Annotated in this window: 104 protein-coding genes, 8 tRNA genes, 2 pseudogenes and 1 other annotated feature (2 of these 115 cut by a window edge); of the genes and pseudogenes, 26 read left to right on the top strand and 88 right to left on the bottom strand. The window is 30.3% G+C overall.

Going from position 1 to position 115343, the window contains the following annotated elements; all coding sequences use genetic code 11:
* Positions 1 to 98: the final stretch of a YaiI/YqxD family protein gene (locus ACZ41D_RS04420; RefSeq protein WP_464152717.1), read on the top strand. Its footprint begins 346 nt before the window's first position; only the last 98 of its 444 coding nucleotides appear in the window; its start codon lies off the left edge, out of view; it ends in the stop codon at positions 96 to 98.
* A 75-nt stretch (positions 99 to 173) separates the two neighbouring features.
* Here the strand turns inward: ACZ41D_RS04420 and ACZ41D_RS04415 are convergent, their stop codons facing one another.
* From ACZ41D_RS04415 to ACZ41D_RS04405, 3 genes are all read right to left on the bottom strand, one after another.
* The gene (locus tag ACZ41D_RS04415; RefSeq protein WP_464152716.1) at positions 174 to 962 is read right to left on the bottom strand and encodes a TPM domain-containing protein; all 789 of its coding nucleotides are present in this window, start codon (positions 960 to 962) and stop codon (positions 174 to 176) included.
* Between the two features lie 13 nt (positions 963 to 975).
* Positions 976 to 1539 (bottom strand): LemA family protein, encoded by a 564-nt coding sequence (locus ACZ41D_RS04410; RefSeq protein WP_464152715.1) that lies wholly within the window; start codon positions 1537 to 1539, stop codon positions 976 to 978.
* Positions 1540 to 1671: 132 nt separating this feature from the next.
* A complete protein-coding gene (locus tag ACZ41D_RS04405) occupies positions 1672 to 2553 on the bottom strand; it encodes a DMT family transporter (RefSeq protein ID WP_464152714.1) in 882 nt (293 codons plus the stop codon).
* 676 nt (positions 2554 to 3229) lie between these two features.
* On the opposite strand from ACZ41D_RS04405, the gene ACZ41D_RS04400 reads away from it, so the two are divergent.
* Together ACZ41D_RS04400 and ACZ41D_RS04395 are read left to right on the top strand one after the other, a co-directional pair.
* A complete protein-coding gene (locus ACZ41D_RS04400; RefSeq protein ID WP_464152713.1) occupies positions 3230 to 4594 on the top strand; it encodes an MATE family efflux transporter in 1365 nt (454 codons plus the stop codon).
* A gap of 31 nt (positions 4595 to 4625) precedes the next feature.
* Entirely contained in the window at positions 4626 to 5285 is a 660-nt protein-coding gene (locus ACZ41D_RS04395) for a TetR/AcrR family transcriptional regulator (protein WP_464152712.1), read from the top strand.
* A gap of 86 nt (positions 5286 to 5371) precedes the next feature.
* On the opposite strand, the gene ACZ41D_RS04390 is transcribed toward ACZ41D_RS04395, so the two are convergent.
* The 11 genes and pseudogenes from ACZ41D_RS04390 to ACZ41D_RS04340 all read right to left on the bottom strand — a co-directional run bounded on the left by ACZ41D_RS04390 (position 5372) and on the right by ACZ41D_RS04340 (position 14974).
* A complete protein-coding gene (locus ACZ41D_RS04390; RefSeq protein WP_464152711.1) occupies positions 5372 to 6820 on the bottom strand; it encodes an aminoacyl-histidine dipeptidase in 1449 nt (482 codons plus the stop codon).
* A 7-nt stretch (positions 6821 to 6827) separates the two neighbouring features.
* Positions 6828 to 7166: a hypothetical protein gene (locus tag ACZ41D_RS04385; RefSeq protein WP_464152710.1), complete on the bottom strand. Its 339-nt coding sequence runs from the start codon at positions 7164 to 7166 to the stop codon at positions 6828 to 6830.
* Positions 7167 to 7176: 10 nt separating this feature from the next.
* Positions 7177 to 7512, bottom strand: coding sequence for a PqqD family protein (locus ACZ41D_RS04380; protein ID WP_464152709.1), 336 nt, complete (start codon positions 7510 to 7512; stop codon positions 7177 to 7179).
* A gap of 66 nt (positions 7513 to 7578) precedes the next feature.
* The gene (locus ACZ41D_RS04375) at positions 7579 to 9483 is read right to left on the bottom strand and encodes an OPT family oligopeptide transporter (protein WP_464152708.1); all 1905 of its coding nucleotides are present in this window, start codon (positions 9481 to 9483) and stop codon (positions 7579 to 7581) included.
* Positions 9484 to 9940: 457 nt separating this feature from the next.
* Positions 9941 to 11830: an OPT family oligopeptide transporter gene (locus tag ACZ41D_RS04370; RefSeq protein WP_464152707.1), complete on the bottom strand. Its 1890-nt coding sequence runs from the start codon at positions 11828 to 11830 to the stop codon at positions 9941 to 9943.
* 160 nt (positions 11831 to 11990) lie between these two features.
* The gene (locus tag ACZ41D_RS04365) at positions 11991 to 12377 is read right to left on the bottom strand and encodes an ABC transporter permease (protein ID WP_464153113.1); all 387 of its coding nucleotides are present in this window, start codon (positions 12375 to 12377) and stop codon (positions 11991 to 11993) included.
* Between the two features lie 60 nt (positions 12378 to 12437).
* Positions 12438 to 12889, bottom strand: a pseudogene (locus ACZ41D_RS04360) (ABC transporter permease); the annotation flags it as partial.
* A gap of 72 nt (positions 12890 to 12961) precedes the next feature.
* Positions 12962 to 13636 (bottom strand): ABC transporter ATP-binding protein, encoded by a 675-nt coding sequence (locus ACZ41D_RS04355; RefSeq protein ID WP_464152706.1) that lies wholly within the window; start codon positions 13634 to 13636, stop codon positions 12962 to 12964.
* Between the two features lie 2 nt (positions 13637 to 13638).
* The gene (locus tag ACZ41D_RS04350) at positions 13639 to 14313 is read right to left on the bottom strand and encodes an efflux RND transporter periplasmic adaptor subunit (RefSeq protein ID WP_464153112.1); all 675 of its coding nucleotides are present in this window, start codon (positions 14311 to 14313) and stop codon (positions 13639 to 13641) included.
* Entirely contained in the window at positions 14310 to 14768 is a 459-nt protein-coding gene (locus ACZ41D_RS04345; protein WP_464152705.1) for a hypothetical protein, read from the bottom strand. The genes ACZ41D_RS04350 and ACZ41D_RS04345 overlap by 4 nt, the downstream gene beginning before the upstream one ends.
* Complete coding sequence (locus tag ACZ41D_RS04340) at positions 14732 to 14974, bottom strand: hypothetical protein (RefSeq protein WP_464152704.1); 243 nt, start codon at positions 14972 to 14974, stop codon at positions 14732 to 14734. Before ACZ41D_RS04340 ends, ACZ41D_RS04345 begins: the two co-directional genes overlap by 37 nt.
* 218 nt (positions 14975 to 15192) lie before the next feature.
* Here ACZ41D_RS04340 and ACZ41D_RS04335 point away from each other — a divergent pair, with 218 nt between their 5' ends.
* The gene (locus ACZ41D_RS04335; protein ID WP_464152703.1) at positions 15193 to 15801 is read left to right on the top strand and encodes a response regulator transcription factor; all 609 of its coding nucleotides are present in this window, start codon (positions 15193 to 15195) and stop codon (positions 15799 to 15801) included.
* 42 nt (positions 15802 to 15843) lie between these two features.
* Positions 15844 to 16092: pseudogene (locus tag ACZ41D_RS04330) on the top strand (sensor histidine kinase); the annotation flags it as partial.
* An 85-nt stretch (positions 16093 to 16177) separates the two neighbouring features.
* Here ACZ41D_RS04330 and ACZ41D_RS04325 read toward each other — a convergent pair.
* A complete protein-coding gene (locus ACZ41D_RS04325) occupies positions 16178 to 16663 on the bottom strand; it encodes an N-acetyltransferase family protein (RefSeq protein ID WP_464152702.1) in 486 nt (161 codons plus the stop codon).
* A gap of 251 nt (positions 16664 to 16914) precedes the next feature.
* Between ACZ41D_RS04325 and ACZ41D_RS04320 the strand changes: the two genes are divergently transcribed.
* Complete coding sequence (locus ACZ41D_RS04320) at positions 16915 to 18147, top strand: DNA polymerase Y family protein (RefSeq protein WP_464152701.1); 1233 nt, start codon at positions 16915 to 16917, stop codon at positions 18145 to 18147.
* Between the two features lie 14 nt (positions 18148 to 18161).
* Positions 18162 to 18425, top strand: a complete 264-nt coding sequence (locus ACZ41D_RS04315) for a hypothetical protein (RefSeq protein WP_464152700.1) — start codon at positions 18162 to 18164, stop codon at positions 18423 to 18425.
* A gap of 171 nt (positions 18426 to 18596) precedes the next feature.
* Here the strand turns inward: ACZ41D_RS04315 and ACZ41D_RS04310 are convergent, their stop codons facing one another.
* The 3 genes from ACZ41D_RS04310 to ACZ41D_RS04300 form a co-directional block, all read right to left on the bottom strand.
* On the bottom strand, positions 18597 to 19799 hold the full coding sequence (locus tag ACZ41D_RS04310) for a transposase (RefSeq protein ID WP_464152699.1): 1203 nt from the start codon (positions 19797 to 19799) through the stop codon (positions 18597 to 18599).
* Positions 19800 to 19970: 171 nt separating this feature from the next.
* Positions 19971 to 20186, bottom strand: coding sequence for a Spo0E family sporulation regulatory protein-aspartic acid phosphatase (locus tag ACZ41D_RS04305; protein WP_464152698.1), 216 nt, complete (start codon positions 20184 to 20186; stop codon positions 19971 to 19973).
* Positions 20187 to 20361: 175 nt separating this feature from the next.
* A complete protein-coding gene (locus ACZ41D_RS04300) occupies positions 20362 to 20646 on the bottom strand; it encodes a stage V sporulation protein S (RefSeq protein WP_464152697.1) in 285 nt (94 codons plus the stop codon).
* A 360-nt stretch (positions 20647 to 21006) separates the two neighbouring features.
* On the opposite strand from ACZ41D_RS04300, the gene ACZ41D_RS04295 reads away from it, so the two are divergent.
* On the top strand, positions 21007 to 21219 hold the full coding sequence (locus ACZ41D_RS04295) for a sulfurtransferase TusA family protein (protein ID WP_464152696.1): 213 nt from the start codon (positions 21007 to 21009) through the stop codon (positions 21217 to 21219).
* Here the strand turns inward: ACZ41D_RS04295 and ACZ41D_RS04290 are convergent.
* Positions 21216 to 22112, bottom strand: coding sequence for a LysR family transcriptional regulator (locus ACZ41D_RS04290; protein ID WP_464152695.1), 897 nt, complete (start codon positions 22110 to 22112; stop codon positions 21216 to 21218). The genes ACZ41D_RS04295 and ACZ41D_RS04290 overlap by 4 nt on opposite strands.
* A 187-nt stretch (positions 22113 to 22299) precedes the next feature.
* On the opposite strand from ACZ41D_RS04290, the gene ACZ41D_RS04285 reads away from it, so the two are divergent.
* Complete coding sequence (locus ACZ41D_RS04285; protein WP_464152694.1) at positions 22300 to 22968, top strand: YeeE/YedE thiosulfate transporter family protein; 669 nt, start codon at positions 22300 to 22302, stop codon at positions 22966 to 22968.
* Positions 22969 to 22970: 2 nt separating this feature from the next.
* Complete coding sequence (locus ACZ41D_RS04280) at positions 22971 to 23504, top strand: YeeE/YedE thiosulfate transporter family protein (RefSeq protein ID WP_464152693.1); 534 nt, start codon at positions 22971 to 22973, stop codon at positions 23502 to 23504.
* A gap of 163 nt (positions 23505 to 23667) precedes the next feature.
* Here the strand turns inward: ACZ41D_RS04280 and ACZ41D_RS04275 are convergent, their stop codons facing one another.
* The 8 genes from ACZ41D_RS04275 to ACZ41D_RS04240 all read right to left on the bottom strand — a co-directional run bounded on the left by ACZ41D_RS04275 (position 23668) and on the right by ACZ41D_RS04240 (position 33993).
* Positions 23668 to 25008: an APC family permease gene (locus ACZ41D_RS04275; RefSeq protein WP_464152692.1), complete on the bottom strand. Its 1341-nt coding sequence runs from the start codon at positions 25006 to 25008 to the stop codon at positions 23668 to 23670.
* Between the two features lie 11 nt (positions 25009 to 25019).
* Positions 25020 to 26717 (bottom strand): FAD-dependent oxidoreductase, encoded by a 1698-nt coding sequence (locus ACZ41D_RS04270; RefSeq protein ID WP_464152691.1) that lies wholly within the window; start codon positions 26715 to 26717, stop codon positions 25020 to 25022.
* A 44-nt stretch (positions 26718 to 26761) separates the two neighbouring features.
* Positions 26762 to 28102, bottom strand: a complete 1341-nt coding sequence (locus ACZ41D_RS04265) for a YeeE/YedE family protein (protein WP_464152690.1) — start codon at positions 28100 to 28102, stop codon at positions 26762 to 26764.
* A gap of 149 nt (positions 28103 to 28251) precedes the next feature.
* Positions 28252 to 29100 carry a YitT family protein gene (locus ACZ41D_RS04260; protein WP_464152689.1) on the bottom strand — a complete coding sequence of 283 codons (849 nt, stop codon included), beginning with the start codon at positions 29098 to 29100 and terminating at the stop codon, positions 28252 to 28254.
* A gap of 183 nt (positions 29101 to 29283) precedes the next feature.
* Positions 29284 to 30786, bottom strand: coding sequence for a sodium/proline symporter PutP (gene putP / locus ACZ41D_RS04255; protein ID WP_464152688.1), 1503 nt, complete (start codon positions 30784 to 30786; stop codon positions 29284 to 29286).
* A gap of 159 nt (positions 30787 to 30945) precedes the next feature.
* Complete coding sequence (murI, locus tag ACZ41D_RS04250; protein ID WP_464152687.1) at positions 30946 to 31731, bottom strand: glutamate racemase; 786 nt, start codon at positions 31729 to 31731, stop codon at positions 30946 to 30948.
* Positions 31732 to 32010: 279 nt separating this feature from the next.
* A complete protein-coding gene (locus tag ACZ41D_RS04245) occupies positions 32011 to 32760 on the bottom strand; it encodes a hypothetical protein (RefSeq protein WP_464152686.1) in 750 nt (249 codons plus the stop codon).
* 225 nt (positions 32761 to 32985) lie between these two features.
* Entirely contained in the window at positions 32986 to 33993 is a 1008-nt protein-coding gene (locus ACZ41D_RS04240; protein WP_464152685.1) for an asparaginase, read from the bottom strand.
* A 270-nt stretch (positions 33994 to 34263) separates the two neighbouring features.
* On the opposite strand from ACZ41D_RS04240, the gene ACZ41D_RS04235 reads away from it, so the two are divergent.
* From ACZ41D_RS04235 to ACZ41D_RS04205, 7 genes are all read left to right on the top strand, one after another.
* On the top strand, positions 34264 to 35118 hold the full coding sequence (locus tag ACZ41D_RS04235; RefSeq protein WP_464152684.1) for a MurR/RpiR family transcriptional regulator: 855 nt from the start codon (positions 34264 to 34266) through the stop codon (positions 35116 to 35118).
* A gap of 254 nt (positions 35119 to 35372) precedes the next feature.
* Positions 35373 to 37034, top strand: a complete 1662-nt coding sequence (locus tag ACZ41D_RS04230) for an ABC transporter substrate-binding protein (RefSeq protein WP_464152683.1) — start codon at positions 35373 to 35375, stop codon at positions 37032 to 37034.
* Between the two features lie 77 nt (positions 37035 to 37111).
* Positions 37112 to 38077: an ABC transporter permease gene (locus ACZ41D_RS04225; RefSeq protein WP_464152682.1), complete on the top strand. Its 966-nt coding sequence runs from the start codon at positions 37112 to 37114 to the stop codon at positions 38075 to 38077.
* A gap of 19 nt (positions 38078 to 38096) precedes the next feature.
* Positions 38097 to 38984: an ABC transporter permease gene (locus tag ACZ41D_RS04220; protein ID WP_464152681.1), complete on the top strand. Its 888-nt coding sequence runs from the start codon at positions 38097 to 38099 to the stop codon at positions 38982 to 38984.
* A 14-nt stretch (positions 38985 to 38998) separates the two neighbouring features.
* Entirely contained in the window at positions 38999 to 39979 is a 981-nt protein-coding gene (locus ACZ41D_RS04215) for an ABC transporter ATP-binding protein (protein ID WP_464152680.1), read from the top strand.
* Entirely contained in the window at positions 39980 to 40975 is a 996-nt protein-coding gene (locus ACZ41D_RS04210; RefSeq protein WP_464152679.1) for an ABC transporter ATP-binding protein, read from the top strand.
* 19 nt (positions 40976 to 40994) lie between these two features.
* Entirely contained in the window at positions 40995 to 42185 is a 1191-nt protein-coding gene (locus ACZ41D_RS04205) for a M20 family metallopeptidase (protein ID WP_464152678.1), read from the top strand.
* Positions 42186 to 42242: 57 nt separating this feature from the next.
* On the opposite strand, the gene ACZ41D_RS04200 is transcribed toward ACZ41D_RS04205, so the two are convergent.
* From ACZ41D_RS04200 to ACZ41D_RS04185, 4 genes are all read right to left on the bottom strand, one after another.
* Positions 42243 to 42773, bottom strand: coding sequence for an O-acetyl-ADP-ribose deacetylase (locus ACZ41D_RS04200; RefSeq protein ID WP_464152677.1), 531 nt, complete (start codon positions 42771 to 42773; stop codon positions 42243 to 42245).
* A 74-nt stretch (positions 42774 to 42847) separates the two neighbouring features.
* Positions 42848 to 43543 carry a hypothetical protein gene (locus ACZ41D_RS04195; RefSeq protein ID WP_464152676.1) on the bottom strand — a complete coding sequence of 232 codons (696 nt, stop codon included), beginning with the start codon at positions 43541 to 43543 and terminating at the stop codon, positions 42848 to 42850.
* Between the two features lie 3 nt (positions 43544 to 43546).
* Complete coding sequence (locus ACZ41D_RS04190) at positions 43547 to 43888, bottom strand: PadR family transcriptional regulator (RefSeq protein ID WP_464152675.1); 342 nt, start codon at positions 43886 to 43888, stop codon at positions 43547 to 43549.
* 185 nt (positions 43889 to 44073) lie between these two features.
* Positions 44074 to 44655 carry an HD domain-containing protein gene (locus ACZ41D_RS04185; protein ID WP_464152674.1) on the bottom strand — a complete coding sequence of 194 codons (582 nt, stop codon included), beginning with the start codon at positions 44653 to 44655 and terminating at the stop codon, positions 44074 to 44076.
* 116 nt (positions 44656 to 44771) lie between these two features.
* Between ACZ41D_RS04185 and ACZ41D_RS04180 the strand changes: the two genes are divergently transcribed.
* From ACZ41D_RS04180 to ACZ41D_RS04170, 3 genes are all read left to right on the top strand, one after another.
* Positions 44772 to 45473, top strand: a complete 702-nt coding sequence (locus tag ACZ41D_RS04180) for a response regulator (RefSeq protein ID WP_464152673.1) — start codon at positions 44772 to 44774, stop codon at positions 45471 to 45473.
* Positions 45466 to 46896, top strand: a complete 1431-nt coding sequence (locus tag ACZ41D_RS04175) for a sensor histidine kinase (RefSeq protein WP_464152672.1) — start codon at positions 45466 to 45468, stop codon at positions 46894 to 46896. Before ACZ41D_RS04180 ends, ACZ41D_RS04175 begins: the two co-directional genes overlap by 8 nt.
* A gap of 75 nt (positions 46897 to 46971) precedes the next feature.
* Positions 46972 to 48108: a S1C family serine protease gene (locus ACZ41D_RS04170; RefSeq protein WP_464152671.1), complete on the top strand. Its 1137-nt coding sequence runs from the start codon at positions 46972 to 46974 to the stop codon at positions 48106 to 48108.
* 27 nt (positions 48109 to 48135) lie between these two features.
* Here ACZ41D_RS04170 and ACZ41D_RS04165 read toward each other — a convergent pair whose 3' ends face one another.
* The 6 genes from ACZ41D_RS04165 to ACZ41D_RS04140 form a co-directional block, all read right to left on the bottom strand.
* Entirely contained in the window at positions 48136 to 48426 is a 291-nt protein-coding gene (locus ACZ41D_RS04165) for a hypothetical protein (RefSeq protein ID WP_464152670.1), read from the bottom strand.
* Complete coding sequence (gene hydG / locus ACZ41D_RS04160) at positions 48401 to 49897, bottom strand: [FeFe] hydrogenase H-cluster radical SAM maturase HydG (RefSeq protein WP_464152669.1); 1497 nt, start codon at positions 49895 to 49897, stop codon at positions 48401 to 48403. Before hydG ends, ACZ41D_RS04165 begins: the two co-directional genes overlap by 26 nt.
* Positions 49898 to 50244: 347 nt before the next feature.
* A complete protein-coding gene (locus ACZ41D_RS04155; protein ID WP_464152668.1) occupies positions 50245 to 51549 on the bottom strand; it encodes an ABC transporter permease subunit in 1305 nt (434 codons plus the stop codon).
* A gap of 1 nt (position 51550) precedes the next feature.
* Positions 51551 to 52591 carry an ABC transporter permease subunit gene (locus tag ACZ41D_RS04150; protein WP_464152667.1) on the bottom strand — a complete coding sequence of 347 codons (1041 nt, stop codon included), beginning with the start codon at positions 52589 to 52591 and terminating at the stop codon, positions 51551 to 51553.
* Positions 52592 to 52593: 2 nt separating this feature from the next.
* On the bottom strand, positions 52594 to 54204 hold the full coding sequence (locus tag ACZ41D_RS04145; RefSeq protein ID WP_464152666.1) for a sugar ABC transporter ATP-binding protein: 1611 nt from the start codon (positions 54202 to 54204) through the stop codon (positions 52594 to 52596).
* A gap of 105 nt (positions 54205 to 54309) precedes the next feature.
* The gene (locus ACZ41D_RS04140) at positions 54310 to 55443 is read right to left on the bottom strand and encodes a DUF3798 domain-containing protein (protein WP_464152665.1); all 1134 of its coding nucleotides are present in this window, start codon (positions 55441 to 55443) and stop codon (positions 54310 to 54312) included.
* 403 nt (positions 55444 to 55846) lie between these two features.
* On the opposite strand from ACZ41D_RS04140, the gene ACZ41D_RS04135 reads away from it, so the two are divergent.
* Genes ACZ41D_RS04135 through ACZ41D_RS04125 form a run of 3 tightly spaced genes read left to right on the top strand, consistent with a single transcriptional unit; the run spans position 55847 to position 59119 of the window.
* Positions 55847 to 56791, top strand: a complete 945-nt coding sequence (locus ACZ41D_RS04135) for an AAA family ATPase (RefSeq protein WP_464152664.1) — start codon at positions 55847 to 55849, stop codon at positions 56789 to 56791.
* A gap of 4 nt (positions 56792 to 56795) precedes the next feature.
* A complete protein-coding gene (locus ACZ41D_RS04130; RefSeq protein WP_464152663.1) occupies positions 56796 to 57920 on the top strand; it encodes a DUF58 domain-containing protein in 1125 nt (374 codons plus the stop codon).
* Positions 57908 to 59119 (top strand): hypothetical protein, encoded by a 1212-nt coding sequence (locus ACZ41D_RS04125; protein WP_464152662.1) that lies wholly within the window; start codon positions 57908 to 57910, stop codon positions 59117 to 59119. The genes ACZ41D_RS04130 and ACZ41D_RS04125 overlap by 13 nt, the downstream gene beginning before the upstream one ends.
* 83 nt (positions 59120 to 59202) lie before the next feature.
* On the opposite strand, the gene rbr is transcribed toward ACZ41D_RS04125, so the two are convergent.
* From rbr to rd, 5 genes are all read right to left on the bottom strand, one after another.
* The gene (gene rbr, locus ACZ41D_RS04120; RefSeq protein ID WP_464152661.1) at positions 59203 to 59787 is read right to left on the bottom strand and encodes a rubrerythrin; all 585 of its coding nucleotides are present in this window, start codon (positions 59785 to 59787) and stop codon (positions 59203 to 59205) included.
* A 109-nt stretch (positions 59788 to 59896) separates the two neighbouring features.
* Entirely contained in the window at positions 59897 to 61723 is a 1827-nt protein-coding gene (typA, locus tag ACZ41D_RS04115) for a translational GTPase TypA (protein WP_464152660.1), read from the bottom strand.
* A gap of 108 nt (positions 61724 to 61831) precedes the next feature.
* Positions 61832 to 63703, bottom strand: coding sequence for a YgiQ family radical SAM protein (locus ACZ41D_RS04110; protein ID WP_464152659.1), 1872 nt, complete (start codon positions 63701 to 63703; stop codon positions 61832 to 61834).
* An 80-nt stretch (positions 63704 to 63783) separates the two neighbouring features.
* Positions 63784 to 64179: an ATP-binding protein gene (locus tag ACZ41D_RS04105; protein WP_464152658.1), complete on the bottom strand. Its 396-nt coding sequence runs from the start codon at positions 64177 to 64179 to the stop codon at positions 63784 to 63786.
* 92 nt (positions 64180 to 64271) lie between these two features.
* A complete protein-coding gene (gene rd, locus ACZ41D_RS04100; RefSeq protein WP_464152657.1) occupies positions 64272 to 64433 on the bottom strand; it encodes a rubredoxin in 162 nt (53 codons plus the stop codon).
* Positions 64434 to 64608: 175 nt separating this feature from the next.
* Between rd and ACZ41D_RS04095 the strand changes: the two genes are divergently transcribed.
* A complete protein-coding gene (locus ACZ41D_RS04095) occupies positions 64609 to 65481 on the top strand; it encodes a DMT family transporter (RefSeq protein WP_464152656.1) in 873 nt (290 codons plus the stop codon).
* 18 nt (positions 65482 to 65499) lie between these two features.
* Here ACZ41D_RS04095 and yihA read toward each other — a convergent pair whose 3' ends face one another.
* The 9 genes from yihA to ACZ41D_RS04050 form a co-directional block, all read right to left on the bottom strand.
* Complete coding sequence (gene yihA / locus ACZ41D_RS04090; protein WP_464152655.1) at positions 65500 to 66090, bottom strand: ribosome biogenesis GTP-binding protein YihA/YsxC; 591 nt, start codon at positions 66088 to 66090, stop codon at positions 65500 to 65502.
* Positions 66071 to 68434, bottom strand: a complete 2364-nt coding sequence (lon, locus tag ACZ41D_RS04085; RefSeq protein WP_464152654.1) for an endopeptidase La — start codon at positions 68432 to 68434, stop codon at positions 66071 to 66073. Before lon ends, yihA begins: the two co-directional genes overlap by 20 nt.
* 131 nt (positions 68435 to 68565) lie before the next feature.
* Positions 68566 to 69843 (bottom strand): ATP-dependent Clp protease ATP-binding subunit ClpX, encoded by a 1278-nt coding sequence (clpX, locus tag ACZ41D_RS04080; protein WP_464152653.1) that lies wholly within the window; start codon positions 69841 to 69843, stop codon positions 68566 to 68568.
* Between the two features lie 25 nt (positions 69844 to 69868).
* Positions 69869 to 70453, bottom strand: a complete 585-nt coding sequence (gene clpP, locus ACZ41D_RS04075) for an ATP-dependent Clp endopeptidase proteolytic subunit ClpP (protein WP_464152652.1) — start codon at positions 70451 to 70453, stop codon at positions 69869 to 69871.
* Between the two features lie 21 nt (positions 70454 to 70474).
* Positions 70475 to 71761: a trigger factor gene (tig, locus tag ACZ41D_RS04070; RefSeq protein ID WP_464152651.1), complete on the bottom strand. Its 1287-nt coding sequence runs from the start codon at positions 71759 to 71761 to the stop codon at positions 70475 to 70477.
* A gap of 228 nt (positions 71762 to 71989) precedes the next feature.
* Positions 71990 to 72073 (bottom strand) — tRNA-Leu (locus tag ACZ41D_RS04065).
* A 136-nt stretch (positions 72074 to 72209) separates the two neighbouring features.
* Positions 72210 to 72491, bottom strand: coding sequence for a hypothetical protein (locus tag ACZ41D_RS04060; RefSeq protein WP_464152650.1), 282 nt, complete (start codon positions 72489 to 72491; stop codon positions 72210 to 72212).
* 89 nt (positions 72492 to 72580) lie between these two features.
* Positions 72581 to 72667 (bottom strand) — tRNA-Leu (locus ACZ41D_RS04055).
* Between the two features lie 76 nt (positions 72668 to 72743).
* Positions 72744 to 72986, bottom strand: a complete 243-nt coding sequence (locus tag ACZ41D_RS04050) for a hypothetical protein (RefSeq protein ID WP_464152649.1) — start codon at positions 72984 to 72986, stop codon at positions 72744 to 72746.
* A 181-nt stretch (positions 72987 to 73167) separates the two neighbouring features.
* Between ACZ41D_RS04050 and ACZ41D_RS04045 the strand changes: the two genes are divergently transcribed.
* On the top strand, positions 73168 to 74400 hold the full coding sequence (locus tag ACZ41D_RS04045) for an LL-diaminopimelate aminotransferase (RefSeq protein ID WP_464152648.1): 1233 nt from the start codon (positions 73168 to 73170) through the stop codon (positions 74398 to 74400).
* Positions 74401 to 74425: 25 nt separating this feature from the next.
* On the opposite strand, the gene epsC is transcribed toward ACZ41D_RS04045, so the two are convergent.
* From epsC to ACZ41D_RS03860, 37 genes are all read right to left on the bottom strand, one after another.
* Positions 74426 to 75010 (bottom strand): serine O-acetyltransferase EpsC, encoded by a 585-nt coding sequence (gene epsC, locus ACZ41D_RS04040; protein ID WP_464152647.1) that lies wholly within the window; start codon positions 75008 to 75010, stop codon positions 74426 to 74428.
* A gap of 17 nt (positions 75011 to 75027) precedes the next feature.
* Positions 75028 to 75939: a cysteine synthase A gene (gene cysK, locus ACZ41D_RS04035; RefSeq protein ID WP_464152646.1), complete on the bottom strand. Its 912-nt coding sequence runs from the start codon at positions 75937 to 75939 to the stop codon at positions 75028 to 75030.
* A gap of 59 nt (positions 75940 to 75998) precedes the next feature.
* Positions 75999 to 76230: a binding site (T-box leader), on the bottom strand.
* 121 nt (positions 76231 to 76351) lie between these two features.
* Positions 76352 to 77620 (bottom strand): glycoside hydrolase family 18 protein, encoded by a 1269-nt coding sequence (locus ACZ41D_RS04030; protein ID WP_464152645.1) that lies wholly within the window; start codon positions 77618 to 77620, stop codon positions 76352 to 76354.
* Positions 77621 to 77692: 72 nt separating this feature from the next.
* Positions 77693 to 77769, bottom strand: a tRNA-Arg gene (locus ACZ41D_RS04025).
* A gap of 39 nt (positions 77770 to 77808) precedes the next feature.
* Positions 77809 to 77883: transfer RNA gene (locus tag ACZ41D_RS04020), tRNA-Gly, on the bottom strand.
* A gap of 18 nt (positions 77884 to 77901) precedes the next feature.
* Positions 77902 to 77985, bottom strand: a tRNA-Leu gene (locus ACZ41D_RS04015).
* A 21-nt stretch (positions 77986 to 78006) separates the two neighbouring features.
* Positions 78007 to 78083, bottom strand: a tRNA-His gene (locus ACZ41D_RS04010).
* A gap of 7 nt (positions 78084 to 78090) precedes the next feature.
* Positions 78091 to 78167: transfer RNA gene (locus tag ACZ41D_RS04005), tRNA-Arg, on the bottom strand.
* 10 nt (positions 78168 to 78177) lie between these two features.
* A tRNA-Gly gene (locus ACZ41D_RS04000) sits at positions 78178 to 78251 on the bottom strand.
* Positions 78252 to 78340: 89 nt separating this feature from the next.
* Positions 78341 to 78826 carry a metallophosphoesterase family protein gene (locus ACZ41D_RS03995; RefSeq protein ID WP_464152644.1) on the bottom strand — a complete coding sequence of 162 codons (486 nt, stop codon included), beginning with the start codon at positions 78824 to 78826 and terminating at the stop codon, positions 78341 to 78343.
* Positions 78826 to 79440, bottom strand: a complete 615-nt coding sequence (locus ACZ41D_RS03990) for an XTP/dITP diphosphatase (protein WP_464152643.1) — start codon at positions 79438 to 79440, stop codon at positions 78826 to 78828. Before ACZ41D_RS03990 ends, ACZ41D_RS03995 begins: the two co-directional genes overlap by 1 nt.
* Positions 79403 to 80203, bottom strand: a complete 801-nt coding sequence (rph, locus tag ACZ41D_RS03985) for a ribonuclease PH (RefSeq protein WP_464152642.1) — start codon at positions 80201 to 80203, stop codon at positions 79403 to 79405. The genes ACZ41D_RS03990 and rph overlap by 38 nt, the downstream gene beginning before the upstream one ends.
* Positions 80204 to 80352: 149 nt before the next feature.
* Positions 80353 to 81375, bottom strand: a complete 1023-nt coding sequence (locus ACZ41D_RS03980; RefSeq protein WP_464152641.1) for a GerMN domain-containing protein — start codon at positions 81373 to 81375, stop codon at positions 80353 to 80355.
* A 79-nt stretch (positions 81376 to 81454) separates the two neighbouring features.
* Positions 81455 to 81982 (bottom strand): DUF2179 domain-containing protein, encoded by a 528-nt coding sequence (locus ACZ41D_RS03975; protein ID WP_464152640.1) that lies wholly within the window; start codon positions 81980 to 81982, stop codon positions 81455 to 81457.
* 62 nt (positions 81983 to 82044) lie between these two features.
* Entirely contained in the window at positions 82045 to 84111 is a 2067-nt protein-coding gene (locus ACZ41D_RS03970) for an N-acetylmuramoyl-L-alanine amidase (protein WP_464152639.1), read from the bottom strand.
* 262 nt (positions 84112 to 84373) lie between these two features.
* Positions 84374 to 86104: a peptide ABC transporter substrate-binding protein gene (locus ACZ41D_RS03965; protein WP_464152638.1), complete on the bottom strand. Its 1731-nt coding sequence runs from the start codon at positions 86102 to 86104 to the stop codon at positions 84374 to 84376.
* A 404-nt stretch (positions 86105 to 86508) separates the two neighbouring features.
* Positions 86509 to 87468, bottom strand: a complete 960-nt coding sequence (locus ACZ41D_RS03960) for an ABC transporter ATP-binding protein (RefSeq protein WP_464152637.1) — start codon at positions 87466 to 87468, stop codon at positions 86509 to 86511.
* A 5-nt stretch (positions 87469 to 87473) separates the two neighbouring features.
* A complete protein-coding gene (locus tag ACZ41D_RS03955) occupies positions 87474 to 88490 on the bottom strand; it encodes an ABC transporter ATP-binding protein (protein WP_464152636.1) in 1017 nt (338 codons plus the stop codon).
* 12 nt (positions 88491 to 88502) lie between these two features.
* Entirely contained in the window at positions 88503 to 89426 is a 924-nt protein-coding gene (locus ACZ41D_RS03950; protein WP_464152635.1) for an ABC transporter permease, read from the bottom strand.
* 13 nt (positions 89427 to 89439) lie between these two features.
* On the bottom strand, positions 89440 to 90357 hold the full coding sequence (locus ACZ41D_RS03945) for an ABC transporter permease (RefSeq protein WP_464152634.1): 918 nt from the start codon (positions 90355 to 90357) through the stop codon (positions 89440 to 89442).
* A 662-nt stretch (positions 90358 to 91019) separates the two neighbouring features.
* Entirely contained in the window at positions 91020 to 92501 is a 1482-nt protein-coding gene (locus ACZ41D_RS03940; protein ID WP_464150702.1) for an ISLre2 family transposase, read from the bottom strand.
* 272 nt (positions 92502 to 92773) lie between these two features.
* A complete protein-coding gene (gatB, locus tag ACZ41D_RS03935) occupies positions 92774 to 94201 on the bottom strand; it encodes an Asp-tRNA(Asn)/Glu-tRNA(Gln) amidotransferase subunit GatB (protein WP_464152633.1) in 1428 nt (475 codons plus the stop codon).
* A 1-nt stretch (position 94202) separates the two neighbouring features.
* Entirely contained in the window at positions 94203 to 95678 is a 1476-nt protein-coding gene (gatA, locus tag ACZ41D_RS03930; RefSeq protein WP_464152632.1) for an Asp-tRNA(Asn)/Glu-tRNA(Gln) amidotransferase subunit GatA, read from the bottom strand.
* Positions 95679 to 95716: 38 nt separating this feature from the next.
* Positions 95717 to 96004, bottom strand: coding sequence for an Asp-tRNA(Asn)/Glu-tRNA(Gln) amidotransferase subunit GatC (gene gatC, locus ACZ41D_RS03925; RefSeq protein ID WP_464152631.1), 288 nt, complete (start codon positions 96002 to 96004; stop codon positions 95717 to 95719).
* Between the two features lie 14 nt (positions 96005 to 96018).
* Positions 96019 to 98013, bottom strand: coding sequence for an NAD-dependent DNA ligase LigA (gene ligA, locus ACZ41D_RS03920; RefSeq protein WP_464152630.1), 1995 nt, complete (start codon positions 98011 to 98013; stop codon positions 96019 to 96021).
* Between the two features lie 28 nt (positions 98014 to 98041).
* Positions 98042 to 100429, bottom strand: a complete 2388-nt coding sequence (gene pcrA, locus ACZ41D_RS03915) for a DNA helicase PcrA (RefSeq protein ID WP_464152629.1) — start codon at positions 100427 to 100429, stop codon at positions 98042 to 98044.
* A gap of 295 nt (positions 100430 to 100724) precedes the next feature.
* Complete coding sequence (locus ACZ41D_RS03910; protein ID WP_464152628.1) at positions 100725 to 101999, bottom strand: MFS transporter; 1275 nt, start codon at positions 101997 to 101999, stop codon at positions 100725 to 100727.
* Positions 102000 to 102083: 84 nt separating this feature from the next.
* Positions 102084 to 103289 (bottom strand): ester cyclase, encoded by a 1206-nt coding sequence (locus ACZ41D_RS03905; RefSeq protein ID WP_464152627.1) that lies wholly within the window; start codon positions 103287 to 103289, stop codon positions 102084 to 102086.
* Between the two features lie 42 nt (positions 103290 to 103331).
* Positions 103332 to 104345 carry an ester cyclase gene (locus tag ACZ41D_RS03900; RefSeq protein WP_464152626.1) on the bottom strand — a complete coding sequence of 338 codons (1014 nt, stop codon included), beginning with the start codon at positions 104343 to 104345 and terminating at the stop codon, positions 103332 to 103334.
* A 26-nt stretch (positions 104346 to 104371) separates the two neighbouring features.
* Complete coding sequence (locus ACZ41D_RS03895) at positions 104372 to 105970, bottom strand: sodium:solute symporter family protein (RefSeq protein WP_464152625.1); 1599 nt, start codon at positions 105968 to 105970, stop codon at positions 104372 to 104374.
* A 528-nt stretch (positions 105971 to 106498) separates the two neighbouring features.
* On the bottom strand, positions 106499 to 107749 hold the full coding sequence (locus ACZ41D_RS03890; RefSeq protein ID WP_464152624.1) for a tetratricopeptide repeat protein: 1251 nt from the start codon (positions 107747 to 107749) through the stop codon (positions 106499 to 106501).
* 271 nt (positions 107750 to 108020) lie between these two features.
* Positions 108021 to 108956, bottom strand: coding sequence for an ArsA family ATPase (locus ACZ41D_RS03885; protein ID WP_464152623.1), 936 nt, complete (start codon positions 108954 to 108956; stop codon positions 108021 to 108023).
* 18 nt (positions 108957 to 108974) lie between these two features.
* Entirely contained in the window at positions 108975 to 109268 is a 294-nt protein-coding gene (locus tag ACZ41D_RS03880; protein ID WP_464152622.1) for a DUF7990 family protein, read from the bottom strand.
* Between the two features lie 94 nt (positions 109269 to 109362).
* Entirely contained in the window at positions 109363 to 110997 is a 1635-nt protein-coding gene (locus ACZ41D_RS03875; RefSeq protein ID WP_464152621.1) for a carbon starvation CstA family protein, read from the bottom strand.
* A 24-nt stretch (positions 110998 to 111021) separates the two neighbouring features.
* Positions 111022 to 111531 (bottom strand): DUF8052 family protein, encoded by a 510-nt coding sequence (locus ACZ41D_RS03870; RefSeq protein ID WP_464152620.1) that lies wholly within the window; start codon positions 111529 to 111531, stop codon positions 111022 to 111024.
* Between the two features lie 201 nt (positions 111532 to 111732).
* Complete coding sequence (locus ACZ41D_RS03865) at positions 111733 to 113067, bottom strand: amidohydrolase family protein (protein WP_464152619.1); 1335 nt, start codon at positions 113065 to 113067, stop codon at positions 111733 to 111735.
* Positions 113068 to 113085: 18 nt separating this feature from the next.
* A complete protein-coding gene (locus ACZ41D_RS03860; RefSeq protein ID WP_464152618.1) occupies positions 113086 to 114753 on the bottom strand; it encodes an OPT/YSL family transporter in 1668 nt (555 codons plus the stop codon).
* A gap of 231 nt (positions 114754 to 114984) precedes the next feature.
* On the opposite strand from ACZ41D_RS03860, the gene ACZ41D_RS03855 reads away from it, so the two are divergent.
* A protein-coding gene (locus ACZ41D_RS03855; RefSeq protein ID WP_464152617.1) for a TetR/AcrR family transcriptional regulator crosses the window boundary here: on the top strand, positions 114985 to 115343 show its 5' portion. It continues 247 nt past the right edge of the window; the window shows 359 of its 606 coding nt (coding positions 1-359); it begins with the start codon at positions 114985 to 114987; its stop codon lies beyond the right edge, outside the window.

The raw sequence follows: 115343 nt of genomic DNA, 5'->3' as shown, positions 1-115343 counted from the left end.
ATAAAAAGTATACGAAATTTAAGAAAAGAAATCATGAATCAGATAAGAATTTTGAAAAAAATCTTAAAAGATTAATTGAACATATTTTAAAATATTAAAAGGATATATTGAAATCGTCAATTTCTATAATTTCAATATATCCTTTTCACTATTCACTAATTATTTCACTTTACTTACCATCCACCACTTGCTCCACCACCGCCAGAAGAGCCACCGCCACCTCGGTTTCCGCCTCCGAAGGATCCACCTCCGCCTCTACCACTGCGTCCTCCTCTAGCTAGTGATCGTAAAAGTGCGTAGGTTAAGAAACCTCCAAAAAATCTAAAATCAATAAATATCAAAATCAAAATAATTACTGCTAATATAATTCTTTTAACAGAACTAAACGAATTACCAGTTTCCTCGGTATAATTTATATTATAATCATCAATTTGACCAGTTTTATCTAATGTAATATCATATTCATCTTCAATAAGTAAAATTATCGCTTTAAATGATTCTAATATACCTTGACTGTAGTTTCCACTCTGAAAATATGGAATCATGTATTGATCTCTTATAGCTCCAGCTTTCCCATCTGGAATAGCACCTTCAAGGCCATAACCGACTTCAATTCTCAATAATTTTTCAGTTGGAGCTACTAAAATCAAAACTCCATTATCTTTATCTTTGTCACCTATCCCCCATTTTCTAAAAAGCTCGTTTGCATATCCTTCAATGTCCATTTCATTTAAAGAATTTACTGTGGCCACAACAACTTGAGCTCCAGTTTTTGCATAAAGCTCTTCATTAACATTTATGATGTAATTTTCAACATCACTATCAATAATATTAGCCTCATCGTAAACATAAAACTCTCTACTAGGCTCTGGTAATACCCCGTCGGCTAAGGCAAGTGTATTAAATAAAGCTAATAGCAACAATATTAAAATGCTAAAGATTTTAAATGACTTTTTTTTCATCTAAATCCACCTTTTAAAAATTTACTTCAGGTACATCTTTATCGGATTCATCAATTTCAAAGTATTCTCTTTTCTCGAAGCCAAACATATTTGCAATAATATTGGTAGGAAATCTTCTTATTTTGCTATTGAAAATTTGAGCTGATTCATTATAATCTTTTCTTGCAACAGCTATTCTATTTTCTGTTCCTGCTAACTCGTCCTGTAATCTTATAAAATTTTCATTAGATTTTAATTCAGGGTATCTTTCAACTACCACATTTAATCTCTCAAGTGCTGTGTTTAATTGACCATTTGCTTGAGCATATTCTTCAGGAGTAGAAGCACTTTCTAATCTACTTCTTGCTTCTGTTACTCCAATTAATACTTCTTGTTCTTGAGCTGCAAATCCTTTAACTGTATTTACTAAATTAGGTATCAAATCTGCTCTTCTCTTTAATTGGTTTTCTACTTGTGCCCAGCTACCATTCACTTGTTCGTCAAGCTTTACTAAATTATTGTAACTACCAATTACCATAAATACTGGTACTAATATTATTGCAACTATTACTAATGTAATGATTAAAGATTTTTTCATCAATTATACCTCCCTTGCTAAATAAAAATATCTCTTCTATATACTATCACAAATGATGAAATTACATAATAAAAAAGTTAATTTTTCTTTCTTAAAATAATTATATGATGTATATACCAAAAAATTTTTCATTTAAACATGGTCTTTTATCGGTTTATTTTTTTTATTGCTACCAAATTTATACACGATATATCCTGCTCCTATTATCATAACATATCCTATAAAGCTAAATATATCAGGAACTTCTGAAAAAAATATAATTCCTAATATACTTGAAAAAATTACATTTGAGTAATTATAAATTGATACTTCGCCTGCTGGTGCATACTTGTATGCACTTGTAATTAAAAGTTGCCCAAAAGCAGCTGCTACTCCTGATGATAAGAGAAATATTAATTGTGTAAAATTAATCAAATGAAAATTCAGTATTGTTGGTGGTAATGTTATAACCGTAGAAATAAATGAAAAATAAAAAACTATTGTATATTTGTCTTCCTTATCACTAAGATAGCTTATAAATGTGTAAGCTGCTCCAGCAAATACTGCTGACATAAAACATATTATTGCTGGAAATGAATCTTGAAATTCAAAACTAGGCTTTATTATAAACATAACACCACTCATTGCAATAAATAACGAAAAAATTTGATGTTTAGTTATTTTATCTTTTAAAAATATAGCTGCAAAGATAGTAACGAAAAAAGGGCTCATTTTATTAAGCATGCCTGAATCTGCAAGTATTAGTCTATCTATTCCATAAAAATAAAACAACATACCTATAGTACCAAATACACCTCTGCCAATTAAATACTTTCTATTTATTTTTTGCCCCCACGGATTTTGCTTTTTTGTAATCACTACATAGATTGATATAAGTAAAACAATAAAATTTCTAAAAAACGCTTTTTGAAAAGTAGGTAAATCTCCTGATAATTTAACAAATGCTCCCATAGCTGCAAAACTTAATGAAGAAAGAAGCATGAAAACAATCGCCTTTATTTTGTCATTATTCAACGCCGTCACTCCAATATTATTTATTTGTTTAATGATTGAATGTATTAAAAAATTAATTTCATAGAAACTTATTTAAACACTACTGAAATAACTTGTCTACATCCCTATATATTATAAATACAAATCAATCATATAATAATTATTAACTTTTATAATATCTTTTTCTTTCAATCTTAAAGGCTCCTTAAATATAGACTCCATGAGCAAAAAGCTCTATATTCTCTATACACATAAATCACTCCGTTTCTAGCCTTTATATGCTTAATACACTACTTATTATACTCAGTTTTTTCACACATGGTTAATTAATAATAATTATATCACAATAACATAAAGTAACATATTATATATTAAAAAATATAATATCATAGTACGAAAAATTAATTATAGTTTATTTTACAATTAAATTCCATTATTAATGGAAGGAGGTGTCTTGCATGGCTGAAAGTACAGGATTATTTGATTGTTTTGATGATAAATGGTTATTCTGGATATTCATCATCATAATAATATTTATACACTATCCATATTGGGGACACAGGTGCTAATTATTAAAAAAAACATGACAAAGAACAGATTTTGATTCTCAAAAATCTGTTCTTCTTTTTTAATAGTTTTTTGTCGTAAATTATTATATAATTAGTGTGTCGAAATATTATAACAAGGAGCAAATAAGATGGAAACAAATGATAAAAAACCCTCAATAAAAATAGTAAGAAAAAAAATATATTCTATGATTATACCTATTGCAACAGAAAACATATTGCAGATGACAGCAGGATTTATATCTACTGGTATGCTAGGTAGAATAGGAAAAGTTGCAATAAGTTCCTTTGGTATAAGTGATAGAATCATTAAAATAATATGGGCAATTTTTAAAGGTATCACAACAGGAGCGTCTGTTTTTGTCGCCCAAGCCTATGGTGCAAACAATTTTAAAAAATTAAGAAAAGTAGTTCAGCAAACATTATTATCAATAATTACAGTGGCAATAGTTTTGCAGCAAATTATATTTTGGAATGCAGAAAAATTGTTAAAAGTTATATATAACCCTAATCCTAATATATTGAATAATGGAGTTATATACTTAAAAACAGTATCATGGGGTATACCATTTTTAGGCATAATGCTAGTAGTAGCTGGGATATTACAAGGTATGGGCAATGCTAAAACTCCTATGTATATTGCATTTATAATGAATGTTTTTAATATCTGTTTTGGATATGGATTAATTTTTGGCAATTTAGGTTTTCCAGTATTAGGCATTAAGGGAGCTGCTATTGCTATGGTTATTGGTCAATTTATAGCAGCTATGATAGGAATTTATGTATTATTCAACAAGGATGGAATATTAGGATCATCATACAATAATAATTTCTTTAAAATTGATATAAAACAGGTATTAGCTGTATATAAATTAGGTACACCAACTGCATTTGAATCAATATTTTGGAATATAGGATCAATTTTACTAATAAGAGTTATATTAGGATATGGTGAAACAGCAATGGCAGCATATCAGTTAGGATTACAAGCAGAAGCTATATCTTATATGCCAGCAGCAGGATTTTCTATCGCTGCAACTGCTTTTATTGGTCAATCTTTAGGAGCTAGAAATAAAGAATTAGGAAAAATATATTTAAAAGAAACTGTTAAAGGTTCTCTAATGGTTACAAGTTTTAGTGTAATATTATTAGTATTTTTCCCAAGCATGATTCTGAACCTTTTAACTAATGAACAAGAAGTCATTGACTTAGGTGTAAAATATTTAATATTAATGGGCCTAGTTCAGATACCACAAAATATATCAGGTGTATTAAATGGAGCATTAAGGGGTGCAGGATACACAAAAGTTCCAATGTTCGTAGCAGGTGTAGGAATATGGATAATAAGAATACCATTTTCATACCTTTTATCATATGTATTTAACTTAGGAATAATAGCCATATGGACAGTTATGTGTGTTGATTTAGTTGTGAGGTTTTTGATGAGCTTTATTTTGTATAAAAGAAAAAATATATATGACGCAGAACTTGTATAGCTATATAATAAACTAACGGGGGGTAGATTATATGTCAACCAAAGAGCAAATTTTAAAAGTTTCGCTTAAATATTTTCTGACTCAAGGTTATGACCATACTACATTAAGTCAGATTGCTAACGAAGTAGGCATAAAAAAACCTTCTATTTATTATCATTATAAATCAAAAGAAGAGTTGCTATCAAAAAGTATCGAACTAATTATTAATGAGTTAAAAAATACTTTATCAAAAGTACATGACTCATCAAAATCTACAAAAGAACAACTTGAAAATTTTTTTGAAGCAATTTTAAATTTTAATTCTAATCTTTCAGTATTAATTGGGAATAGCTATGATGAGACTATTAATATTGAAACTATATTCCAAATGACGTCAAATAGATTTGAAAACGTAGCTAAAACTATAAATGATTATTTTGACTTTCTAATTGAGGAAATTGAGAAAATACTAAAAACAGGTCAAGAGCGTGGAGAAATTAAAACTTCCCTAGATTATAAAACTACTGCAATTGAAATATTATCAAGAATTGAAGGACTTATAGTCATATCTAGTATTTATAAAAAAATAGATTTACATAGTATAAGAAAAACACTATATGAAAATCTATGGACCAGTTTATCTCTCCAAAAGCAAAAAAAGAAGAGAAAAACTATGAGCTTTAAAACAATCGATTTAGGCCGAAAATGGTAAAATCTGGATAAATTATATGAAGAAATTGCATAATAATTTTAAAGTCAAAATTTTAATATACAATTTCTTCATATAATAAAATATTTCTATAGCCTCTGTAACACTTCAATCAAAAATTTATATATTCTTTGTGTTGAAGATATGCTTAATCGTTCTTTTGGAGTATGGACATCAAACAAATTTGGCCCTAATGATACCATATCAATATCTCCAAGCTTTTCTTTTAAAAATCCACATTCTAGCCCAGCATGAATTGCGTCTACTTTTAAAGGTTTTTGGTAAAGCTCTTCATAAACTTTTTTCATCAATTCTCTAATTTCAGAGTTGACCTTAAATGGCCAAGATGGATAATCAGCTTCAAGGCGCATATCTGCTCCTACTAAGTTACAAATCATTTGAATTCGATTATTTATTTCATCCTTTAATGATGCAACTGAACTTCTAACAGCACTAGAAAAAATTAGTTTATCATTTTCTTCTCTTAATACTCCTAGATTGTTTGAACTTTCAACTAATCCTTCAATACTAGCACTCATAGTTTGAACACCATTTGGAATTAAACGCAAAATATTAATAATGCTTGTCTTATTTTCATCTGAATACACTTTTTCTGGGCAATCAATCTCTTGCAATTCAACTGTTAAACCTGGATCTGATACTGAAAATTCATCTTTCAATATCTTTTCACATTCATTTACTATCTTACGCATATTTTCAACATCATCTCTGTTAATAACAATAACTGTTTCAGCTCTTTTTGGGATAGCATTCATCTTGTCTCCACCAGTTATCATTGCTATCTCAAAATCTACTTCACTGCTTAATGTATTTAGTATTCTGCCTAATGTTGTAATAGCATTTGCTCTTCTTTTATCTATTTCTGCACCAGAATGTCCTCCAATTAATCCTTTTAGAACAATCCTATAAGCAGTATCTTTTGTTACTGTTTTTTTATCTAAATCAAGAGTTATAATATTGTTAACTCCACCAGCACATGAAGCTAAAAGCACTCCTTCTTCTTCTGAATCTAAATTAATTAGAATATCTCCTGAAATATTATCTGGATTTAAGGCCAATACCCCATCCATACCCGTTTCTTCTGCAACAGTAAAAAGAGCTTTTATCTCAGGGTGTTTAAGTGTATTATCTTCTAATATTGCCATTGCCATAGCAACTGCTATTCCATTATCTCCTCCAAGGGTAGTCCCTTTTGTCTTTATCCAATCACCATCAATTACTATTGAAATCGGGTCCTTCTCAAAATCAAACTCTATATCATCTTCCTTAACGCATACCATATCCATATGCCCTTGAATAATAACTGTTTTTTTATCCTCATATCCTGGTGTAGCTGGTTTTGTGATGATAACATTTAATGATGGCTCTTGAATAACTTCTAATCCAAGATTTTTAGCAAAATTAACTATATAATCACTTACTGCTTTTTCATTGCCAGATTCTCTCGGAATCCGTGTTAGCGCCTCAAAATGTTTAAATACATTTTTAGGCTCAATATTTGTTAATACTCTTTCCATAAGCTTATCACCTCTTCACCAATTCATACTTGTTTTTATTATTTTTTTGTATCACTGACTGATTTACTAGAAACTCAATAATAGTATCGCTAAATGCCCTAGCATCTTGAATTTGTGCTTTGTCCTTTGACCAAAAAAGCGATGCTTTAGTCCCTTCTATTATACCTTCTATTTCCTTTTTAGAAAGGCTAGATTTATCTTTAAATCCATTTAGGATCTTTTTTTCGCATTTTTTTAGTAATATATTCAGCAGTTCTTCCTGTTTTCTTTGTTTTTTTACATAGCCCCAACTAGTCAAAAACGCTACAGTTATAGCCATAAAGAGAATTTGAATGATTATCTTCATATAAATCCTCCTAAATCTCGATAAACTTATTGTTTTTAAGTATGTTCATATATGTTCCAAAACGCTCATATAATGGTTCTACATCTTTACCAAATTTAGATTTCAGTATCTCACATATTTCATAAACTGTTTTCCTTCCATCTATTGACTTCCAGACACAACTCCCATATTCATCTAAGTAAATACGCATAACCTCTGGAGTTTTAATAAAAAATCGTACAAGTTTATCAAAAAAACCATTTCTATCGATAATAATTTGAACATTTCCATTTTCTAAAACTATCCATTTTATCTTTTCTACTTTTTTAGGTACTAAATCTAAAAAATTCTTCTTTTTCTTCCTCATTTAATACACCTCTTTATTTAAGTGGGGAAAAACTCCCCACTTAATTAAATTATATTAAATTAATTTTTAATTTTCAATTTTCTTACCAGCAGAATACATATACAAAGATGCTGTTAAAATGGCAAAGAATATTAATGAACCTATTGGTCCTAAGTTTATACCTAAATTAGTATTTAGGTTAGTTACTGCAAATACGGCTAATAAAATTCCAACGAGTCCTTCACCTGCAATTAATCCTGATGCATATAAAACTCCGGAGTCAATTTTAGCTTTAACTGTTTTATTATTTTCTTCATCCTTGCTAAGTTTTCTATCTAATATACCTCTTAATATACCACCAACCATTATAGGTGTTGAAAGGTGAATTGGTAGATATAATCCTATAGCAATTGGTAGTACAGGTAATCCCAAAAGCTCAATAGCTACACCAATTCCAACTCCTGTAAATACCAATGCCCATGGTAAATTTCCACCCATAACGCCTTCAATTACAAGACGCATTAATGTTGCTTGAGGTGCAGGTAATTTTTCAGTACCAAATCCCCATGCATTATTTAATAAAGTTAGCACTCCACCAATAGCTAATGCCGCAGCTATAGCACCTATTATTTCACCAATCTGCTGCTTTTTAGGTGTTGCACCTACTAAGAAACCTGTTTTTAAATCCTGAGATGTATCGCCTGCCATTGCTGCAATAATACAAATAATTGCACCAACAGTCAATGTAGCAATCATACCTGCATGGCCGTCATTACCTGTAGCTTTAAATATGATAGCAGTAATAACCAAAGTTGCAATAGTCATACCAGATACAGGATTTGAAGATGAACCTACTAAACCAACAATCCTTGATGAAACTGTTGCAAAGAAAAATCCAAAAATAGCTATTAATATTGCTCCACCAAGTCCTACTGGAATAATTGGTAACATCATCATTGCTAATACAACAACTAAAGTTCCAATTAATACAACTTTCATCGATATATCTTGATCAACTCTTTGTTGTGAATTGCTGCCCATACTACTTGAGTAATCCTTCATTGCATCTTTAAATGTTTGAACAATTAAAGGTAATGATTTTATTAAACTAAATATTCCGCCAAATGCAACTGCTCCAGCTCCAATGTATCTAATATAATTATCCCATATTGCTCCATGGCTAAGCATGCTAATTGGATCTGTAGCAGGATACATAATAACTTCTCCCATTGAACCAATATTAGCAATCAATGGAATAAATCCAAACCAACCTATAACTGCACCTGCAAGCATATATGCAGATATTTTAGGCCCTATAATGAAACCTACTCCTAGAAGTGCAGGTAATACATCTCCACCAATAGCAGCACCTTTATAGCCAGGTATTGTTGTTTCGATTTCGCTTGGGAACAATCCAAAGCCATCTGTTAAGAATTTAAATAATGCACCAACGCCAAGACCCGCAAATGTTGTTTTAGCTTTAGAGCCACCTTCTTCACCAGCAAGAAGTACTTCTGCACAAGCTGTACCTTCAGGATAAGGTAAAACACCATGTTCTTTCACTATTAATGCCTTTCTTAAAGGTATCATAAATAATACTCCTAGAATACCGCCACAAAGTGCAATTGCTGTAATTGCAAGTAAATTAGGTGAACCCATGTTCCATTCAGTAGTCCAAATGTATAAAGCTGGCAATGTAAATATTGCCCCTGCTGCTAAAGACTCACCAGCAGATCCTATAGTTTGAACCATATTATTTTCTAAAATTGATTCTTTCTTTAAAATTCCTCTAATTAACCCCATAGAAATTACTGCTGCTGGAATAGACGCCGAAATAGTCATACCAACTTTTAAACCAAGATATGCATTTGCAGCACCAAATACTACTGCTAAAATAATACCAAGAATAATTGAAGTCGAAGTAAATTCTGGAAGAACTTTATCTGATGAAATAAAAGGCTTAAATTCTTTAGAACTCTGATTATTAGACATTATCCTACTCCTCCTTACAAATATATATAATTAATAATTATTCTTTTATTTTTATTTGACGAAATAACCAAATTTGTTGAAAATAAATGTTGTGTGCACACATTTTAATAGAAGCGCTTCCATTGCATCGAATATTATATTCACATTTTTCTAAAAAATCAAATTATGAAATCTAGCTGTAATTACTTAAATATACACATTTTAACCTATATACGATATCTACCTAACTAAGTTAGGTAGATAAATGGATATTCAAACTATCGATCGGTAGTTTGAATACTAAATACTATTATTGAGTTTTTTTGCTGTTTCTATTCTTATTATTTTTTTATTTTATAATTTTATCTAATTTAGTTCGTGTATAATTATTCATATATGCACTGTTTTTTTGCATAAATATTTTTTTAATTTTATTATATAATTCCCACTAAACAAAAAAGAACCGTTTTAAACGGCTCTATTCTTCTACATTTTTAAAAATTGACCAACGTAGTAGCATAAAAACAATTATACCAAAAAAGATTATAGTACCAATCCACCCAAGATTAATTCTCGATACAATAGATATATTTAAAACTGTAAATATGGCAAATATAATACCAATAATACCCTCTCCAGCAATTAAACCAGATGAAAATAACACTCCTGAATCTACCTTAATTTTCTTTTCATAATCATCGAAATTAAACAGTTCCTTTTCTAATAATTCTCTAATAACTCCACCTGCAAATATAATTGTTGATAAATGTATAGGTAGATACAACCCAATAGCTACAGGTAAAATTGGAAGCTGAAGTATCTCTAACATCACGCCAACACCTATTCCTATAAAAATCAACGTCCATGGTAATTGTCCTTCCATTACCCCTTCAACAACAAGTTTAATTAATGTTGCTTGTGGTGCTGGTAATTCAGCTGTCCCAAACCCCCATGCTGAGTCCAATAATAAAAGAACTCCTCCTATAACTATTCCAGTAAATACAACTCCAATCATCTCTCCAATTTGCTGTCTATATGGTGTTGCCCCAACTAAAAACCCTGTCTTTAAATCTTGAGAAGTATCCCCTGCCATAGCAATAATAATGCATATGATAGAACCTACAGTAAAAACAGAAGTAATTACATCTGAATTAACTGGACCAATTCCCTTATAAATCATTCCGGTAATCAACAAAGTTGCCATGGTCATACCAGAAATAGGATTAGAAGAACTTCCAATTAAACCGACAATTCTGGAAGACACTGTAGCAAAGAAATATCCGAAAATAATGACAATAATCGTCCCAACTAACCCAAAGTGAATTGTTGGTGTAATGGTTAACAAAACTCCAATAAACATAACACCCAAAATCACTGTAGAAAGTGGTAAATCTCTTTCTGTTCTAAGTATTGAATAATTATGTACTGCTTCATTATAACCTTTTATAGTTTCTGAAATAGTGCTAGCAATCAAAGGAATAAATTTAATTAATGATAATAATCCACCAAAAGCAACTGCTCCAGCTCCAATATATCTTATATAATAATTCCATATCCCCACATTGTCTAGCGATGCAATAGAAACATCTGCCGGGAAAACTGTTAATTCTCCACCAAATACAGAAATCATTGGAATAAATATAATCCAACTAAGTATTGAACCTGCTAACATAAGTCCTGCTGTCTGCCTTCCTATAATAAATCCAACTCCTAAAATAGCAGGTAGAAAATCTCCTCCTATTGTTGCAGGAAAAGGTTTCGAAAACACATATTCCAGGCGAGATGGAAAAAGCTTTAAAACATCAGTCAAAGTTTTATATACAGCTCCAAACCCCATTCCTGCAAAGGTTGCCTTTGCTTTATCGCCACCTTCTTCCCCAGCAAGTAAAACTTCAGCACAAGCTGAACCTTCTGGATATGGTAAATAACCATGTTCTTTAACTATCAATGCTTTTCTTAGAGGAATCATAAATAAAATTCCTAAAAGCCCACCAAATATTGAGACTAAAGTAACAAACCCCACACTCGGCAATTCAACATTTGCATCTCTAGCCCATAAGAACATAGCTGGAATTGTGAAAATCACACCAGCAGCTAAAGATTCTCCAGCAGAACCTATGGTTTGTACTATATTATTTTCAAGTATTGAATCTCGTTTCATTAAATAACGAGTCATACTCATTGAAACAACAGCTGCTGGTATTGACGCTGAAATAGTCATGCCAACTTTTAACCCTAAATAAGCATTTACTGCACCAAATATAACAGCCAATATAATTCCAGAAGAAATCGAAGTTACCGTTAACTCAGGTAAATGAGTGTTTGCAGACACAAACGGTTTAAAATATTCCTGCTTATTATTCTTCACACTATCACTTCCTTGCACTAGCTCATTTAGTATATCTTTCTTAGAATAATTAATATTTCAATAATTATATAAATTATCTTACTTTATTCTATAATAATAGTTCATTACTATTTCATAATATAACACATTATGTGATAGTGCAATAAATTAAAAAAACAAATTATTCAAACCTTAATGCATCTACTGGTTTAAGCTTAGAAGCCTTGTTAGCAGGATATATTCCAAAAAACATTCCTACAGCAATTGAAAAAGAAAATGAAATTATCAGTATCATTGGATCTATCTTAGTGTTTATTCCTGCAGATTTAGTCAATAAGCTACTGCCTACTATACCAAAGATAACTCCAATCAGTCCCCCTACTCCACTTAATACTGAGGATTCAAGTAAAAATTGAACAAGTATATCCTTCCTTTTTGCTCCAATAGATTTCCTTATACCAATTTCTCTTGTTCTTGATGTAACCTCACTAACCGTTGATAACATCTCTGTTTGATTGAAAATTCTATAAGCATCATCATCATTGTTAAATCTCTTTAGTAAAAACATTTCTACTTCATTTTCTGCATTTGTTACTGCATCAGATGACTCAGCTTGGATATAAATGTTTCTGACGCCTGTTGACTTTAAAAATCTCTGAGCTGTTGTTATAGGGATAAGAACTTTTTCATCGCTACTGCCACCTAAAGATCTTCCTTTCTCTTCTAATACTCCAACTACTTTAAAAGAGGTGTTATAAATCTTCCTATATCTGCTTTATGATCCTGGACAACTTGATAGTTTTCATCTACTCCTCCAATAGTTATATTCATGCTATCAGTGCCATACTTAGCAGTAACCTGGCCACTAACCACAGGCGCTATACTAGATATTCCAGGTTTATCGCTAAGTTCTAGTACCTCGTCATAAGATACTGTTGTATTTATTCCTCTTCCATTTATAGTAACACTAATTAAATTTGTACCCATGCTTTCAATACTTTCTGTTACTTGTTGAGTTGTCCCTTCAGCAACTGAAACTAAAATAATTACTGCAGAAACTCCTATAATAATTCCCAGCATAGTAAGGAAAGTTCTCATCTTATTTGATACAATGCTTTTAAGCGCTAACTTTATCGTTGTAATAAAATTCATTTATTTCATCCTTTCATCAGAAATCAAACCATCTTTTATTGATATTATTCTTTTCGCATTATTAGCTACCTCCATATCATGGGTAATAAGTATAATAGTTCTTCCTTTTCTATTTAGACTTTTTAAGATATTTAAAACTTCTAAACCTGATTTACTATCCAAGTTTCCCGTAGGTTCATCAGCTAATATTATAGGAGGGTCTCCTGCTAATGCCCTCGCAATAGCAACCCTTTGTTGCTGTCCTCCAGATAGTTCTGAAGGAGTATGAGCAATTCTTTCACTTAATCCGACACTATCTAAAGCAGCCAGTGCTTTTTCTTTTCTCTTTTTCGCATCCAATCCTCTATATATTAATGGTAACTCTACATTTTCAAATGCATTCAACTTAGGCAAAAGATTGAACTTTTGAAATATAAAACCGATCTCTTTATTTCTTATTTCCGCAAGCTGATCTTCATTTAAATTGCTTACTTCAGTATCTTTAATATAATATTCACCATCAGTAGGAACATCTAAACATCCTATTATATTCATTAATGTTGACTTACCTGAACCACTAGGCCCAATGATTGCTATAAATTCCCCCTCATTAACCTCTAAAGAAATTCCTTTTAAAGCTTGGAACTGTATTTTCCCTGTATTATAAGTTTTAGTTATTCCTTTGAGTTTAAGCATGATTATCTTCCTCCTTCAGATGGGCGGTTCGTCCTTTGTCTATTGTTATCTACACTAGAAGGAGGTATTCTTATTCCCATCATGCCCATTCCTTGTCTTTGTTGATTTTCTTCATTAACTGCAGTACTTTGATACACTACTGTATCTCCTTCATTTAATCCTTCTACAATTTCTACATAATCTTCAGAAACTAATCCAATTTCAACTTCTACAAATTCAACTTCGCTATTGTCCTCGCCCTTTTTCACCAAAACAAACTTCTTGTCTTTCCTAGATTGTACTGCTTCGATTGGAACCAACAATGCATCTTCTTTTGAATCAATTATTATTTCAGCATTTACACTCATTCCTGGTTTTAGCCCATCAATCTCTTTTAAAGAAAGTGTCACATCAAAAGTTGCTACTCCGTTATTTACATCACCTTCTAAAGCTATTTTAGATACATTTGCATTAAAACTAACATTAGGAATTGCTTCAGCAGTAACTATAGCTTCTTGCCCCAATTCAATATTGTTTATATCCAATTCATCTACTGGAATAATTACCTCAAGGTTATTTAAATCAATTATAGTCATTAATGTTGTATTGGCTGATACACGTTCTCCTTCTGTAACATTTATTTCTGTTACAAACCCACTTATTGGTGCATATACAGCAGTATCATCTAAATCCTTTATCTTTTCTGCAAGCTCATTTTTTTCTTTTCTAAAGCTATTTTTTGATTGTCTATATCATTTTGTATACTTGAATTTTCAATTTCAGCTATCAATGTCTCTTTTTCTACATATTCTCCGGCAGATACATAAAGTTTTGACAATTCTCCATCTACTTTTAACTTTACTTCTTCTGGAGCTGGTGTACTAAAATATGCTTCTTCCACACTAGTAAAAGTTCCGTAACTATTATTAATAACAACTTTGCCACTGATATTGTCGGTAAATCCACCTTGTTTTTCAGCTTCCATAACTACTTCATATAATATTGCACCAGTATCTTTAGCAATAGGTGTCTTATTTATTCTGGTAACAACTCCATCAATTTCCGTAAAATAATCTGGAAGTATAATAATCCCTTTATCCCCTACACTAATATGCTCTAGGTTTTTCTCATGAAAAAATCCTGAAATTTCCACTTTTGATTTATCACTAATATAGGTTCCACGTTAGCAGATCCACTAGCCGTAACTTTAATATCTCCTCTAAAAACCTGAGATGATAAAAAATTTTGTGCTTGTTCAACACTTTTTTCACTTTTTGATGAAAAACCTATAATATATGTACTTGAAATTATAGCTAGACATAGTATGATGATAATAACATATTTAAATTTTTTATTCATTTTATCTCTCCTTTTGTTTTAACTTTTTGTTGTAAGTTAAGTATAGATATAATTTGTGATGAATTTGTGAGAAAATTATGTTATAGAAATGAGTTTTTCCTATACTTGGTTTATAAAGAAATATTTTATGATATTATATAGATGAAAACAGTTTAAATCTTAAAAATAAGCCTATGGAAAATATGTTTTTTTAGTTGCAATTTTGAGGAGTGATAATTTTGAATAATATTAAAATCCTTGTTGTAGATGATGAAGAAAAGATGAGAAAACTAGTAAAAATATATCTTAACAAAGAAGGTTATTCTGTTGAAGAAGCTGTAGATGGAAAAGACGCTTTAGATAAATTTTTTTCATCACAATTCTCACTTGTCTTATTAGATGTAATGATGCCAAATGTGGACGGGTGGAGTGTATGTAAGAGAATCAGAGAAAGTTCTTCAGTTCCTATTATAATGTTTTCAGCTAGGGGAGAAGAATACGATAAGTTATTTGGTTTTGAACTTGGTGTTGACGACTATATTACAAAGCCTTTTAGTCCTAAAGAGATGGTAGCAAGAGTAAAAGCTGTATTAAAAAGAAGTTTGGGTAATAAAAGAGTAAACAATGAACTTACATTAGGCCATATAAAATTTTTACCTATGTCTAGACAAGTGTTTACTGATAATATTGAGATTAATTTAACACCTAAAGAATATGAACTTCTATATTTCATGGCTTTAAATCAAAATATAGTATTTTCAAGAGAACAATTGTTAAGTAAAGTATGGGGAACAGGATATAAATTTATGGATTTTTCAAGTAGTTTTCTTAGACAAATTTTATATTGAAGAAAGAAAAAGCTACTTATCAGATAAAAGTGTAGTACAGTTTCTATTCAAATAAAAAACATAGAAAATAAAGTAAGAGTAGAAGTTGCTGACAATGGCATAGGCATTCCAAAAGAAGATATACCACATATTTGGGATAGGTTTTATAAAGTTGATAAGTCTAGAAAACGAAATAATAGTGGTACTGGACTAGGTATGGCTATTGTAAAAAATATATTAGACGCACATAATTTTAAATACGGTATTGAAAGTGAAGTTAATAAAGGAACTCTTGTATGGGTAGAAATGTAAACTTGACAGGGACAAGTAATAATATGTTTGTCCCTGTGTTTTTGACTTTTAAAATTACAGTTGTCTTTGTATATACATATTTATATTACAGTTCAATATAGTATATAATAATGTCTTCATATTTCCCATTCCCAAGAAAATATCCATTTTTCACTACTCCAACTCTGTGAAATCCTATTTTTTCATAAAGATGAATTGCACTTGCATTTGTACTAACAACAGCATTAAATTGCAATATAGAAAACCCAAATTCTCGTCCCATTTTCATAGAATGTTTTACTAATTTCTCTCCGATATGATGTCCTCGACAATTTTCACTGACGGCATAAGATGCATTAGCGATATGACCACATCGTCCCACATTATTTGGATGTAATATGTACAATCCCACAACCTGACCATCTTTTATTGCTACACCTGTAAAAGTTTGAGAAGCAAAAAAATCTTCGGCATCTTTTTGGCTTAGTTTGTCGATTTGAGGAAAAGCATTAGCATCTTCAACTACTTTGTTCCAAATTTCTAACATTGAAGGTATATCTTCTTTCTTATATCTACGTATTATAACTTCCATTTTAAAATCTCCCCTCATACATTTATAATTTTATTTTCGTAATATAATTTTCAAAAACTTCCCATTATACAAATTGTAATCTTTTAACTCATTTACTTTATTATAATACAGGTGCTTTATATCTACAATTATATAAAAATTTATATAAACGCAAATATTTATCATTTTATTCTACAAATATACATATAATATTTACAAACGAACATTTGTTCGTTATAATATTAATAGGATTTTGTATTGGAGGAATTAACATGGTAAATACAATATTTCATGTTGATGCAAATAGTGCTTATTTATCATGGGAAGCTGTGTATAGGCTTCAGAAAGGAGAAAAATTAGACTTAAGAACCATACCATCTGCTGTTGGTGGTGATCCTAAAAGAAGAAATGGTATTATATTAGCTAAATCTATCCCTGCTAAAAAATATGGTATTAAGACAGGAGAAAGCTTATTTGAGGCATTTAAAAAATGCCCTAATCTTTATGTAGTTTCTCCTTCTTATGAACTATATATGAAATGTAGCAATGCTATGGTAAAAATACTCAAAGAATATTCTCCTATAATTCAAAGATATAGCATAGATGAATGCTTCATTGATTATACAAATATGAATGACCCAATTAAGGTTGCTAATGAGATAAGAGAACGCATAAAAAAAGAATTAGGGTTTACCGTTAGTATAGGTATATCCAGTAACAAATTGCTAGCTAAAATGGCAAGTGATATAAAAAAACCAGATGCTGTAACAACTCTCTACCCTGAAGAAATTCCTGATAAAATGTGGCCACTTCCTGTAGAAAAATTATTTATGGTAGGAAGAGCTACTACACCTAAATTACATAGACTAGGTATTTATACTATTGGGGATTTAGCTAATTTTGATTTGAATTTAATTAAACATAAGTTAAAATCTCATGGTGTTATGATTTGGAACTATGCAAATGGCTTTGATAATTCTAAAGTAAGGAAAGATAATAGACTTAAAATTAAAGGAATTGGCAACTCTACTACAACTTCTTTCAACATAGAATCGAGAAAAGAAGCTCATATGGTTTTATTAAGTCTTACAGAAACAGTAGGTATGAGATTAAGAAATAGCGGATACTGTGCTCAGTTAGTTAGTATTAACATAAAAACTAGTGAATTTGCATATTACTCACACCAACAAAAATTATTTAGTCCTACTGATAGTACTCAGCAAATTTATGAATACGCTAAAAAACTATTTGACGAATCTTGGAAAGGTGAACCAATAAGACATTTAGGAGTTAGAGTTAGTGATTTATGCGATAATAATTTTATTCAGCTAAGCATGTTCAGTAATTATAATGAAAAACAGAGATCTTTGGATAAAGCAATAGATGATATCAGAATTAAATATGATAATAAATCTGTTACTAGAGGGTGCTTTCTTAACTCTGGTATTAAACCTCTTATGGGTGGGGTTTCAGAAGACTATCCTGTAATGAGTAGTATTTTATAAACAAGTATATACATATGAAAGTCATAAATAAAAATATAGATCTACTTTGTTGGTTTGACAAAAAAGGTACTCCCCACCCACTCAAGCTGCGTTTAACCAATGAAGATGGAATTAGTACGGTTATTAAAATTCAAAAAGTTATAAAAAAAGATACAGAAAAATTAGCAGGCAATAGAATGTTGGTTTTCACTTGTCAAAGTATTATTAATAATACTTTGAGGTGTTTTGAATTAAAATATGAAATTGATACCTGTAAATGGTTTTTATTTAAAATATAATATATAAAAATAATAATAAAATTTTGTCACTAGAGGAAATTGCATAATTCATCTTTTTCACAGTAGAAAAAAAGAGCATAGAGCGATAGCTCATTGAAAATGAGATTTTAAATTTGATATTTATTTTAGAATAATGCAAAGAACCTCCTAAATAAAGGTAATTTTATGCCGTTAGGCAGCTTTATTAACAACTTTACTTGAATTTAATGATATTGTTCCAGCTATAAGTGCTATGCAATTTAATAATGAGTGAACCTTGGCTTTTTTAATACCTTTAGACCTTATGTTATCTAAATTTAGATATTCTTTAAGTCTACTATTACATCTTTCAACTGATGTCCTTTTATCATATAACTTTTTCCAACTAGTAGAAGGCCTTAAAGGATATCCATAATGCCTTGGGTTTTCTTTATAATTGACTTTAAAAGTATATCCGTAGGTAGAAGAAGAACACCAATTCATTCCATAAGGACAATTACACTTACCTAAAGCGTGAGGGCAACGGAATTTAAGATATTTTCCATCTTTGCCCCAATATACTAATTTATATCCTGCGGAGCAGATAGGATTAAAATCTTCATCTAATCCAGCAGGTGGGGCATAGCTTCGTCTAGGATTGTAAGCTATTATTGGAATACCATTAAATTCGTTTATTATATCTTTATAAACATACTCAAAGTCATACCCAGAATCCATAGCATAATATTTAGGCTTAAAAATATCTTTATAATTATTAAAAAATTGCTTTATTAAAGGTATAGCTACAGTGCCATCATAAGTATTTGCTGGGGTTACTAAAATATCTAATGGCAGTTCGCTTTTAGAATCACATAATATATGAAGTTTCCAACCAAACCACTTTACAGTGTTACCATTAGTATCCTTTTTAATCCCCCAGTTAGGGTTGTAGTCATTATCTACGATATATTTTTTAGGCTTAGCAGTTTCATAAGAACTTAATTTTGTTGAATCAATAGAGACATGTTCTCCATCAATTATATTAAGTTCTTTTGCTTTAACAACTAAGGTATGAAACAATTGTTCAAGTTCATCAGTTTGAGTTAATTTATCTAAAAATCTGCTAAAAGTAGATTCAGATGGTACTTTGCCAAGGACACCAAAACCACAACAATATCTTAGAACAGGATTTTGCTTAAGATTAAGAACTAAATCTTTTATAGTCTGAATTTTTTCTACTTGCATAGCAATCAAAGCATAAATTAAAGTTTCAGGATCATAGCCCTTCGGGCCTTTAGAATTATGAGATTTTCTTAGTTTGCAAGCTAAATTAGAAATGTCAATCTGAGATAAAATCATCTCTAATTTAGTTTCTTGTTGAAATTCCATAATTTCCTCAAAGGAAATCAAGCTCATTTGTCGAATATACATTTAAGAAGTTTCACTCCCTTCGGGTATAGAGTTTGCTTACTTAATATATTCGACATTTAGGGGTGAAACTCCTTTTTGCGTTCAGTGAAATTTAGAAAAATCAACAATTTAAAATTATGCAATTTCCTCACTAAATTAATTATGCAATTATCTCAATTAATTATTATCTTTTATTTTAATTCTTTTAAAATAATAATCTTGTATAAGCTTGTCTAATTGTTGGCTAGTTTCAATAGTTTCCTTATCTAATTTTAAACCTTTATCAATCATTTTATTAAGTTTTTCTCTCATTGCCTCTATCGATTTACTAATTTCAGATAGTTCTTGATTAATATTATCCTTTTCTATCTGTATATTTTTACTATAATGCAACTTATACTCCCCTTTCTTCAAATTTTTTCAAAATAATGGTATCAAAAAAAGGACATATCTACCCTATACATATATTTCTAGGCATTAAGCCTAGCAGTATAGGGAAGAATGTCCTCCCATCCGTATATAATTATATTACCATAAATTTTATTTTTCTACAATAACAACCATTATTTTATTTTTCTCTAGCAATTATAGTCCAACGAATTGCTGTTTTTTTGATGAATTCACTACCATTTTGTATCTCTGTTTCTATATAATAAGGTCGTAAATTAATTTTATACCCTTCTTTCACTAAAAAATCTGTTGCAAAAATTAACGCCCTAACAGCCGTGTAAGTTGCTTTTACACCTATACAGTCTATATGAAGTACACCATCATTTATAGCATACTGGCATATTTTATCTGAAACAGCTTTAACATTACTATTCCCTGCAACTTTTAAAACTTGTATACTCATGATAAAGTTTCTCCTATATAAATTTCAATTATTAAAGGTAATTTAAGGAATTGATAACTAAAAAAGTGACTTACCCATTTAGGCAAGACACTTTTTTTCATAGTTATACCAGTCAAATGCAAGGAAGTGTTGGGCATCAATTTTAAATATTATAACTAAACTGATTCTATAATTAAAAAATATATAATTAAATTTTTTATTAAATTCAATCATAAAATTTAAGCCTATAATAATTATATTAGCTACTTATATAATGACCCATGTGCTATTATATCATAAAATAAATAATAAGATATATTTGTATATATATTAAAGTCATATTATAATAAATATAAAATGACACATAGAGGTGAAGTATTTATGAAAACAGTAGATTGCATGGGAGATATGTGCCCAATTCCAATTATAAAAACAAGAAAAGCATTAAAAAAAACTCCTTCAGGGGAAACAATAAAGGTAATAACTGATCACAGTTGCGTATTAGACTCTTTAGTACAAAATTTTAAAAAATATAAAATATCACACGAAGAAGTTTTAAACGGAGTTTGGGAAATATTTATCACAAAAAATTAACACAAACTCCTTTTAGCTATTTTTTTCAAATATTCAACGAAATTATACAAAGTTTCATCTTCTCTAATATTTCTTTTATATATTAAATACATATTGTATTCTATAGAATAATCCCTGATCACTATTTCCTTTAACTGCTTATAATATAACTCCTTTTTTATAGATGTATAAGGCAAAAAACCTATACCAAAACCATTTAAAACTGAAGATTTTACAGATTCAACAGAATCACTATTATATAGTATATTTAAATCTTCAATTTTAAGGCCTGTACTATTTAATTTATCCTTAATAACATTTGTAACATAGACTTTATCATTTAATAGTATAAATGGATGCTTTACTAGTTCTATAAAATCTATTTCATCCTGTATTTTATAATCTTGAGATGAAACTAACACTATTTTGTCCATACCTATTTTATAATATGATAAACTCGAATTTTTAGGTTTATTATATATGACTCCTATGTCACAAATATTATTCATAACATTTTGCTCAATTTCATCAGATTCATTTGGATTTAACTCATAATTATAATTATCAAATTTATTTTTAATCTTATACATAACACAAGGCAAAGAATAGGTAGCTATTGACCAACATGCTTCAATTTTTATATTCCTAGTATTTTCATCGGAGCATTTAAGATTCTCAAGCATTGCATTATACGTTCTAATAATATTATCAACATATTTTAAGACAATAAATCCTTTATCAGTCAATTCAACACCTTTATTGCTTCTTTCTAGTAGCTTGCATCCCAAAATTTCTTCCACCTTTGAAATCTGTTGGCTTAACGCTGATTGAGATATATGGGCACTTTGGGCTACTTTAGAAATACTACCTGCAACGGCAACTTTATAAAAATAATCCAGATATTCGATGTTCATCTATATTCAGCTCCTTATATTATGAATATTAAAAATTGTTTTAGCTACTAAATATATTATATAATATATTTAGTAGAATTACAGTACATTACAACAGATTATATAAATATACATACCCGGAACAAAGGAAAATAAGCTAATTAGCTTTATTTTTATAATATTTTATATAAATTGTGAGGTGCATTTAATGTATTTAAATAAAACTAAAAAAACAAAAAATCAAATACCTTTCGGAATTATAGTATTAGTATTATCTATAATATTTAGCGTATTTTTACATAATATGTCAGATATTCTCGCTTTTTTCTGGATAACTGGAATTGCCTTTGGGTTCATATTACAAAGATCTAAATTTTGTTTTGTTGCTGCATTAAGAGACCCTTATCTCATTGGAAGTACTCATCTCACTAAAGCATTATTAATATCTATTGCATTAACTACTACTGGATTTACTGCTATCAAATATGGTGCCTATATAAATGGGCGAACAATCCCTGGCCAAGATTTAATAATAAACATAAGCCTTGCAATTGTAGTTGGTGGAGTTCTATTTGGAATTGGAATGGTTTTAGCAGGTGGATGTGCTTCAGGAGTACTAATGAGAACTGGAGAAGGTTTTCAAACTCAAATGGTAGCTTTAATATTCTTTATAATAGGTTCTCTGTGGGGAGCTCATGACTTCAAATGGTGGGATGAAAAATTTATTTCAAAAGGTTCTAAAGTGTTTTTACCAGATATATTTGGCTGGTTAGGCGCTTTAATAATTCAACTACTTGTAATAGCTTTATTATATGTTTTCTTAGATATGTTGGAAAAAAAGAAAAACGAAAGTTTTGATGATGAAGAGGAGGTATAACATTGAATTTAAATGACAATAAATATTATAATAAATGGTTTAGGAATTCTTGGACTTATATTACAGGAGCAGTTTTACTAGCATTATTTCAGATTGTATCTTTAGCTGTAACAAATAACCCTTGGATGGTTTCTTCTGCTATGCCGTATTGGGCTGCATGGTTGCTTAAACCTTTTGGTTTAGATGTATCTGATTGGTACTATTTTAAAACACAGCATAGACATCAGATATTAGAATCAGGTTTTTTTAATGATCCAAAATCTATAAGAAATTTTGGTATTATAATAGGTGCACTGCTTTCGTCATTATTGGCATCGCAGTTTAGAATTAGAAAGATAAAATCAAAAAATCAATTTATATTGGCAGCTATAGGTGGTTTATTAATGGGATATGGTTCTAGAATAGCTTTAGGGTGCAATATAGGAGGTTTTTTCAGTAGTATATCAAGTTTATCATTATCGGGTTGGATTTTTGGGTTATTTATCTTCATAGGTGCAGTCATAGGAAGTAAAATAATATTAAAATTTTTAGTATGATTTGGAAATTGTATAATAAAATAATTTAAAAAATTTATAACTTGCAGAAATTTGACTCTGTAGTAATTATGCAATTTCCTCAATCAAAAAAGGCAGGATAATATACCTGCCCTTAATACACTTGTACTAAAAAATCCTTTTTTCACATTATATATCTCCCTGACTATAAAATATCCTTAACTGTATTCAACTTAATTTTGCATTTTCTATAGTAAAAGGCTCCTGTTATTATCCATATGAACATAAATATTATTGAGGGGACACTTAATCTTGCTGGAGATGTAGGAATTATAAGTAACCCTATGAATATCATGCTAACAATAACCCCTATCATCGAAAAATACCTTTCTCTTTTATTTTTACCAATCTTATAGCTTATATAACATACATATAAATATGCTACAGCCGCCAATAAAGAAGCCATATCAACTATATAGATAATTACTTCTCTACCGAAAAATGGGGCTATTAAACTTACCAGTGTAACAAATTTTATTCCATTTTCATATACTCCTACTTTGTTCTTCTCTTTATATTTTTGTGGAAACAATTTATATGTTGAAAGTGCTCCAATAAGCTTACAACTTCCTAACATAAAACCGTTAATTCCACCAATAACAGCTGATGTTAAAGCGATAACTAAAAGCAAAAATCCAAGTATCCCTACATTAGTTAAAACTGCTGTACCAAGAGCCCACTCCTGTTTTAACGCTTCTTCTGGAGCATATACTAATGAAGTTATAATATTTAAAGCATTATAAATAAATATCCCAGTAAATATAGATATAATTGCCATAGTTGTAGCTTTTCCCGGCTTAAAATTAAGCTCCACACTAACTTGAGGAATAACATCAAATCCTACAAATAAAAATGGTGATATTGCAAATACTTTTGAAATCTGTTTAAAGTTCAATTTATACCCTTGAACATAATTTTGAATAAAAATTTTATTATCTACCTTTATAATCATAGTTATTAATATTAATATTACATTAACAACTAAAAACAAAACCATTATATTCTGTGTACGAGCACTTGTTTTTATTCCTTTTATATTGATAAAAGCCATTAATATTATAATAAAACTAGCAATTAATATTTCAGATAAATATACTGGATAACCAGCTACATCATACAAATAAATTTTTGCTATACAAGATCCAAATAGCCTCTTTATAACCAATACAAAAGCTGTTGCATTTAGAGGAACTAAACTTAAATAACACAATATTAAACTCCATCCTACAATAAATCCATTTAAACTGCCCATATTTTCAAAGGCGTAAGAGAATTCTCCACCTTCTTCACAATGATTTTGCATCATAACGTGATATCCCTTTTGAATAAATACAACAGCTATGCCTCCTAGTATCAAACCTATAGCTGTATTTATGACTCCAGACTCATGAAGAAACTTAGTTCCGGGCAGGGTAAAAGAACCCCACCCTATAATTGAACCAAGTGCTAAACTCAATATATCTATTCTATTTAATTTTTTTTCCATAATATCACATCTTATTTGAAATTATATTTAGTAACTATTTTATCCCTTCCAGTAACCTGATCATTGAAATATTCATAATAACAGATTCCTAAGAAAGAACCAGAAATATTATATAGATTATCAAATCCCATATGCTGTAGTGCTCTTATTGCATTATAACTTCTTTGACTTGAACGGCAATGTAAATATACAGGCTTATCTTTAGGAATCTCATTTACTCTATCTCTCAACTGACTTAAAGGTATATTTACAGCATTAATTATATGTCCATTTTCATATTCATCTTTCTCTCTTACATCTATTATACAAGCATTATTTTCTACTAATTCTCTCACTTTTGTTACTGGCACTTGCCTAAATACACCATTTAATATGTTTAATGCTACTAAAGCTGCATGATTTACTACATCTTTTGCTGTACTAAACATTGGTGAATAACATAATTCTAATTCCTTTAAATCTTCTAAGGTTCCATTCATCATAATCATTGTTGCAATAACATCTATTCTTTTATCAACTGCACCTTTGCCTATTGCTTGTGCTCCTAATATCTTGCCTGTTGGAACTTCAAACAATAGCTTAAAATGCATTGGATTACTGTTAGGCATAAGTCCTACCTTATCTCCTGGTATCACATATACAAAATCATAATTAATTCCAGCTAGCTTTGCCTGCTTTTCATTTAGTCCTGTACTAGCTGCATTCATGCCAAACACTTTAATTACTGAAGAACCTATTACTCCATTGTTTCTTACAGTCATACCATACATATGGTCAGCTGCTGCTCTTGCTTGTCTTTGAGCAGGTCCAGCAAGTGCAAGCCGAGATGGCTTATGAGTTAATTTGTTGTATACCTCAATAGCATCCCCTACAGCATAAATATCTTTATCACTAGTTCTATAATTGTGATCTACTTTTATTCCTCCTGTTTCTCCTATTTCAAGTCCAGCTTCTTTTGCTAACTTAGTTTCTGGTCTTACACCTATAGCCATAACTACAGCTTCAGCTTTTACTTTCCTGCCTGACTGTAACTCAACAAAATCTTCTCCTATTTTCTTAACACCATCACTAAGTATTAGATTTACTCCTTGATCTATTATCTCCTTGTGAAGAATTTGAACCATATCATAATCGAAAGGTGCCATAACTTGATTTAATGCTTCAACTAAAGTAAGATTAATACCAGCTAAACGTAAATTTTCTGCTACCTCAAGTCCTATAAATCCTCCACCAATTACAGCCACATCTTTTATATTATTTTCTTTTATATATCTATTTAATTTATCGATGTCTACTACATTTCTTATAGTAAATACATTTTTATTGTTTACACCTTCAATGCTATTTGGCCTAATTGGATTAGCACCAGGTGAAAGAACTAATTTATCATATGATTCTTCATATTCTCTTCCTGTATTTAAGTCCTTAACTAATATTGTCTTTTTATCTCTGTTAATTTTAGTTACCTCATTATTTACCCTTATTTCAATATTATACTGAGACTTAAATATTTCTGGGGTCATCAGCACTAGTGAATCTTTATCTTCCACTATCCCACTTAAATGAAATGGTAACGAACAATTAGAAAATGATACATGAGGACCCTTTTCAAATACTATAATTTCTGCAGATTCATCTAACCTTCTTGCTCTTGCAGCAACAGAAGCTCCTCCTGCTACTCCACCAACGACTAAAATTCTTTTTGACATAATATTGCCTCCTTTAATTTTGATATATCGTATTTATTGAGCTTTTATTGAGCTTTAAACCATTTTTTTGCACATTTATTACCAACAATTCCTCCTAAAGTCATAAATAATAAGAATATCCATCCTGAAAGAGAAAGATTAGCTATTGGAGTATATAATGCTCCTACATTACAACCGTTTGCAAACCTTGTCCCTATGCCCATAGTTATACCACCTAAAGCATATAATAGCCCTTCTCTTGAAGTTAGATGCATTTCTGACATGAAAGTTTCTCTAAATTTACCAGCTGTTAAAAGATATATAGCTGTTCCTACTACAATGCCAAAGTTTTGAACTGAAACAGCATGTTGGAAAAATGGTAATGTAAAAAGATCTGCTGATTTCTTAGTAAAAGAAGCAACTGATTCAGCTGACACTCCAAATAAAGTTAATACTTTACCAAACCAGATACCATAAGGCGTGGATGCCCCCCATCCTGCTTTGGTTACACCCATTAATAATGCAAATATTATTGAAAGAACTACTGCTCCTTGTTTCAATGTCCATGGTTTAGTAAATATATGGTAATATGTTTTGGAGCTAAATAACTTAAAATCCTTGGTATCAAATGATTCCGTTAAATCCTGTTTTTTCTCCATAGGATGACCAATATAGGTATTATTTTCTTTACGTCTCTTTTCATAGCTATATGATATGGAAACAACTATACTGCAAAGTATTCCAATTAGTATAATGGCTCCTAAATATCCATCAAATCCATCCCATTTAAATAAATCTGGTAAAAATACTCCTCCAGAAAAAGATTCTCCCGTTGGCGTAGAAAACCATGAACTTCTAATCCAACTTGCCGTTCCCTGTAGAGGAAAACCAAGAAATACACCTATACCGAAAAATATCAATGTAACAAATGCTCTAGGTAATCCTGTTACTAAATCGGTAAGAACTCCACTTGCACAACATGATGAAAATGACATTCCAAAACCGAATAAAAACCCACCTAATAACAATCCAAAATTAATAGGATTTATCCAAAGGTTATAATTTGTAGGATCATTTTTATAAAGAAAAGCTGTTGTTAACAATGCTGATATGAAAAACATAAACATCAATGTCCTCATTAGCTTTGTTGAACCAGTATTATAAGCACGATTTATACTACCTGCAAATCCTGTATAAGCTCTTGTCAAAGTATAGCCTAAACCTGTACCTATAAGAAGTCTAAAAAACAACATATCTGTTTTTAATAGAGATTTTCCTAAAAATAATACTAATAAAATTCCAATGAAACCAATTAAATTTTCAACTTTGTTTAAATCAGTCTCTATTTTTGTTTCTAAGGACCCTAATGTAACTTCACTATTATTTAAACTAGCCTTCTTTAACATTAAATTTACCCCCACTTTCTTATTTAATATTTTGTTTGTGTTTATTATATAACAAACAATCTTTGATCGATAATTACACTTTCTTATACTGCATTAAACATTTTAATAGCATAAAAAAAACAAGGGATTTATTCCCTTGATTTTAATATTTATACTGGCATTCCAAAACCATTTCCCAACACTTCCTTAGTATTTGAGGCTATGACAAAAGCATCCTTATCTTTTTGCTTGATAAATTGTTTAAGCCTTATAAACTCTTTTTTATTTAGTACAGTATTTATAACCATCTTGTCTTTATTAGTATATGACCCTTCTGCTTTGTATATAGTTGCTCCTCGCTCAAGATTCATATTAATATATTTCTTTATATCATCAGGATATGAACTAATTATAGAAACATTAATTTTCAAATCTAATCCTTCAATAACATTGTCTATAACATAACTATTCATTATAACTCCTAATAACGCATATAAACCCAATTCTAATCCAAAAGTTAATCCAGCTAAAAATGTAATAGCAAAATCAGAAAGCAATAGTGCCTTACCTATATCAATGTGAAAAAATTTATTTAATATTTTAGCAACTATGTCAGTACCCCCAGTAGAAGCGTTTTGATAAAAAAGGACTCCCATTCCAATGCCTTGGATTAATATCCCAAAAAAAAGATTTAAAAACATATCATCTACTAAAGGTTCTTTTATGGGTAAAATTGCATCTATTAACCATATAACTCCAGTTAGAGCAAAGCTAGCATATATTGTTTTTGCACCAAATTTACTACCTACCAATATAAAAGCAGCAATAAACAATATTATATTAGTTACAAACATTATAGGACCTATGTCTATTTTAGGAAAAATATTATTAATAACCATTGCTAATCCAGTTACTCCACCAACGGCTAAATCAGCTGGTATTAAAAAAAGAGATAATCCTAATGCTACAATAATTACTCCAATACTAATAATAGTATAATCTTTGATAGTTCTTATCATTTTGTTCACCTCTTCAAAATATAGTTATTATTGCACTTTTATGCTAGAAGGTAACAAATAAAAATACCCCTTAAAGAAAAGGGCATTACAATCACCAAGCTGATTTTATCTTATTTTGTACTAAAAGTCAATGAGTAGAAAAAAAGAAAAACTACCACAAATTGTGACAGCTTTCCTTCTTCTCTATTCCTCATCTAATAAAGCTATAACTTCATTAAATTCATTTTGAATTTCTTTTGATGGTTTTTTATCTAACTTACTTACTACAAATATTGACAAACATCCAAATACGAACCCTGGCAGCAATTCATATACCTCAAACAATCCTCCACTTAACTCATGCCAAATTATCACAGTTAATGCACCAGTTATCATTCCTGCTATAGCTCCATTTTTAGTCATATTTTTCCAATACAATGATATTAGTACTACTGGTCCAAATGAAGCTCCAAGTCCACCCCATGCATATGAAACTAAATCCAATATTTTATTTTCTGGATTTAAAGCAATTATAAAAGCTACTACTGTTACAATTGCTACAGACATACGACTAACATTAACTAGTTCTTTATCTGTAGCGTTCTTTTTTAAAAATACTTGATAGAAATCCTTTGTAAATGAAGAAGATGTTACTAACAATTGAGAATCAGCAGTACTCATTACAGCTGCTAATATGGCAGCTAAAAAGACTCCGGATACTAATGGATGAAATACTGCCTGAATCAACACCATAAATACTTCTTCAACAGCAGAACCTTCTAGTGGAGCGTCTTTCAAGAATACTATTCCTATAGTACCAATTAATACAGAACAAAATAAACTAATAACAACCCATCCCATACTAATCCATGTTGCCTTTTTAACAGCTTTAGCACTCTTTATTGCCATAAATCGTGCCAAAATATGTGGCTGACCACAATATCCAAGTCCCCAAGCAAGCAATGATACTGTAGACCAAAACCCTAACAAACTTCCGTCAGGATTTTTAAATAAATTGATTAAATTTGGATTTAGACTCTTTATAGAATACATTGTATCTCCTATTCCACCTAACGCCGAAAACACTCCAATAGGAACTCCTACTAAAGCAATAAACATTAAAGTCCCTTGAAAAAAATCAGTCCAGCTAACCGCTAAAAATCCACCTAACAATGTATAACCAAGAATAACTACGACCCCTACTATTAAAGCCAAAGTATAAGACAATCCAAAAACTGTATTAAACAACTTAGCACCTGCTACAAATCCAGAAGAAGTATATACAAAGAAAAATAACAAAATAAAAATTGCAGATAGTACCCTAAGAATATTACTATCATCTCTAAACCGGTTTTCAAAATAATCTGGCAATGTTACGCTATCCCCTGCAATTTCAGTATAAATCCTAAGTCTTTTGGCGATTAATTTCCAATTAAAATACGTTCCAACAGCAAGCCCTATCCCGATCCATCCAGCTGAATAACCTGATACGTATGCAGCACCTGGCAACCCCATCAACAACCATCCACTCATATCTGACGCTCCTGCACTCATTGCAGCAACCCATGAATTTAATTCTCTTCCACCTAATATATAACCTGATAAATTCTTATTTGTTTCCTCTTTATTATAAAAAAAGAATCCGATACCTAGCATGGAAGTTAAATATAATATAAATATAATAATTACTGATATGTTTGTTGCCATAAATGTCTCTCCTTCCACAGTTTTAATATTCCGAATATTACACAATCAGTAAAATTATTTATAATTATACTATAATATCTTTATTTATTCAACCTCCATTTACTAGTAATTATATGTATACAACAACAAAGTCGCTCATACATTAAATTATGCTATAATTCAACATCTATCAATATCTTTTAGCCTTTTAAATAAAATATCAAATTTTTCTAATTCCATACTGTCTTTAACTTCAGTTCCAGTACTATAAAAAGTAATTTTACCACTTCCATTATTTAATAAATTCTCTTTCTCTATAGTTCTTTTAAGATGTTTAACGGTACCAATGTTTCCATCAATTATATTAACACTAGGTAGAAACAATTTTCTAAACATGTCCTTGTAAAAAGAAAAATGTGTACAACCTAGTACAACAGTTTCGTACTTTTCTAAGTCATAACTATATAACTGTTTTTTCAAATAAGGTAAAACAACATTTTCATCAAATTCAAGTCTCTCAGAAAACTCTACTAACCCTGGTAAGGGTAATAAATCAACAATATGCTCATTATCTAATTTAGCAATAAGATTTCTTAATTTCTCTTCTTTCAAAGTTAGTGGTGTAGCAGTAACTAAAACTCTTTTATTATTGTCTTTATTCTTTTCAACTGCTGGTTTTACTGCTGGTTCCATTCCTATAATAGGAATATTATATTTAAGTCTTAAATCTTCTATAGCTATGCTTGTAGCAGTATTACATGCAATTACTAAAGCCTTAACTCCTTGTTTTACTATAAATTCTATAGCGTCAAAAACATATTTTCTTACTTCATTTTTAGGTTTAACTCCATATGGAACATGTAATACATCTGCATAATATATGTAATCCTCTTTAGGCAACAATTTCAAAGCTTCATATAATACGGTAATACCCCCAATACCAGAATCAAAAAAACCTATTTTCATACTCATTCCTCCAATAAATAATTATACATTAGAAATATATATTTTAATTATAGCCTATTATGCTATTTTATAAAAATATTATTTAGTAAGTTATTACAAATTGCTTATTAAGTCGTTGTATATACAAGTTTTTATCCTTTAGCATAACATACTCAAATAAAGAAAAACCTTATCATTTTTCATGATAAGGTTTTTCTTTATTTTTTAATAATATCATAATAATCAGCAAGATCTTTAAGCATATTTACATTTGCGTAGAAAATATGCAATTTCCTCATTTTACTCTAGTAAACAATCTACAGTATAATTGACATTTTGCAAAATAGAATCACTATCATCACAATACATAATGACATAATAAGAATTAATATTATTATCTAAATAATCATTAACATAATCCCCATATATATTTAATGATGTACAATATATATCATCTACATTGTTTCCACTTATAGTAAACATATAACTGTCATCTTGGCTATAAAAATCTGCATAATGAAAAATTTTAGCATTAGAATTAAATTGGGTATTAAGTTTAAATAAATATTCTGAATATAAAAAGTTTCTTATTCCATTTTGGTTGCTCTTATTATAAGGATAATTTGAAAGTAATGTATCTGGTATAATAATAGGTGATATATTAGGTAATTTATAATTCTTATTAGATTTTGCTTCTTCAGGGTCTATGTATAAAACACCCTCCGTAGCTTCTACATCAATTCCATTAGCTTCCCTAATTACTTTAGATACTTTATTATTTCTATCATATAAAGCTCTTTCAGGTTCATAGGATAAAATACCTTCCTTAACTTTTACATCAACTCCAATTTTTTCTTTGATCATTTTAGCTACTTCTTCATTATTTTTTTCAACTTCAGCATCAGCTTGATTTTTTTCTTCATGCAATTTGCGAAACCTAATTTGTGGAAAATTATAGCTTACACCTTCAGAAAAAACATTAATTGAAATTAAAATAATTGTGAGTAAAGCTAAAAATAATGAGAAAATTTTTTTGTAGCTTTTTTTCATACAAAACATCCTTTCTGAAATATTATTCTTATTTTCTTCATCCTTTGCTATCCTATAAATTAATAAATAACCCCTAAAACATAGCTTATTTACTTATTTTCCTCAGATAATTTTATTATCTTTTCATAATTAATGTTCTTAAATTAATACCAAAACAGTAACTTCCTATATGAACGAATTAAAAATCCATAAAAAATAGAGTGAAATTTCACTCTATTTCTGTAATCATATGTTTTTTACTAATTTAAATTCTACTTTTGTCTCACCAACTATTTCTTTTTTATGATTTTTAATCTTTAAAACATAATATTTTTCAAGCTTCTTAAGTTCTTCGTCTTTTATAACATCTAGTTGCCTTAATGTTTCCAATACTACTGCTGGCACAATCTTAGAATTTCCATCTTCGATTTTAAATGTTATTCCAATACCTTTATCCTTTAGTCCAACTGCATAATAAGCAGCTGCACCTCCTTTAGCAAATAGCCTATCACCACAAACTTTCATTAAATCAGTACAAATTCTATCTGTTCCTGCTACCATTTCAGGATATTTTGTCATTGCACTAGTAATTCTCCTTATGACTTTTTCCCTATCAGCACTAAATACATCAGGTTTTGACAATCTTGCAAATCCTTGTGCAAATTTATATAAGGGCATAGCATGTACTGGAACACCACATCCATCTACAGCTGTTAATATCTTGTCTTCATCATATTCACACACTTCGGAAATCGTTTTCATTATCCTTTTTTGTACAGGGTGCTCTGGTTTATAATAAGTATATAAATCTTCCCCATAATATTTACAAGTTATAAGCATTCCAGAATGTTTGCCGGAACAATTACAATGTATGTTCTCTGGTGTTATTCCTTTACTCTTCATTTCTTCCGTAACATAAGAAGCCAAAGGATAATGAGATCCACATTGAAGATAATCTTCATTTAATCCAGCTTTTTTTAAAATACTTCGTACTGCGTCAACATGAAAACTTTCTCCATTATGAGATGCACAAAAAATAGCTATCTCCTTATCTGTTATTCCATATTCTTCTACTGCTCCACTTTCTAAAACTGGTATAGCTTGTATAGGTTTAGCAGATGATCGAGCAAAAGTTACTCTTTCAGGATTGCCATATTTATATAGTATCTTTCCAGTATAGTCAACCACTGCAATATGTCCTATATGTGTGAGGTCAATGATATTGCCTCTATAAGTTTTTGCTACTATTGCCATATATAGTCCCCCTTTATATTAGATGTAATTTGATTATATCACAATATTTTATTATTTACTTTAAATTATAAAATTATTAATATGATTTTTTGTTAATATTATAGTAGCTACTATAATATTAACAAAAATAGCATATATAATTAATCAAAAACTTCTAAACAACTAAATATATGCAAAATTCAAAAAATAAAGTGTTTACTTTAAAATTTCAAAAAAATCTATTGACTTCAATTTCAAATTATAGTATTATACTAAAAAGGAGTGATACCTTTGACTATCATAGATAATATATTTGATAATATGAATCAACTAAGTAATAAGCAAAAAATTATTGCTGAGTATCTCATAAAAAATAGTGGAAAAATAGGATTTATGAGTTTAAAAGAAATAAGCGAAGAAATTAACGTATCAGAAGTAACTATATTAAATTTTTGTAAAAGTATTGGCATTAGTTCCTTCACAGAATTGAAAAAACTTTTTCAAGAACTAGTAAAAAAACAACTCTACATTCCAACAGAAATAAAATCTTCACTCCAAGAAATTGATAACTTATATGATGCTTATAATAATACCATCCGAATACAAAAATTTAATTATAATAGAGTCATACAAAATAATGATATTGATATTTTAAAAAAAGTATGTCAAGTAATTAGCAATGCCAGAAAAATATATATATGTGGTCAAGGAATGTCAAAAGTAGTAGCTGAATATCTTAATAATAGACTAAAATTGATTAATATTGATAGTAGGATAATAGAAGCTGGAGATATAATTTCATCAAGTACAGAAATAGCAAATTCTTCAGTAAAAGATTGTTTTATCTTAATATCTTTTCCTCAATACTCTCATAATGTCATTGGAATTGCTAAATACTTAGCTAAAAAAAATTATCCTTTTATTACTATTACAGATAGTGATAAATCTCCATTAGCAGAAAACTCTAAGTATGTTTTAAAATGCTGTACCGACTCTCTTGTATTTCACAACTTTATTTCCTCTACTATTTCTTTAATAGAAATACTACTTGTTATGCTTAGTTTTAATATGAAAGATAAGCTAATGCAACATTTAGACAATCTTGAACAAATACGTTTATTATTGATAAAAAACATAAATAATTAATAAAAATAATTCGCTCTATTTTTTGTATGTGACAATTTTATTAGTCAGAATTATCACAATTTTTCATTTATTACTAATTGAATATCAATTGAATATTAATTAAATAAATTACATAATTACTACAGAATCAAAATTTTACAAGTCATAAATTCTTTATTATATAATTTTTTCTAAAAATTTTATAATACTTTATTAAATTATCATATTATCGTATCAAAGCTACATAAATAATTAAATTATAAGGGGGAATTTAAATGTACAAAAAAGCAACTGCATTATTTTTAATCATGTCATTACTGATTTCTTTATTAACAGGTTGTGGTGGTAACACTGACACAAATAATAATAGCTCATCGGGTGAAGACACTACTAATACTCCAAAAGAAGTAATTATAGGACTAGCTGGAGATGCTTATTCCTTAGACCCATATGCATTAAATGAAACAATTACTAATGCAATAAATAACCACTTATTTGATCCACTTGTAGCACCTAATGCAAATTTACAACCAGAACCTGCTCTTGCAGAAAGCTGGGATGTGTCAGATGATGCAAAAACTTGGATTTTTCACTTAAGAAAAGGCGTAAAGTTCCATAATGGAAATGATTTTACAGCAGATGATGTAATTTACTCAATTGATAGATCAAAAGAAGAAATGTCAGCATTTAAATATGTTTCTTCTACAATAGAAAGTTATGAAAAAGTAGATGATAATACTGTTAAAATTGTATGTAAAGAACCAAACGCTTTGCTTCTAGCACACTTAAAAGATTTGATGATTCTAGACAAAGAAACTTGTGAAGGACAAACTGATGAATGGATTGCACTACATCCAAATGGTACTGGAAGGTACAAATTTGTTGAACATGTTAGAGGTGACAGAATAGTATTTGAAAGAAATGATAATTTCTGGGGTGAATTACCACAAATAACAAAAGTAACATTTAAGCCTATAACAAATGAAGGAACACGTACTGCAAACATGGTATCTGGCTCTGTTGACTTCATAGCAGATGTTCCTGTACGTGATATAGAAATACTTCAAGCAAAAGATAATATTGAGATCGTAACACAACCAAGTTTAAGAGTAATATATCTTAACCTTGCTGGTTGGACAGACACTCCAAGTAAAGATGCAGAAATGCCTTTAAAATCTCCTGATGGATCTAATCCATTTAAAAACATAAAGGTAAGAGAAGCAATGTATCGTGCAATAAATGAAGAAGAAATCATAGAAAAAATAATGAATGGATATGCAACTCCTGCAGCTACTTATATCCCAGAAGGATTTAATGGGTACAATCCTAATATAGAAAGATTAAGTTATGATCCAGACTTAGCAGAAAAGCTTTTAGATGAAGCAGGATATCCAAGGCAAGATGATGGATATAGATTTGAAGTCACTTTGGATGCACCTAATGATAGATATATAAATGATGCTGAAATTGCAACTGCAGTTGCTGGGTATTTGGAAAAAGTAGGAATTAAAGTTAACTTAAATCTAATGTCAAGGACTGTATTCTTTAGCTATATAAGTGCTACTAATAGAGAAGGTGACAATACTCATTTATGTATGACTGGTTGGGCTGATAGTGGTGGAGAAAGTGCTCTTATGGGACTTGACCTTGTTTACAGTATGTCACAAGATGGTTATATAAAAGATGGTTATGGTGGAGTAAATAGGGGCTATTATCAAAACCCAGAAGTAGATAAACTAATTGATCAAGCAATATCAACTGCTGATCCAAAAGAAAGAGATGAAATTATGCAAAAGGTATGGAAAATTACTGCTGATGACATAGCTTATATTCCGCTTCACTTCCAACAAGATATATATGCTCATAGTAAAGACATAACTTATCATCCACGAAAAGATAATTATATACATGCTTGGGATATGAAGTTTAATAAATAATTGTAGAAATAATGCATAAAGGAAGGGAAATATTTCCCTTTCCTTTATGTTTTCATATAACTTTTGGAGGTGATAATATGCTTCGATATTTAGTAACAAGAATATTCCAGCTTATTTTGGTATTATTCGTAGTATCTTTACTAGTGTTTATGTTTACAAATGTTATGGGAAATCCTGTATATTTAATGGTAAAAGAAAATGCTACAGAAGAAGAAATTCAAGCAGCTATAGAATATTTAGGTTTAGATAAACCACTTCCTGTGCAATATGGAGTATTTGTTAAAAATGCACTTAAGGGTGATTTTGGTAAATCATACATATATCATCAGCCTGCATTGGGATTAATAATAGAAAGGTTTCCAGCTACTTTAGAAATTGTTATTGTTGCTATGATATTATCTGCATTAATCGGTATTCCATTAGGAGTATTTTCTGGAGCATACCCTAAAAAATTATTTAGCAAAACAGTTATGACATTATCCATAGCAGGAATATCTTTGCCTTCTTTTTGGATAGGGATGTTAATGATATTTGTTTTTAGTCTATCTTTAGGAATATTACCAGTATCAGGTAGGGGCGAAGTTGGTTCTTTATTTGGTATAAGAACTAGTCTTGCTACTGTAGACGGATGGAGACATATCATTTTACCTGCTATAACTCTTGCATTAGGTAGTATCGCAACAATAATCCGTTTAACTCGTGCTGGAATGCAAGAAAATATAAGACAAGATTATGTAAAATTTGCACGAGCAAAAGGAGTCCCTAGAAGAAAGGTGCTATTTGGTCATGCCCTAAAAAATACATTAATACCAGTCGTTACAATATTTGGACTTCAACTTGGTTCACTTATAGCTTTTACAACTATAACTGAAACAATATTCGCTTGGCCTGGAATGGGTAAACTATTAATTGATGCTATAACTAGTGCAGATAGACCTATTGTAGCTGCATATATACTATTTGTCGCTGTTATGTTTGTGTTTATCAATTTTATTGTTGATATACTTTATACAATTATTGATCCAAGAATAGATTTAAAATAATCAAAAGGTAGGTGATAATATGAAAGTAAGCAGATGGCAACTTTTTTTAGGTTCAGAATTTTTTCATAACTATAAAAAATCAGCTACAGCAATTATAGGGTCAATCATCGTTATTACTGTAATTCTTGTTGCAATACTAGGGCCATTATTTACGGTTCAAAATCCTTATGAAATGTCCAATATTGAGCTAAGCAATGCTTACAAACCTCCTGCATGGATTGATGGTGGCGAAACAAAATTTTTATTAGGTACTGATCAACAAGGAAGAGATATGCTTAGTGCAATAGTTTACGGCAGTAGAGTTTCATTAATTATAGGTGTTGTTGGAACATTATTAGCTAGTGCAATAGGCATAACACTTGGACTTATATCTGGATATTTTGGAGGAAAAATAGATGCAATAATAATGCGTATAGCAGATATTCAGCTTTCTTTCCCTACTATGTTGATTGCTTTATTTTTAATGTCTATATTTGGTAGAGGTATTGCTAATATATTAATCGCTTTATCGTTGGTAGGTTGGGTAAGATATGCTAGGACTGTTAGAGGTGAAACACTATCTGTAAAAAAGCAAGAATACATTGAAGCAACTAAAGTTATAGGACTTCCTAGTTTCAGAATCATATTTAAACATGTTCTTCCAAATGTTTTTACATCTATTATTGTATTATCTACAATTCAAGTAGGCTCTTTTATACTTACTGAAGCAACTCTCAGTTTTTTGGGATTAGGAGTCCCTGTAACTAGGCCTTCTTTAGGCATGCTATGTAATAATGGTTTTGATGTATTATACAGTGGTCTATGGTGGGTATCAATTTTCCCAGGATTATATATTATGATTATCGTTTTTGGCATAAATCTACTAGGAGATTTTTTAAGGGATGAGTTAAACCCTAAATTAAAGTAAAGAGAGGTGATAAAATGAAGAAAAAGCTACTAGAAGTTAAGAACCTAAGAACCTATTTTCACACTTTTAAAGGAATAGTAAAAGCTGTTGATAATATAAGCTTTGATATACATGAAGGTGAAATACTAGGTGTTGTAGGTGAATCTGGAGGAGGTAAATCTATAACTGGCTTTTCAATAATACGTCTTATAGAAGAACCAGGGAAAATTGAATCTGGTGAAATAATATTTAATGGCGAAGATTTAATGAAGAAATCTGAAAGTGAAATGAATAAAATTAGAGGCAAAGATATTGCTATGGTTTTTCAAGATCCTATGACTTCTTTAAATCCAGTCTATACAATAGGTCAACAAATGGAAGAAGTACTAATACTTCATGAAAATTTAACAAAAAATCAAAGAAAACAAAGATGTATCGAATTATTAGAAGCAGTTGGCATTTCAAATCCTGAAAGCAGGCTTAAGAGCTATCCTCATCAATTTAGTGGTGGTATGAGGCAAAGAGTAGTAATAGCTATCGCTCTAGCAGCAAATCCAAAGCTTATAATAGCCGATGAACCTACGACTGCCTTAGATGTTACTATACAAGCACAAATTTTAAAGTTAATGACAAACCTTGTAAAGGAGCAAGGTTGCGCACTAATGCTTATTACTCATGATTTAGCAGTAATATCGGAAATAGCTGATAGAATAAACGTAATGTATTGTGGAAAAATTGTAGAAACTGGAAATACCAAAACTATAGTATATAATCATAAACATCCTTATACTGAAGGACTAATCAACTCTATTCCAGATCTTGATAAGGAGAAAAAAAGGTTAGAAGCAATACCAGGTATTGTTCCTAATATGTTTAATCTACCTAAAGGTTGTAATTTCTCTCCTAGATGTAAATATTGTAAAGATATATGTATAGAAAAAGAACCTGAACTTATAGAAGTTAATAAAGGTCATTATGTTGCATGCCACTTCCCATTAACAAAGGAGGTGAAATAAATGGAAACAGTACTTGAAGTAAAAAATCTTGTACAAAAATTTGATCTTAATAAAGGAATACTAGATAAAATAAAATTTAGAAACGGAAAATTTATAAAAGAAGAACGCATTGTAAATGCAGTAAACGATATCTCATTTAGTATAAGTAAAGGAAAAGTTTATAGTCTTGTTGGAGAATCGGGGTGTGGAAAATCGACTACTGCAAGAACTATTATTAAACTTATTGAACCTAAAGGTGGAACTATAAAATTTAAAGAAACAGATATAACTAATCTCAACGGAACCAAAATGCTCAAGTACAGAAAAAAAATGCAAATGATATTTCAAGACCCATATGCTTCATTAAATCCAAGACAAAAAATCATTGATATCTTAACAGAGCCCATGTTGTTTCATAAAGTTGCAAATTCGCAAAATGAAGCAAGAGAAAAAGCTTTAGAAATATTAGAAAAAGTCGGAATAAGACCTGAACAGGCAACAAGATTCCCTCATCAATTTAGTGGTGGTCAAAGGCAAAGAATAGGAATAGCAAGAGCTTTAGCAGTTGAGCCAGAATTCATTATTGCTGATGAACCAGTATCTGCACTTGATGTATCTATTCAAGCTCAAATATTAAATTTACTTATGGACTTAAAAGATGAATATAATTTCTCTTATTTATTTATAGCACATGATTTATCTGTAGTAAAACATATCACAGATGATTTAGGAGTCATGTATTTAGGTAAAATTGTTGAAAAAGGCAGTAAAAATCATATATTTAATAATCCTCTGCATCCATATACTCAAGCTTTGTTTTCAGCAGTACCCAAACTCTCAGGCACAAATCTTAAAAATTCTAAAGGTATTGAAGGTGAAATACCAAGTGCAATTAATTTACCTAGTGGGTGCTATTTTCACGAAAGATGTCCATATTCTAAACCAATTTGCAAAGAAGAAATGCCTATGGAAAAAGAAGTTGAAAAAGGTCATTTTATATTATGTCATCTTTATTAAATTATAAGGTGGGAGTTTTATGACATTAAAACAAAAAATTATTGATGAAATAGAAAAAGTTAAAGATGAACTTATTGATTTAAGCAAAAAAATTCACGAAAAACCTGAACTTGCTTTTAACGAATATAATGCAGTTTATAATATAACATCTTTACTTAATAAACATGGTTTTATGATAGAAAAAGAAATAGCTGGACTTAAAACAGCTTTTAGAGCCGAATATAAAGGAAAAAAAGAAGGTCCTACCATAGCTTTTATAGCTGAATATGATGCTCTACCAGAAATAGGACATGGTTGTGGACATAACTTAATCGCTGCTATGTCTACTGGTGCAGCAATAGGTTTAAGTAAGATTGCTAATGAAATAAATGGTAATATTGTCGTTTTAGGAACACCCGCTGAAGAAGGTGGCGGTGGAAAAGTAATAATGGTTAACAATGGTGTATTTGATGATATTGACTACGCCTTGATGCTACATCCTAGTACATCAAACCTTATATGTAGAGGTGGACTAGCAACTAGAAAAGTAACAATAGATTATTACGGTAAATCCGCCCACTCATCTTCTCCTGAAGATGGTATCAACGCTTTACAGGCAGTAATACAAACATTTAATTGCATAGATCATATAAGAGCACTTCTTCCTCTAAAAACTAATATTAACGGTATAATAACTAATGGAGGGAAAGCTCCAAATGTTATTCCTGACTATGCATCATGTAGCTTTAGTGTTAGAGCAGACACCGTTAGTGATTTAAAAATTGTCGTTAATAACATAGAACGCATTGTAAAAGCTATTGAAGATCTTACGGGAGCAAAAGCACAAATTACTAAAACTCTCGTTTATTCTGAAAGATATCCAAATAGATGTATTGATGAGAAGCTTAAAGAAAACATTGCACAATTTGATGAAATCATGGAGTATCCTAAACCAAACATGAAATACGGTTCGTCAGATATAGGAAATGTCAGTCTTATAGTACCAACTATACATTCCTATATTAAAATAGCTGAACCAGGAATAAACAGCCATTCTATAGATTTTACCCATGCATCTATAACTGATAAAGCTCATATGCAAATGTTAAAAGGAGCAAAGGCTTTAGCATTAACTGCATTTGATATATTTAATGATGAAAACTTAAGAAAAAACATCTATGATGAATTTAATAAAACTGTGCCAAAATACTCTAAGTTTGATTTAGAATAAAAATTCAAGGTAGAACTGTTTTCCCCCTTCAGGTTCTACCTTGAATTTTTGTTATTTTTAAATAAGATTACAATACAATTTATAATTTTCATCGCTAAAACATACAAAGATTACTTCATCTATTGTATTATCCTTTTCAAGAAATTGCTTTACTTCTTTTATAGCAATTTTAGCAGCTAATTCTTTAGGAAATCTATAAACACCTGTACTTATGTTAGGAAAAGCAATAGTTTTAATTTTGTTTTCTACAGCTAATTTAAGGCTATTCTTATAGCAATTAGCCAATAAACGTTCTTCATCATTTTTTCCATTATGCCAAATAGGCCCAACTGTATGGATAACGTACTTAGCATTTAAATTACCTGCAGTAGTTATAACAGCCTCTCCTGTTTTACACCCACCTTGTTTGTCTCTTATTTTTTTACATTCTTCTAGTATAGCCTTTCCTCCAGCTTTATGTATTGCTCCATCAACACCTCCACCACCCAGTAAACTATTATTAGCAGCATTTACAATTGCATCTACAGAAATTTTAGTTATATCTCCTTTTATTACTTTAATCCTATCTTTAAGTGAATTTAAACTCATAAATATAACCCCTCCTATTATTTGTTATATCTATAAAGATATATCTTTAACATTTTTATTATCATGCAGATTCTTCACCTAATAAAAAACTTTAATATTTTTAAAGTTAAATTATCAATATTAGGGTATAATTTTCGTACTTCTTTAAAAAATAAACCTTTATCTACAGGTATTTTCATCATTACATCGCCAGTACCCTTAGTATTATAAATACCTACTATTCCTCTAACTATACCACCAATAGCTACATTAGCTTGAGCATATCCTCCCAAAGCAAAATGCTTTGCAATAGCTGCACCCCCTAATGCTAAATAATAACTTGTAGCGAACCCACCTGCTGCAATACCTAGTGAACCTGAAACCCCTCCTAAAGATAATAGCAGTCCTAAAGACATCCCTCCTAAAGATAATAGCCCAATAGAAATGCCCCCTAAGCTTATAACTCCTACTGAAACGCTACCTATAGCAATAATACCCCTTGCAAATCCATTTCTTTTATAATTTATATGAACTAATGGCCATCCAAGTATCCTAGTTTCTGAAATATATTCATATTCATAGGCTTCCTTAATATCTAGATTTTCCCTAAATTCTTTAGCAACTTCATATGGATCTCCCATCAGTTTCCAAGGGTCATTTTCACCAGTTTCCTGTGCTTTTACCTGTATATGGCTTAGTAAATCTTCTTTTATTTTTTTCTTAGTACTCCTTTTACATCTAATACTATTCACCACTGAATTGATATATCTCTCATAGCTTGACTTAACCATCAATTATCCCTCCTCGTCTAGAATATTTTTAGTAGCTGTTAAAAATTCCTTCCATTCACTAATATATACATCCAAAACTGCATTTCCTTTTTTAGTTATTTTATAATATTTTCTAGGTACAGTTCTCCTAGCATTATCCTTATTCCAATAGCTTTCTATTAATTCCTCATCTTCAAGCCTATATAGTATCGGATAAAGTGAACCTTCCTTAAGCTTAAAATATCCTTTGCTCTTCTCTTCCATAACCTGAATTAGTTCATATCCGTACATGTCCTGACAGCTTATAAGCTTTAATATAAGAATCTCAAGAACACCTTTTTTTAGCTGTTTATTAATTCCACTCAACACTTCACCTCCTATCACATAATATTTTGTATTACTAAATATAGTATTACACTAATTATTTAATAATGCAAGTATTTTTTGAATAAAAATTAGTAAAAATTATCGATAAAAATTAGGGACGGTTCCGATGATATATACATCGGAACCGTCCCTAACTTGCTACCTAACTTGCTATATCAAACTCGCTATAAATTTCCTTTTAATCCAATATCCTCTGCTACCTTTTGCATTCCTTTAATAGTTTCTTCTATGACTTCATTTAGTTCCATCCCTAACATTTCTGCGCCTTCTTTAATTACTTCCCTATTTACCCCTGCTGCAAAACTCTTCTGTTTCCATTTCTTTTTAACTGATTTTACTGTCATATCTAATATACTTTTACTTGGACGCATTAAAGCAGTAGCTGTAATTAGGCCTGTTAATTCGTCAATAGTATACAAAACTTTTTCCATTCTTTCAACTGGCTCTACATCTGAACAAAGCTTCCACCCATGGCTTACTATAGCATGTATATAATCTTCTGGCCAATTTTTCTCTGTTAGTATTTCTCTTGTCTTCTTGCAATGTTCGTCAGGATACATTTCATAATCAAGGTCATGAACTAATCCTATAATACCCCATTTTTCTTTATCGTCTTCATTAAATAACTCAGCAAAATGTAACATTACAGCCTCAACTGCTAAAGCGTGCTTTATCAAGCTATCACTTTTATTGTATTCCCTTAAAAGCTCATAAGCCTGCTTCCTAGTTGGTATAGTTTTGTCCAAAATTAAATCCCTTCTTTCTTAATATTATTGTTAGAATTTTCTTATATCATATATAATAGGTATAAAGATAGCTATTGTCAAGCTATCAATACTAAATTTGTTTAGGAGTTGATAATATGTCAAATGCTGCTGATAAAATATTAGTTGTTGATGATGATATTGAAATATGCAAGCTTATAGAAATATTTTTAGAAAAAGAAAAATTCAAAGTCGTTAAAGCATATGACGGTGAAGAAGCTATTAAGGTTTTTAAAAAAGAAATGCCAAAACTAGTTATACTAGACATAATGCTTCCCAAGATGGATGGATATGACGTATGTAGAGAGATTAAAAAAATAAGCAACATACCTATAATTATGCTAACTGCAAAAGGTGAAACCTTTGATAAAGTTCTAGGCCTCAGACTTGGTGCTGATGATTATATAGTCAAACCCTTCGACCCTGAAGAACTAATAGCAAGAATTAGGGCCGTTTTAAGAAGAGTGTATCCTATAAACCTCAATAATCAAGATGAAATTATTTTCCCTGATTTAGCTATAAACATGGATGATTTTAGCATAAAAGTAATAGACGATGTAATACAACTTCCAAAAAAGGAAATGGAACTTTTATATTTCCTTGCCTCTCACCCAAATAAACTCTTTACAAGAGAACAGCTTATAGAACAAATATGGGGATATGATTTTTATGGCGATACTAGAACTGTTGATGTACACATCAAAAGATTAAGAGAAAAATTAAAAAATATTCAAGACAAATATGAAATAAAAACAGTTTGGGGAGTAGGATACAAATTCGAGGTGAAAAAAAATGTTTAACTCCGTATTCAAAAAATTAACTTTTGTATATTTAATAGTCATACTCCTTAGCTTTACCATACTTTCCACTTCAATGGTTAAAATGCTTGAAAATTATTATTTTGATAAAAAAAGTGAAGCTCTTATTAGTGAAGGTAAAAATCTAAACTCTACAATCATAAAATATCTTAATAATCAAGTAAAATACGAAAAACTAAGTACTGAGCTAGAAGCAATTGAAAAATACCTCAATGCAAAGATTTGGGTTATAGATAAATTAGGATATGTATATGGTGTTTCTAGTAAAACTGAAACTAAATGGATAGGAAGACAGCTATCTCAAAGTGATATAATAAATGTACTTAAGGGGAACATAATTACTAAAAGAGGTTCATATGATGATTATTTTGAAAGTCCTGTTATGACAGTAGGTATCCCTATATTTGTTAACGGTGAAGTTGTAACAGGAGTTTTTATGCACTCTCCAATTCGTGAAATAAACGATACCTTAAGTGAAGTATATAGAATTATATTTTTTTCTATAACTATTTCTTTATTAATAGCAGTCATTTTAATATATATCGTTTCACAAAAAATTTCTAAACCTATATTAGAAATCAACAATATCACAAAGATTATATCCTCAGGAGAATTTAAAAAAAGAGTATCTATTAAATCAAAAGACGAAATAGGCCAGCTTGCCGAATCATTTAACCATATGGCTAGCGAACTAGATAAACTTGAAGAAATGAGAAAAGGCTTTATTGCAGATGTTTCTCACGAGTTAAGGTCTCCATTGACATTAATTAAAGGATATGTAAAAGGACTTATGGACATAAAGTTAACACCTGATAGAAAAAAAGAATATTTAAATATAATATATAGTGAAACTGAAAGACTTAGTGAATTAATAAATAACCTTTTAGACTTATCTAGAATAGAATCAGGAAAAAGTCCACTAAACTTAAGTAAATTTGATATAAATGAACTTATTAGAAGAAATATTATAAAATACAGTAATAAGATTGAAGAGAAAAACCTAGAAATAGACGTTTCATTTGAAAAAGATCCTTTAATAGTAATTGCTGAAAAAGACAGTATATCTCAAGTATTATCAAATCTAATAGATAATGCGATAAAATTTACTGAAAAAAAAGGTAGCTTACATATAAGTACAAAAACAAATAACAAAAAAGCTATAATAACAATAAAAGATTCTGGATGTGGAATCCCAGAAAACGAACTTAATAATATCTGGAATAGATTTTATAAAGCTGATAAATCTAGGTCAAGACAAGTTAAAGGTACAGGTTTAGGACTGTCTATAGTAAAACAAATACTTAAAAATCACAGCGAAAAAATATGGGTCGAAAGCGAATTAGGTAAAGGGTCAAAATTTACTTTTACTTTAAAATTAGCAGACGAAAAAATGCATAATTCATAATTTGTTCATAATTTCTTCAAATTTATTGTCTATAATAAAATCAAACAATAAATCAATTATTAAGGAGGTTTTATTATGGACAATTTAAATGATAATACTGTTTATGAACAAAATAATATTGAAAAAAAATATAAAAAAAGCAAATTAATAAATGTTATATTAATTTCAGTAATCATAGGAATGTTAATTGGTGGAACATTTGTGTACGGCTTTTTAAATGTCAACATGAATACAACAAAGCCTGTAGAAGCTGCTTCAGAAAGTGAAGAAGTTACGGAATGGTATACCAGCCCTGTAGTAGACGTTGCTGAAAAAGTACTGCCTTCAATAGTAATGATAAAGAGTAAGATTAATTTAAACACAGGTTTTATGATTCAAAGCATTAATGAAGGTACAGGTTCAGGCATAATATACAGAGAAGACGGTTATATAATAACAAACAATCATGTTATTGATGGAGCATCAGAAATATTAATAACATTACATGATGGTAGGGAATTTAAAGGCAGAGTGCTAGGAAAAGATTCAAAAACAGACCTTGCAGTTATAAAAATAGATGCTGATAATTTACCAGCTGGAGAATTTGGGGATTCAGATAAGCTAAAAGTAGGTGAGCTCGCAGTAGCTATAGGTAATCCTGCAGGTGAAGAGTTTTCTGGCACTGTTACTGCCGGAATAATAAGCGCTTTAGATCGTAAACTATCTATAGGTGAAAAAGATATGAAGCTTATTCAAACAGATGCAGCTATTAATCCCGGCAATAGTGGAGGAGCATTAGTAAATGAAAGGGGAGAAATAATTGGAATTAACAGTGTAAAACTCTCTGCAACAGATATTGAAGGGATGGGATTTGCAATTCCTATAAATGATGCACTTCCAATAATAAATGAATTAATACAAAATGGATATGTTAAAAGGTCTTGGATAGGTATAGGTATAACTAATATTACTGATCAGATATCTAAGGATTACAATATACCAAAGGGAATATATGTGGCAAAAGTATATTATAATAGCCCTGCTGAAAAATCAGGACTTAAAGTAGACGATATCATAACGAAAGTAGATGGTGAAAAAGTAGAAACTGTTACAGATTTATCCAACATAATCGAAAATCATGAACCTGGAGATACTATTACACTTACTGTATATAGAAATAAAAATTATAAAAACATTAATGTTACTCTTGATATAATGCCCCCTACAGAATAATTTAAAGAGTGCTAGAAATAGCACCCTTTAAATTATTCTTTTTATATTTACTATTATCTCATCCCAAATACATTCATCTAAATTATTTTCTCCAATAATCATCCCTATTTTATCCGTTATCTTTATACGCTTTTGAATTGTGATTAAATCATTGTCACCTGCATAAAAAGACCAACGATTGCCAAATACCTCACAAAAATTTATCTTTACATTATATTTTCTATATAAAAATTCTGCAGTATCGTTTAATTTATCCTTTAGATTTTTACCTTTAGTAATATCAATTAAGCTTTTATAAGTATAAATCTCTCTTTCCATTTGAAATCTCCTCAAAGTATTCATTAAATTTTTCTACTAAATTATGCTGCTGATAAAAAGGCGTCGCTTTAATCTCTTCTATTTCTTTTAATAATACTTTTTCTCCTACTCGTTTTGTTTCCTCTGAAGCATAGTCATCAAGATATTCTTTAAAAGTAAGAACTGCGTTTAGTTTGCAAAACTTTCCTTCAACACAGCCTTTTAATAATCCCATTATTTTATCCCCAGTCCTACCGCATCTATATCCAGCAGTACAAAATGAAGTAATCAGTCCCATTTCTGCAAATTCTCTTATAACATCATCTAATCTTCTCGTATCACCAAGCGTAAATTGCTGAGAATTATCCGTTTCAGGATTAGTATTTTCACTATATGCACCTATACCAATTCTAGTAGAAGCATCTGTCTGAGTACATCCAACTCTTATTACCTCTCTTCTTACCTCAGGTTTTTCTCTAGCAGTTATAATTAATCCAGTATATGGGACCGATAAACGCAATACTGTAACTAATTTTTTTAAATCATCATCATTAACTAAATACTTTGATTTGGTACTAAAATCAGAGCCAACTGCAGGTGTCATTCTAGGAAAAGAAATAGTATGTGGTCCAATACCAAATTGTCTTTCCAAATCAATAGTATGATATAAAAGTCCCATAACCTCAAAGCGCCAATCATATAAACCAAATAATACACCTATTGCAACATCATCAATACCTGCATCCATAGCTCTATGCAATGAATATAATCTCCATAAATAATTAGACTTTGGTCCCGCTGGATGTAATTTTGCATATAATTCTCTATTATAAGTTTCCTGAAATACTTGAAAAGTTCCGATGCCTACCTTCCACAATTTTTGTAAATCTGAAATTTTCATAGGAGCTGCATTTACATTTACTCTTCTAATATTACCGTAACCATGTCTTGTTTTTTTCTTTACACTATATATAGTCTTAATAGTTTCAGCCATATAATCAGCATCGGAAAGCGGATGTTCACCATAAACTACAATCATTCTTTTATGCCCTTCATTTACTACTACTTCAGTTTCTCTTTTTATTTCTTCCATATCTAAAATTCTTCGTTTTTCCTCAGGATTTTCTTTTCTAAATCCACAATATAAGCAGCTATTTACACATAAATTACTGCAATACAATGGCGCAAAAAATACAATTCTATTATCATAAACTTTACGTTTTACTTTATCAGCAGCTTCATAAAGTTCTTCCCATAAATCTTCATCTTTTACATTTAATAAAGCAGCTGTTTCATCTGGGTCTAACCTAGTTATTGAAAGAGATTTTTTTATAATATCTCTTATACGTTGTTTGTCTGGATTTTGATTGTTTGACAGCTTATTAAAAATTAATTCCTCATCAATAAAATCTTTGCCATTAATCAGATACTTATCAATTTCTTCCTGCTTTACTACCTGTGCTGCCCATTCTTTAGGATTCATTCTTGACATTTTACTACCCCCTTTTTTTACCAATAAAACAAAAAACTTTCCGTCAAAGGAAAGTTTTTAAAAATTCCCTTCACAGATTAGATTACTCTTTTCTGCAAAGTTTTTTTCTATTGCTGCCTCTATTACTCAATTTTTTAAAGATTTCTCTCTAAAAAATTGAATTATTTTAATATTTATTATATTTATATGGTATCAATCTTTGTTTTAAAAGTCAATATATTGAGGAAATTGCATAATTACTACAAGGTTAAAATTTAAACTTGCAAAATTTATTAAATTACCTTATTATGCAATTTCCCTATTTAAATTTCACATATGGTATTTATTATATAATCGATTCTATATTATCAAATATTTTTTCCATGTGCTTTTTTCCATGCATGAAGGCCGAGAGAAACACCTATTACCCCATAAGCCACAAAGGCTCTAAAAAATTCACCTATCATAGCGTCGCCAAACATCTCCTTACCCGCCATAGGAGACACTATAAATAAAGTATGGAATAATATTACCCCTAAAAAGGCCTGCCCTACAGTAGCCTTTGACGCAGAAGCTCCACCAACAAGTAATGCAGCTATGGAAAATAAAGCTATTTGGACATGACTTCCATAGGTATTCATTACGCCCATGTTTTGCAAGAAAATAAGTTGTCCCCAAGCTGCCAATACTGTAGAAATTGTTATAGCTAGTATTCTGACTTTATTTACATCTATACCTGAAACCTCTGCTATATCTTTATCTTGCCCAACTGTTCTAAAATCTTGTCCCAGTTTAGTTTTAGATATTAAAACGTTAAATAAAGCTAATATACCTATAACTAATACAGTCACCATTGGTACTTTTATAGTACTCAAAACCTTAATATTACTTGGTATTGAATTACTGAAAATCAATACTGCACATACTATAGCAATTAATAGGCTTAATATAAACCTAAATACATTCTTAGCCTTATTAAAATTTTGTTTTCCTTTTCCTTTAATAATTTTATATAAAGAAAAAAGAATAGCACATATAGAAATAATCAATATCAAGTTAAAAAATGGATATTGGTAAATGTTATCTAAAGATTTTGCAAGCCCACCGTGCTTAGTCAAATCAATAGTATTTCTAATGCCAACACCACTACTCAACATTATAACATCATGGTGCATTGGAATAATTGTTCCAGCGGCAAATAAGAAGAGAAACTGATAAAGGCCATTTGCAAAGTATCCTGTTATCATGCCTGCTATCATTTCGTTCCCTTTTGTTTTATTCAAAAGTCTACCTGTCAAATTACCAAATAAAATAGCTAACGGAGCAGCCATCACAGCACATAGCAAGAAACCTTGCCACCCACCTATTCCAAAATAAGCTGCAATGACTATTGCTATCTGCCCTGCCATAGCACCTACAGTAATACTAAAATTAAGCCCCATTCCAGCCATAACTGGAATAAGCAATGCAAGAACTAAAAATGAGTTTCTTGTTATTCTCGTTACTAATGAATTTACAACAAAATATATAGGCAATTTTGATACTTTAACAGCAATAAGACATATTATTACAAATAATATAGTAACACTATGGGAGGTTAAAAGTTTTTTTATCTTCTCAGATTTAGTATATTGACCTTTTCCTAAAATCTTAACATCATTAATTCCATCCATACTACTCTTCCCCCCCAACTTTAGTCAAAGCATAGAGAATAATTCCATTTTGGACTATCATCCTCAAACATTCTCCTAAATTACCTTCTTTTACAACCTGATTTGCAACAGGTAATGCTACAGTTAATAATCCTTGAAAAAGAAATACTCCTAAAATAGCATGAGATATTTTTGCTCTACGAGCCGAAGCTCCTCCTATTAATACTGCTGCAACTGCAGGGAAAGCCATCATAAGTGGTGCTTCATAAAGTTGAAGATAGCCATAACTTTGCTCGTAAACAATTATTCCTATAGCTCCAAGAACAGTAGACAAAATCACGCCAAGAATTCTACATCTGTCTACATTTATTCCTGATGCTATAGCAAACTTAGGATTCTCTCCTGCTGTACTTATAGCAAGCCCTAACTTACTTCTAAAAAATATCCACACCAAGAAACAGGAAACAAAAAAGAATAGTAACAATCCTGTAGGTATCTTAACTTCTCCAATATAAAATGCCCAAAAATTGTTAAGTATTTCTCCAAAAGTTGAATCTAATGCAATAGTTACCCTAAGTCCTTTACCAATTGGCCAAACCATTTCCTTGTGTTTAAATGGTAGAAGTATCCACATGATACACATAAATGATACAATTGAAAATCCGGTATAAGTTGCCACAAGCATTTCTGATCCTTTTATTTTATTTAATAACATTCCATATACTAAACCAGTTATTATAGCAAAAGGCAGAGAAATCAAAATAGCCATTATAAAGCACGTCAAACCTACATAACCCATTTCTATACTAATAAGTGTTCCTAAAAGGCCGCAAATAATCCCTATTGGTAATGCAAAGTTAGGGCCTGTACCTGCTTGGATTGCAGGCACCATTGCAAGCACCATTACCCCATACATACCAAATCTACGTATTGTATGATAAATTAAAGTTAAAAATGGCAATCTTAATATAATCGATAGAATGAATAAAATCACAAAAAAACTAGCAATTATGATTCTTGGAAGGCCAACTTTTTTAGTATATTCTCGTAATGTTTCAGTCATCTTTAAGCCCCCTTATTCTCCTTTTTATAGTATTGACCAGCCATCATCAACCCAAAATCCTCGTCACTATCAGTTGGCTTGAGTATTCCTGCTATTTCCCCTTTATAAACAATAGCTATCCTATCACAAATAGATCTAAGTTCAGCTAATTCACTTGATGTCATAACTATTGTCATTCCCATTTCTTTATTAAGCTTTACTAATAAATCTAAAACTATTTTTTTAGCACCTATATCTATACCCCTAGTTGGTTCAGATACAAATAAAATATTAGGCTCTAATGTCAAAGCTCTTGCTAAACATACTTTTTGTTGATTTCCTCCGCTTAATCTTCCAACAGGTTGAGCAGGACCTGTACATCTAATATCTAAATCTTCAATCATCTTTAAAGCATGTTTTCTTATAGCTTTTCTATCAATTTGGTTGAAAATACCGAACTTTCTTAAAAATTTACCTTTGCTCTGTATGATTGTAGCTACAATATTATATTCTATAGATGATTCAAGCAGTAATCCTACTCCTCTCCTGTCTTCAGATACAAAGGCCAATCCTTTTTTAATAGCTTCTGTAGGATTATTCAAATGCAATTTTTCTCCATTTAAATAAACTTCACCACTAGACTCACAAAGCCCCATTATTCCATTTGCAATACCTATTTTCCCCTGTCCTGCAAGTCCACCAATACCCAATATTTCTCCTTTTTTAACTTCTAAATTAATACCTTTCACTTCTTCTCCAGGCATATTAACTTCTAAATTTCTTATTGATAATATAGTTTCTCTGTTTTCGTCTAAATCTAGGTTTCCTTCAACTCTAGTTAAATTTATCTTCCTACCAACCATTAATTCAGCTATTTCTTCAATACTTGTATTTTCTTTTTTTTTCGTAGCAACTAATTCTCCATCTCTTAAAACAGTAATATTATCAGCAGCCTGTATAACTTCATCTAGTCTATGTGTTATAAATAAAATAGCTATACCTTTACTAGCTAATTTTTTCATAGATTTAATTAAATTATTTGCTTCGCTTTCTGTTAAAACTGCTGTAGGTTCATCAAATACTAAAAGCTTAACTCCAATTTTATCTATTTCTCTAGCAATCTCTACAAATTGCATATGACCAACTGGAAGTCCTGCAACAGTCACCCACTCTTCTATATCCAATCCTAAAGTATCCAATGCTTTTCTAGCATCCTTATTCATCGCATTATAATCTAATGTTCTTAATTTTTCTCCTTTCCTTCCAAGTAAAGTACTTATTATATTTTTCTTCGTTTTTTCTCTATTTAGTTTAATATTCTCTGTTAATGTAAAACCAGGAATTAACATAAATTCCTGATGTACCATACCTATACCATATTCCATAGCTTCATTTGGTGTTTTAATATTAATTTTTTCCCCATCAAGAATAACTTCTCCATCAAATCCTCCTGTAGAATGTATTACATGCATTCCAAACAATATATTCATTAACGTTGACTTTCCTGCACCATTTTCTCCAACTAATGCATGTATCTCTCCAGGTTTTACAAACAAGTCGACTCCCTTTAATACTTTATTACCATAATATTCTTTCTCAATATTTTTCATCTGAAGAGTATACTTTTCTTCCACCTGCAACCACCACCTTATGATCTTGTGTTTAAGCTATTTTAAATACAGTAAGGCTACTAATAAGTAACCTTACTGCTCAAAATACACTATAAATATCCTCTAAAACTAAAAGTTTAAATAGTCAAGTAATACTAAAAAATAGTTATCATATTTTTGTCCGCCTTCTTCTAATGTAGTTATTTGAATGTCAGTATTGGCATATTCCTTAAACTTTTCCTCCACTACTTTCATATCTACTCTTCCATCAGTTTCTCCCTCTATCCATGCTTTTGCATATTCTGCTCCTGCTTCGATAAACATCATTGCACAAGGTACTGGCCAAGTTGAAAATCTACCTGTCCCTCCCTTTTCAGCTATCTTCTTTCTTATTTCTTCAGTAATATATGCAATATCTCCCTTTTTATCTTCAGGAATTTCTATTCCTAATGCAGAAGGGAATCCATGGTATGGAGAAGGGCAACAAGGTTGTGGATAAATTGCTCCTTCTTCTAAGCACGCACTAATAAGAGGAACCTGCATAGAACAGTTTGTACTGAAAAATGCAGTATCTTTACCGTGTTTTTCAACCATTCTTGGTACATCTTCTAGTATAAACTGTTGTGCTCCTGATACCCCTGCATCACCAGTTGGATCTGGAGCTGATGCATCTATAAATTCAAGTCCTATTTCTTCACAAGTTTCCCTTAATATGTCTCTTCTCGCTGACAAAAGCGCATAAGACATATGCCTTGGGAAAGAATAGTGAACAAGTTTTTTAGCCCCTTGCTTTTTAGCTTGATTAGGTATAGTTGTACCCATTGACAATTCATCCATTGCAAATACTAGATCTGCTTTATCAGATATCATCTTAGGATCTTCACCAGGAACACCAGCTATAACCAATAAATCTGGATTAATCTCTCTAGCCTTAGTTATTGCTGCAGACGCTCCTGGAACTGCTTGAACAAAAATAAGCGCTTTAACATCTGGATCTGAAACCATACTTACAACATTTGATATTGTTGTTTCTTGTTCATCCATAAATTTAGCTGGGTAAGTCATAACTTTTATGTGTTCTTCACCGTATTTTGCAAGTACATTTTGTGCAGCTCTGTATTCTTCTTCATTTTGTACAACAGTACCAGTCATTATAGCTATTTTCCAATTGTCTTCTTGTTTAGATGTTTGTTGGTCACCACAAGCAACTAAGCTTAAAACCAATATACCAACTAATAATAATGCTAAGATCTTTTTACCCATCTCTCAATCCCCCTTTATTTTTCTAATAAAATATTAATTCATGTTAGTTTTCTACTCGCTTTGTCTTGTCCCTCCTTTCTTTGAAATACAATAAAACAAGGTGTTTTATAATATTTATGAAAAGATGTCCTATTTAATTACACAATTTTTAAGAGCTTTATTAAGACATTGTTTGACATAAAAAAATATTTTTTTGCAATTTTCTAATATTTCTAATTTTTCTTAATATTCCCACATGATTAACTATTCTATACATTTCTTTTTATTCCTTCTTTTTTTGAAAAATAGTTATAGAAATTTCACAGATAATATTCAAGGAGACTGTAGCTATGGAAAATTAAGAGGAGTTTTTAAGAATATATAGAAATATTATTATAATGAACTAACACTAGGAGGTATTTTTGTGGATGTAAAAGTCTTTGTAAATTTTAAAGAAAAAATTGTGAATAATGTTTCTAAAGTCATTGTTGGTAAGAATGAAGTAATAGAATTGTTAATAGTATCTTTCATATCAGGAGGTCATATATTACTAGAAGATATACCAGGGGTTGGTAAAACTATGTTAGTAAAGTCCTTTGCAAAAACCTTAGGCCTTTCATTTAAAAGAATCCAGTTTACCCCTGATTTACTTCCATCAGATATTACAGGAATAAATTATTATAATCAAAAAACCAATAATTTTGAATTTAGGAAAGGACCTATATTTGCAAATATTATATTAGGAGATGAAATAAATAGAGCTACTCCTAGAACCCAATCAAGTTTACTAGAAGCCATGGAAGAAAAACAAATAACTGTAGATGGAGAAACTAGAAAATTAAATATACCTTTTATGGTATTAGCTACTCAAAACCCTATAGAAACTTATGGTACTTTTCCCCTTCCTGAAGCACAAATGGATAGGTTTATGATGAGAATTTCTATTGGGTATCCTAAAAGAGATGAAGAAAAAAAAGTAATACTTAACAATAATTCAAATAATAATATAGAATCTCTTACAACTATTATTAATGCTGAAGAATTAGAATATGTATTCAACAATTACTCCAATGTAACTATTTCTGATGATGTATTAAATTATATAATGGATATAGTAAATGAGACTAGAGCAAATAAAAATATTGAGCTTGGAATAAGCCCTAGAGGTAGCATAGCTCTATTTAAAGCTTGTCAAAGTTATGCAGCTATAAATGGTAGAGATTTTATAATACCGGAGGATGTTAAAACATTAGCCCCTCATGTATTTAATCATAGAATATACGCAAAAGGAAGCAATAAAATGAAAAAATCTATAGAAATAATTGAAGATATTCTTAAAAAAGTTCAAGTTCCTTTAGAGGAGTTTTAAAGCTATGCTTTGGATATTTATTCTACTAGTAGTATTAACTTTTATATTCAATAAACTAACAGAAATATACGGAATAGAAAAACTAGACTATTATAGAGAGCTATCTAAAAATAAGGTTGAAATAAATGAACCATTTCAAGTAATTTCTACTATAGAAAATAAGAAACTAATTTCTGTACCATTTTTGCAAATATTAGAAACTTATCCTGAAGGTTTAGAATACAGTTTCAATTCAAATACCTCAAATACATCAAAACTTTCTTATCATGTTTTTAATATATTTATCTTGCCCTATCAAAGAATAAAAAGGACTTATACATTGTTGGGTAGGGAAAGAGGAAGATTTATATTTAGATCTACCACCTTAATGGCTGAAGATTTTATAGGGATAAACTCTAAGTATAAAAAAATAGAACAAATGCAAGAAATAGTAGTTTTACCTAAATCTCTTCCACCTAAAGATGCACTTATACCTTTTGGAGATTATAATGGAGATATATCCGTTAAAAGATGGATAATAGATGATCCTTTGATGATTGTAGGAATCAAAGAATATACAGGAAGAGAACCTCAAAAATATATACACTGGAATGCTTCTATGAAATATGGAAAGTTAATGGTAAAGAATTTTGACTTTACCATTAATAATACATTAGTAGTCATATTAAATATAGAATCTGGTAAGCCATTTTGGCCTAACATCGATGGAAAAAGTATAGAAGAATGCATCTCACTATCTAGAGGAATATTAGAAGAGTTAGAATCAAAACAAATCCCTTATGGTTTTGCTACAAATGCTAGAATTTCTGGACTGGATATGGATAAAAACATGATTTATCCAGGAATAGGTTCAAACAGATTAGAGTATTTAATTGAAATGTTAGGTAGGATTGAATATAGTATAACAAATGAGTTCGAAATATTTCTGCAAAATCTCATTAATAGAAGTAATAAAAATGAAACTTATGTTATAATTACCCCAAAGGTTTTTGATTGCTACTTAAATCAATTTGAAATATTAAATAAAAAATCTAATAAGCTTATTTTAATTTCACTATCTGAAGAAAATTTAGATTTATTAAACCCTTCTATTACCAAATATGTAAGGAGAAAAAAATGTTCGAACTAAAATTACTAGAAATAATTAACAAACTATCTTTTGTATTTTCTTTTTTATCATATTTTTTTTACTACCGTTTTACTTCTATAAAATATACCATAATATATATAGTTACAGTTACTATGATTGCTTTAGGAGTTTATCTTAAAGAGAAAAAAAGATTCTATGCTTTTGCAGTTTTTTTAATAATACCTGTTTTAAATCTTTTTTTGCAAGATTTATTTTTAATATTATTTATTTATTCTTCTGTGATTGTATATCTCTACATAGATAAAGGAATTAACTATATTAATTTTTCATTTTCAACATTTAAGCTAAAAAACATAGTTTATGCAATAATAGTCCTGTTTTCCTTAATAACTAAAACTTCATATATGATCAGTAAAGTTTCTGTTCTTTTTATGATAATCTTTTTTATATCTAGCATAGCATTGTTTAGAAGTTTAAAATATTTAAGAAACTATACAAATATAAAAGAAATTAGAAAGCAAAACTTAAAATACTCTATAGGAATTATTTTAATTTCTCTTTTACTGAGTGTAAAAAAGTTTTGGAAGATGGTTATTCTTGGTATAAAAGCTGCTTATCTTTTTGTTTTAAATATAATATTTAACTGCTTAGCTTTTTTATTAAAACCACTTGGAAACTTGATTGAAAATCTTATAAATTTTCTTAAAAATTTAATCAGCCAACGTCAAAACCAACTAAAAATTCAATCAAATTCAGAACTTTATGATTCAGAAAAATATACTCCACTAGTTAATGAGCAACTTAGTATTGTGTTGAAAATAATACTTAAATGGTTGTTAATTATATTTTTAATATTCTTAACTATATACATAATAAAAAAATTATCCAAAAGATACCAAAATAAAGTGGTAATTAAACAAGGATATATAGAAGAAAAAGAATTTATTTTTACTAAAAACAATAAAAAGACAAAAAAAAGAAGATTTTTTAAACCCAAAAATAAAAAAGATTTAATTCGATATTATTATAGTAAATTTTTAAGTAAATGTAAAAAACGAAAAATATTTATAAATAAATATAATACTACACTAGAAATAAATCTGTTAGCAAAGGAAAAATTCAATATATTACAGCTTGAAAAGATTAGGGAGATATACATAAAAACAAGATACGGTAATATAGACCCAAATGAAATAGAATTAGAAAAGTTTAAAGAAAGCTATAAAAAATTAGAATAACCGTTAGAATGAGGAAATTGCATAATTACCGCATAATTGCTATTAATTTGTTATAATATTTTATTATGCAATTTCCTCAACTATTAATAAGATTCTACAAGTACTTCAAAATAAGCTTGAGGATGGTCACATGCTGGACATTTTTCTGGTGCACTAGTACCCTCATGAATATAACCACAATTATTACATTTCCATCTAACGACATTATCCTTCTTAAATACTGTACCATTCTCTACATTATTTAATAAAGCTCTATATCTTTCTTCATGGTGTTTTTCAACTTCTGCTACTTTCCTAAATACAAATGCAATCTCAGGAAAACCTTCTTCATCAGCTACTTTTGCAAATTCAGGATAAAGTTCTGACCATTCTTCATTTTCACCTTTTGCTGCAGCCAATAGGTTAAATTTTGTATCTCCTAAAGCAGCAGGATAAGATGCATTAATTTCTATAGCTTCACCATTAAGACTTTCCTTTAAAAACTTCATAAATCTCTTTGCATGTTCTTTTTCGTTATCTGCAGTTTCAGCAAATATATTTGATATTTGTACATACCCTTCTTTTTTAGCAGTAGATGCATAATAAGTATATCTGTTCCTTGCCTGTGATTCCCCTGCAAATGCCTTCATTAAATTTTCAGCTGTTTTTGTCCCTTTTAAAGATTTCATTTAAACCCCTCCATTTAATAATCATTTTCTTACATCAATTTATATACCCTCATATATATATAATAATCAATAATTTTTAAATTTTATTAATATATAGTAAAAAACTTCTTTATTTTCTATTTTTTGCCTTATATCTTTTTGAATTACTTAATATCTTTTTTCTTATCCTTAAACTATTAGGGGTAATTTCAATTAACTCATCTTCTTCAATAAATTCTAAAGCTTCTTCAAGGCTCATAATCTTAGGAGGTGAAAGCCTTAATGCATCATCTGAACCAGATGCCCTAATATTTGTTTGTTGTTTCTTTTTGCAAACATTCACTTCTATATCATTACCTTTTGGATTCTGTCCTACCACCATACCTTCGTAAACTTTAGTTCCCGGTTCTATAAAAAGTATTCCTCTCTCTTGAGCTGAATAAAGTCCGTAAGAAGCTGCTATTCCAGTTTCATATGCTACAAGAGAACCTTGTGGTCTTCTTGGTATTTCTCCTTTATAACGTTCATAACCGGCAAATATAGAATTTAATATTCCATTTCCTTTTGTATCAGTCATAAATTCAGAGCGGTATCCAATAAGCCCACGGGCAGGTATAGAAAATATTAATCTAGAATATCCAGCATTATTATGAGTCATATCTATCATTTCACCTTTTCTCCGTCCTAATTTTTCTATAACAGAGCCAATAAATTCTTCTGGTACATCTATGGTTACCCTCTCCATAGGTTCATATTTTTTACCATCAATAATCTTATATAGTACCTGTGGTTTAGAAACTTGAAATTCATATCCTTCTCTTCTCATAGTTTCTATTAAAATAGAGAGATGGAGCTCTCCTCTGCCTGATACTTTAAAAGAATCAGTTGAATCTGTTTCTTCGACTCTCAAACTCACATCTGTTTGAAGTTCTCTAAATAGACGATTCCTTAAATGCCGTGATGTTACATATTTCCCTTCTTGCCCGGCAAATGGACTATCATTTACTGAAAATGTCATAGATATAGTAGGCTCAGATATTTTAACAAAAGGTAAAGGTTGAGGATTATTTACATCACATATAGTATCTCCTATATGAATACCTTCAACGCCTGTAACTGCAATTATACTTCCTACTTTTGCTTCTTCTACTTCAACCCTATTTAGTCCTTCAAACTCATATATATTTGTTATCTTAACCTTTTTTATATCATCAGGTTTTTCTTTGTTTACTATTATAGTTTCTTGATTTCTTTTAATGGTACCTCTTTCAATTTTTCCAATGCCTATACGCCCAATATATTCATTATAGTCTATAGTTGAAATCAATACTTGTAAAGGAGCCTCATCGTCTCCTTTAGGTGCCGGTATGAATTTTATTATTGTTTCAAACAAATCCTCCATGTTTTTCTTCTGGCAGTCAGGACTTAATGACGCAGTTCCATTTTTAGCTGATGCATATACAAATGGGCAATCTAACTGTTCTTCATCTGCTCCTAAATCTATAAACAAATCTAATACCTCATCAACAACCTCATTAGGTCTTGCACCAGGTCGGTCTATTTTGTTTATACAAACAATAGCAGGAAGTTTTAACTCTAATGCCTTTTTCAAAACAAATTTAGTTTGAGGCATGGGCCCTTCAAAAGCGTCTACTACCAAAACAACTCCATTCACCATCTTAAGAACACGTTCTACCTCTCCTCCAAAATCAGCATGCCCTGGAGTATCTACTATATTTATTTTTGTACCTTTATAGTTCACTGCTGTATTCTTAGATAATATAGTTATACCTCTTTCTCTTTCTAGCTCATTAGAATCCATTACTCTTTCCTGCACTACTTGATTACTTCTAAATATACCACTTTGTCTCAATAATTGATCAACTAATGTTGTCTTTCCATGATCAACATGAGCAATGATGGCAATATTGCGTATATCATTTCTCACCTTTTCCATTGTTACTTCCACATCCCTCTAATTTTAAAATAAAATAAACATTTTTTAACAAAACTAATTTTATCACAACAATTACAAAAATCAATGATTTTAAACTTTCTTCTCTTTTTATCTTCTATGTTTACCTTTTATATTTCGTTGTTTTTTATATTTAACATTTTTATTATTTTCTCTAGGTCTAATCAAGCACTTATTCCCATAACCTATTAAATCTTTTCTATTTGCTTTTATTAATGCTTCATATACTAAGTCATAATTCCTAGTTTTCTTATACTGCATTAGTGCTCGCTGCATAGCCTTCTCGTGAGGCGATCTAGGTACATATACTTTTTTCATTGTACGAGGGTCTAAGCCTGTATAATACATACAAGTAGATAATGTACTAGGTGTAGGATAAAAATCTTGAACCTGTTCTGGCATATGTCCTATATCTCTTAAATATTCTGCAAGCTCTATAGCATCTTTTAGTGTTGACCCAGGATGGCTAGATATAAAGTACGGAACTAAATATTGATTCATACCCAAAGCTTCGTTTATCTCATAATATTTCTTGACAAATTTATCATATACTTTTCTGCTTGGTTTTCCCATCATATCTAAAACTCTCTGTGACACGTGTTCTGGTGCAACTTTCAACTGTCCACTAATATGATATTTGCATAATTCTTTAAAAAAATCGTCGTTTTTATCATACATAAGATAATCAAACCTAATACCTGACCGTACAAACACTTTTTTTACGTTAGGAAGTTTCCTAATCTTCCTAAGAAGGTTAAGATAATCTGTGTGATCAATTTTTAAATTTTCACATGGAGACGGAAACAAACACTGCTTATCTTGACATACTCCATATTTTATCTGTTTTTCACACGCCCGATGTCTAAAATTCGCAGTAGGTCCTCCTACATCATGTATATATCCTTTAAAATCAGGCTCTTCAATAATTTTTTTTGCTTCATCAATAATTGAGCTATGACTCCTGCTCTGTATAACTCTTCCTTGATGAAAAGCAAGTGCACAAAAATTACAACCTCCAAAGCAACCTCTATTACTTATAATACTAAATTTAACCTCTTCTATTGCTGGCACACCACCATCTTTTTCGTAAATAGGATGATAACTTCTCATATATGGAAGTGAATATATGTCATCTAACTCTATCTGACTCAGTGGCTTGTATGGAGGGTTTTGCACTACATAACAATTTCTATAAGGTTCTACTAAAGTACGTCCATACACTGCGTCCATATTTCTATTCTGCATCATAAAGCTTTCTGCATATTTTGTTTTAGATTTTAGTATTTCATCGTAGCTTGGAAGTATTATAGGTTTATATGGTCTATTTATATCATTAGTTTTATATACAGTTCCATTAACATAAGTTATTTCTTCTATAGGTATCCCATATTCCAATGCTTCAGCTATTTCTATAATTGGGCCTTCTCCCATACCATACACTATTAAATCCGCATTAGAATCTAAAAGTATTGACCGTCTTACCTTATTAGACCAATAGTCATAATGTGCCATTCTCCTTAAACTAGCTTCTATTCCACCTAAAATAATCGGAACTTTACTGTAAGCCTCTCTCACTTTTTGTGTATATACTATGGAAGCCCTATCTGGTCTCATTCCTGTTTTACCTGCTGGTGAATAGACATCCCTTTTTCTTCTTCTTTTTGCAACTGTATAATGATTTACCATAGAATCTATATTACCACCAGTTATAAGAAAAGCTAGTTTAGGTCTGCCTAGCTTTTTAAAATCTTCAATGTTTTTCCACGAAGGTTGTGATATAATCCCTACCTTATATCCTCTACTTTCCAACAACCTACTGATTATTGCACTTCCAAATGACGGATGGTCAATATAAGCATCTCCAGTTATTAGTATGAAATCTAGCTGTTCCCATCCTCTTTTTTTCATATCTTCTTTATTTATAGGTAAAAAATCCATATTATTATCATTCCTTTTAAACAATTTTCTCACCTAACTAATTCTATTTTATCCTGTTGCCTTTTGTCAAATACAAAATAAAAAACAAAACCCCAATTATGGGGTTAAAGATATTTAATAGATATTATTTTATTGTTGTGTACATAAAACTCATCACTTAGTCCTTCCACAATCACAAGACCTCTCCCACTGCATTTTAATTCTAAAGGATTATATGCTCCTTTATCATAAATAAATCCTTTTCCTTCATCTGAAACTTCTATTCTAACTTTATTACTATCAATTTTGATGGAAAGTGATACGCATTTTTTTCTATCACATTTATTACCATGCAAAACACCATTTGTAATGAGTTCATCTAATATAAGCCTGATATCAAACATTATGTTTTTATCATGTATTTTTTCGCCAATCATATTAAGTATTCTTTTAAGAAAAGGCTTTACTTTGCACATGTCACTACAAACACTTTCGTCAATTATATAACACAAATCAATCACATCCATCTTAAAATATATAATATAATTACTATTTATGTATTACCCAAAAATTACTTGTTTAATCCTGAATTAAAAATAAGAGGGAAACCCTCTTATTCTTGTTTTTCAAACATATCCTTTCCTGCGCCACATACTGGACAAACCCAATCTTCTGGTAAATCTTCAAATGCAGTTCCAGGTTCTATACCGTTTTCAACATCTCCTTCATTAGGATCGTAAACATAGCCACAAGGCATACATACATATTTATCCATATCAATTTCTCCTTTCAAACTTTATTTTTATTTATCATAATATTACCCATAAAATAATATCTTTAAACCTTTAACTAATATATTTTTAAAGAAATCTAAAAATTACTATTATGCTTCCTTTTTTATATGTTATAATAACAAATAAACATCAAATATTAGTAAGGAATGTGATACTATGTCAAAGCAACTAAAAGCAGATTTAGCATTATTAGCTGTAACTGCTATTTGGGGTTCAACATTTGTAATAACTAAAAATATTCTTAACAATATACCTACATATAATTTTCTAGCTTTAAGATTTATCCTTGCATTTATTATTTCAAGCATTGTTTTTTACAAAAATATGATTAAAATTAATAAAAATACAATCATATATGGGCTTATGATAGGGACTATACTTTTTTTAGGATATGCATTTCAAACTGTAGGATTAAATTATACAACACCTTCTAAATCTGGATTTATAACAGGATTTTCAGTAGTAATAGTACCAATTACTTCCTCTATAATATCAAAAAAGTTACCAAATAAGTCTACAATATTTGGAGTATTATGTGCAATCATAGGTTTAGGATTTATGACACTCGATACTAGTCTATCTCTAAATATTGGTGATTTATGCACAATAATATGTGCTTTTTGTTTTGCATTTCATATTATATTCGTAGGTAAATATACCAATATGGTAGATTCTGTTTCTTTGGCAATCATTCAAATAGGAGTTGTAGGTTTCATAAGTCTTATGTTTTCCTTAACTACGCACACTTTTACATTGCCTAATACACTTATTGATTGGTCCGGAATAATATATACTGGAATTTTAGCAACATCTGGTGCATATATAATACAAAATATAATGCAAAAATTTACTTCTCCTACTCATACTGCACTAATATATACTGCAGAACCTGTTTTTTCTGCTATATTTTCTTTTATTATTTTAGGAGATATAATGACTACAAAAGCAATAATTGGAAGTATACTAATTCTATTAGGTATGATTTTAAGTGAGTTTAAACCTAAAAAAAACAATCAACCCCAGACTTAATCTGGGGCCCTTACTTTTTTATTTATTATAAATTATATCTTCTAACAATTCCCAAATAACTTCTGTATTTATCTTTTTTGTTGCTGAAAAAGGTATAACTAGACTTCTATCTTTAATATCTAAACTTTTAAGTATAACAGATATGTTTTTTTGCCACTTTCCTCTTGAAATTTTATCCGCTTTAGTAGCAATTATTATCCCTTTAAAGCCAAAAGATTTTATCCAATCATACATAACCTTATCATGTTCCCCTGGCTCATGCCGTATATCTAGTAAAAGAATTACTTCCCTAAGACTTTTTCTATCCTTTAAATATGTTTCAATCATTTGCCCCCATTTTTTTCTGACGGCTAAAGGCACTTTAGCATAACCGTATCCAGGTAAATCTACAAATCTAAACTCATCATTTATATTGTAAAAATTAATAGTTTGTGTTTTTCCTGGTTGTCCACTAGTCCTTGCTAAATTTTTTCTATTTATCAAAGTATTAATCAATGATGATTTGCCCACGTTTGACCTGCCAGCTAAAGCAATTTCAACAGGACCTTCAGAAGGATATTGTTCTTTTTTAACCACAGTTGCAAGTAATTCAGCTTTTTTTACTTTCATCCTTATCCTCCTCTTTTATTAAAGCGTGCTCTAAAACTTCATCCATAGAATTAACAAATACAAATTCTATTTTTCTTTTAATCTTATCAGGTATATCATCCATATCCCTTTTGTTTTCCCATGGAAGTAATATTTTAGTTATACCTGCTCTATTTGCCCCTAATACTTTTTCTTTAATACCGCCAACTGGCAACACCCTACCTCTTAGAGTTATTTCTCCAGTCATAGCTACATTCCTATTAACAGGCACATTTGTTAATGCAGAAATAACAGCAGTAGCCATAGTTATCCCTGCAGAAGGACCATCTTTAGGTATTGCACCTTCTGGGACATGTATATGAATATCCATTTCTTTATAAAAGTTACTATCTATGTTGTATTTTTCAGCATTAGATCTGATAAAACTTATTCCCGTCATAGCAGATTCTTTCATCACATCCCCAAGTTGTCCAGTAAGCTGAAGTTTACCAGTTCCCTTCATAGGATTTACTTCAATACACAAAGTCTCTCCACCTACAGCAGTCCAAGCTAATCCAGTAGCTATACCAACTTGGTGCTTTTCTTGTGCTTTCTCATGCCTGTATTTTGGTATGCCTAGATAATTATGCAAGTTATTATTATTTATAGTTACAGTTTTAACGTTCTCTTCCACAATCTTTTTAGCAGATTTTCTACATATATTTGCTATATTACGCTCTAAATTTCTTACTCCAGACTCTCTAGTATAGTCATTGATAATCTTTCTAACTGCATTCTCAGAAATCTTAAGGTTTTTCTCTTTTAATCCATGTTCCTTAATCTGCTTAGGCAAAAGATACCTTTTCGCTATTTGAAGTTTTTCTTCTTCAGTATATCCAGGTATCCTTATTACTTCCATCCTGTCAAGTAAAGGTTCAGGAATGGTTGAAGTTGTATTTGCAGTTGTTATAAACATAACTTTAGAAAGATCAAATGGTATATCTAAATAGTGGTCAGTAAAAGTATTGTTTTGTTCTGGATCTAGTACTTCTAATAATGCAGAAGCAGGATCTCCTCTAAAATCGCTATTTAATTTATCTATTTCATCAAATAAAAATACGGGATTTTTAGAGCCTGCCTTTCTTATCAAAGATATTATTCTACCTGGAATAGCTCCAACATAAGTTCTTCTATGACCTCTAATTTCTGCTTCATCTCTTACACCGCCTAATGACATTCTTATAAACTTTCTATTCAACGCCCTTGCTATAGATTTTGCTATAGATGTTTTACCAACTCCAGGAGGCCCTACAAAGCACAATATAGGTCCTTTCATGCTATTAGATAGTTTTCTTATAGCTATGTATTCCAACACCCTTTCCTTTACATCTTTAAGTCCATAATGGTCTTCATCTAATATTTCTCTAGATTTTTTTATATTAATTCTATCTTTAGTTTCCTTATTCCAAGGTAAATCTATTACCCAATCAAGGTATGTCCTTATAACTCCCGCTTCAGGAGAACTGGGTGATATTTTAGTAAGTCTATCTACTTCCTTTAAAGTTTTTTCCTTTACTTCTTTTGGCATCTTAAGTTTTTGAATTTTACTATTATATTCCTCAATTTCCTCCATAAGCCCATCATCTTCACCAAGTTCATGCTGTATAGCTTTAAGTTGTTCCTTTAAGTAATACTCTTTTTGAATTTTAGTGATCTGTTTTCTTACTCTTTGATTTATTTGTTGTTCTATTTTTAATATCTCTATTTCCTCTTTTAGTATCACATCTAATAACTCTAATCTTTCATAAGGGTCAAAAGCCTCAAGAATTTTTTGATTATCTTCAGGCTTCAAATATATATACGATGATATAACATCTGCTAATCTCCCAGGTTCATCTATTTCTGAAACTGTAATAAAGACATCTGGAGATATTCTATCGCCAAGACTAATATATTCTTCAAAACTTTCTAACACCATTCTCATTATAGCTTGTATTTTCTTATCTTTCTTTACTTCTCCTTCATATAATATTTCCTCAATCTTAACTTCAAAATAAGGTTCTTCACTCAATATTTCTATTATTTTCCCTCTATTTATTCCTTCAACTAATACTCTAATAGTATCTCCCGGAAGTTTAAGCATTTGTTTTATCTTACAAACTGTCCCAATATGATAAAATTCATCAGCATTAGGCATATCAACTTTAGCTTCCTTTTGAGCTGTTAAAAATATTAAAGAATCATTAACCATAGCTTTTTCCAAAGCATTTATTGATTTATCCCTTCCTACATCAAAGTGTATAACCATATAAGGGAAAACTGATAGTCCTCTTAAAGGAATAAGAGGTATAATTCTCTCATTAGTTTTATAATCATTATCTGCCATGTTATCATCTCCTTTGTCTTACTAGATACTTCATCTATTATACATTTTGCCTCATTTAGTACAAAATAGTCAATATTATGTTTCCCATAATTTATATAGTTATAAACAAAACCCACGAAAATTCGTGGGTTTTATGAAGCAGATTCTTTCTTATTAGACTTCTTACCTGTCTTTTTCTTCCTCTTTTCGGAAAGAACAAGAGTAGGTTTTCCTCCATTTTTAACAGTATCTTTATTAATAACGCATTTTTCAATATCTTCTCTCGAAGGTATCTCATACATTATATCCAGCATAATTTCTTCCATAATGCCTCTTAATCCCCTAGCACCACTTTTCCTTTCGATAGCCTTTTCTGCAATAGCTTCCAAAGCTTCATCATCTATCTCTAAATCTACTCCATCCATTAGAAATAACTCTTTATATTGTTTAACTAACGCATTTTTAGGTTTTGTAAGAATATCTATTAATGCATCTTTATCTAATTGATTTAAGGTAACTATTACTGGTAATCTTCCAACAAATTCAGGAATAAGACCATATTTTAACAGGTCTTCAGGTTGAACATATTTTAATACTTCTCCAACATCTTTTATTTTTTTGCTCTGTATATCAGCCCCAAATCCCATAGATTTTTTTCCTATTCTGGATTGAATAATTTTTTCTAAACCGTCAAAAGCTCCACCGACTATAAAAAGAATATTTGTAGTATCTATCTGTATAAATTCTTGATGTGGATGTTTTCTTCCTCCTTGGGGTGGTACACTTGCTACTGTTCCTTCTAATATTTTTAAAAGAGCTTGTTGGACACCTTCTCCACTCACATCTCTAGTTATAGAAGGATTCTCTGACTTTCTAGCAATTTTATCTATTTCATCTATATATATTATCCCTTTTTCTGCTTTTTCTATATCATAATCTGCTGCTTGAATAAGCTTCAATATAATATTTTCTACATCTTCACCTACGTATCCAGCTTCAGTTAAACTCGTAGCATCGGCTATTGCAAAAGGAACATTCAAAATTTTTGCAAGTGTTTGAGCTAGCAAAGTTTTACCTGAACCAGTAGGCCCGATCATCACTATATTACTCTTTTGTAACTCAACATCATCATCTGAAATATTTTTATTAATTCTTTTATAATGATTATATACAGCAACAGCTAATGCTCTTTTTGCTCTATCTTGTTGAATTACATAATCGTCAAGCACCTTTTTCATCTCAGCAGGCTTTGGTAAATCTTTAATTTCAACATCGAAGTCCTCTTCAAACTCTTCATCGATTATCTCTTGACAAAGATGTATACACTCATCACATATATATACATTTGGCCCTGCAATAAGTCTTCTAACTTGGTCTTGAGATTTTCCACAAAATGAGCATTTAAGCTGTTTTTCCTCAAATCTCGACATTATGACACCTCTCTCACTCAAATCGTTATTTCCTAAAAGTTATTACCTCGTCTATTATACCATATTCTTTAGCTTCTTGTGCAGACATAAAGAAATCTCTATCCGTATCTCTGGCTATCTTATCATATGGTTGACCTGTTCTTTCGCTAAGTATCTTGTTTATTTGTTCTCTCATCTTTACAATTCTTTCAGCATGTATTCTTATATCCTCTGCTTGACCTCTAGTCCCACCTAAAGGTTGATGAATCATTACCTCAGAATTAGGTAATGCATATCTCTTACCTTTAGCTCCTGCAGCGAGTAAAAATGCTCCCATACTTGCTGCCATACCTATACATATGGTAGATACATCTGGCTTAATATATTGCATGGTGTCATATATTGCAAATCCTGAAGTTATCGAACCACCAGGACTATTAATGTAAAGCTGTATATCTTTATCTGGATCTTCTGCTTCTAAGAATAATAATTGTGCAACCACTAGGCTTGCAGTAACGTCATTTATCTCATCAGAAACGAATATAATTCTTTCCTTTAAAAGCCTAGAATAAATATCATATGACCTTTCACCTCTATTGGTCTGTTCAACTACTACTGGTACCAAAGCCATAAGTTATCCCTCCTATTATCTTTAAGATAATTTAGCATTTTCAACTAAAAAGTCAATTGTTTTCTTTCTAATTATACCCATTTTAATATATTCTAAATCTGTTTCCCTAATATTTGCTTTAAACTTATCTACTTCTTGACCGTATTGTTTAGCAAATTCCTCAATTTCTTTATCTATTTCTTCTTCAGTTTCTTTAATATTTTCTTTCTTAGAAATAGCCTCTAAAACAAGCTCAGTTTTAACAGCTTTTTCAGCTCCTTCTCTAAACTGCTCTCTTAAATCTTCTATTTTAGTATTTGTAAGCTCAAGATATTGATTTAATTCAATTCCTTGAATTTTTAATCTGTAACTAAATTCTTGAAGCTCAGAATTAATCTGGTTCTCAATCATAACTTTTGGAATGTCTACTTTAGAGTTTTCTACTATTTTTTCAATTACTCTATTTTCATTTTCTCTCTTCTCATTATCCTTTGCTGTTTTTTCTAATTTATTCTTAATTTCTTTCTTTAGTTCATCTAGAGTATCTACTTCGCTTACATCCTTAGCAAATTCATCATCAAGTTCAGGCAACTCTTTTTCTTTTATCTCATGAATATTAACCTTAAAAGTAGCTTCCTTACCTGCTAAATCTTTTGCATGATATTCTTCTGGGAATTTAACATTAATTTCTACTTCTTCTCCTTTTGTCTTACCAATCAATTGTTCTTCAAATCCAGGTATAAATCTTCCTGAGCCAATTTCTAATGTTTGATTTTCTGCTGTTCCTCCTTCAAATTGCTCGTCTCCTATAAATCCTTTATAATCTATAGTTAAAATGTCTCCTTTCTTAACAGGTCTGTCTTCTGCTTCAATAATTCTAGCATTTTTATCTTGCATCATTTTAAGCTCATTCATTACATCTTCTTCTGTAACATTGTACTCTACTTTTTCTACTTCTATTCCTTTATATTCTCCAAGTTCTACTTCTGGTTTCACTGTAACTTCAGCAGTAATGATCAATGGTTTGCCAGATTCAATTTGTTCAATATCAATTTTTGGCCTATCTACTGGCTCTAATTTTTGCTCTTCTATTGCACTATCATATGCATCAGGTAATAATATGTTAACTGCATCTTCATAAAAAACACCTTTACCATAATTTATCTCTATTATTTTTCTTGGAGCTTTACCTTTTCTAAATCCGGGAATATTAAACTTTGCTCTATTTCTTATATATGCTTTTTGTATTCCCTCTTCAAATTTTTCCGCATCAATTTCAATTTTTAATGTGACTTTGTTATTCTCCTTTTTTTCAATAGTTGATTTCATTTATTTTCCTCCTTAAAAATAATACTTATTATTTAAATTTTATATAAAAATATTTTGCAGGTCGTGATATATCTAAATAATATATATTTTATTCTCTTTATCAATACTTATCTAATTAACCATTACATTATATCACATTAAAAATATATATGTCCAACATCAGTTTCTAGCTACTATATAAATATTTGAACATACGAAAAAAACCAATGGTCAAACCACTGGTTTAAATGGTGCGGGAAAGAGGACTTGAACCCCCACGCCAAAGGCACTAGATCCTAAGTCTAGCGCGTCTGCCAATTCCGCCATTCCCGCAAGTCTTAATTATTTACTGACAAAATTCATTATAACATGAATAAAATAAAAGTCAAGTTTTTTTATCAAAAAATTTCAGTAAATTTTTAGCTTTAAACTATTAAGGAAATTTTGTCTATTAAAAGACAAATTATACTTACGCTACTTTCTTATAAATATTTAAAATCATATCTTTATCAATGATTATAGTTACTTTCTCACCCTCCTTTAAAAGCTTATCCTCCTTAAATGTCCACAAAGGTACATCTACACCTAATGAATCACTTATACTAACTAATGCAACGAAAAACTCTTTTCTATTATTATAAGGCACCTCCATTACTTTAAAAATACTATTATTTTTAATTATTTCTCCAACTAATACATCCATCTTTTTCTCCTCTATACAATATATTATTTTTATATTTCTTATTCCCATTATACTTTAGACTAAACAAAAAATTTATCACTTTTTGGTGCCTTATAAAATTATTTTAACAATAAAAAGCTGGCAAATGCCAGCTATAATGGTGCGAGAAACAGGATTTGAACCTGCATAGGATTGCTCCCACTAGAACCTGAATCTAGCGCGTCTGCCAATTCCGCCATTCTCGCAAATATTACATTACTTTTATATTATAAGCAATGTAAAAACATAAATCAATATGTTTTTATAGTTCTAATGGTATAATTACATAGATAAATATGTTTTACGTCTTTTTCTAGTATTCCATTTTTTCTTTTCTTTAAAATTTTCATTATTTACATATCCCATTTCAGCTGCACATTTTGGACAATATATATCATCTTGACAGCACATAGTATCTAAAATTTTACCGCACTTTTTACATTTTAATAAACAAGCACATCCTATCCCTTCAGATTTGTAAATTTCCGTTCCATCTATTCTATATCCTATTAATGTTTTTTTCATAGTTATACCACCTCTAATACATAATATGCGATATTGTTATTTTGCGTACAATACAACAATAGATTTATTTTAATTTCAAACTTATTATCCCATATATAATTTAACACTTTCAGATATAAATGAATATCATAAATATTATAGATATTGTGCATAATATACCAATTACAAAGGAGAATGCTAAATGATATGTATTAATAACATGATATCTGAAAGATTAGGTGGTACTAATTATCATACCTTGAAAAAAAATTACAAATTTTCCCTGATAAAAAAGGCAAAAGAAGAAGCAAAGAAAAAAAACTCTCATATACCTATAATTGATATGGGAATAGGGGAGCCAGATTCACCAGCAAATAATGATATCGTAAATATACTCAATATGGAAGCCGGTAAAGTTGAAAATAGATTATATGCAGATAATGGAATACTTGAATTTCAAGAAGCTGCTAAATCATATTTAGAAAAAGTATATGGTTTAAAAGGACTTGACCCTCAAAAAAACATATTACATGGTATAGGAGCAAAATCCATCTTATCTATACTTCCTCTATGTTTTATAAATCCAGGAGATACAGTTATAACAACAGTACCAGGATATCCAGTATTAGCAACCTGTGCAAAATATTTAGGTGGCAATGTTTACTGTTCTCCTCTACTTAAAGAAAACAACTATTATCCTAATTTGTCCTCTATTCCTAAAAATATTTTAGACAACACAAAACTCTTATATATAAACTATCCAAATAATCCAACAGGCCAAATAGCTACTACAGAATTTTATGAAAGAGTAGTAGAATTTGCCTGTGAAAATGAAATTATTGTAATTAATGACGCCGCCTATGCTCCTTTAGTATATGATGGTAAAAAACCATTGAGTTTTCTTTCAGTAGATGGAGCAATAAATGTTGGAGTAGAAGTACATTCTTTGTCAAAGGCTTTTAATATGACAGGTTGGAGACTAGGATTTATAGTAGGAAATGAAAAAATAATTGAATTATACGGAAACGTAAAATCTAATATAGACTCAGGACAATTTAGAGCAATACAAAAAGCTGGTGTATACGCATTGAATCACCCTGAAATATCTGAAAATATCGCAAAAAAATATTCAAGGAGATTTGACTTGCTTATAAAAGCACTTAGAGAAGTTGGTTTTGATGTAGATAAACCTAAGGGGACATTTTATTGTTATGCACCTATTCCTAAGGGAACCAAAACTGGAATTGTTTTTAATACAGCAGAAGAAGCCTCTCAATATATTATTTCAAATGCGCTAATTTCTACAGTTCCTTGGGACGACGCAGGGTCATATTTAAGATTTTCAGTAACATTTGAAGCAAAAAATCTAGAAGAAGAGAAAAAAATAATAGAGGAATTAAAAAACAGATTAAAAAAGTTACAATTGGTATTTTAAAGGGCAGTAAATTTACTGCCCTATCTTATATAATCATATCATTATAAATCTTAATTTCTTTGCCTTTGCAATGCTTGGTTTCGATTATTTTTCTAGGCCTAATATTTACAATCTTTGCAGGTATTCCAACTGCTGTGGAATCAGCTAATGTGTCCTTAAGAACTACCGCATTAGCTCCTATCTTGCTACCAGAAGCTATATATATAGGACCTAATACCTTTGCTCCTGCACCAATTATAACATTATCTCCTATAGTAGGATGTCTTTTACCCTTATCTTTACCAGTTCCTCCAAGAGTCACTCCCTGATAAAGAGTCACATTATCTCCCAAAACAGTTGTTTCACCAATTACAACACCCATACCATGATCAATAAATAATCCCTTACCAATCTGTGCACCAGGATGGATTTCTATTCCAGTAAAAAATCTCGATATCTGGGATATAAGTCTAGCAAGGAAAAATAGCTTTTTATTGTATAAAAAATGAGAAATCCTATGAGCAATAATAGCGTGTATACATGGATATAAAAGTAATACTTCTAGCCAGTTTCTTGCAGCAGGATCTTTTTCCATTATATTCTTAATATCATACTTCAGATTTTTAAACAATTAAATCCCCCCTGTCTTTAGTCAAAAATACCTGTAGACAAATATCTTTCGCCACCATCTGGAGCAACTGTCACTATCTTTGCATTATTGTTTAATGTCTTTGCGATTTTTAATGAAGCAGCTATATTAGCTCCAGAAGAAATACCAATTAGAACTCCTTCTTTTAATGCTACCATTTTAGTAGTCTCATATGCCTCATCATCCGTAATTGTAATAACATCATCTACTACATCAAAATTGTATATTTCTGGTATGAACCCAGCACCAATACCTTGTATTTTATGTGAACCTGGCTCATCACCCGATAAAACCGCTGAATTTTTGGGTTCTACAGCAATAACTTTTATCTTTTTATTATACTCTTTTAACCTTTTGCCTACTCCTGAAATTGTCCCACCAGTACCAACTCCAGCTACAAATACATCTACATCTTTTACGGATTTCAGAATTTCATCTGCTGTAGTATAATAATGTTTACTTGGGTTTGCTTTGTTAATAAATTGTTGAGGCATAAAATATCCTTCTTTACTGTTAACTAGCTCTTTAGCTTTATTTATTGCTCCTGTCATACCTTTTGACCCACTAGTAAGAATGACCTCTGCACCAAACGCCTTTATTAATTTTCTTCTTTCTGCACTCATGTTTTCAGGCATTACTATAATAACCTTATAGCCTTTCATTTTCCCAATCATAGCTAAAGCAATTCCTGTATTTCCACTAGTAGGCTCTACAATTGTACTTCCTTTTTTTAATAAGCCTTTATTCTCCGCTTCTTCTATCATCCCTAATGCTGCTCTGTCCTTTATACTACCACCTGGATTATATTTTTCTAATTTAACATATACCTTAGCCATATTTTCATCTATTAAGTTATTCAACTTTAAAATTGGCGTATTACCAATCATATCTATTACATTTTCATATATCATATTTTTACCTCCTCATAACCTGATTATATATTTTTAACAAATAAAAAACTCCATCCCTATTTAGAGACGAAGTATACTCCGCGGTTCCACTCTAATTGATATAGATACCCACTCTTCAAGCACGGCGTCATGCTCTATCTCTATAACGGGAGAAACCCGGTGCAGCCTACTTATGTTCGGTGCACTACTCCAAAGGGCACTTCGCATAAAGATCATATGGAAATCTCTCAGCTATAGATCTCCTCTCTGTAATACTTTCTTTACACTACTTTCCTTTTTCAAAGTATTTCCTACTAATTTAGTATGAATTATTTATTTAATATTATATTCATTGATTAATAATATGTCAATACTTTTTTAATGCTAAAATTGTGAGATTACATAGTAAAATATTGCAATTGTATCTTTGGCTTTATAGATATTTTTGTATTTTAAAGTTATCTACAAGCACAGGCCAATTCTGAGGAGATTCAATATTTAGTTCCCAATAACTAATACCTCTAAGCATATATTCCTTAACTAAATTGTATTTTGCTTGATAACTTCTCGCATCCTCAAACCAAACTTCATGTTCGTTTCCATTCTGATCTGTATAATAGTAATATGGAGTTTGATATAAATCATCATAATATATCTGAGATCTGTGTTCTATAGCCCTTCTTAAAGCTTCTTTAGGTGTAATAGTAGCTGCAATTGTTTTACCTCTAACATATGGTAGTTTCCAATCTCTTCCATATAGCGGTATACCCATAAATATTTTCCATCTAGGTATAACTGTAATAGCATAGTCTAAAACTTTTCTTACTTCGTTAGCTGGGGCTACTGCTAAAGGTGGTCCTCCTGGCCACCCCCACTCATAAGTCATCAATACTACAAAATCCGACAATTGGCCGTGAACAAGGTAATCATGTGCTTTATATAACAATCCCTTCTGTTCTGCATTAATTTTAGGTGCAAGTGCTGTAGATACTATATATCCATTAGCATGCATTACTTCTACTATTCTATGTAAAAACTGATTGTATAATTCACTATCATAAGGAAAAACATATTCAAAATCTATATTTATTCCCCTAAAACCCTTTTGTCTCATTGTACTAAGAATATTTATAAATAATCTTTCCTGTATCTCAATGCTAGAAAGAATTGAATGAACTAAATTAGAATTAAAGCCATCTTCATCAAAATTTGTTATAGTCATTAACGGTAAAATACTAGATTTAAGAGATATTTGTACTTCAGAATCATCTTCTAAAGGTATTATACCTCCATCTTCTTGTATTCTATAGCTAAACATACTGATATAAGTTAAATACTCTTTAGTCTGTTCAATAATTTCTGTCTTATCTATTTCATTAATGGTTAAATATCCATTTACTAGAATATTAGGTTTTGGAATATGTATTTCTTGGCCCACAAAAATCATATTAGGATTAATGATCCTGTTTTCAATCATTAATGCTTCAACAGTAACTCCGTATCTTTGAGCAATATACCAAAGAGTTTCTCTAGGACGAACTATGTGAATATTATTATTTACAGGAATTATTAAAGCCTGCCCTACCATTAGTAATTCAGGATTTTCTAATTCATTTATATCAATTATTTGATTCATAGTTACTCCGTAGTTATTTGAAATGCTCCAAAGCGTCTCTCCTCTTTTCACTACATGTATTAACATAAATAAACACCCCACAGAATATAATTATTATATATATTATATTCTAGTGGAGTGCTATTTGTTCCCCTTTTTTGGCGCGCCCTGAGGGACTCGAACCCCCGACCAACTGATTCGAAGTCAGCGACTCTATCCAACTGAGCTAAGGGCGCACATATTAATAAAGTTGACTTTTTAGTCAACTTATTTGTTGGAGCGGAAGACGAGATTCGAACTCGCGACCCTCGCCTTGGCAAGGCGATGCTCTACCACTGAGCCACTTCCGCATATTCAATATATTATAGTGGTGCGGGAAAGAGGACTTGAACCCCCACGCCAAAGGCACTAGATCCTAAGTCTAGCGCGTCTGCCAATTCCGCCATTCCCGCATGATAAATAAAACATAAAAGTGGGGTGGATAAAGGGACTCGAACCCTTGGCCTCTAGAGCCACAATCTAGCGCTCTAACCAACTGAGCTATACCCACCATATTTTGGTGCACCTAGGAGGATTCGAACCCCCGGCACACGGATTAGAAGTCCGTTGCTCTATCCAACTGAGCTATAGGTGCAAAAGTTTATTGGAGCGGGTGAAGGGAATCGAACCCTCGCAACTGGCTTGGGAAGCCAGGGCTCTACCACTGAGCTACACCCGCAATACTAACTAACAATATAGAATTATAGCAAAAAGAAATAACGTTGTCAATAATATTTTCTACATCTAAACAAATAATCTAATGTGCCGTTATTTCACCTCTACATGTTTAGCACTTATCTTTTTTCCTATTTCTACTATACAAAAAGTTTTACATGCTCCACAGCGAGGCATAGTAGGACTTCCAGGATTTAAAAAAAATATATCATCATAATGTGTAGACATAGGAATATGAGTATGACCAAAAAACACTGCGTTTACGTCTAATTCTTTTGCTCTATAATATAATCTCTCAAGACCAAATTTTATACCATATTCATCTCCATGAGTTAAAAATATTTTAAAATTATTAATTTCTAAAATATTTTCCTTTGGATATAACTTACTTTTCTCCTTAAAAGCATCACAATTTCCCCTCACTACAGTAACAGGTAAGTCTATCATTTCAGAAATTTTTAACGAATCTTCTGCATAATCACCAAGATGAACAATTGACTCTACTTTTTCTATCTTTTTTAAAGCTTTAACAACTCCATATATATATCCATGAGTATCACTTATAACTGCTATCTTCACTATCTATCATCCTTTGCTATCCTATCGAGTTCATTTTTTAAATTTTTAAGTGCATTTGCCCTATGGCTTATCTTATTTTTTATTTCCTCACCTAATTCTGCAAAAGTTTTATCATATCCGTCAACAATAAACAATGGATCATATCCAAAACCGTTGTTTCCCCTTGGCTCAAAAGCAATCTTACCTTTACATTCTCCTTCAACTGTTCTAATACTTTTATCTTCCAGAACTATAGCCATAACAGTCTTAAATTTTGCATTTCTATCTTCCATAGAAATACCTTTAAGTTTTTTTAAAAGCTTTTTATTGTTATCCTCATATGTTGCATTTTCACCAGCATACCTAGCTGAATACACTCCTGGTTCTCCATTAAGTTTTTCAACAAATAATCCTGTATCATCTGCTATTATTATTCCATCAACCTTTCTCGATATCTCTACTGCCTTTTTAATAGCATTCTCCTCTAAAGTATTCCCATCCTCTATTACCTCAAAATCTTGAAGTCCAACATCATCTTTGGAAATAATCTCAAAGTCCATATCTTTCAAAATATCTTTTATTTCTTGTATCTTATGTTTATTTCCACTTGCTAAAATTATTCTTTTCTTGTTCATCCTTATTCTCCTCTTTTCCTGGTATTTTCCCGACTAAATTAGATATATCTCCTAATACATCTTTTTGTTTTTGTATAAGCAAATTATTTCCTTTAGTACCCAACTTTAAAAGCTCATTTAAGTCATCCATAGAAAATGGAGATTTTTCACCAGTACCTTGAATCTCTATAAATTCTCCTTTATTAGTCATGACAAGATTCATATCAACCTTTGCCTTAGAATCCTCTTCATAGCATAAGTCAAGCACTCTATTATCATTTACTATCCCTACGCTTATAGCTGAAACAAAACTTGAGACTGGTATATAAGGTATCTCCTTATCACAATACATTTTATACAATGCATCTACCAAAGCTACAAATCCTCCAGTTATTGATGCTGTTCTCGTTCCCCCATCTGCTTGAATTACATCACAATCAATCCATACCGTCCTTTCACCAAGTTTAGACATGTCTACTACAGACCTTAATGCTCTTCCAATAAGTCTCTGAATTTCCTGTGATCTTCCTTCAATTCTTCCTCTACTTGACTCTCGTATTTTTCTAGATATAGTTGAACCTGGAAGCATTGAATACTCAGCTGTAATCCATCCATTTCCAGTTCCTTTTAGAAATGGTGGTACTCTATCATCGACCATCGCTGTACATATTACCTTTGTTTCTCCCATAGTTATAAGCACAGATCCTTGAGGGTGCTTTAAATAATTTCTCACTATTTCCACTTCTCTAATTTCGTCATTCTCTCTACCGTCAAATCTCTTCATTTTTATCGCTCCTGTTTCATTTTAATATTCTATTTTTCTATATAGTGTTACCTTTCTCCATATTTAATAATAACAAATCTAACTAAACTTTACTATAAGTATTATAAAAAATTTTTGAATAAAGAAAAACTACCGCATCAATCGGTAGTTTAATACTCATTTGCAAATACAGGCATGTAATCAGTATCTAATAAATCAAGCCCTGCCTCTTCTATTGTCTTACCATCTATTAATATTTCTACATCTTCAACATCGTCAAATTCTTTTACTGTAAGAGCTATATTTTTCGCAAGCTTATCAAAAACCACTTGTTCCGATATTATATCCTTAGATTCTAACAATAAATCAACGTATGCAACTCCATCACTAACTTTTGCTCCTTGTAAATATACACCTTGAGGAATATCTGTATACAATCCTGATAATTCAGGTGCTCCTTTAAATAACTCTTCCAATGCAGCCACAGCATTAGCTTGAGGTGCCAGAGTAGGAACAGTAACAGGCACATAATACTCATATTCACCATTGTCTGTCCCTTTGTAGTAAACCACTACATTTGACTCACCTTCACTATAATTATCAACCATGTTAATATTTTTTCTCTCTATAGGTTCTCTTACTCTAGTACCAAATTTGAGTTCATCAAGGATCTTACCTTCTACCATTAATTGTACTTTATTTATAGTGGGAAACTCTGTCAGTGTATATACAATCCCTTTTACAAGATTAATTTCTTCAGTATGTGTTTGATAATTCATAACTTCTTCAGTAAAATCTACCTTGCATATACCTTCCTCGCTAATTGCCATGCCATTTATTTCCGTTCCTGCAGGTATTAAAGGTAGTAATCCTATTGCACCTATATCCTCTCTCACAGTAGGACTATCAACTATGTTCCTAAGTGCTGCTTTTGCTATGCCTTCTTCCCATGGAATTTGTCTTTTTACGGGAACTAAATACCCATTCCCATTTTGATAATACAATACTGTGTCCCTCATGTTTGGATCACTAGTTATTTCGCCTTCATATTCATCTTCGTTACTTCTTATTACTTCAACTTCTTGTTTATCCTTTGCAAAAAAATTTTTCATTGTATCAATAGCTTGACAACCAGATAAGCTCACAACTATAACTAAAACTAAAGCGAATATAATGACTTTTTTATAAATCATTCGAGTATCCCCCCTGCTAATACTTATTTATAAATTATATTAAAGCAAAGAGAATACTATGATTATTTTAGCAAACTTTCTACTTCTTTTTAACAGTTGAAAAATAACCACCTTTTATCTGTTTAGTATTGCTAACTGTTATAAAGGCTTTACCATCTATATCTTCCAATATCCTATTTAATTCACCTAGCATTTTTCTCTTGAATGTTACGTTTAAAATACTTCTTTCTCCTTCCTTACCTTCCCCCTTAATTACTGTTACACCAAAACCATTTTCTCTTAATCTTTTAACTATCTCTGCTTCTTTTTCTTTACAGTTTGTTATAACTTGAGCGTTTAAATTTCCTAAAGCAATTTTCTCCTCTATAATAATTCCCACATAATTTCCACAAGCAAAACCTAATGCATATGCAAATAAGTTTCTAGGATCACTTAAGCCATTTACAACTTTTCCTAACGCTACAACATAAATAATTACTTCAAAAAAACCTATCATGGCTGCTTGAACCTTACGTCCCTGAACCACCATTAAAGTTCTTACTGTAGCCATGGAAACATCACATATTCTAGCACCAAAAATAAATAAATACCCTAAAAAAGCACTCATATTTAACCCCCCTAAGTGAATAAAAGACAAAAACTTTAAAGTTTTTGTCTTTATTTCATAATTTATTTTGAAAATACAACTTCTTCAAAATATCTTACTATACCTTTTGCTATTGCGTCAACCTCTTTTTTCTGATATTCTTCGCTGTTTAATTTTTGTTCTTCCTGTGGATTGCTTAAAAAGCCTAGTTCAACCAGTGCAGCAACCATTTTAGTTTCTCTTATAACAACAAATTCAGGTTTCTTAATTATTCCCTTATCTACAGCACCTAATTCTTTTAAAAGTTCCTCATGCAGCCTTTTTGAAAGTGGATAATTATCTTCTTCTTTTATTTCACTATTATATGCAGGACAATAATATACTTGGACTCCAGATGTATTTTTATTGTCATTATAATTATGATGAATGCTTACAAATAAATCTGCATCATTTTTATTAGCAATTCCAGCTCTTTCATATAATCCAATATAAGTATCATCATCTCTTGTCATTAATGTTTTAAATCCTAACTCTTGTAATTTTTCATTGAGTAAAAGTGCTACACGAAGATTTAAGTCTTTTTCGTATGCCTTAGTAGTAGGACTTGTAGCACCTGGATCTTTGCCTCCGTGGCCTGGATCAATAACTATTAATTTATCACTATATTTTTTAACTGTATCTAAAAATGTAATATAGATTTCATCGTCTTTGTTATTGGATTTTACATCATAAATTACATTGTTTTTAAATGAAATGGTTATTATCTTTTTTTCATCAGATTCTTTTATAAATATATTATCTATTAAATCATCCTTTACAACAAGCATACCTTCAGGTATATCTAAATATTTTCTATCTACTGCTATTTTCATTGATTTATTTAACTCATCATATTCTAAATCATAGCTAACTTTCTTTTCTAAATTTATTTTGATATAAGGACTGCCATCTTTATCTTTTTCATAACCTATATATTTAGATATTTCCTTTTCAATATATATAATCATGTCCCCATCTTGATTTCCAATGAATATATCAGGTTTTTCTGCATCATCGTATATATCAAGTACTATCCTAACAATTTTGTCATTTTCGTTGTATAGTGCATCAGGCTTAAACTGTGACATTCTTATGCCTTTTACTATATCACTATTTACAGTATAGCTGTATTTATCACTCATTAATTTTGAATTTAAAATATCCACTACTATCCTATCAGGATTATCTAATCTGAATACATTGTATTCATTTACATAAGTATTATCTACTACAATAGCGTCTTTTCCATTTATATTTTCTAACTTAATCCCATTTACTTTATTTATAAATGATATTTTTAGCCCACTTCCATCAGTAAATGGTTCGACATCATAATCATAATAATCTTCTAAATCAAAAACCAATCTTGTCACATCTGGTTCTTCAGAAAATTGTGATGCTCTTACTTTTTTAACTGGATATATATTTACATTCAATGAATATACACCTTTTGATTCTTCTAAAGAATTGTTTTTTATATCTAATTTTGTATTAGGTATATCTATCACTAGCCTATAAGGCTCTTCTAAATATATATCTTTGTGTGATACCAATCCAGTAGTCTTTACAATTATGCTAGCATATCTACTATCTTCACTTTCAACATACATATCCTCGATTTTCTGATGCTTAAAATTTATTGTGCCTGTCCAAGTTTCTGGGATCCAATCTACATCAAAATCTAAAGCCTCAGAAACGAAACGCAAAGGAACCATCGTCCTTGAATCATTAATTAGCTTTGCTGGTACATTATATGGTATTTGTTTCTTTTCTCCATTTATTATTGCAATAGAACTATCTATCTTAAGTACTATTTCTTTATCGACCGTCTTTATTGTCGCTTCTTTAGTTTCTTGATTCCATTCTACCTCCGCATTTAAGTAATTAGCAACAAACCTAATAGGTACTAATGTTCTTTCTTGATATAAAATAGAGGGTACATCAGATTCTATTGGTTTTCCATTTACGAGTATATTTATTTTTCGAACTTCTTGTTCTTTCCCATCTATTAATACTTTTGTAAATTCGTCATTTTCTTCTGCATAAGCAATTAGTGTTAAAAATAATACTGTTATAATTAGTATATAAATTACTAGTATCTTTTTCTTCATTTGCCTCCCCCTTATTTGCCAATTATTTTGACAAAATATATTGCTAACTATTTTATATCATTTGTTAATTATGAAATCAATAAAAAAGGAATTTTGTAATATTTATTTAATACTAAGATAATTTTCCCAGTTGCTTTATGACACCCTCTTACTGTCAAAAATTATAGTCTTAGGTTTAATATCTTATAACCTAAGTATAGTATAAAAGACAAACAAAAATTAAAACAGTGGCTTAAAAAAGCCACTGTTTTATTAACTAATATTAATGTTCTAAAATCTTAACCCACTTGTATTCACTATCAACACCAACTGGGAATCTAGCAATACCTTTTACATAACTTCTTTGAACAACATTTCTAGCTGGATGATAAATAGGATATATTGGTAAATCTCGTGCTAATAATTCTTCAGCTTTAAGCATAGCGTCTATTCTCTCATCGCCTTGTCCTTTTACAGCAATTTGTATAGCTTCATCATATTCAGGATTACTATAGTAAGCGTCATTGTTACCACCGTTAGTTACGAATAAATCCATAAATGTCATTGGGTCATTATAGTCTCCACCCCAACCAGCAAATGTAGTAGTATAGTCTTTCTTATTGTATCTGTCAAGACGAATAGCAAATGTTACAGGCTCTATTGTAACTTCTATTCCTAAGTTTTGTTTCCACATTTGTTGTATAGCTTGAGCATATCTTAAAGCTGTAGTAGACTCACCAGTTAAGAAAGTAGTATGTTCTTGTAACTGTTCTTTTGTAATTCCAAGTTCTTGTAACCCTTGTTCTAAAGCCTTCTTAGCTTCCTCTACATTAAAGTCTGGCATTGTTTTACCACGGTTTTCTGCAAACTCTTTACCATCTTTACCTGGTAGCAATGGAGGTGTTAAACCTTCTGCTACTAATGAACCATTTGCTAATACTTTATCAACAAATGTTTGCTTATCTATTGCTAAACTAAATGCTTTTCTTATATTGTAGTTGCTAAAATATTCATCTTCCATATTATATTGGATATACCAAGTTGTCGCATCTGCAAAACTCTTAAATTCATCTGTATCCTTATATTTTTCTAAGAATTCTGAAGGAACACCAATAACATCTAATTCACCACTGTCATAAAGGTTAACAATAGTATTATTTTCAGTTATCATACTTCCTTCAATTTTTTCAAGAGTAACATTATCTGCATCCCAGTAATTTGGATTCTTAACAAGGTTTAAGCTTCGTTCTTGAACCCATTCATCAATTATGAATGGTCCACTATATACCATCTTATCTGGTGCTGAAGCAAATTCTTCACCAAATTTTTCAACAGCTGCCTTTTGTGCTGGTATATAAGTGATGAATGAAGTTAAACTTAAGAAATATGGTGTTGGCCTTTCAAGCTCAACTTCAAGGGTTTTTTCGTCAATAGCTTTTACTCCTAATTGGTCTAAGTCAGTTATTTCTTTTTTGTTTATCTTTTCACCATTCTTAATGCAGTAGAATTGGTAAGCATATTCTGATGCAGTATTTGGATCAACTGCTCTTTTCCAAGCATATTCAAAATCTTCTGCAGTAATAGGAGTACCATCTGACCATTTTGCATCTCTTAACTTGAATGTGTATTTTAATCCATCTTCACTAATTTCCCAATCTTCTGCTAGACCTGAACCTTTAACAACAGATCCATCTGGTTGAAGTCTTACAAGCCCTTCATAAACTGCATTAATAATCCAGAAAGAAACTTGGTCTGTACTAGTTTGCGGATCAAGATCTGGTGGGTTTGAACCCCAGTTTAATCTAAGTACTTGTTCTGCTGCTAACTTTTCTTCGTCTGGAGTATTTTCATCTACATTGCCTTCATCACTACTACCTTCATCACTAGGAGTTTCACTTCCTTCATCAGCTGGTGGTGCTGGTTCATTGCTATCGCTAGAGCCACAACCTGATAAAGCTAATGAAAGTACCATAACAGCTACTAACATAAATATTAACCACTTACTCTTTTTCACTTAAATTTCCCCCTTCAACATAATTTTTTAATGTTTATAAAATATGTCTATAGAATAATAAGCTTATAAATTAAAGCTTATATTCACCTCCTTTAAAGAACATCATTTAAACCACTACTGTATATTTATATCATACACGTACTTATTATGAATGTTTTACACTATGTATATTCTACTCAATTTTATAAATTCCTCCATGATTCAAAAAATTTGTATGATTTTTAATAATCAATAATCAACTCATCTGTAAAAATATCTAATTTCTCAAATATTAAGCATTTATTAATAAAATGTATTAAAGATTTAATAATTTACTATTTAGTATAGATAATATTCATCAAATTGTCAAGTATAATCCGATTATAAGAATCGAAACAGTTTCGATTCTTATAATCAGATGCTATTTATAATAAGTGACAAGCTACAAAATGACCTGGTTTTATTTCTTTTAATTCAGGTTTTTGTTGACCGCATATTTCTTTAGCAAGACTACATCTTTCTTTAAATTTACATCCTGGAGGTGGATTAATAGGACTTGGCACGTCACCCTCTAGCATAATTCTATGCCTACTTCTTTCCACTTGTGGATCTGGTATAGGTACAGCAGATAGTAAAGCTTTAGTATATGGATGAAGAGGATTGTTGTATAACTCATTACTTTCAGTTATTTCAACTATAGCCCCCAAGTACATAACTGCTACTCTATCAGATATATGCTTAACCATGCTCAAATCATGAGCAATAAATAAATAAGTCAAGTTAAATTCATTTTGTAAATCCTCTAATAAATTCACTACCTGAGCCTGTATAGAAACATCAAGAGCAGATATAGGTTCATCACAAACAATAAATTTAGGTTCTATTGCTAAAGCTCTAGCAATACCTATACGTTGTCTTTGCCCTCCACTAAATTCGTGAGGAAATCTACTAGCATGCTCCCTGCTTAGTCCTACAAGCTCAAGAAGTTCATATATTCTCTTTTGCCTATCTTTACCTGTATACAAGCCATGTATATCTATACCTTCTCCAATTATATCTGTAACTGTCATTCTTGGATCAAGAGATGCATAAGGATCCTGAAAGATCATTTGTGCAGTTCTTGTAAATTGTTTCTTCTCTTCGGCATTAAACTGATTTACATTCATGCCGTCAAATATTATATCTCCACCAGTTGCTTCATAAAGCCCTATTATAGTTCTACCTGTAGTCGATTTTCCACAACCTGATTCTCCAACTAACCCTAAAGTTTCTCCTTCTTTTATGCTAAAACTAACATCATCAACAGCTTTTAACACTAATCCCTTACCTACATTAAAATATTTTTTTAAATTCCTTATCTCAACTAAAGTTTTTCTTTCATCCAACATAACTATCTCCTTCCCTCAATTACTGGATTGGTAACTTTTGGTGCCATTTCGTGCTGTAGCCAACAATATACCCTATGGCTATCAGATATATTGGTTTCTTCGGGATAGTGTTCTTTACATATTTTCATAGCATATTCACATCTTGCAGCAAAAGGACAGCCTTTTGGTGGAGCAAATAAATCAGGTGGAGTACCATCTATAGGAACTAATCTTTCCTTCACATCACTATCAAGTCTAGGAACAGATCTTAATAATCCCCATGTATATGGATGCTGGGCTTCATAAAATATCTCGTCAGCAGTACCACTCTCTATAATAACTCCTGCATACATAACTGCTATTCTTTCTGCTATATTGGCAACAACTCCTAAATCATGAGTAATAATTATAATAGCAGTATTAAGCTTTCGTTGAAGTTCTTTCATAAGATCGATGATTTGTGCTTGTATTGTAACATCTAAAGCTGTAGTAGGTTCATCAGCAATAAGCATCTTAGGATTACAAGCCAATGCTATAGCTATCATAGCACGTTGTCTCATACCACCGCTAAATTCATGTGGATATTGTTCTGCACGCTTTGCTGGATTTGGTAATCCAACTAACCTGAGCATTTCTACAGCTTTTTCTTTTGCTTCAGCTTTTTTCATATTTTGGTGTTTAATAAGTCCTTCCATAATCTGTTTTCCAACCTTCATAGTTGGATTAAGAGAAGTCATAGGATCTTGAAATATCATGCTTATTTCTTTTCCTCTTATCGATTCCATCTGTTTATCACTAAATTTTGTTAACTCTTTGCCATCAAATATTATACTTCCACCTTTAATTTTTCCAGGAGGCATCGGAATTAGCTGCATAATAGTCTGAGCTGTAACTGATTTACCACATCCAGATTCACCAACAATAGCTAATGTTTCACCTCTATCTAAATGAAAGCTTACTCCTCTAACAGCTTTAACCTCTCCTGCATATGTGTCAAAAGATACTTTTAAATCCTTCACATCTAGCAATCTTTTATCCATTTCCTTACCTCCTTATTGTCTCAATCTTGGGTCTAATGAATCTCTTAAGCCATCACCAAAAATATTAAATGCAAACATAGTAATACATATCAATAATGCTGGGAAAAATAACTGATATGGTTTGCTCAATAGCATCAATGTCCCTTCATTAGCAAGTGTTCCCCAACTAGCTCTAGGTGCAGGAATACCTAACCCAAGATAACTTAACATAGCTTCAGAAAATATAGCTGATGGGACTTGGAATGTAAGATTTATAATTATTGGTCCCATAGTATTAGGAATCAAATGCCTCAATATAATTCTAGAAGAATCGGCACCTAAAGTTTTCGCAGCTAAAACATATTCCATCTGCTTTAGTTGCAACACCTGACCTCTAACAAGCCTAGCCATACCACCCCATCCTGTTATTGATAGGGAAATAATTATTGTAAGAAGACCAGGCCCTATAACAAGCATTAATAATATAATCCATAGTAACTGTGGAATAGAATATATTATTTCAACAATACGCATCATTACTATATCAACAGAACCGCCTAAATATCCAGATATACCACCATAAATAACTCCTATAGTAACATTGATAAGTGTTGATACTAAAGCTATAAGAAGAGAAACTCTAGCGCCCATCCAACACCTAACATATATATCTCTACCTAAATTATCAGTACCAAACCAATGATTAGAATCAGGTTCAGCATTCATTGCACTATAATCCATGCCATCAAAAGTATGAGGGCTTGTATGTGGACCAATAATAGCCATCAGCACTATTATTACTAGTATTATCATAGCCCCTATAGCCATCTTATTTATTTTAAGTCTTCTCCAAGCGTCCTGCCAATAAGTCAGGCTTGGTCTTACTATTTCTTCAGCTTTATTTATATCTTTACCAATCACTTCAAACATATCATTTGTTAATTTCATATCTGCCATCAATCCACCCTCCTTATTCTAATCTTATTCTTGGGTCAACAATACCATAGAATAAATCAATTAAAAACATCATTACGATTAAAATAACTGCGTAAAATACAGTCGTACCCATGATAAGAGTATAATCATTTTGTTTTATACTCTGAACATAATACTTACCCATTCCAGGTATTGCGTATATATTCTCAACAACGAAAGAACCAACAACAATTCCTGCAATCAATACCCCTAATATTGTAACTATTGGAAGTATGGCATTCCTAATAGTATGCTTCCAAGTAACAGCCCTTTTTGACAATCCTTTTGCCTTTGCAGTCTTTATATAGTCTTGATTTAATACATCAAGCATACTTGTTCTCATCATTCTAGCTATATAAGCTATCATACCTAGTGCCAAAGCAGTAACTGGCAATACATAATGAGCAGGTGTCCCCCATTTTGCAACTGGGAACCACTGTAGCTTTGCACCAAACCAATATTGTAATAACGATGCAAAAACAAAACTAGGTACCGAAACACCTATGACAGCAAATATAATAACAAAATAATCAAAAAACTTACCTCTATTTAATCCTGCAATTATTCCAAATAATATTCCTAATGTAGCACCAAAGAATGTTGCCCAAAGTCCTAATTTTGCAGAAACTGGAAATGCAGTAAACAGCATTTCGTTTACTGTTCTAGTTTTATACTTCATAGAATTACCTAAATCACCTCTTAATAGATTTTTTAAGTAAATTCCATATTGAACTGTTAGTGGTTTATCTAAGCCATATTTATGCTTTAGATTTGCCATAATTTCAGGTGAAATTCTCTTTTGATCTGTAAATGGGTCACCAGGTATAGCATGCATTAAAAAAAATGTTATAGTTACAATAACCCAAATTGTAATTAATGCTATAATAGCTCTTTTTAAAGTATATCTTAACATATATACACCTCCGAAAAAATTATATAAGAATAAATGCCATAATATTTAATATTGTGAAATTCCCTCCTTTCATAAAAATCATAAAACTAATAAATCTGAAAAATGAGAATAATTATATACAAGGCTCCTTCTCTTTCTTTAGTTGTTTAAATTGCAAAGTAGAAAATAATAAATGAAAAGTGAAAATATAGAAAAGGAGTCACTTGAATGACAATTTATTACTATTGTAATTATCTGAAACTTTTCATTTTTCTATATATATCAATTTAATTTTACTCTACATTGTCACATAATTCAATAAACTTTATCTTAACGATACTGTCAAGTAAAAGTTGGCAAAATTATTATTTTTAAATTTAATCATCCAATTTTGCTGTTTTAATTATGTTTTTATGCCCGATAGGGCAAGAGTATTCTATTTATACTTTCTACAATTTTAAAAATAAATTTACATATACTTTACAATGATTTCAAAATTGTTATTCTATAATACTAGACTTATGATTATAGAATAACAATAAGTCTGAGAGCCCTATTTTTAGGTCTAATTCTATTTATTCATCAGTATTAATGCTCTATTATGTTGTATTTTTTTAGGCTTATATTAGAGCATAGGTATCGTATGTTAGCTTATTCTTTTAAGTTATATAATATATTAGATATTAAAAACTTAGGTTCATTTGACTTGCACATTTGCAACCTAACATGTCCTTTATGGCTTTTCTTCCGTTAGTTACTGAACATTGACTAAATGGCATGCTTGCTCTTTTGTGTTTGTATATCTTGCTTTTCTTTGGCTTTTTATTTACTTCTGCTGCTGTTAATCCTACTTTTTCTATTATTTCTTCAAGCTTTTCTTCTTTTATTTCTTTGTTCAGTAGTGATTTTATTGTTGTTGCTAATTCTTTGCTTGCTTTTTCTGCTAGTATCTTGGCTAAGTTACTGGCTCCTTGTATTGACCAACTTGTTTTATTCCCTTTCATCCTTTGTGCTAATATATCACATATGCTATGTTCCATTGTTCCTAGATTTCTATATTTAATTCCTTCTGGTGGTTGCGGCATATTTATGTCTGGGCGAAGTTTGTAGAGCACTATCCCTTCTTTGTTGTTTACTAGGTAATTATATAGTGCCTGTAATTTCTTCATTTTCTTTTGATTATCATTGTTTTCTATCATTAGTTTTGTTATCATTTCTAATCCTTCTTCTATGTTACCATTGCTTAGTTTCTTTATTATTTCTTTTGCCTTTTTCTTATCTTCTATGTTCTTAAGTACTGCTTGATTTCTATGAAATGGATCTAATTGAAAGTGTGAATTGTCTTCTTTTATAACTTCTTTTATCCAGTTTGCTCCATCTCCATTTACTATTTTTGTTTCTATTTCGTCAGTATTATATTGTTTCGCTATTTTGGCTTGTCTTAGTTTTCTAAATTCTTTACTACTTCCAAAGCTTGCATATGCTTTTTTGTTCTTTAGTACATATCTATCTTTTTTCTCATGCTTCTTCTCCCAGCCTTCATAAAAAATTCCTAATTTTAGTTCTTTTTTCTCTTTTCCCTTAGTCTTTTTATCTTTACCTTGGATATTTATCCACACTCCATCCATTTCTTCAAACAATATTTTTGTTTCTTTTTTGCCTTGTAATTTTTCTTCGTTGTTTAATTTTATTTCGTGTTTTTCTTTTTGTTTTAGTTGTTCTCCTAAGTTTTGTATTATGTTCCAAGCTGCTGAATGACTTATACTTTGGTTTGTCATTTCTGTTATTTTATTTGCTGTTTTTCTATATGATTCATCTGTTGCTAGATCTACTATTTTTTCTACTAGATTTGTAGATATATGTCCTATGGTTTCCATTTTTAAGTATTCATCTAAAAGGCATTTGTAACCTCTTTTACCCTCTTGTGTAGTATATTGATATATTCTACGTTTATATTCAATTTCGCCCATTATTGTTTTTATGGTAGTTTTCTTTAATCCTTTATTTCTATATTCTTCTTTATCTCTTTCTTTCATTAATTTATTATCTAATTTTTCTAATAGCTCTACGAGCATTTCACATGCCTGTCGGCATACAAGCTTATATATAATTTTCTCTAAGTTCTTGAAATTAATTTCTTTTTCATCTAAACTTATATTATACATGTAATCATCCCTTTTATAGTTTTCTTATTAATTACTATTATATTGGATGATTCATATATGTTAAAGGTGCTTTCGGGCATCTTTTTCATTTTTGTTGTTTTTGCCTACTAAAATTATACTCTAAGTATCTTAACAAAATATTAATATATTTTAACATTTTGTTCGTTTGAAAATTATGTTTTTATCGCTTTTTCACTTTATTATAATAAAGAATTCGATTTTTAGCAAGATAAAAATAGAAGCAATTAATTAATTGCTTCTATTTTTATAGCTTAATCTTGTATTTTTTTTCTTATCAAACTATTAACCATCTGTGGATTAGCTTTCCCTTTAGTAGCCTTCATCACTTGGCCTACTAAGAATCCTAAAGCTCTATCTTTACCATTTTTATAGTCTATAACCGATTGTTCATTTTCATTTAATATTTTTTCTACTATTTCATTTAATTTTCCTTCATCACTTATTTGTATAAGCCCTTTTTCTTTTACAATAGTATTTGGGTCTTTTCCTTCTTCAAACATACTTCTTAATACCTTTTTGCCTATATTATTACTTATTTTACCTTCTTTTATAAGTTTTAATAAATCTGCTAAATCTTTAGATGTAAATTTAAGTTGGCTTATTTCTAATCCTTCATCTTTAAGCCTTCTTAATACATCTCCCATTATCCAATTACTTACTTGCTTAGGATCATCATAATATTTTACTGTGTCTTCATAAAAATCAGCTAAATCTTTTGAAGAAGTAAGAATTTCAGCATCATACTTTGGCAAATCATATTGTGAAATAAATCTATCCCTTTTCGCATCAGGTAACTCTGGAAGACTAGATCTTATAGAATTTACCCAATCCTTTTCTATTTCCATCTCTACTATATCTGGTTCTGGAAAATATCTATAATCAGATACTGATTCTTTTACTCTCATTACTACAGTTTCATTTAAAGCGTCATCCCACCTTCTTGTCTCTCTTCTCGTATCTTTTCCTTCCTTAAGCAAGCTAATATGCCTCTTTTCCTCGAATTCCATTGCTTTTACTGCAGCTTTAAATGAATTTAAGTTTTTTAATTCAGTAATAGTTGTTCTTTTCCCTGTATCTTCATCAACAACATTTATATTCACATCACATCTAAGAGAACCCTCTTCCATTTTACAGTCAGAAACTTCAATATAGTTTAGAGTAGCTTTCAATTTTTCTAAGAAAAGCTTAGCTTCTTCTGGAGAATTTATATCAGGAGCTGTAACTATTTCTATCAAAGGAACTCCGCTTCTATTATAATCCAACAATGATGAACCGTCTCCAGAATGAATAGATTTACCTGTATCTTCTTCGATGTGGATTCTTATAAGATTTATCTTCTTTTTTCCGTTTTTTGTTTCTATCTCAATGTATCCTTTTTCACATAAAGGCATGTCATATTGAGATATCTGGTATCCTTTAACTAAATCTGGATAAAAATAATTTTTCCTATCCATTTTTGTCTTTTCAGCTATATGACAATTAAATGCTATACCTGCCTTTATACCATATTCAACTACCTTTTTATTGACAACAGGCAATGCCCCTGGAAGCCCTAAACAAACAGGGCAGCAGTGAGTATTTACATCTCCTCCAAACTCAGTTGTACAATTGCAAAATATTTTTGTTTTAGTCATAAGTTCAGAATGTATCTCTAATCCAATGATAGTCTTATAGCTCATATTATCTTACCTCCTCGTTAACTGATAGAGGACATTTTATTTCTTCATCTCTATTTTTCTCATAAGTATACCCTACTCTGAGGATTTTGTCCTCACTAAATCTATTACCTATAATTTGCATACCTACTGGCATCCCATCTATCAATCCGCATGGCATTGACATAGAAGCTATACCAGCAATATTAACAGATACAGTAAGTATGTCAGAAAGATACATAGATATAGGATCATCTTTCTTTTCCCCAATTTTAAAAGGTAATGTTGGAGTTGTAGGAGAAATAATCACATCATATTTTTCAAAAACTTTGTCAAAATCTTCTTTTATAAGAGTTCTAACTTTTTGAGCTTTTTTATAATAAGCATCATAATATCCTGAACTTAAAGCATAAGTTCCAAGCATTATTCTTCTCTTTACTTCTTCGCCAAAACCTTCACTTCTAGATTTAATATATAAATCCTCTAAAGAATCATAATTTTTTGCTCTATATCCATATCTTATGCCATCAAATCTCGCCAAATTTGAGCTAGCTTCACAAGGAGCTATAATATAGTAAGCTGCTAAAGCATATTCACTATGTGGTAAAGATACTTCTTCTACTACTGCACCTAGGTTTTCTAGTGTCTTTACTGCTTCATATACCTTATTTTTTATTTTATCATCTATTCTTTCATCAAAATATTCTTTAGGTAAAGCTATCTTCATTCCCTTCACATCGTTTACTAATGCATCTTTATAATTTACTTTTTCTCTCTTAACAGAAGTAGAATCCTTAGGATCATATCCAACTAAAGTATTTAATGCAATAGCACAATCTTCAACATCTTGACATAAAGGTCCAATTTGATCTAATGATGAAGCAAATGCAATAAGGCCATACCTGGAAACCAACCCATATGTAGGTTTAATACCAACCACTCCACAGAAGCTAGCTGGTTGTCTTATAGAACCTCCAGTAGATGAACCCAATGCTATAGGCGCTTGTTTAGCTGCAACAGCTGCTGCAGATCCACCGCTAGATCCTCCAGGTACCTTACTTAAATCCCATGGATTTTTAGTAGTCTTAAAAGCTGAATTTTCTGTAGATGAGCCCATAGCAAATTCATCCATATTGGTCTTACCTATGATTATCGCTCCTTCTTCCTTTAATCTTTCTATAACTGTTGCGTCGTATGGTGGAACGAAATTTTCTAACATTTTTGATGCACAAGTAGTTTTTACTCCATCAGTTACAATGTTATCCTTAATAGCAATAGGTATACCTGTAAGGTCACCTAAGTTTTCTCCTTTTTTTATCCTCTCGTCAGCTTTTTTTGCTTCTTCTAAAGCATTTTCTTTAGTAAGGGTAATAAAGCTATCAACTTTATCCTCTAATTTTTCTATTCTTGAATAAAAATCATTTACTATTTCAACTGAAGTAATCTCACCATTTCTTAACTTATCCCTTAATTCATGGACAGTTAAATCTGTTAAATTCATTTATTTTCACCTCTCTCGTTTTGTAGCTTAACTTATGTTTATTCAATTACTTTAGGAAGCTTAAAATATCCATTTTCCTTATCGGGAGCATTTTTTAGAACTTTATCCCTACTCATACTCTCTTTAACTACATCATCTCTCATTACATTTTTTATAGAATTTACATGATATGTAGCTTCTACCCCTTCTGTATCTACCTCCTTAAGTTTTTCTACATAGTCTAATACAGAAGCAAATTTTCTTGTAAAATCTTCAATATCCTTCTCATTAAATTCAAGTCTTGAAAGATATGCAACATGCTTTACCTCTTCTTTTGATATAGCCATCTACAATCCTCCTTTTATTTATTTATAATTGTTAAAAATTCTTCTCCTGATATTATTGTAACCCCGAGTTTTTCTGCTTTTTCAGCCTTAGATCCAGGATTTTTTCCCACAATAACATAATCAGTTTTGCTACTTACAGTATTTGTAACCTTTCCTCCCATTTTTACCACAATATCTTTAGCTTCATTTCTGCTTATACCTTCTATAATTCCTGTTATAACTACAGTTTTCCCGCTAAAAATAGTATTTTTCTCAATATTTTTCTTTTCATAAACAGGTTTTACACCCTTATCTAATAATTTATTTATATTTGAAACAATTTTTTCATCTCCAAAAAATTCTATTATACTATCTGCAACTTTATCGCCAATATCTGGAATAGCAATTAATTGATCATAACTTGCCTTCATAATATTTTCTAAACTGTGAAATGTATCAGCCAAATCAGCAGCAGTTTTCTTTCCAACATTAGGTATTCCTAATGCAAAGATAAAAGAATCTAAAGTGCAATTTTTACTTTTTTCAATAGCATTTAAAAGATTTTCTGCTTTTTTCTTACCAAATCTATCAAGTTTTATCAAATCCTCAAACTTTAGTTCATATAATTCAGGTACATCCTCAAGTCCTAGTTCCTCAAATAGTTGTTCTGCTGTCTTTTCACTAAATCCTTCAATATTCATAGCATCTCTACTAGCAAAATGAACAAGCCTTGATACTAGTTGAGGTTTACACGATAATGAATTGGGACAAAAAATATGAACTCCTTCCTGAACTAATTCACTGCCACACGAAGGACAATGTTCGGGTTTTTTTATTTCGTTATAATTTTCACAATTATCATCCATTCTACCCATTATCTCTGGAATAACATCATTTGACCTTCTTATAAGAACCCTGCAACCAATAGCTACATTTTTTCTCTGAATATCATCCCAATTATTTAGTGTAGCTCTTTTTACTGTTACACCTCCTATATCAACTGGCTCTAAAATTGCAGTAGGAGTAACCTTTCCTGTCCTGCCAACATTCCACTCAACATCTATAAGTTTAGTAGTCATCTCCTCAGCTTTAAATTTATATGCTATGGCCCACCTTGGAAATTTTTGAGTATATCCTAATACTTCCCTAGTTTTCATGTCATTTATCTTAATAACCATTCCATCAGTCAATACGTCTAATTTTTTCCTTTCTTCCTTAACCTTTTCTATCTCATCAATTACATCATCAATTGTTTTAAACTTTTTGACATAATCATTTACAGCAAGTCTATTCTGCTTTAGAAAATCCAACATTTCCATATGAGTTTTAAAACTTTTTCCTTCAATATAACCTACATTATAAAAATAAGCTATGAGTTTTCTTTCTGCTGTAACCTTAGGATCTAGATTTCTTAATGCACCAGCTGCTGCATTTCTAGCATTTTTTAAAGGTTCAGCAGCTTTTTTATTGTATTCCTCAAGAACAGAAAGAGGCATAAGCCCTTCTCCTTGTATTTCAATAAGTCCATCAAATTTAATAGAAAGAGGTATACTTTTTATAGTCATAATCTGTGGCAATATCGCCTCTCCTATAACACCATTTCCCCTAGTAGCCCCTTGTATAAGCTTGCCATTTTTATATGTAAGATTTATAGTAAGACCATCAAATTTATACTCAACAACATATTCAGGTTCTGGTAGCTTTTCTTCATGATTTACATTGTATTGATCAATCAATCGTCTAACTCTTATATCCCAATTTCTAAGCTCCTGTATACTCTGACTCTTATCTAAACTCCATAGATTATTTAGATGCCTATGCTTTACAAATTTATCAAGTGGCTCTCCCCCTACTCTTTGAGTAGGAGAATTAGGTAAAATCGTTCCTGTCTCGCTTTCAAGTCTTTTTAATTCATCATAATACTCATCATATTCCTTGTCGCTTACCTTAGGATTATCTAATGTATAATAGTAATAATTCAACTCATCTATAATTTCAATAAGCTCTTTCATCCTTTTAATTTTATCCATACATTCACCTCCTACTATTAAGATTTTTCTATTCTAACACATCTATAGGTGCGTAGGAAAGCATGAGTTTTTTTATACCTTCGCTTTCAAAAGCTACAGTTATTTCAGCATCTTTATCTTTTTCTTTCACCTGCACTACTGTTCCTAACCCCCACAATTTATGTTTTACTCTCATTCCAACGTCTACTTTCTTTATCTCTTTCTTTACAGTACCAGTATTTTTATAGGTATATCCTTTAAAATATTTCTTCTCTGTAACTGTTTTTTTAGTAACTGCTGCTTCCTTTAACTTTTCATTGCAATCATGTGTAAGCTCTTCAGGAATCTCTTCTATAAACCTTGAAATCATATTATAATTTGTACGCCCGAAAATAGTCCTCAATGTAGCATAAGTAAGATACAAGATTTCCTTTGCCCTAGTTATCCCTACGTAGCAAAGACGTCTTTCCTCTTCAAGTTCATTATCATTGTTAAACGCTCTAGATATAGGGAATATACCTTCTTCCATTCCACTTAAAAATACAATAGGAAACTCTAATCCCTTCGCACTATGCAATGTCATCAATGTAACAGAACTATCTATATTTTCTTCAGCTTTATCTATATCAGATAATAAGGAAATGCTAGATAAAAAATCTTCAAGTTCATTTTCTTCATTCTTCGCCTCAAATTCCATAGCTACTGATACGAATTCCTCAATATTTTCTATTCTGCTCATTGATTCTATTGAATCATCTTTTTTTAATTCTTCTACATATCCTGTTTCTTCTATGACCTTTTCAATAAGCTCTTTTACACCGATTATTTCCTTCATAGCCATGAATTTTCCTATTAATGATGCAAAAGATTTTAAATTTGTTATTGCTCTATGAGATATATTTGGGATCTCCTCAGCATCAAAAATGGAACTAAGCATGCTTTCTCCCTTTTTAGCACTATATTCCTCTACTTTTTGTAATGTAATCTTACCTATCCCACGCTTCGGCACATTTATTATACGTTTAAGGCTTATATTGTCTAAAGGATTTTGAATAAGTCTTAGGTAAGCCACAATATCCTTTACTTCTTTTCTATCATAAAACTTAAGTCCTCCGACAATTTTATAAGGAATATTTGATTTAATAAAAGTTTCTTCTATAACACGAGACTGAGCATTAGTTCTATATAATACAGCAAAATCTGAATAACTTCTTTTTTCTTTATTTATTATATCCTTTATTGTCTTACAAATAAACAATGCTTCATCACGTTCATTATCTGCATTATAAATATTTATTGGTAATCCTGTATTATTAGTAGTCCATAACTTTTTGCTTTTTCTTCCATAGTTATTTGCAATTACTGAATTAGCTGCATTTAATATATTTTTAGTTGAGCGGTAATTTTGCTCTAACTTGATAACCTTAGCATCAGGATAATCCTTTTCAAAATCAAGTATATTACGTATATCTGCCCCTCTCCACCCATAGATACTTTGATCATCATCGCCTACGACACAAATGTTTTTATGCTGCATTGACAATAATCTAACGAGTTCATATTGAGCCCTGTTGGTGTCCTGATATTCATCTACAAGTATGTATTCAAACTTTTTTTGATAATAATCAAGCACAAGGGGATTTTTCTTAAAAAGCTCTATTGTCTTAACAATAAGGTCATCAAAATCTAATGCGTTATTTTCTTTCAGTCTTTTTTGATACAATTCATAAAGTTCTCCTTTTTGTCTTTCACGAAAATTACTGTAATTTTCATTAATATATCTTTCTGCCTCCATTAGTATATCTTTCTGTGAACTAACAAATCCAAGCATAGATCTAGGATCAAAAAGTTTTTCGTTTAAATTTTTTTCTTTTATACAGGCCTTCATTAGTGTAAGTTGGTCTGAATAATCGTATATAACAAAGTTATTACTATATCCTATTTTTTCTATATTCCTTCTTAATATTCTAACGCACATAGAATGAAATGTTCCAACCCACATATTATCAACTTTATTACTTATGAGTTTACCTATTCTTTCTTTCATCTCATTAGCAGCTTTATTTGTGAAAGTTATAGCAAGAATATTTCCTGGAAATACTCCTTTTCCCCCTATAAGATGTTCAATCCTATCATTTAAAACTCTTGTTTTATCGTTATTAACATGATTTAAGTAATTTCTCATAAGATCTAAATCTTCTAGCTGTAACCCATCAGGAACATAATTACTTTTATATATATTTCCAAATCTAATTAAATGAGAAATTCTATTAACTAGTACAGTAGTCTTGCCTGATCCAGCTCCAGCTAAAACTAATACTGGTCCTTCTGTAGCAAGCACAGCTTTTTTTTGCATGTTATTTAAATGAGTGTATTGTGATTCAATTATTTTATCTCTTAGTTCACAAAATTCACTCCTAATCTGTTCATCTATCATTGTTTTATCACCTACATCCTTATTTTTTCATAAAAAAGAGAAATATAAATTCTTTTCCTCTTTCTAAATAGTATATCATAAAATTTAGTTGGTTTTAAAAGCTAATATTTATAGTATACATATTTGAGTAATTTGCAAAATTCCATAAATTATAGGTAAACAAAAATTAAACTTAAAGTATGTCTATTGAAATTGTTTACCTATATTTTGTTATGCAAATTTCTCATTTGAAAGAAATTAAAAAAGAAGATGCATACTCATACATCTCCTTTTATTATTTGCATAATTCCTTTATTTAAGATTCTAATTTTTTATTTAAAGTTTCAGGTAGAAATGCCCAAAGAGCTGCTCCACCAAAGAATATAATCATAACAATTCTAAAAATACCAACCATTCCAGCAGATGTAGACGCAACACCTGCTATAATTGGAAGGAAAATAGACGAAATAATTCTACCTCCATTAAATGATATTCCTGGAGCTAATGAACTGAATTTTTTAGGGAATAATTCTGTATAATATGCTCCCCATGCACCTGAAAATCCAATATTTAAACCAAGTAGTAAAGTTACTATTTTAAAAGTATTTACATCGTCAGCTCCTAATCTCATATATATGAATATAAATACTGCACACAATGCCATTCCTATTGCTGGTTTCTTTCTTCCATATTTATCTGCTATAAATCCCCACAAATTGTATCCAATCAATTGTCCAATTCCTTGTAAACTGTAAATACTACCTGCTGTAGCAGCACTTATACCAATTATAGTAGTTAAATATGTTGTAGCATTATTAGAGAAAGCTGAATATGCTGTGAAATTTGCTCCAGATAAAAGGATAACTCCTATACCAATAAATAGATATTTCCCTTTATACATATTTAAATAGTTAATCTTTTCACCTTGTTTATTTGCTTCCTCATTACGTTTTTTAGTAAGCTCTTTATCATCTGGAACTAAAAATTGAACCAAAATCGCACCAATTATTGGAGGAATTACTGCTGTATAAACTAACATTCTCCATTTTTCGTCCCCTAATGCACCATATAGCTGTCCACCAAAAATCATAGCAACTGAGAATAAACTAGTACAAATTGCTGCTAATTTCCCTCTATACTTTTGAGGAAACATTTCAGCCACTAGAGGAACCGCTGTACCAAATACCCCACCTAAAGCAAGTCCTGTTGTAAAACGTGCCACTCTCCAAAGAGTGTAACTTGTTGGAGATAAAAGTGGTAAATAAGTTGTTGCTGCAAACATAATAGCTATAGTCATAAGTGTTCTTTTTTTACCTATTTTAGAAGCTAATACACCAAATATCAATGTACCAGGAATAGTACTAAATGACATAATTGCAAATATTGCTGAAGCTTGAGATAGCTCAAATCCAAAACCACCTTCTGCTATAGGTTTTATCATAGTAGGTCTAACAAAAGTTCCTATCATAAAATTATAGCAATAGAAAAAATATATTATAGCTACTGATAAAAATGCTAAAATTCTCTGAGTATTACTTCTGTCTGCCCCTAAGATAATTTCATTGCCTTCATTAGATATATCATTTTTCATTTATATTCTCCTCTCTTTTTTTACAACTTATCCTTTATTCAAAAGGAATTTATTCCTTTTGAATAAAGGATATTTGTTTTTAAATTATTCTTCTTTCGCTTCTGCCGGATTAACAAACTCATCATCGGTTTGTAAATATATCTGACGCAATACATCTAATCCATCAAAAGTAACCCATTCTTCGACAACTTTATTGTTGGCTATATGGAATTGATTGATTCCTAATATCTCTACTGGTTTTCCAGAAGGTTGTCCAAAATATCCCCTACCTTCATGTAATCCAGCAAGTCTCCATCTAAGTGATACATCCCACTCATTTTCTTTCTCTCTTTGATTACATGTTATGCGATCAACAATATAAGATGCATTAGGAAATGAAGACATAAAGCTAATTAGCATTCCTTGTATTTGATCAAATCCAACTAAATCTTTGTCGCAAATATAATGAACAACTGCATTGTCTGTATAATATTTTTTAACATCGCTAATCATTTTGTATTGGTAAATTCTATTTGTCATCTCAAGCATAAACTCTCCAACACTTGAATCTTTTGCAGTATACTTTTCTGGGAAAAATTGTCCTTCCATACTTTCACATATGCCAAAGCGACTTTGTAATGCAGGTGTTTTATGAGCAGTAGCCTTTGCCATTTTCTTTGCGACTTCATGAGGGTCAAACCCTAACTGTTTTACAATCCAAAGGTTGTCTCTTACAAGCCACTCTTCGTGTATTCTATTGTTATGTGCAGCACAATCAACTGTAGTTCTAAAAGTTACTTTTCTTCCTGTAGCAGGTCCAAATTCGCTATCTCCTAGGTTCGTAGCTGTAGATATTATTCTATGGGACGATAAATACCCCTTTTCATCAAATTTAGACCAAATTACATTTTGACCTATTAATCTTCTATCAGGAAACGCATGTAGCGTTTGTAATGTTCCAGCAATTACGCTTTGAATACCTGTTATATTACTTGAGCCAGCATGCATAACAACATTATTGTGATAAGTATCATAAATAACACCAATTCCCTTTTCTTCCCATATTCTATGAGTGATTTTTAATATATAATCTACAAAGTCACGGTAATCATCGTCAAATCCTTCTAATTTTTGCTTTCTTTCTTTAATATCTACAAAATCATTGTAATCATAATATCTAACAGGATTTACATCATTACTATTCCCATAAAACACTTTATGATTGCTTACTTTTTGTTGAGATTTAAAATATAGTTCTGAAGTTTTTGAATTTTCTTTTAAATTTGAAGTTCCCTTTTTATCATCTGGCATTATTATTACCTCCTCAGTAAATTTTGTATTTCTAGTTTCATGTTATAACTTAGGATTTAATATTTCACTAGTACGTTCAAGTATATCTAAACCTTGTTGTTTCAACCAGTAAGGTATATCTATAAGCACCCAGTTTTCTGAAAGCTTATCTCCTTGACGACAATATACATCTACTACTTGCATATCAGCTTTAATTTCTCCTCCTGGTAATCCTAAGAAGCCACCAATAGGAGTATTTGTTAGGTTAGGCCAGCCGAAGAAACAAGCAAAGTTACCTTCTGCAAAGCGACAAACATGGCCATTAAACTTCTTATCCTTCAAATTATTCCTAAAAGGCAATTGATGCTGTTTTTGATACCTTGGTATAGTATAACTTGCACCAATACCACCTGGTCCATACCAAATCATATTTTTAGACCACGTTTTTTCTAATATTTCTGGTGGACACCCCATTGATCCACTTTCATTAAGAGCTGAAAGGTCATCAACCATTTTATTAACAAGTTCTAAAGTCTTAACACCTTCTTCTTCAGGTGCATCTTCAAATAAAAGTCCATCATGATTTCTAGGCCCTGGATATACAAAATATGCCCCTGTTGAAGGTGGTAATGGATTTATTCCAGCTTGCAGCATAAAACCAATTATGTCTACAAATAATCCTGTTTTTGTTATTTTCCCATCTTCTACACAGTTAAACTCTGCATATCTTAAATTTATCATCTTCCCAGTAGGTCTTATACCTAACCACTCTGAGTCAAATAAACCCATAAAATGCCCCATGCTCATAACCCATTTCTCACCACTTATTTCATTAGTTCCTGCAATAAATATGTCCTGCCTACGCTGCATATGATTTAGAGAAGTCATTAGTGGGATCCAAAACTTCTCTGCAACATTTTCAATACCATACTGTTGACGGAATGGATAAACTCCTTTCCAATCATATTCTTCACTGATATATTTTTTCAAAACATCTTTTACGTTTTCAGGATTAGAATTTTCTAAGGCTTCAAAATATTGCCTTACTAAATTTTTAACTTCTTGATATTTACCCATAATATCCTCCTTCATTTTAATTTATTTTATAGTGCAATAATCATTAAAAACACATATTGGAAAATGAAAAATCCAAGAATAATCCAAGAATACTTGTCAAATTGTAAAGGTAATATTGACACACCATCTTCTTCAGTACGATTTTCAGAAATCAACTTTTCTCTTTGCCCTATAACTGTAAATTCTTTAATATCTTCAATTTTTCTATCAGATTTTAAAACAGCACTTGCAAAATATCCAATAGAAAAAGTTGTAACCAATCCAATAGCTGGCTTTAATATCCAACTAGCATTTGTATAAACTCCAAATAAAATTGTTAAAATAAACCCAATGATTGTACCCGTTACTGTACCTTTGTCATTAGCTTTTGTAGTAAATAGTGCAAGAAAAAACACTCCACACATAGGACCAGAAATATAAGAAATATAACTACCAACTACATCTAACACAGATTTTGTTGTACCTGAAAATCCTAATAAAGTTACAATTATAATTACTATTCCCCACATGGCAGAAATAAACATTGACCTTTTTAATGATGTTTCAGTTTCATCTTTTGTAATAAATCTTTCATATATATCTTTCACAAATACTGTCGACATAGAATTAAGTAATGAATCAACACTAGACATAGCAGCAGCAAAAACTCCTGCAATAACTAGTCCTATTAAACCAATAGGAAGGTGATTAGTAATAAAATCAATCATAATACTATTTGCATTTTCAAACTCTATTCCTTTATAAAATACAAACAAAAGAACTCCTACTAACATGAATATAAAATACAATACATTCATTACAAAACCACTAATGACAAAAGATTTTTTAACACCTTTCATTGACTTTGCTGTTAATATCCTTTGAACTTGTCCTTGGTCAAATCCAAAATACCTAATCCACATAACTGTTCCACCAACTAAAGTCATCCAAAAACTATTTGTATATGAAATATCAAATGTAAAATTAATGGCATCTAGTTTCCCTGCTTGTTTAGCTAATGCTAAAGTTTCAAAAAAGCCCATATTAACAGATTTTAAAATAACTACAATAGAGAAAATAATTCCACACCACATTACAAGCATTTGAACTGCATCAGTCCAAATAACTGCTTTTATACCTCCTAACAAAGTATAAGCTATAGCTGAAACAACTATAATTGGAACTACAATTGTTAAACTCCACCCTGTAAAGGTTTTTAAAATAAGTGCAGGTATAAATACCATAGAGCTTATTTGAATGATTGAATTAGCTAGAAATCCTATAACAGCTAATAATCTAGTCCCAATCCCAAGCCTCATTTCTATATACTCGTAAATAGAAGTTAATTTTAGATTGTATAACACAGGAATTGTAGTAGATAGTATAATGAATATCGCTAATGGTATACCTATCTGTACCATATAGGGACTTATTCCCGAACTATATGCCCATCCTGGCCCACCAACGAAACCGTTTGCACTAATTGTTGTTGCAGCTACAGATAATCCAATTGGTAACCAAGGCATAGATCTTCCAGCTAAAAAATAATCCTCTGAGTTTTTATTCCCCTTTCCAAGCCCCCATCCTATGAACATCATTCCTAAGATATAAAATAATATAATAAAAGTATCTATTTTTGAAATCATTTTACCCTCCTAATTAATGTTTTAATGATTGGTGTTGCTTGTGGAAATAATATAATAGACTTATTATGTGCTTTTGACATAAAATTAATTTGTAAGATATTGAGATAAGTTTTATTTAATATTATTTATTATATTCTATTTGTTAATTATTATTGTATTTTGTAACGTTTTATTAGGCAACTTATACTTTTTCAAATTTCTTACATTTTTATTTAATTATTTTTTCTGTATTTTATGAATATTTTGATAAATTAAGTTATAAACACCACTTTGCTATTTTATTAACAATCAATCGTGCAATATTTATACAACATTTTTTCAGAACAAAATTTTTTAATAATTAAAAATATAGTATATTTATCTAAAAATACAGTTCTTCAAGCGCCTTTTTAAAATCCTTTTTTTTACTTTTTTATATTGTTAATTTTCAATTAAGAAAACTGCATAATATAATACCTAACAATTTTTAACAATAAACTTGCAAAAGTTAGACCCTGAAGTAATTATGCAATTTTCTCATGTAATTACCTAATTATTAAAATTGTTTCTATTTTTATGTAGATTTATTGATATACTGCCTAATATTTTTTTTAAAGCAACTTCATATCCTATTTCAATATCATTATTTAAATAAAAATCTATTACTACTTTCTTTAACTTTTCTAGTAATACATCATCATCATAATCCCACATTACTATTTCTTCTACTAAGGATAAATGTTTAATTATATATATATATTCATAGCATATTTCGTTTAATAATCTTTTTACAACGTCTATAATTTCATCTTCTTTTTTTAAAATATTTTTAATTCGTGCATATGTAATTAAAAAATCGTGATTTGAACCTGATATATTCCAAGACTGATCTGAGAATATTTTATTTATATATGTTTCAGCTTTATTTACATCACCTTGTTTTAAATAATACAATGCGTATTCATTATAAACATATTTAATAAAATCATCTTCCTTAGATAATAACTTTTCTGCTTCACGATAATTTTGTAGAGCTTTTTCATTATTTCCTAAGTTTTTTTCTACATTTCCAATGTTCATGTAAACAATAGCTTTGCTCTTAGGGTCTTTGTGATAATCAAAAACTTTTTTATAATACATCTTGCTCTTTTCATAATCACCAAATGAGTTAAACACACTACCAAGGTTGTTGTATATATGTCCTTTAGTCAGAGGACCCTTTACTTTTTTTATAGTCTGGTTAAGCTCTGATAAAAGTTTATTAAAAACTGTTTTGGAAACATCCTTACCTTTCATATAAATTAATTCAGAAAGATAAAGACCAAATCTATCTATATTTTCTCTTCCTCTCATAGAATTAGCAGCTACTTCTATATAAGCCTGTGCCCTATCTTTTTTATCCTGATTCATAAAATAATGAGCATAACATCTACAAACAATTGCATAATCTTCATATAGCTTTTTTTGCAAACAAAGTTTTTTTAGTTTTTCAAATTTAAAAATATCTTTAAATTGATTATAATAATCTATATACCAAGATATCGTACTTGTAAAGTATCTTATCTGTTCTTCATCTGATAAATACAAATTATTAAAATCTACACCTAATGCTTTCATAGTTCTTATTTTAAAAGTGGATGACCCTAATTTTCTACTTGACAAATATTGCTCTATGGTTGATTCATATAAGTCAATCTCGTCTGCAAAAGCTTTAATAGACCCAAACTTTTCTATTATTTTTTCCCTTATTTGAACGCCGGGAGTTTTTACTTTGATTTCGTTTAACTCTATTTTTTTCATATTTCCTCCATGTCCTCCATGTATGAATCAATATTTTCATATACGATTACTAATATTTTATTATTATAACACATTGGTAATTTATATATTATAATATTTGAGAAATTTGCAAAAGTTAGTCTTAAAATAACCTAAAAAATAAACTTTCTCTGCTCTAATATTAAGCACTGTTTATGGTAAAACATCAATACAGTGCTTAAATAAGTAGCAACGAAAGTTTATTTTTTAAATCAAGATTATTAAATATTAAATTTTCTTTATGGGATAAAAGCTACACAAAAGGATCAAACTGCTTTGATATTTCGCCAACGTTATTTGGACCCATGTCAGAATCAAGCATATGAATCTTAATTATTTTTTTATTTTTAAAAGTATCAATTATTTCTTGAAGATATTTAGCCTCTAACTGCTTCTTATTTCCCCAAAAACTGCCTTCAATGTCTTCTGGAAGTATCTTGTTGACAACGAGATATTCTACATTTATATTAAATTTTTCTAATAGTCCTATAGCTTTTTTAGTTTCTTCAATTGGAAGCTTTTCAGCATTTAATACAAATATGAAATTTAATATTTTATCATTGGTTATTATATCTTTTACTTTGTTAATCCTTTCTAATCTACCATTAAGTATCTTAATAACTGGGTCTTTCATTATCTCTTCATTATCCTTCTTGCCAGCATTATTAGCCATTTGCATAAGTCCTAATGCTTTTACTCTTTTGTTTATGAGTGTGTTTAACCAAGCTCCTAATAATTCAGGAAGAGACAATATTCTAACAGTGTGCCCAGTAGGTGCAGTATCAAAAATTATTTTTTCATAATCATCATACTTTTCAACCATTATCTCAATCATTTTATCAAACAAAGCCGCTTCCTCTGTCCCTGGTGATATCGACGCCGCATCAATTTGCTTATTTATTTCTCTCACAATAACAGGACTCACTACATTTTTTAAGTCATTTTTTACTCTATTCATATATTTTTTGCTTTCTAATTCTGAATTAATTTCTAATCCATAGAGATTTTCATCTAGTTTTACTATTTTATCTCCTATTTTTTTACCGAATATATCTGCAGTCGAATGAGCTGGGTCTGTAGAAACAATCAATGTTTTCTTACCTGCCCTTGCACAACTTAACGCATAAGATGCAGAACATGTTGTTTTACCTACGCCACCTTTGCCACCAAATAAAACAATTTTATTCAATATTCATTCCTCCTTATCTTATGCATCCAAATCATAATCTCCCCATTTTTCACCCCATATTGATTTTCTATCCATCATTCTCCTTTGCCAATGTTCTAAGTCCTCAGCAATATAAGGTAGTATCTCTAAAGTATAATATGTAGTAGGTATAGGTAAACCTAGCATGTCTGCAAAGCACAAAAGAATAAAATTATCCATTTCATCATGAGCTTCCTTTTCTAATATAGCTCTAGATTTTCTGTTAAAATCTGAAGCACCTTTAAAAAATAATTTGAAATTCTCTATTAACTCCTTAAATTTTTTCTTGTCCACATTTTCACTTCCTTATTATTAGGATCATAATAGTACTTAATATTCAATAAAGCTAACGTTTACAAACGTTAGCTTTATTGAACCACATAAATCTTTATGCTTTCATATCTTTAATTTTATCTTCAGTATTCGTTTTCAATGCCTTTGTACCTTCTTTTATTAGTACTAAAGCTAGTATGAATAATATTACAGCTATGAATACCAATGGCCATGTTTTAGCAATATTAGCTAAATTACCTTTAATCAATAATATTAAAGCAAATAAAGTAACTGCAAACATGAACACAGTTGGAATTGAAGCCATTCTGTACTCTTTTCCATGTTTTTTCAAGTATACAGCTAATGCTAACAATGCTAAAGCAGATAATAGTTGGTTTGCTGAACCAAATATTGGCCATATTGTTTGCCAACCTTTGAAAGTTAAAATTCCACCTAATACTACTGTAATCAAAGTAGCAACATATTTATTTGAAAGTGGATTTGAAGAAGCTTCTCCTTCTTTGCTATTTTCAAACATTTCTTGGAATATAAACCTTCCAAGTCTTGTAGCAGTATCAAGTGAGGTTAATGCAAAAGCTGATATTGCAAGTGCTGTGAAACTCTTACCAGTTTCAAAAGGTATACCAAAAGTACTCATAAAATCGCCAATACCGTTTGCAAATACATTTGTAGCACTACCTTTTAATAACTCTGCTAATTGGTCTTTGCTAACATAAGCTGCAGTAATTATAGCAAGTGTAGCAAGTACACCTTCTATAAGCATAGCACCATATCCTACAAGTTTAACATCTTTTTCATTGTCAAGCTGTTTTGATGATGTTCCTGAACCAACCAATGAATGGAACCCTGAAATAGCTCCGCAGGCAACTGTTACAAATAATATTGGGAATAATAAATTACCATTACCAAGATTAAATGCAGTAACAGCATCTAATTTTATTGTAGGATGAGAAATAAATAAACCTAATATTCCACCAATAAGCATAGCATATAGTAAAAATGAGTTCAAGTAATCTCTAGGTTGCAATAGAATCCAAACTGGTGTTATAGATGCAATAGCTATATAGAATAATAGTATAATTACCCAAGTATTATATGATAATTGAATTGGGAATAATAGCCCTAACCATATGCATATGAATAGTAAAATAACTCCAACAATACTACTTATTCCAAGCCCTGCACCTTTTCTATATACTAAGAAACCAAATGCTATAGCTAATACCATAAATAACATAGATGAAGTAGCAGCAGAAGGAACTGAAGTAAAAGTACTAGCACATATTGAAGCAAATGCTGCAATTACAAGCAATAAAGTTAACCATGCAAACCATGAAAACAACTTCTTACCTGTTTCACCCATATTAGCGTGAATAACTTCACCTATAGATTTTCCGTCATGCCTAACAGATGCAAATAAGGAACCCATGTCGTGAACTCCACCGAAGAATATACTTCCTATTATTATCCAAAGCATTACAGGTAACCAACCAAATACGGCAGCTCCTATAGGACCAGCTATAGGGCCTGCACCTGCTATTGATGAGAAGTGATGTCCAAGCAATACTGGTGCCTTTGCAGGAACATAATCCACTCCGTCTTCTCTAGTATGAGCAGGTGTTTTCCTGTTTGGGTCTACTCCCCATTTCTTACATAGCCACGCACCATACGTAGCATATGCAATTAGAAAACAAACAACAGAAATAATAATAAGAACTAGTGAATTCATAAAATACCTCCTTTATTTTTTAGGCTAAATACTCTCGCTAAATAAAAATTTCTTTTTCTCCCTCCTTCCAAATTTATTTGAATATATTTTTTGAGTAATTGGATTGACAATAAATAATCTAGTGTCAACCCATCCTTTGAGCCCAAATTTAAAGGTTTTATGAAACTTAAATTTTTTAACTTCTCTTATCAAGTTATCATCTAAGTCATCAGCAGTAGAAAATAAAAAGGTAATTATAGTAGACATATGCTCATCGTTAATATCTACTATTTCATCTACATTTTCATTTAAAAAATTATAATAACTTTTAAGACTGTTAGCATTAAAAGTCTTATCTATAGTATTATAAAAAATATATTCATTTGTTTGAAAAGCATATATTTCAGCTTTTTTCATTAGCATATATTTTGCACTTCTTTGATAAAATTTTGCAACTATATCAAACTTAAACCCATTAATTTCTTTATCATATTCTAAATCAAAATATCTTTTTAAACTATTTTCTAAATTGGCCCTATATTCTGAAATATTCATATGCTATTAATCCGCCTTTTCTCAAAATATTCATCTACATTTTTTCTACAACTATAGTATAATACTTTTAAAAAAAATATACAATATATATATTTCAATAAAATGTAAGGTATACAAGTTTATATTAATAATAGACAAAATTATTTAGTAATTTTGCAATTTTTTTGTATATATGGCTTATATAATAGGCATATGCTGCAATTAATATATTCTTAGTGTTGACTTTAATTCTTTTACGGGTTTTACATTACCCTTTAAGACAATATAGTCTATATCTTTTGTATTCCTTATATCTTCCAATGGGTTTGAATTTAATACTAGAAAATCTGCAACTTTTCCAACTTCAATTTTCCCAAAATCATCAGTCAGTTTAAGAAATCTAACTGGGTTTACTGTAGCACATTGTAAAGCCTCAAGATTTGAAAAACCACAGTTCACTAATTCCTCCATTTCCTCATGAACGCTATATCCATAAAATATTTTAAATTGGTCTCCTAACATACTACAATGCGAGTCAGTACCTACCATGAACAATAGATTACTCTCATGCATCTTGTTCATCAATTTCATTTTACTCTCATACATATAATCAAAAAATGAAATTAAATTTGCCTTTTTAAGCTCTTTAGTAAAATTCTCCATAGAATCTATTAACTCTTGAGAAATATACTTATAAAATTCAGGCTTTGAATCAATAAGTTCAGAAGTTGCAGCCTTCATTATTCTCAATGTAGGCACATGATAAACTTCATTTTTAATGCTTTCAATAGCTATTTGCTCAAATTTACCTTCATCAAAAGTATCAGCTGCTTCTTTTTCATTCAATTCTGCAATCAAATTATTTTTGGCATTAACGTATTTTTCTCTTAAAATATTTTCAGAAGAAGATGCCCCCAAAAACATTCCTGTAAGATGTTCAATACTTTTCTGTCCAAGCTTTATGGCATCTATGATTCTAACCTCATAAGGAACGTGCCCAACAACATCTAGCTTAAACTTTTTTGCTTCTTTCACAAGTTCACAATATTTATCATAGGGTACTTTATTATGAACTTTTATATAATCTACACCAAAATCATATAATTTTCTAATAACCGATAAAACATCATCACATTCTTTAATATTAATTCTACTGTCTGTTCCTGGAATAGTTTTATCATCTAAAATAGGACCCGTTGCAAATACATTCATAGGAATAGACTCTTCCTTTAATTTTGTTTTTAAATACTTTAGTTCTGAAAAAGACGACCCCATATCTCTTATACCTAATACCCCATTGATTAATAAATGTGGAATAGCTAAATCTGCATTATTAAGTATATGAATATGCATATCCCATAAACCTGGAATCAAAAACTTACCATCACAATTTATAACTTCATATTTTAAATTATCAATCTCGTAATTTGAATCCAAAATATCAATAATTCTATCACTCATAACAACAACATTCTTATTTGAATCAATGTTCCCAGTATACAAATCAATAATATTAACATTTTTAAACAAAATAGGTCTTAAGATATCTCCCAACATTAATGCCTCCTTTTGTAACTATATTAATATTGATAATACTACTATAAATATTGCTATCAGTGCGTCACCTATAACTAATCCTGTTGCTGCATTGTTGTAAGTAGCAGCACACTTTACTCCGCATTTTTTTTCGATAATTCCTCTTATTACACCACCTAAAGATAGATTAACTACAATTCTAGGCATAAGATATAGTGTGATACCCAGTGCACCTGCTGGTAATCCTATAATCGACATTCCTAATCCAATAACACTTCCTATAATAAATCTACCAATGTCAAATATATTTCCTACATTACCAGCACCTGATAAGCCAGACGCTACGGCATGATACATTTTACCAATAGGATAAGACATTTGAGTAGAAGAAAGCCCATAGGTTTTTAATAACCCATAAAAAAATATGGTCCCAACAATTATTCCTGGTATAACTCCTACTATTTGTGCCCATACTTGCTTTCTAGGAGAACCATTTAACATATATCCTGTTTTTAAATCCATCATTGTATTTTGTGCTAATAACGTAATAGTACCTGACATGAAACATATAAGAATGGATATAATAGGATCTTTAGTTATCGAATAAACTACAACTATTTGAAATATTGTAAACGCTAAAGCGGCACTTAGACCAGATTCCGCTTGTATTCTCACTGATATTAGTGCTGTAGCCATTCCTAAAATTATAAAAAATAACATATATAAAGGATTTATATTATAAGTAATTTTATAGAAAACCAATGCCCCAATAACACATATAATCATACATATCATAACAAATTTAACAGGTACAACTTTTGATTCTTCATCTAAATCTGTACCACTAAATTTAAATGCTCTAAAAATTGCTTTTCTTTGCCTTGCAAGAGGTATGATTGAAGCAAATAAAGACATGCCTATCATAATAGGTATATTAAAGTTTTGCATTGCAGTGTAACTCATTTTTGGATCCGGATACCATCCTAAATTAGTTCCAATTGGTGCAAGCACTAAATTGGAAAATAAAGACCCAATTAATAAAATAATACTTATTTTAAATCCCAAAATATACCCCATGCCTATCATCATAGGCATCAATAATACTCCCATAACCATGCCTTTCGGTAAATATTTTGAAAAATCTATTGTTACAGGAATAACACCAACAATATTTTGTAAAAAAACTATTATTGCACCTATCCCTATAAATAGAAATAATATCTTCGCGTCTTTTCCAGTAAGATTATCCCCATTGTCAATAGCTGTTTTACACATCATTGATTGTGGAAATGGTAAATTAGGGTCCTCAACCATTTGCTTTCTTATCAATGTAACAAAGCAAATACCTATAAGATTAGCAAATATTAGAGTAATAATAATTTCGTACCAATTAAACTCATGTCCTAAAAACATCGCAGCAATATAATAAACAGCTAACCCAGAACAACTTAATGCTACAGCAGAAGCTGTAGTTTGCATAATATTAATTTCTTTTGAATTCGTAGAACCTCCAATTAATGGGATTAATATCACACCCAATATGGAAGCTACAGGTGAAACATTTAAATCCATCCCAGCTACTGCAGATAAATATGTAAGTAGTGCCATCATAACTATTCCAACAACAATTCCCCAAAATAAAGCTCTAAATGTAAATTCTTTCTCAACTTGTGTAGCTTGCTCATCTGTTGATATATTTTCTTTCACGCTGTAAACCTCCCTTGTATAAAATTATAGTCTTTACTGAACCGGTTCAGTTATATTGTATAGTAAATTTTTCAAAAAATCAATATTTTTCTTTATTTAAAATAAATTCCTCTATCTTAGATATTATCAAATAAATTGACTAAAACTTCCATAAATTATATACTGTATAATGAAGAATATATTTTAATTAATTATTATCACATAAAATAATTAAAGATTGGAATGATTATTATGCCGAAAGAAAATTATTATAAATTAGATGATGTAAAAAAAAATAAAATTATTAATGCTGCATATAATGAATTCCTAGAACATAAACACAACTACAAAAAAGCTAGTGTTAAAAGAATCGCAAAAAATTCAGGTATTTCAATTGGAAGTTTTTATGAATATTTTCATGATAAAGATGATTTATTCTTGTACCTAATTAAAAAAATCATTCTTAAAAAACAAGATTTAATTTTAAATGAAAATGATAGTTTGAAAGATAATTTCTTAAAGTTTGCAAAAATTTCTGAAAATAAGGCATTTCTACATGATAGAGAAATTGAATTATTAAAAATATTACTATATGATAATGAAGATATTAA

It is taken from the genome of Brassicibacter thermophilus, assembly GCF_055378355.1.
This window is presented reverse-complemented; position numbering and strand designations above follow the sequence as displayed.

Coding starts and splice junctions, on each gene's coding strand:
- ACZ41D_RS04325 (WP_464152702.1), bottom strand. CDS start 16,663: ATGGAAGTTATAATACGTAGATATAAGAAAGAAGATATACCTTCAATG.
- ACZ41D_RS04300 (WP_464152697.1), bottom strand. CDS start 20,646: ATGAGTATACAAGTTTTAAAAGTTGCAGGGAATAGTAATGTTAAAGCT.
- ACZ41D_RS03950 (WP_464152635.1), bottom strand. CDS start 89,426: ATGGCAGATATGAAATTAACAAATGATATGTTTGAAGTGATTGGTAAA.
- ACZ41D_RS04170 (WP_464152671.1), top strand. CDS start 46,972: ATGGACAATTTAAATGATAATACTGTTTATGAACAAAATAATATTGAA.
- ACZ41D_RS03975 (WP_464152640.1), bottom strand. CDS start 81,982: ATGAGTGCTTTTTTAGGGTATTTATTTATTTTTGGTGCTAGAATATGT.
- ACZ41D_RS04205 (WP_464152678.1), top strand. CDS start 40,995: ATGACATTAAAACAAAAAATTATTGATGAAATAGAAAAAGTTAAAGAT.
- ACZ41D_RS04240 (WP_464152685.1), bottom strand. CDS start 33,993: ATGGCAATAGTAGCAAAAACTTATAGAGGCAATATCATTGACCTCACA.
- ACZ41D_RS04200 (WP_464152677.1), bottom strand. CDS start 42,773: ATGAGTTTAAATTCACTTAAAGATAGGATTAAAGTAATAAAAGGAGAT.
- hydG (WP_464152669.1), bottom strand. CDS start 49,897: ATGTCAAGAATGAATCCTAAAGAATGGGCAGCACAGGTAGTAAAGCAG.
- ACZ41D_RS03955 (WP_464152636.1), bottom strand. CDS start 88,490: ATGGATAAAAGATTGCTAGATGTGAAGGATTTAAAAGTATCTTTTGAC.
- ACZ41D_RS04365 (WP_464153113.1), bottom strand. CDS start 12,377: ATGTTTTTACTAAAGAGATTTAACAATGATGATGATGCTTATAGAATT.
- ACZ41D_RS04155 (WP_464152668.1), bottom strand. CDS start 51,549: ATGGATGGAATTAATGATGTTAAGATTTTAGGAAAAGGTCAATATACT.
- ACZ41D_RS04395 (WP_464152712.1), top strand. CDS start 4,626: ATGTCAACCAAAGAGCAAATTTTAAAAGTTTCGCTTAAATATTTTCTG.
- ACZ41D_RS04415 (WP_464152716.1), bottom strand. CDS start 962: ATGAAAAAAAAGTCATTTAAAATCTTTAGCATTTTAATATTGTTGCTA.
- yihA (WP_464152655.1), bottom strand. CDS start 66,090: ATGAAAGTAAAAAAAGCTGAATTACTTGCAACTGTGGTTAAAAAAGAA.
- murI (WP_464152687.1), bottom strand. CDS start 31,731: ATGAAAATAGGTTTTTTTGATTCTGGTATTGGGGGTATTACCGTATTA.
- typA (WP_464152660.1), bottom strand. CDS start 61,723: ATGGAAAAGGTGAGAAATGATATACGCAATATTGCCATCATTGCTCAT.
- ACZ41D_RS04050 (WP_464152649.1), bottom strand. CDS start 72,986: ATGAAAAAAACATTAATAGGATATAGAATAGATGGAACGGAAATTTAC.
- ACZ41D_RS03900 (WP_464152626.1), bottom strand. CDS start 104,345: ATGGGTAAATATCAAGAAGTTAAAAATTTAGTAAGGCAATATTTTGAA.
- cysK (WP_464152646.1), bottom strand. CDS start 75,939: ATGATATATGAAAATGTAATAGATATGATTGGTAATACGCCAATTTTA.
- ACZ41D_RS04285 (WP_464152694.1), top strand. CDS start 22,300: ATGTATTTAAATAAAACTAAAAAAACAAAAAATCAAATACCTTTCGGA.
- ACZ41D_RS04220 (WP_464152681.1), top strand. CDS start 38,097: ATGAAAGTAAGCAGATGGCAACTTTTTTTAGGTTCAGAATTTTTTCAT.
- ACZ41D_RS04165 (WP_464152670.1), bottom strand. CDS start 48,426: ATGGAAAGAGAGATTTATACTTATAAAAGCTTAATTGATATTACTAAA.
- ACZ41D_RS04230 (WP_464152683.1), top strand. CDS start 35,373: ATGTACAAAAAAGCAACTGCATTATTTTTAATCATGTCATTACTGATT.
- ACZ41D_RS04045 (WP_464152648.1), top strand. CDS start 73,168: ATGATATGTATTAATAACATGATATCTGAAAGATTAGGTGGTACTAAT.
- ACZ41D_RS04245 (WP_464152686.1), bottom strand. CDS start 32,760: ATGAAAAAAAGCTACAAAAAAATTTTCTCATTATTTTTAGCTTTACTC.
- ACZ41D_RS03940 (WP_464150702.1), bottom strand. CDS start 92,501: ATGTATAATATAAGTTTAGATGAAAAAGAAATTAATTTCAAGAACTTA.
- ligA (WP_464152630.1), bottom strand. CDS start 98,013: ATGGATAAAATTAAAAGGATGAAAGAGCTTATTGAAATTATAGATGAG.
- ACZ41D_RS04320 (WP_464152701.1), top strand. CDS start 16,915: ATGGTAAATACAATATTTCATGTTGATGCAAATAGTGCTTATTTATCA.
- ACZ41D_RS04290 (WP_464152695.1), bottom strand. CDS start 22,112: ATGAACATCGAATATCTGGATTATTTTTATAAAGTTGCCGTTGCAGGT.
- ACZ41D_RS03895 (WP_464152625.1), bottom strand. CDS start 105,970: ATGATTTCAAAAATAGATACTTTTATTATATTATTTTATATCTTAGGA.
- ACZ41D_RS04140 (WP_464152665.1), bottom strand. CDS start 55,443: ATGGGTAAAAAGATCTTAGCATTATTATTAGTTGGTATATTGGTTTTA.
- ACZ41D_RS04175 (WP_464152672.1), top strand. CDS start 45,466: ATGTTTAACTCCGTATTCAAAAAATTAACTTTTGTATATTTAATAGTC.
- ACZ41D_RS04265 (WP_464152690.1), bottom strand. CDS start 28,102: ATGTTAAAGAAGGCTAGTTTAAATAATAGTGAAGTTACATTAGGGTCC.
- ACZ41D_RS04375 (WP_464152708.1), bottom strand. CDS start 9,483: ATGTCTAATAATCAGAGTTCTAAAGAATTTAAGCCTTTTATTTCATCA.
- ACZ41D_RS04340 (WP_464152704.1), bottom strand. CDS start 14,974: ATGAATAAAAAATTTAAATATGTTATTATCATCATACTATGTCTAGCT.
- ACZ41D_RS04130 (WP_464152663.1), top strand. CDS start 56,796: ATGCTTTGGATATTTATTCTACTAGTAGTATTAACTTTTATATTCAAT.
- ACZ41D_RS04210 (WP_464152679.1), top strand. CDS start 39,980: ATGGAAACAGTACTTGAAGTAAAAAATCTTGTACAAAAATTTGATCTT.
- tig (WP_464152651.1), bottom strand. CDS start 71,761: ATGAAATCAACTATTGAAAAAAAGGAGAATAACAAAGTCACATTAAAA.
- ACZ41D_RS04385 (WP_464152710.1), bottom strand. CDS start 7,166: ATGAAGATAATCATTCAAATTCTCTTTATGGCTATAACTGTAGCGTTT.
- ACZ41D_RS04195 (WP_464152676.1), bottom strand. CDS start 43,543: ATGGTTAAGTCAAGCTATGAGAGATATATCAATTCAGTGGTGAATAGT.
- ACZ41D_RS03910 (WP_464152628.1), bottom strand. CDS start 101,999: ATGAAAAATGATATATCTAATGAAGGCAATGAAATTATCTTAGGGGCA.
- ACZ41D_RS04180 (WP_464152673.1), top strand. CDS start 44,772: ATGTCAAATGCTGCTGATAAAATATTAGTTGTTGATGATGATATTGAA.
- ACZ41D_RS03870 (WP_464152620.1), bottom strand. CDS start 111,531: ATGAATATTTCAGAATATAGGGCCAATTTAGAAAATAGTTTAAAAAGA.
- putP (WP_464152688.1), bottom strand. CDS start 30,786: ATGGCAACAAACATATCAGTAATTATTATATTTATATTATATTTAACT.
- ACZ41D_RS04310 (WP_464152699.1), bottom strand. CDS start 19,799: ATGAGCTTGATTTCCTTTGAGGAAATTATGGAATTTCAACAAGAAACT.
- clpX (WP_464152653.1), bottom strand. CDS start 69,843: ATGTCGAGATTTGAGGAAAAACAGCTTAAATGCTCATTTTGTGGAAAA.
- ACZ41D_RS04225 (WP_464152682.1), top strand. CDS start 37,112: ATGCTTCGATATTTAGTAACAAGAATATTCCAGCTTATTTTGGTATTA.
- ACZ41D_RS04125 (WP_464152662.1), top strand. CDS start 57,908: ATGTTCGAACTAAAATTACTAGAAATAATTAACAAACTATCTTTTGTA.
- ACZ41D_RS03970 (WP_464152639.1), bottom strand. CDS start 84,111: ATGAAGAAAAAGATACTAGTAATTTATATACTAATTATAACAGTATTA.
- ACZ41D_RS04355 (WP_464152706.1), bottom strand. CDS start 13,636: ATGCTTAAACTCAAAGGAATAACTAAAACTTATAATACAGGGAAAATA.
- gatA (WP_464152632.1), bottom strand. CDS start 95,678: ATGAATTTAACAGATTTAACTGTCCATGAATTAAGGGATAAGTTAAGA.
- ACZ41D_RS04295 (WP_464152696.1), top strand. CDS start 21,007: ATGAAAACAGTAGATTGCATGGGAGATATGTGCCCAATTCCAATTATA.
- ACZ41D_RS04030 (WP_464152645.1), bottom strand. CDS start 77,620: ATGTTAATACATGTAGTGAAAAGAGGAGAGACGCTTTGGAGCATTTCA.
- ACZ41D_RS04380 (WP_464152709.1), bottom strand. CDS start 7,512: ATGAGGAAGAAAAAGAAGAATTTTTTAGATTTAGTACCTAAAAAAGTA.
- ACZ41D_RS04390 (WP_464152711.1), bottom strand. CDS start 6,820: ATGGAAAGAGTATTAACAAATATTGAGCCTAAAAATGTATTTAAACAT.
- ACZ41D_RS04400 (WP_464152713.1), top strand. CDS start 3,230: ATGGAAACAAATGATAAAAAACCCTCAATAAAAATAGTAAGAAAAAAA.
- ACZ41D_RS03945 (WP_464152634.1), bottom strand. CDS start 90,357: ATGTTAAGATATACTTTAAAAAGAGCTATTATAGCATTAATTACAATT.
- rph (WP_464152642.1), bottom strand. CDS start 80,203: ATGAAGAGATTTGACGGTAGAGAGAATGACGAAATTAGAGAAGTGGAA.
- ACZ41D_RS03990 (WP_464152643.1), bottom strand. CDS start 79,440: ATGAACAAGAAAAGAATAATTTTAGCAAGTGGAAATAAACATAAGATA.
- rbr (WP_464152661.1), bottom strand. CDS start 59,787: ATGAAATCTTTAAAAGGGACAAAAACAGCTGAAAATTTAATGAAGGCA.
- ACZ41D_RS04270 (WP_464152691.1), bottom strand. CDS start 26,717: ATGTCAAAAAGAATTTTAGTCGTTGGTGGAGTAGCAGGAGGAGCTTCT.
- ACZ41D_RS04150 (WP_464152667.1), bottom strand. CDS start 52,591: ATGACTGAAACATTACGAGAATATACTAAAAAAGTTGGCCTTCCAAGA.
- ACZ41D_RS03865 (WP_464152619.1), bottom strand. CDS start 113,067: ATGTTGGGAGATATCTTAAGACCTATTTTGTTTAAAAATGTTAATATT.
- ACZ41D_RS04215 (WP_464152680.1), top strand. CDS start 38,999: ATGAAGAAAAAGCTACTAGAAGTTAAGAACCTAAGAACCTATTTTCAC.
- ACZ41D_RS04095 (WP_464152656.1), top strand. CDS start 64,609: ATGTCAAAGCAACTAAAAGCAGATTTAGCATTATTAGCTGTAACTGCT.
- gatB (WP_464152633.1), bottom strand. CDS start 94,201: ATGAGCTATAAGACTATCATTGGATTAGAGATACATTCTGAACTTATG.
- ACZ41D_RS04315 (WP_464152700.1), top strand. CDS start 18,162: ATGAAAGTCATAAATAAAAATATAGATCTACTTTGTTGGTTTGACAAA.
- ACZ41D_RS04410 (WP_464152715.1), bottom strand. CDS start 1,539: ATGAAAAAATCTTTAATCATTACATTAGTAATAGTTGCAATAATATTA.
- lon (WP_464152654.1), bottom strand. CDS start 68,434: ATGGCAGATAATGATTATAAAACTAATGAGAGAATTATACCTCTTATT.
- ACZ41D_RS03890 (WP_464152624.1), bottom strand. CDS start 107,749: ATGAAAAAAATAGAGTTAAACGAAATCAAAGTAAAAACTCCCGGCGTT.
- ACZ41D_RS03875 (WP_464152621.1), bottom strand. CDS start 110,997: ATGAATTCACTAGTTCTTATTATTATTTCTGTTGTTTGTTTTCTAATT.
- ACZ41D_RS03980 (WP_464152641.1), bottom strand. CDS start 81,375: ATGATTTATAAAAAAGTCATTATATTCGCTTTAGTTTTAGTTATAGTT.
- clpP (WP_464152652.1), bottom strand. CDS start 70,453: ATGGCTTTGGTACCAGTAGTAGTTGAACAGACCAATAGAGGTGAAAGG.
- gatC (WP_464152631.1), bottom strand. CDS start 96,004: ATGGCTATATCAAAAGAAGAGGTAAAGCATGTTGCATATCTTTCAAGA.
- ACZ41D_RS03905 (WP_464152627.1), bottom strand. CDS start 103,289: ATGCCAGATGATAAAAAGGGAACTTCAAATTTAAAAGAAAATTCAAAA.
- pcrA (WP_464152629.1), bottom strand. CDS start 100,429: ATGATAGATGAACAGATTAGGAGTGAATTTTGTGAACTAAGAGATAAA.
- ACZ41D_RS04275 (WP_464152692.1), bottom strand. CDS start 25,008: ATGGAAAAAAAATTAAATAGAATAGATATATTGAGTTTAGCACTTGGT.
- ACZ41D_RS04260 (WP_464152689.1), bottom strand. CDS start 29,100: ATGATAAGAACTATCAAAGATTATACTATTATTAGTATTGGAGTAATT.
- rd (WP_464152657.1), bottom strand. CDS start 64,433: ATGGATAAATATGTATGTATGCCTTGTGGCTATGTTTACGATCCTAAT.
- ACZ41D_RS04060 (WP_464152650.1), bottom strand. CDS start 72,491: ATGGGAATAAGAAATATAAAAATAATATATTGTATAGAGGAGAAAAAG.